Annotated in this window: 103 protein-coding genes and 2 tRNA genes (2 of these 105 running past the window's edge); 49 read left to right on the top strand and 56 right to left on the bottom strand. The window is 68.2% G+C overall.

Annotated features, from left to right (window positions below; all coding sequences use genetic code 11):
* Positions 1–507, bottom strand: partial view of a fasciclin domain-containing protein gene (locus M9980_RS09130; RefSeq protein WP_250749630.1) — the 5' portion only. The gene continues 51 nt to the left of window position 1, outside the view; 507 of the gene's 558 nt are visible here — the first part of the coding sequence; its start codon is at positions 505–507; the stop codon falls past the left edge of the window.
* Between the two features lie 116 nt (positions 508–623).
* Positions 624–1,181 (bottom strand): fasciclin domain-containing protein, encoded by a 558-nt coding sequence (locus M9980_RS09125; RefSeq protein WP_250749627.1) that lies wholly within the window; start codon positions 1,179–1,181, stop codon positions 624–626.
* Positions 1,182–1,348: 167 nt separating this feature from the next.
* Between M9980_RS09125 and rpiB the strand changes: the two genes are divergently transcribed.
* The 9 genes from rpiB to M9980_RS09080 all read left to right on the top strand — a co-directional run bounded on the left by rpiB (position 1,349) and on the right by M9980_RS09080 (position 7,512).
* Positions 1,349–1,801 (top strand): ribose 5-phosphate isomerase B, encoded by a 453-nt coding sequence (gene rpiB, locus M9980_RS09120; RefSeq protein ID WP_250749623.1) that lies wholly within the window; start codon positions 1,349–1,351, stop codon positions 1,799–1,801.
* The gene (glyA, locus tag M9980_RS09115) at positions 1,798–3,111 is read left to right on the top strand and encodes a serine hydroxymethyltransferase (protein WP_250749620.1); all 1,314 of its coding nucleotides are present in this window, start codon (positions 1,798–1,800) and stop codon (positions 3,109–3,111) included. The genes rpiB and glyA overlap by 4 nt, the downstream gene beginning before the upstream one ends.
* A gap of 5 nt (positions 3,112–3,116) precedes the next feature.
* The gene (locus M9980_RS09110) at positions 3,117–3,272 is read left to right on the top strand and encodes a hypothetical protein (protein ID WP_250749618.1); all 156 of its coding nucleotides are present in this window, start codon (positions 3,117–3,119) and stop codon (positions 3,270–3,272) included.
* Positions 3,273–3,734 carry a transcriptional regulator NrdR gene (nrdR, locus tag M9980_RS09105; RefSeq protein WP_250749617.1) on the top strand — a complete coding sequence of 154 codons (462 nt, stop codon included), beginning with the start codon at positions 3,273–3,275 and terminating at the stop codon, positions 3,732–3,734.
* 93 nt (positions 3,735–3,827) lie between these two features.
* Positions 3,828–4,901, top strand: coding sequence for a TrmJ/YjtD family RNA methyltransferase (locus M9980_RS09100; protein ID WP_250749615.1), 1,074 nt, complete (start codon positions 3,828–3,830; stop codon positions 4,899–4,901).
* Positions 4,902–5,051: 150 nt separating this feature from the next.
* The gene (gene rpsD / locus M9980_RS09095; RefSeq protein WP_250749613.1) at positions 5,052–5,666 is read left to right on the top strand and encodes a 30S ribosomal protein S4; all 615 of its coding nucleotides are present in this window, start codon (positions 5,052–5,054) and stop codon (positions 5,664–5,666) included.
* Positions 5,667–5,837: 171 nt separating this feature from the next.
* Entirely contained in the window at positions 5,838–6,806 is a 969-nt protein-coding gene (locus M9980_RS09090; RefSeq protein ID WP_250749605.1) for an agmatine deiminase family protein, read from the top strand.
* A complete protein-coding gene (locus M9980_RS09085) occupies positions 6,806–7,165 on the top strand; it encodes a hypothetical protein (RefSeq protein ID WP_250749602.1) in 360 nt (119 codons plus the stop codon). Before M9980_RS09090 ends, M9980_RS09085 begins: the two co-directional genes overlap by 1 nt.
* The gene (locus M9980_RS09080; RefSeq protein ID WP_250749600.1) at positions 7,162–7,512 is read left to right on the top strand and encodes a DUF3147 family protein; all 351 of its coding nucleotides are present in this window, start codon (positions 7,162–7,164) and stop codon (positions 7,510–7,512) included. Before M9980_RS09085 ends, M9980_RS09080 begins: the two co-directional genes overlap by 4 nt.
* 14 nt (positions 7,513–7,526) lie before the next feature.
* Here M9980_RS09080 and M9980_RS09075 read toward each other — a convergent pair whose 3' ends face one another.
* Complete coding sequence (locus tag M9980_RS09075; RefSeq protein ID WP_250749598.1) at positions 7,527–7,718, bottom strand: hypothetical protein; 192 nt, start codon at positions 7,716–7,718, stop codon at positions 7,527–7,529.
* A 98-nt stretch (positions 7,719–7,816) separates the two neighbouring features.
* Between M9980_RS09075 and aguB the strand changes: the two genes are divergently transcribed.
* Positions 7,817–8,677, top strand: coding sequence for an N-carbamoylputrescine amidase (gene aguB / locus M9980_RS09070; protein WP_250749596.1), 861 nt, complete (start codon positions 7,817–7,819; stop codon positions 8,675–8,677).
* Positions 8,678–8,838: 161 nt separating this feature from the next.
* Here aguB and M9980_RS09065 read toward each other — a convergent pair whose 3' ends face one another.
* Positions 8,839–9,513: a uracil-DNA glycosylase gene (locus tag M9980_RS09065; RefSeq protein ID WP_250749594.1), complete on the bottom strand. Its 675-nt coding sequence runs from the start codon at positions 9,511–9,513 to the stop codon at positions 8,839–8,841.
* Between the two features lie 22 nt (positions 9,514–9,535).
* On the opposite strand from M9980_RS09065, the gene folK reads away from it, so the two are divergent.
* The 3 genes from folK to M9980_RS09050 all read left to right on the top strand — a co-directional run bounded on the left by folK (position 9,536) and on the right by M9980_RS09050 (position 10,828).
* Complete coding sequence (gene folK, locus M9980_RS09060) at positions 9,536–10,018, top strand: 2-amino-4-hydroxy-6-hydroxymethyldihydropteridine diphosphokinase (protein ID WP_250749593.1); 483 nt, start codon at positions 9,536–9,538, stop codon at positions 10,016–10,018.
* 7 nt (positions 10,019–10,025) lie between these two features.
* Positions 10,026–10,101, top strand: a tRNA-Lys gene (locus M9980_RS09055).
* Between the two features lie 22 nt (positions 10,102–10,123).
* On the top strand, positions 10,124–10,828 hold the full coding sequence (locus M9980_RS09050; protein WP_250749591.1) for a phosphatase PAP2 family protein: 705 nt from the start codon (positions 10,124–10,126) through the stop codon (positions 10,826–10,828).
* 217 nt (positions 10,829–11,045) lie between these two features.
* On the opposite strand, the gene glnA is transcribed toward M9980_RS09050, so the two are convergent.
* The 3 genes from glnA to map form a co-directional block, all read right to left on the bottom strand.
* Entirely contained in the window at positions 11,046–12,458 is a 1,413-nt protein-coding gene (glnA, locus tag M9980_RS09045) for a type I glutamate--ammonia ligase (RefSeq protein WP_250749589.1), read from the bottom strand.
* Between the two features lie 92 nt (positions 12,459–12,550).
* Positions 12,551–12,889, bottom strand: a complete 339-nt coding sequence (locus M9980_RS09040) for a P-II family nitrogen regulator (RefSeq protein ID WP_250749586.1) — start codon at positions 12,887–12,889, stop codon at positions 12,551–12,553.
* Between the two features lie 171 nt (positions 12,890–13,060).
* Positions 13,061–13,882, bottom strand: a complete 822-nt coding sequence (gene map, locus M9980_RS09035; RefSeq protein WP_250749583.1) for a type I methionyl aminopeptidase — start codon at positions 13,880–13,882, stop codon at positions 13,061–13,063.
* Here map and M9980_RS09030 point away from each other — a divergent pair.
* Positions 13,881–14,684 carry a competence/damage-inducible protein A gene (locus tag M9980_RS09030; RefSeq protein ID WP_422921349.1) on the top strand — a complete coding sequence of 268 codons (804 nt, stop codon included), beginning with the start codon at positions 13,881–13,883 and terminating at the stop codon, positions 14,682–14,684. The two genes, map and M9980_RS09030, sit on opposite strands and share 2 nt — an antisense overlap.
* A 329-nt stretch (positions 14,685–15,013) precedes the next feature.
* Here the strand turns inward: M9980_RS09030 and M9980_RS09025 are convergent, their stop codons facing one another.
* The 7 genes from M9980_RS09025 to M9980_RS08995 form a co-directional block, all read right to left on the bottom strand.
* Positions 15,014–15,757: a FadR/GntR family transcriptional regulator gene (locus M9980_RS09025; RefSeq protein ID WP_250749580.1), complete on the bottom strand. Its 744-nt coding sequence runs from the start codon at positions 15,755–15,757 to the stop codon at positions 15,014–15,016.
* A 105-nt stretch (positions 15,758–15,862) separates the two neighbouring features.
* The gene (locus M9980_RS09020) at positions 15,863–18,736 is read right to left on the bottom strand and encodes a TonB-dependent receptor (RefSeq protein ID WP_250749577.1); all 2,874 of its coding nucleotides are present in this window, start codon (positions 18,734–18,736) and stop codon (positions 15,863–15,865) included.
* Positions 18,737–18,827: 91 nt separating this feature from the next.
* Complete coding sequence (locus M9980_RS09015) at positions 18,828–19,682, bottom strand: rhamnogalacturonan acetylesterase (protein ID WP_250749565.1); 855 nt, start codon at positions 19,680–19,682, stop codon at positions 18,828–18,830.
* The gene (locus M9980_RS09010; protein ID WP_250749564.1) at positions 19,679–20,419 is read right to left on the bottom strand and encodes an SDR family NAD(P)-dependent oxidoreductase; all 741 of its coding nucleotides are present in this window, start codon (positions 20,417–20,419) and stop codon (positions 19,679–19,681) included. Before M9980_RS09010 ends, M9980_RS09015 begins: the two co-directional genes overlap by 4 nt.
* 7 nt (positions 20,420–20,426) lie before the next feature.
* The gene (locus M9980_RS09005; RefSeq protein WP_250749562.1) at positions 20,427–21,704 is read right to left on the bottom strand and encodes an MFS transporter; all 1,278 of its coding nucleotides are present in this window, start codon (positions 21,702–21,704) and stop codon (positions 20,427–20,429) included.
* On the bottom strand, positions 21,701–23,893 hold the full coding sequence (locus M9980_RS09000) for a heparinase II/III domain-containing protein (protein WP_250749560.1): 2,193 nt from the start codon (positions 23,891–23,893) through the stop codon (positions 21,701–21,703). The genes M9980_RS09005 and M9980_RS09000 overlap by 4 nt, the downstream gene beginning before the upstream one ends.
* Positions 23,875–26,082: a polysaccharide lyase 6 family protein gene (locus M9980_RS08995; RefSeq protein WP_250749557.1), complete on the bottom strand. Its 2,208-nt coding sequence runs from the start codon at positions 26,080–26,082 to the stop codon at positions 23,875–23,877. The genes M9980_RS09000 and M9980_RS08995 overlap by 19 nt, the downstream gene beginning before the upstream one ends.
* Before the next feature lie 168 nt (positions 26,083–26,250).
* Between M9980_RS08995 and M9980_RS08990 the strand changes: the two genes are divergently transcribed.
* Both M9980_RS08990 and M9980_RS08985 read left to right on the top strand, forming a co-directional pair.
* A tRNA-Gly gene (locus M9980_RS08990) sits at positions 26,251–26,324 on the top strand.
* 136 nt (positions 26,325–26,460) lie between these two features.
* The gene (locus M9980_RS08985) at positions 26,461–27,186 is read left to right on the top strand and encodes a metallophosphoesterase family protein (protein ID WP_250749554.1); all 726 of its coding nucleotides are present in this window, start codon (positions 26,461–26,463) and stop codon (positions 27,184–27,186) included.
* A gap of 175 nt (positions 27,187–27,361) precedes the next feature.
* Here M9980_RS08985 and M9980_RS08980 read toward each other — a convergent pair whose 3' ends face one another.
* On the bottom strand, positions 27,362–28,774 hold the full coding sequence (locus M9980_RS08980) for a methyl-accepting chemotaxis protein (RefSeq protein ID WP_250749551.1): 1,413 nt from the start codon (positions 28,772–28,774) through the stop codon (positions 27,362–27,364).
* A 161-nt stretch (positions 28,775–28,935) separates the two neighbouring features.
* Here M9980_RS08980 and M9980_RS08975 point away from each other — a divergent pair, with 161 nt between their 5' ends.
* The 5 genes from M9980_RS08975 to mtnP all read left to right on the top strand — a co-directional run bounded on the left by M9980_RS08975 (position 28,936) and on the right by mtnP (position 34,973).
* On the top strand, positions 28,936–29,403 hold the full coding sequence (locus M9980_RS08975; RefSeq protein WP_250749548.1) for a (2Fe-2S)-binding protein: 468 nt from the start codon (positions 28,936–28,938) through the stop codon (positions 29,401–29,403).
* Positions 29,400–31,541: a xanthine dehydrogenase family protein molybdopterin-binding subunit gene (locus tag M9980_RS08970; protein ID WP_250749546.1), complete on the top strand. Its 2,142-nt coding sequence runs from the start codon at positions 29,400–29,402 to the stop codon at positions 31,539–31,541. Before M9980_RS08975 ends, M9980_RS08970 begins: the two co-directional genes overlap by 4 nt.
* The gene (locus M9980_RS08965; RefSeq protein ID WP_250749543.1) at positions 31,538–32,158 is read left to right on the top strand and encodes an Isoquinoline 1-oxidoreductase subunit; all 621 of its coding nucleotides are present in this window, start codon (positions 31,538–31,540) and stop codon (positions 32,156–32,158) included. The genes M9980_RS08970 and M9980_RS08965 overlap by 4 nt, the downstream gene beginning before the upstream one ends.
* A 566-nt stretch (positions 32,159–32,724) precedes the next feature.
* The gene (locus tag M9980_RS08960) at positions 32,725–34,128 is read left to right on the top strand and encodes an amino acid permease (RefSeq protein WP_250749540.1); all 1,404 of its coding nucleotides are present in this window, start codon (positions 32,725–32,727) and stop codon (positions 34,126–34,128) included.
* On the top strand, positions 34,125–34,973 hold the full coding sequence (mtnP, locus tag M9980_RS08955) for an S-methyl-5'-thioadenosine phosphorylase (RefSeq protein ID WP_250749537.1): 849 nt from the start codon (positions 34,125–34,127) through the stop codon (positions 34,971–34,973). The genes M9980_RS08960 and mtnP overlap by 4 nt, the downstream gene beginning before the upstream one ends.
* A 7-nt stretch (positions 34,974–34,980) precedes the next feature.
* Here mtnP and M9980_RS08950 read toward each other — a convergent pair whose 3' ends face one another.
* The 3 genes from M9980_RS08950 to acnA all read right to left on the bottom strand — a co-directional run bounded on the left by M9980_RS08950 (position 34,981) and on the right by acnA (position 38,751).
* Positions 34,981–35,592, bottom strand: a complete 612-nt coding sequence (locus tag M9980_RS08950) for a hypothetical protein (RefSeq protein ID WP_250749517.1) — start codon at positions 35,590–35,592, stop codon at positions 34,981–34,983.
* Positions 35,593–35,677: 85 nt separating this feature from the next.
* The gene (locus M9980_RS08945; protein WP_250749515.1) at positions 35,678–36,085 is read right to left on the bottom strand and encodes a DUF2147 domain-containing protein; all 408 of its coding nucleotides are present in this window, start codon (positions 36,083–36,085) and stop codon (positions 35,678–35,680) included.
* Positions 36,082–38,751: an aconitate hydratase AcnA gene (gene acnA / locus M9980_RS08940; RefSeq protein WP_250749512.1), complete on the bottom strand. Its 2,670-nt coding sequence runs from the start codon at positions 38,749–38,751 to the stop codon at positions 36,082–36,084. Before acnA ends, M9980_RS08945 begins: the two co-directional genes overlap by 4 nt.
* Before the next feature lie 363 nt (positions 38,752–39,114).
* On the opposite strand from acnA, the gene M9980_RS08935 reads away from it, so the two are divergent.
* Positions 39,115–42,804, top strand: coding sequence for a beta strand repeat-containing protein (locus M9980_RS08935; protein WP_250749510.1), 3,690 nt, complete (start codon positions 39,115–39,117; stop codon positions 42,802–42,804).
* 81 nt (positions 42,805–42,885) lie between these two features.
* On the opposite strand, the gene M9980_RS08930 is transcribed toward M9980_RS08935, so the two are convergent.
* Positions 42,886–44,223: a sensor histidine kinase gene (locus M9980_RS08930; protein WP_250749508.1), complete on the bottom strand. Its 1,338-nt coding sequence runs from the start codon at positions 44,221–44,223 to the stop codon at positions 42,886–42,888.
* The gene (locus M9980_RS08925) at positions 44,220–44,888 is read right to left on the bottom strand and encodes a response regulator (protein WP_250749505.1); all 669 of its coding nucleotides are present in this window, start codon (positions 44,886–44,888) and stop codon (positions 44,220–44,222) included. The genes M9980_RS08930 and M9980_RS08925 overlap by 4 nt, the downstream gene beginning before the upstream one ends.
* Positions 44,889–44,997: 109 nt before the next feature.
* Here M9980_RS08925 and M9980_RS08920 point away from each other — a divergent pair, with 109 nt between their 5' ends.
* Positions 44,998–45,612 (top strand): hypothetical protein, encoded by a 615-nt coding sequence (locus tag M9980_RS08920; protein WP_250749502.1) that lies wholly within the window; start codon positions 44,998–45,000, stop codon positions 45,610–45,612.
* 36 nt (positions 45,613–45,648) lie between these two features.
* Here the strand turns inward: M9980_RS08920 and M9980_RS08915 are convergent, their stop codons facing one another.
* Genes M9980_RS08915 through M9980_RS08885 form a run of 7 tightly spaced genes read right to left on the bottom strand, consistent with a single transcriptional unit; the run spans position 45,649 to position 49,600 of the window.
* Entirely contained in the window at positions 45,649–46,026 is a 378-nt protein-coding gene (locus M9980_RS08915) for a hypothetical protein (RefSeq protein ID WP_250749499.1), read from the bottom strand.
* A 27-nt stretch (positions 46,027–46,053) separates the two neighbouring features.
* Entirely contained in the window at positions 46,054–46,461 is a 408-nt protein-coding gene (locus M9980_RS08910) for a hypothetical protein (protein ID WP_250749496.1), read from the bottom strand.
* Between the two features lie 2 nt (positions 46,462–46,463).
* Positions 46,464–46,877, bottom strand: a complete 414-nt coding sequence (locus tag M9980_RS08905) for a hypothetical protein (protein WP_250749493.1) — start codon at positions 46,875–46,877, stop codon at positions 46,464–46,466.
* 40 nt (positions 46,878–46,917) lie between these two features.
* The gene (gloB, locus tag M9980_RS08900; RefSeq protein ID WP_250749491.1) at positions 46,918–47,652 is read right to left on the bottom strand and encodes a hydroxyacylglutathione hydrolase; all 735 of its coding nucleotides are present in this window, start codon (positions 47,650–47,652) and stop codon (positions 46,918–46,920) included.
* A 19-nt stretch (positions 47,653–47,671) separates the two neighbouring features.
* A complete protein-coding gene (locus M9980_RS08895; protein WP_250749457.1) occupies positions 47,672–48,121 on the bottom strand; it encodes a VOC family protein in 450 nt (149 codons plus the stop codon).
* Between the two features lie 52 nt (positions 48,122–48,173).
* Positions 48,174–48,905: a tetratricopeptide repeat protein gene (locus M9980_RS08890; RefSeq protein WP_250749456.1), complete on the bottom strand. Its 732-nt coding sequence runs from the start codon at positions 48,903–48,905 to the stop codon at positions 48,174–48,176.
* Complete coding sequence (locus M9980_RS08885) at positions 48,902–49,600, bottom strand: alpha/beta hydrolase (protein WP_250749453.1); 699 nt, start codon at positions 49,598–49,600, stop codon at positions 48,902–48,904. Before M9980_RS08885 ends, M9980_RS08890 begins: the two co-directional genes overlap by 4 nt.
* A 113-nt stretch (positions 49,601–49,713) precedes the next feature.
* Here M9980_RS08885 and M9980_RS08880 point away from each other — a divergent pair, with 113 nt between their 5' ends.
* Entirely contained in the window at positions 49,714–50,391 is a 678-nt protein-coding gene (locus M9980_RS08880) for a class I SAM-dependent methyltransferase (protein WP_250749450.1), read from the top strand.
* A 4-nt stretch (positions 50,392–50,395) separates the two neighbouring features.
* On the opposite strand, the gene M9980_RS08875 is transcribed toward M9980_RS08880, so the two are convergent.
* From M9980_RS08875 to M9980_RS08850, 6 genes are all read right to left on the bottom strand, one after another.
* Positions 50,396–51,451: a M48 family metallopeptidase gene (locus tag M9980_RS08875; protein WP_250749448.1), complete on the bottom strand. Its 1,056-nt coding sequence runs from the start codon at positions 51,449–51,451 to the stop codon at positions 50,396–50,398.
* A gap of 3 nt (positions 51,452–51,454) precedes the next feature.
* Positions 51,455–52,528, bottom strand: coding sequence for a YjgN family protein (locus M9980_RS08870; protein ID WP_250749445.1), 1,074 nt, complete (start codon positions 52,526–52,528; stop codon positions 51,455–51,457).
* A gap of 68 nt (positions 52,529–52,596) precedes the next feature.
* The gene (locus M9980_RS08865) at positions 52,597–53,511 is read right to left on the bottom strand and encodes an alpha/beta fold hydrolase (protein ID WP_250749442.1); all 915 of its coding nucleotides are present in this window, start codon (positions 53,509–53,511) and stop codon (positions 52,597–52,599) included.
* Positions 53,508–53,714: a helix-turn-helix transcriptional regulator gene (locus M9980_RS08860; protein WP_250749439.1), complete on the bottom strand. Its 207-nt coding sequence runs from the start codon at positions 53,712–53,714 to the stop codon at positions 53,508–53,510. The genes M9980_RS08865 and M9980_RS08860 overlap by 4 nt, the downstream gene beginning before the upstream one ends.
* Positions 53,711–54,118, bottom strand: a complete 408-nt coding sequence (locus M9980_RS08855) for a hypothetical protein (RefSeq protein WP_250749436.1) — start codon at positions 54,116–54,118, stop codon at positions 53,711–53,713. The genes M9980_RS08860 and M9980_RS08855 overlap by 4 nt, the downstream gene beginning before the upstream one ends.
* A 157-nt stretch (positions 54,119–54,275) precedes the next feature.
* Positions 54,276–55,682 carry a glutamate ligase domain-containing protein gene (locus M9980_RS08850; RefSeq protein ID WP_250749433.1) on the bottom strand — a complete coding sequence of 469 codons (1,407 nt, stop codon included), beginning with the start codon at positions 55,680–55,682 and terminating at the stop codon, positions 54,276–54,278.
* A gap of 72 nt (positions 55,683–55,754) precedes the next feature.
* Here M9980_RS08850 and M9980_RS08845 point away from each other — a divergent pair, with 72 nt between their 5' ends.
* Complete coding sequence (locus tag M9980_RS08845; RefSeq protein WP_250749430.1) at positions 55,755–56,576, top strand: LD-carboxypeptidase; 822 nt, start codon at positions 55,755–55,757, stop codon at positions 56,574–56,576.
* Positions 56,577–56,585: 9 nt separating this feature from the next.
* Complete coding sequence (locus M9980_RS08840) at positions 56,586–56,930, top strand: hypothetical protein (RefSeq protein ID WP_250749428.1); 345 nt, start codon at positions 56,586–56,588, stop codon at positions 56,928–56,930.
* Positions 56,931–56,960: 30 nt separating this feature from the next.
* Here M9980_RS08840 and M9980_RS08835 read toward each other — a convergent pair whose 3' ends face one another.
* A complete protein-coding gene (locus M9980_RS08835) occupies positions 56,961–57,998 on the bottom strand; it encodes an HD-GYP domain-containing protein (protein ID WP_250749425.1) in 1,038 nt (345 codons plus the stop codon).
* Positions 57,999–58,187: 189 nt separating this feature from the next.
* Between M9980_RS08835 and M9980_RS08830 the strand changes: the two genes are divergently transcribed.
* The 4 genes from M9980_RS08830 (at position 58,188) to M9980_RS08815 (ending at position 66,086) form a co-directional block, all read left to right on the top strand.
* A complete protein-coding gene (locus tag M9980_RS08830; protein WP_250754856.1) occupies positions 58,188–60,293 on the top strand; it encodes a DUF3857 domain-containing protein in 2,106 nt (701 codons plus the stop codon).
* Positions 60,294–60,438: 145 nt separating this feature from the next.
* Positions 60,439–62,433, top strand: coding sequence for a threonine--tRNA ligase (gene thrS / locus M9980_RS08825; RefSeq protein ID WP_250749422.1), 1,995 nt, complete (start codon positions 60,439–60,441; stop codon positions 62,431–62,433).
* An 81-nt stretch (positions 62,434–62,514) separates the two neighbouring features.
* The gene (gene infC / locus M9980_RS08820; protein ID WP_250749419.1) at positions 62,515–63,045 is read left to right on the top strand and encodes a translation initiation factor IF-3; all 531 of its coding nucleotides are present in this window, start codon (positions 62,515–62,517) and stop codon (positions 63,043–63,045) included.
* A 272-nt stretch (positions 63,046–63,317) separates the two neighbouring features.
* The gene (locus M9980_RS08815; RefSeq protein WP_250749416.1) at positions 63,318–66,086 is read left to right on the top strand and encodes a TonB-dependent receptor; all 2,769 of its coding nucleotides are present in this window, start codon (positions 63,318–63,320) and stop codon (positions 66,084–66,086) included.
* An 873-nt stretch (positions 66,087–66,959) separates the two neighbouring features.
* On the opposite strand, the gene M9980_RS08810 is transcribed toward M9980_RS08815, so the two are convergent.
* The 5 genes from M9980_RS08810 to hrcA all read right to left on the bottom strand — a co-directional run bounded on the left by M9980_RS08810 (position 66,960) and on the right by hrcA (position 72,074).
* On the bottom strand, positions 66,960–67,151 hold the full coding sequence (locus M9980_RS08810) for a hypothetical protein (protein WP_250749413.1): 192 nt from the start codon (positions 67,149–67,151) through the stop codon (positions 66,960–66,962).
* Complete coding sequence (locus M9980_RS08805) at positions 67,148–67,531, bottom strand: VOC family protein (RefSeq protein ID WP_250749410.1); 384 nt, start codon at positions 67,529–67,531, stop codon at positions 67,148–67,150. The genes M9980_RS08810 and M9980_RS08805 overlap by 4 nt, the downstream gene beginning before the upstream one ends.
* Before the next feature lie 14 nt (positions 67,532–67,545).
* Positions 67,546–70,293 carry a [protein-PII] uridylyltransferase gene (locus M9980_RS08800; RefSeq protein ID WP_250749407.1) on the bottom strand — a complete coding sequence of 916 codons (2,748 nt, stop codon included), beginning with the start codon at positions 70,291–70,293 and terminating at the stop codon, positions 67,546–67,548.
* A gap of 147 nt (positions 70,294–70,440) precedes the next feature.
* On the bottom strand, positions 70,441–71,004 hold the full coding sequence (grpE, locus tag M9980_RS08795) for a nucleotide exchange factor GrpE (RefSeq protein WP_250749404.1): 564 nt from the start codon (positions 71,002–71,004) through the stop codon (positions 70,441–70,443).
* 29 nt (positions 71,005–71,033) lie between these two features.
* Complete coding sequence (gene hrcA, locus M9980_RS08790) at positions 71,034–72,074, bottom strand: heat-inducible transcriptional repressor HrcA (protein ID WP_250749401.1); 1,041 nt, start codon at positions 72,072–72,074, stop codon at positions 71,034–71,036.
* A 114-nt stretch (positions 72,075–72,188) separates the two neighbouring features.
* Here hrcA and rph point away from each other — a divergent pair, with 114 nt between their 5' ends.
* On the top strand, positions 72,189–72,905 hold the full coding sequence (gene rph / locus M9980_RS08785) for a ribonuclease PH (protein ID WP_250749398.1): 717 nt from the start codon (positions 72,189–72,191) through the stop codon (positions 72,903–72,905).
* Positions 72,902–73,531: an RdgB/HAM1 family non-canonical purine NTP pyrophosphatase gene (gene rdgB / locus M9980_RS08780; RefSeq protein ID WP_250749395.1), complete on the top strand. Its 630-nt coding sequence runs from the start codon at positions 72,902–72,904 to the stop codon at positions 73,529–73,531. Before rph ends, rdgB begins: the two co-directional genes overlap by 4 nt.
* A 59-nt stretch (positions 73,532–73,590) precedes the next feature.
* Here rdgB and M9980_RS08775 read toward each other — a convergent pair whose 3' ends face one another.
* Positions 73,591–73,833 carry a hypothetical protein gene (locus M9980_RS08775; RefSeq protein ID WP_250749392.1) on the bottom strand — a complete coding sequence of 81 codons (243 nt, stop codon included), beginning with the start codon at positions 73,831–73,833 and terminating at the stop codon, positions 73,591–73,593.
* 129 nt (positions 73,834–73,962) lie between these two features.
* Between M9980_RS08775 and M9980_RS08770 the strand changes: the two genes are divergently transcribed.
* The 3 genes from M9980_RS08770 (at position 73,963) to M9980_RS08760 (ending at position 76,969) form a co-directional block, all read left to right on the top strand.
* The gene (locus M9980_RS08770; RefSeq protein ID WP_250749390.1) at positions 73,963–74,673 is read left to right on the top strand and encodes a response regulator transcription factor; all 711 of its coding nucleotides are present in this window, start codon (positions 73,963–73,965) and stop codon (positions 74,671–74,673) included.
* Positions 74,670–75,983 (top strand): ATP-binding protein, encoded by a 1,314-nt coding sequence (locus M9980_RS08765; protein ID WP_250749387.1) that lies wholly within the window; start codon positions 74,670–74,672, stop codon positions 75,981–75,983. Before M9980_RS08770 ends, M9980_RS08765 begins: the two co-directional genes overlap by 4 nt.
* 161 nt (positions 75,984–76,144) lie before the next feature.
* Positions 76,145–76,969, top strand: coding sequence for a TorF family putative porin (locus tag M9980_RS08760; RefSeq protein ID WP_250749384.1), 825 nt, complete (start codon positions 76,145–76,147; stop codon positions 76,967–76,969).
* Between the two features lie 41 nt (positions 76,970–77,010).
* Here M9980_RS08760 and M9980_RS08755 read toward each other — a convergent pair whose 3' ends face one another.
* On the bottom strand, positions 77,011–77,718 hold the full coding sequence (locus M9980_RS08755) for a hypothetical protein (protein WP_250749381.1): 708 nt from the start codon (positions 77,716–77,718) through the stop codon (positions 77,011–77,013).
* Positions 77,719–77,723: 5 nt separating this feature from the next.
* Entirely contained in the window at positions 77,724–78,938 is a 1,215-nt protein-coding gene (locus M9980_RS08750; protein ID WP_250749378.1) for a toxic anion resistance protein, read from the bottom strand.
* 171 nt (positions 78,939–79,109) lie between these two features.
* Here M9980_RS08750 and typA point away from each other — a divergent pair, with 171 nt between their 5' ends.
* Positions 79,110–80,933 (top strand): translational GTPase TypA, encoded by a 1,824-nt coding sequence (typA, locus tag M9980_RS08745; RefSeq protein ID WP_250749375.1) that lies wholly within the window; start codon positions 79,110–79,112, stop codon positions 80,931–80,933.
* A 51-nt stretch (positions 80,934–80,984) separates the two neighbouring features.
* Here typA and M9980_RS08740 read toward each other — a convergent pair whose 3' ends face one another.
* The 4 genes from M9980_RS08740 to M9980_RS08725 form a co-directional block, all read right to left on the bottom strand.
* Complete coding sequence (locus M9980_RS08740; protein WP_250749372.1) at positions 80,985–82,292, bottom strand: PQQ-dependent sugar dehydrogenase; 1,308 nt, start codon at positions 82,290–82,292, stop codon at positions 80,985–80,987.
* Complete coding sequence (locus M9980_RS08735; protein ID WP_250749369.1) at positions 82,289–82,717, bottom strand: DUF2231 domain-containing protein; 429 nt, start codon at positions 82,715–82,717, stop codon at positions 82,289–82,291. Before M9980_RS08735 ends, M9980_RS08740 begins: the two co-directional genes overlap by 4 nt.
* A 109-nt stretch (positions 82,718–82,826) precedes the next feature.
* A complete protein-coding gene (locus M9980_RS08730; RefSeq protein WP_250749366.1) occupies positions 82,827–83,210 on the bottom strand; it encodes a VOC family protein in 384 nt (127 codons plus the stop codon).
* Between the two features lie 25 nt (positions 83,211–83,235).
* Entirely contained in the window at positions 83,236–84,348 is a 1,113-nt protein-coding gene (locus M9980_RS08725) for an S-(hydroxymethyl)glutathione dehydrogenase/class III alcohol dehydrogenase (RefSeq protein ID WP_250749363.1), read from the bottom strand.
* 52 nt (positions 84,349–84,400) lie between these two features.
* Between M9980_RS08725 and M9980_RS08720 the strand changes: the two genes are divergently transcribed.
* Positions 84,401–85,192 carry a tryptophan 2,3-dioxygenase gene (locus M9980_RS08720; protein WP_250749360.1) on the top strand — a complete coding sequence of 264 codons (792 nt, stop codon included), beginning with the start codon at positions 84,401–84,403 and terminating at the stop codon, positions 85,190–85,192.
* Positions 85,189–86,412 (top strand): kynureninase, encoded by a 1,224-nt coding sequence (gene kynU, locus M9980_RS08715; protein ID WP_250749358.1) that lies wholly within the window; start codon positions 85,189–85,191, stop codon positions 86,410–86,412. Before M9980_RS08720 ends, kynU begins: the two co-directional genes overlap by 4 nt.
* Positions 86,413–86,660: 248 nt before the next feature.
* Here kynU and M9980_RS08710 read toward each other — a convergent pair whose 3' ends face one another.
* The 4 genes from M9980_RS08710 to M9980_RS08695 form a co-directional block, all read right to left on the bottom strand.
* Complete coding sequence (locus tag M9980_RS08710; protein WP_250754854.1) at positions 86,661–87,608, bottom strand: aldo/keto reductase; 948 nt, start codon at positions 87,606–87,608, stop codon at positions 86,661–86,663.
* A gap of 65 nt (positions 87,609–87,673) precedes the next feature.
* Positions 87,674–88,999, bottom strand: a complete 1,326-nt coding sequence (locus M9980_RS08705) for an Nramp family divalent metal transporter (RefSeq protein WP_250749356.1) — start codon at positions 88,997–88,999, stop codon at positions 87,674–87,676.
* Positions 89,000–89,094: 95 nt separating this feature from the next.
* The gene (locus M9980_RS08700; RefSeq protein WP_250749354.1) at positions 89,095–90,099 is read right to left on the bottom strand and encodes a ferritin-like domain-containing protein; all 1,005 of its coding nucleotides are present in this window, start codon (positions 90,097–90,099) and stop codon (positions 89,095–89,097) included.
* Between the two features lie 35 nt (positions 90,100–90,134).
* Positions 90,135–91,121 carry a ferritin-like domain-containing protein gene (locus tag M9980_RS08695; RefSeq protein WP_250749351.1) on the bottom strand — a complete coding sequence of 329 codons (987 nt, stop codon included), beginning with the start codon at positions 91,119–91,121 and terminating at the stop codon, positions 90,135–90,137.
* A gap of 148 nt (positions 91,122–91,269) precedes the next feature.
* On the opposite strand from M9980_RS08695, the gene M9980_RS08690 reads away from it, so the two are divergent.
* The 3 genes from M9980_RS08690 to M9980_RS08680 all read left to right on the top strand — a co-directional run bounded on the left by M9980_RS08690 (position 91,270) and on the right by M9980_RS08680 (position 99,977).
* Complete coding sequence (locus tag M9980_RS08690) at positions 91,270–92,013, top strand: Crp/Fnr family transcriptional regulator (RefSeq protein ID WP_250749349.1); 744 nt, start codon at positions 91,270–91,272, stop codon at positions 92,011–92,013.
* Positions 92,014–92,176: 163 nt separating this feature from the next.
* A complete protein-coding gene (locus tag M9980_RS08685; protein WP_250749346.1) occupies positions 92,177–93,190 on the top strand; it encodes an AraC-like ligand-binding domain-containing protein in 1,014 nt (337 codons plus the stop codon).
* Positions 93,191–93,545: 355 nt separating this feature from the next.
* A complete protein-coding gene (locus M9980_RS08680) occupies positions 93,546–99,977 on the top strand; it encodes a VCBS domain-containing protein (RefSeq protein WP_250749343.1) in 6,432 nt (2,143 codons plus the stop codon).
* Between the two features lie 163 nt (positions 99,978–100,140).
* Here the strand turns inward: M9980_RS08680 and M9980_RS08675 are convergent, their stop codons facing one another.
* The 5 genes from M9980_RS08675 to M9980_RS08655 all read right to left on the bottom strand — a co-directional run bounded on the left by M9980_RS08675 (position 100,141) and on the right by M9980_RS08655 (position 107,199).
* Positions 100,141–100,848: an anti-sigma factor gene (locus M9980_RS08675; protein WP_250749340.1), complete on the bottom strand. Its 708-nt coding sequence runs from the start codon at positions 100,846–100,848 to the stop codon at positions 100,141–100,143.
* Positions 100,841–101,392: a sigma-70 family RNA polymerase sigma factor gene (locus M9980_RS08670; RefSeq protein WP_250749338.1), complete on the bottom strand. Its 552-nt coding sequence runs from the start codon at positions 101,390–101,392 to the stop codon at positions 100,841–100,843. Before M9980_RS08670 ends, M9980_RS08675 begins: the two co-directional genes overlap by 8 nt.
* On the bottom strand, positions 101,376–104,789 hold the full coding sequence (locus M9980_RS08665; RefSeq protein ID WP_250749335.1) for an amidohydrolase family protein: 3,414 nt from the start codon (positions 104,787–104,789) through the stop codon (positions 101,376–101,378). Before M9980_RS08665 ends, M9980_RS08670 begins: the two co-directional genes overlap by 17 nt.
* Before the next feature lie 89 nt (positions 104,790–104,878).
* Positions 104,879–105,316: a lasso peptide biosynthesis B2 protein gene (locus M9980_RS08660; protein WP_250749331.1), complete on the bottom strand. Its 438-nt coding sequence runs from the start codon at positions 105,314–105,316 to the stop codon at positions 104,879–104,881.
* Entirely contained in the window at positions 105,313–107,199 is a 1,887-nt protein-coding gene (locus tag M9980_RS08655; protein ID WP_250749329.1) for an asparagine synthetase B family protein, read from the bottom strand. Before M9980_RS08655 ends, M9980_RS08660 begins: the two co-directional genes overlap by 4 nt.
* A 188-nt stretch (positions 107,200–107,387) precedes the next feature.
* Here M9980_RS08655 and M9980_RS08650 point away from each other — a divergent pair, with 188 nt between their 5' ends.
* Complete coding sequence (locus tag M9980_RS08650) at positions 107,388–107,825, top strand: MarR family transcriptional regulator (protein ID WP_250749327.1); 438 nt, start codon at positions 107,388–107,390, stop codon at positions 107,823–107,825.
* A 67-nt stretch (positions 107,826–107,892) separates the two neighbouring features.
* Here M9980_RS08650 and M9980_RS08645 read toward each other — a convergent pair whose 3' ends face one another.
* Positions 107,893–108,624, bottom strand: a complete 732-nt coding sequence (locus M9980_RS08645) for a GcrA family cell cycle regulator (RefSeq protein WP_250749324.1) — start codon at positions 108,622–108,624, stop codon at positions 107,893–107,895.
* Between the two features lie 91 nt (positions 108,625–108,715).
* Here M9980_RS08645 and M9980_RS08640 point away from each other — a divergent pair, with 91 nt between their 5' ends.
* From M9980_RS08640 to M9980_RS08610, 7 genes are all read left to right on the top strand, one after another.
* Positions 108,716–109,531 (top strand): ABC transporter permease, encoded by an 816-nt coding sequence (locus M9980_RS08640; protein ID WP_250749321.1) that lies wholly within the window; start codon positions 108,716–108,718, stop codon positions 109,529–109,531.
* A gap of 81 nt (positions 109,532–109,612) precedes the next feature.
* Positions 109,613–110,809 (top strand): aspartate aminotransferase family protein, encoded by a 1,197-nt coding sequence (locus tag M9980_RS08635; protein WP_250749318.1) that lies wholly within the window; start codon positions 109,613–109,615, stop codon positions 110,807–110,809.
* A gap of 141 nt (positions 110,810–110,950) precedes the next feature.
* Positions 110,951–111,889 carry an ornithine carbamoyltransferase gene (argF, locus tag M9980_RS08630; protein ID WP_250749314.1) on the top strand — a complete coding sequence of 313 codons (939 nt, stop codon included), beginning with the start codon at positions 110,951–110,953 and terminating at the stop codon, positions 111,887–111,889.
* Between the two features lie 37 nt (positions 111,890–111,926).
* The gene (gene hslO, locus M9980_RS08625; protein WP_250749311.1) at positions 111,927–112,844 is read left to right on the top strand and encodes an Hsp33 family molecular chaperone HslO; all 918 of its coding nucleotides are present in this window, start codon (positions 111,927–111,929) and stop codon (positions 112,842–112,844) included.
* A 75-nt stretch (positions 112,845–112,919) separates the two neighbouring features.
* Entirely contained in the window at positions 112,920–114,266 is a 1,347-nt protein-coding gene (locus M9980_RS08620) for a metal-dependent hydrolase family protein (protein WP_250749309.1), read from the top strand.
* 91 nt (positions 114,267–114,357) lie between these two features.
* Positions 114,358–114,597 (top strand): DUF2312 domain-containing protein, encoded by a 240-nt coding sequence (locus tag M9980_RS08615; protein ID WP_250749305.1) that lies wholly within the window; start codon positions 114,358–114,360, stop codon positions 114,595–114,597.
* A gap of 77 nt (positions 114,598–114,674) precedes the next feature.
* Positions 114,675–115,343: the 5' portion of a YebC/PmpR family DNA-binding transcriptional regulator gene (locus tag M9980_RS08610; protein ID WP_250749302.1), read on the top strand. 75 nt of this gene lie beyond the right edge of the window; only the first 669 of its 744 coding nucleotides appear in the window; its start codon is at positions 114,675–114,677; the stop codon falls past the right edge of the window.

Below are 115,343 nucleotides of genomic sequence, written 5' to 3'. Positions count from 1 at the left end.
GACGTTGGCGGTGGTGATCATCGCATGGCCGCCCTTGGCATCCTTGATGCCCCAGCCCTTGCCCATCTTCATGAAGCTCAAGGAACCGCCATTGACGGTCGCATAGGTCGCTGTGCCGCCGTTCTTCTTCGCCTTCATCTCGATGTCCTTCGCGGTGATGCGGCCGGGGACGACGTGATAGGTCAGGATCGAGGTCAGCATCGCCTTGTTCTCAGGCTTTACCAGCGTGTCGACGGTGCCGGCGGGCAGCTTCTTGAACGCGGCATCGGTCGGCGCGAAGACGGTGAACGGACCCGGGCCCGACAACGTCTCGACCAGGCCGGCGGCCTTCACGGCGGCGACCAAAGTCTTGTGCACCGGCGAGGCCGATGCATTGGCGACGATATTCTTGTTGGCGTACATCGCGGCACCGCCGACGGTCGGATTCTTCTGCGCGGCGTAGGTCGGTGCGGCAGCAGCAGCAACGGCGGCGCCGATCAGGGCGGCGCGGAACAGACGGGTGGTCATCGGGTATCTCCTGGCGTTGCAAGTTCGAACCCCCCGGCTCGAAGGTCATATCCGCCAGGTCAGCGCAAAAGGATGCAAGGGTGCGCCTGGCGATCGCCCGGGCGATCAGACCACCCTTACACCCCGATCAGCGCATCGACGTCGTGAAGGATATCGTTCGACTGCGCGATGTCAGACCTTATGATTTGCGGGGTGTGCTGTCCGCTCAGAACGACCCAGACGTCGCCGAATTTCTTGAACTGCAACGTAGCGCCGCCCAGGGTGACGTAAGTCGCGACGCCGGCATTTCGCTTCGCCTTGGCTATAATATCCTTCAGCGTGATACGGCCGGCGACCACGTGGTTGGCCATGATCGCCGCCGTCATCGCTTTCGCCTCCGGCCTGAGCATATTGGCGGTCATGTCGATAGCGCCACTGTTCAGCGCTAAAAACGCGGCGTTGGTCGGTGCAAAGATCGTGTATGGGCCCGGACCGGACAGCGTGTCGATCAGGCCAGCGGCCTTCAATATCTTGACCAGTGTCGTGTGATCGGCCGAATTCGTCAGATTCTCGACGATGGACTTGCGGGCATCCATAGCGGCAGCACCCCGCGAGCCGTTTTGCGCGAGAGTCGGACTGGGTGCGGCGGCGATAATGATGCCGCAGAGAGCGGCGCGGGTGAGACTGTGCTTCATCGAAAATCTCCCGTTCTGGTTTTTCAAATGCGCTCACGCAGACGCTCCATGCGTGGAGACCGCGCAGGAATATGCACGGCGCGGCGATTATGTCACGGCTGGCAATTCCGAGATCGTCGGCGTAGAGGCGCTCGGGTCACGACAGCCAAGGGACACCCGCCGCCTCCATGCGCATCGCCATCGCCGCGGATCATGCCGCGTTCGCCCTGAAGCAGACGCTCGGCCAGTGGCTGCGCGAGATGGGGCACGATGTGCTCGACCTCGGCCCCGACAGCGACGCGCGGGTCGACTACCCCGATTTCGGTTACAAGCTGGCGCGCGCGATGAGCGACGGCGCGGCGGAACGCGGCATCGCGCTGTGCGGGTCGGGGATCGGCATCTCGATCGCGGTCAACCGGGAACGCGCCTGCCGCTGCGCGCTGGTGTCGGATCCGCTGTCGGCGACGCTCGCGCGCGAGCACAACGACGCGAACGTGCTGGCACTGGGCGCGCGACTGATCGGTGACGATATGGCCAAGGCCTGCGTCACCGCGTTCCTGACCACCGAATTCCTGGGCGAGCGCCACGCGCCGCGCGTCGCCAAACTCGCCAGCCCCGACCTAGACGGAGATGCCGCATGAGCACCAACCCCGCCCTGTTCGCCAACGATGTCCAGCCGGACGGTTTCTTCACGCGCAGCCTGGCCGATGCCGATCCCGCGGTGTTTGCCGGCGTCACGCATGAGCTGACCCGCGAGCAGACCCAGATCGAGCTGATCGCGAGCGAGAACATCGTGTCGAAGGCGGTGCTGGAGGCCCAAGGGAGCGTCTTCACCAACAAATACGCCGAGGGCTATCCGGGCAAGCGCTATTACCAGGGTTGCCACCCGTCGGACGAGGTCGAGACGCTGGCGATCGACCGGGCCAAGCAACTGTTCAACTGCGGCTACGTCAACGTCCAGCCGCATTCGGGGGCGCAGGCGAACGGCGCAGTGATGCTGGCGCTAACCAAGCCCGGCGACACGATTCTGGGTCTCAGCCTCGATGCCGGCGGGCATCTGACCCACGGCGCGCGTGCAGCGATGAGCGGCAAATGGTTCAACGCGGTGCAGTACGGCGTGCTGCCCGACACCCACCTGATCGATTACGACCAGGTCGAGCGGCTGGCGGTCGAGCACAAGCCGACCCTCATCATTACCGGCGGGTCGGCGTACCCGCGGGTGATCGATTTCGAACGCTTCCGCGCCATCGCCGACAAGGTGGGCGCGAAGCTGATGGTCGACATGGCGCATTTCGCCGGCATCGTTGCCGGCGGCCTGCACCCCTCGCCGCTGCCGTTCGCGGACGTGGTGACGACGACGACGCACAAGACGCTGCGGGGTCCGCGCGGCGGCATGGTGCTGACCAACGACGAGGGCGTTGCCAAGAAGATCAATTCGGCGGTGTTCCCCGGATTGCAGGGCGGGCCGCTGATGCACGTGATCGCGGCGAAGGCGGTGGCGTTCGGCGAGGCGCTGCAGCCGGAATTCAAGGGCTATATCAAGGCGGTGGTCGAGAATGCGAAGGTGCTCGCCGCGACGCTGAAGGAGCGCGGGGCGGAGATCGTTTCGGGCGGGACCGACACGCATCTGGCGCTGGTCGATCTCACCCCGCTGGGCGTCACCGGACGCGACGCCGACGAGGCGCTGGAGCGCGCGGGCATCACCTGCAACAAGAACGGCATCCCCAACGATCCGCTGCCGCCGGTCAAGACCAGCGGCATCCGGGTGGGATCGCCCGCCGGCACCACTCGCGGCTTCGGCACCGCCGAATTCCGCGAGATCGGCCATATGGTCGCCGACGTGCTCGACGGACTGAAGAGCAAGGGCGAGGGCGGCGACGCCGGGGTCGAGGCCGAGGTCAACACGCGGGTGAGGGCACTGTGTGCACGCTTCCCGATCTATCAGGATTGAACATCATGACCGAAGACGACAAGACGCTGGGCAAGAGCATGGCGAAATGGGGTGCGCTGGGCGCCGTGGTGGCTATCCCCGTGCCGTTCATCGGCCCGCCGCTGGGTGCGCTCGTCGGCGCGGGCTATGCGTATTACAAGTCGAAGAAGCGCGTCGGCTGAATGCGCTGCCCATTTTGTGCGCATGAGGACAGCCAGGTAAAGGACAGCCGCCCCACCGAAGACGGGGCGGCGATCCGCCGGCGGCGGCAATGCGAGGCGTGCGGTGCGCGCTTCACGACGTTCGAACGCATCCAGCTGCGCGAGCTGACCGTGCTGAAATCGGAGGACCGCAAGGAGCCGTTCGAGCGCGACAAGCTGATCCGGTCGCTGTCGGTGGCGTGTCGCAAGCGCCCGATCGATTCCGCACGGATCGAGCAATTGGTGTCGGGCATCCAGCGGCAACTGGAAACGAGCGGCGAGGCGGAAGTGCCCTCAGCCCGGATCGGCGCGCTGGTGATGGACGGGCTGAAGGGGCTGGATTCGGTCGCGTACATACGATTCGCGAGCGTTTACAAGGACTTCACCGAGGCGAAGGACTTCGAGGAGTTTGCGGGGAGTGTTAGTGAGGTGGGGAAGGGGTGATTTCTCGACAGGGTGTCCTTGCTCCCGCCACCGTTCGTCTCGAGTAGCCTTCGAGCTTGTCGAGAAGGCCTATCGAGAGATAGTCCCGCGCGCATGACATTCTGGACCTACATTCTGCGCTGCGCCGACGGTAAATATTACACCGGACACACCAAAAACCTCGAAGCGCGCATCGCGCAGCATCAGACTGGCGATGTGCCGGGCTGGACCAGCATGCGCCGACCGGTCGAGTTGATGTGGTCGGAGGCGTTCGAGACTCGCGAGGAGGCGATCGCTGCCGAGGTGCAGGTCGGCAACTGGTCGCGCGCGAAGAAGGAAGCGCTGTTCCGCGGCGACTGGGAGCGGGTGTCGGCGGCGGCGCGCAAGCCAATTTCTCGATACGCCGTCTCGACAAGCTCGACGGCTACTCGAAACGAACGGGATGGGGAGATGAGCGGGGATGACACCCCACCCCCCGTCATCGTCCTCGTCCGCCCGCAGCTCGGCGAAAACATCGGCAAGGCCGCGCGCGCCATGCTCAACTTCGGGCTCACCGAAATGCGGCTCGTGTCGCCGCGCGATGGCTGGCCGAACCCGGCGGCGGGGCCGGCGGCGAGTGGGGCGGACCGCGTTCTCGCCGATGCGCAGGTCTTCGACAGCGTGGCGGACGCGGTCGCGGACTGCGCGCATGTCTATGCGACGACGGTGCGCAAGCGCGGGATCACCAAGCCGGTGGTGACCCCGGAAGAGGCGGCGCGCGAATTCCGGACGGCGGAGGGGCGCTCGGCGATCCTGTTCGGACCGGAGCGGTCGGGTCTGGAAACCGACGACGTCGCGCTGGCGCGGGCGATCCTGACGGTGCCGATCAACCCGGAATTCGGGTCGCTCAATCTGGCGCAGGCGGTGATCCTGGTCGCCTATGAATGGTCAAAGCACCAGGCGCTCGTCAGCCCGCCATCGGTCGATCAGCCCAAGGCGCCCGCGCCGCAGGACGAGCTGGAGGGGCTGATCGGCCAGCTCGACGCGATGCTGGAGACGACGGGCTATTATTTCCCGCCGCACCGCGTCCATGTGACCAAGCGGACGTTGCGCACCCTGCTGACCCGCCCCGGCTGGTCCAGCCAGGAAGTCCGCACGATGCGCGGCGTGCTGTCCGCGCTCGACGGGAAGAAGCGCCCGCGGGAGTAGGGGCGCGCGATTGACAGACGGGGGCGCCCCCTCTAGACGCGCGCCTTCGCAATGGCCCTGCACCCCGGTGAAGCAGTGGCCCGGTCGCGCCCGCAAGGGTTCGGTCGGTGAGTACCGGGACCAACGTCAATCGATTGCAAGGAAATACCCATGTCGAAGCGTGCAAACGCCAAGTACAAGCTCGACCGCCGGATGGGCGAGAACATCTGGGGTCGCCCCAAGAGCCCGGTCAACAAGCGTGAATACGGCCCCGGCCAGCACGGTCAGCGCCGCAAGGGCAAGGTCAGCGACTTCGGCATCCAGCTGCGCGCCAAGCAGAAGCTGAAGGGCTATTACGGCGACGTCACCGAGAAGCAGTTCCGCGCGTGCTATCACGAAGCGGCCCGCATGAAGGGCGATACCGGCCAGAACCTGATCGGCCTGCTGGAGCAGCGCCTGGACATGATCGTGTACCGCGCCAAGTTCGCGCCGACGATCTTCGCCGCACGCCAGCTTGTCAGCCACGGTCACATCCGCGTCAACGGCGTGAAGTGCAACGTCGCGTCGCGTCGCGTCTTCCCGGGCCAGGAAATCACGCTGGGCGCCAAGGCTGCCGAGATGGCGCTGGTGCTGGAAGCGCAGGGCCTGTCCGAGCGTGACATCCCCGAATATGTCGCGCCCGACGGTGCCGCGAAGGTCACCTTCACCCGCGTGCCGACGCTGGACGAAGTGCCCTATCCGGTGAAGATGGAGCCGAATCTGGTCGTCGAGTTTTACTCGCGCTAAGCGAGTAAAGCGAGAAGGACTGATCGGCTCGGCCGGCGCCGCTCAAGCGGCGTCCGACGGCGCAGGCTCTGCCTGCGACGCAAGCCGAGAGAAACAAAAAAGGGCGGTCCCATCCGGGGCCGCCCTTTCTCGTTATTCCCCCAGCGCGGCAAAGCCATTAGATCGTCCCCCATGACGCTACCTCCTCCCCCCGAATGGGCGCCGCATGCTGCGGTCTGGATCGGTTTTCCCAGCCATGCCGAGCTGTGGGTCGACGACCTCGAGCCCGCGCGGACGGAGGTTGCGGCGTTTGCCGCGGCGGTGCATGCGGGCGGCAAGGGCGAGCGGGTCGTGCTGGTCGCCGCGGATGCCGAAGCGGCGGCGGCGGCGCGCACGCTCGCGCCCTTCGCGGAGGTGACGGTGCAGCCGTTCGGCGACATCTGGCTGCGCGATACCGCGGCGATCCTGACCGGTGACGGTACCGCGCGCGATTTTGCGTTCAACGGCTGGGGCGGCAAATACGACCTGCCCGGCGACGAGGACATCGGCGCGCGGCTGGCCGAGGATCGCGGTATCGCGACGCGCGTGTGCCCGTGGGTGCTGGAAGGCGGGGCGATCGACGGCGACGGCACCGGGCTGGTGGTGACGACCGAGCAATGCCTGCTGAACCGCAACCGCAATCCGGCGCTGGGGCAGGCGCAGATCGAGCAACTGCTGCACGACGATCTGGGGCTCGACCGCGTGCTGTGGCTGGGCAACGGGCTGCTCAACGACCACACCGACGGGCATGTCGACAATCTGGCGCGGTTCGTTGGGCCGAACCGGCTGGCGATCCCGCAGGCGACCGAGAATGATCCCAACTGGCGCGTGTATCAGGACGCGGCGATGCGCGCCGAAGCGTTCGGGGTCGAGGTGGTGCGCATTCCGTCGCCGGGCCGTGTGCTGAACGACGAGGAAGAGGTGATCCCGGCGAGCTACATGAATTTCTACATCGGCAACGCCGCGGTGGTGATCCCGCTGTACGGACAGGAGAACGACGACGCCGCGGTCGCCGCGATCGGCGCGCTGTTTCCGGGGCGCAAGGCAGTGGGCTTCCGCGCCGATGCGATCCTGACCGGGGGTGGCAGCTTCCACTGCATCAGCCAGCAGATCCCCGCCTGATGGCAAAGGCCGACCGTCTGGAGCGGCTCGACACGCGCCGGGTCGAGCTGGAGGCGGAGTATCGCGAGACACTGATTGCGGCGCTGCGCATAGTGGCGGTGGGCAAATGGGGGCTGTTCGGTCACAACCAGGATCGCGCGGCGCGCGCATCCTTCGCACCGACGCTCGCCGCGCTCGACGAGACCGCGATCGATATCGACACCATCCGGGCGCGCTTCGGGATGGAGCCGTTCGCGCTGCATCCGCAGTTCCTGGCCGCGCGCGGGCCGGTCGAGCGCAACGCGCCGGGCGAGCCGAAGCAGGCGCTGGCGTGGCTCGACATGCTGGGCGCGGACGCGGCGGGCGAGCCGGCGTCATGACCCAGTTCGTCGTTCGCGCGGCGCTGTCGGGCGTCATCATCGCGCTGATCGCACTGGTCGCGCGGCGCAATGCCGCGGCGGGGGCGCTGGTCGCGTCGCTGCCCTTGCTGTCGATCCTGGGGATGATCTGGCTGTGGCGCGACACCCATGATCCGGTGCGGATGGCGAGCCATGTCGAGGCGACGTTCTGGTACGTGATCCCGTCGCTGCCGATGTTCCTGGTGATGCCGTGGATGCTGCGGCAGGGGCATGGCTTCGCGGTGACGCTGGCGACGGGCTGTTCCCTGACGGTGGCGCTGTACGGGCTGACGATCCTGATGGCGGCGCGGTTCGGGGTGCAGCTTTAGGGCAAGCGGCGGGTTCAGACGGTCGCGTCGTCCTCCGGAATCGCGACCGCGGCGCCGCCAGCGAGAGGTTTGGGACGGGGATCGACCGTTGCCATCGCCGGCATCCCTGCCTCACCGGGGCGGCGGGGCGGGCGGCGCAGGATGGGGGGCAGCGCCCTGCGGCGGGCACGGCGTAGCAGGTCGAGGGCGCGTTCGCGTGGAGACATTGCCATATCCTAGTTACCGCGCCGGATAGCATGAATCGGGCGCTTTCGTCCAACGCCGGCGATTGGCGGGGCGGCCAACATATCCTACATGCGCGTGCATGACCGAGATCACCGTCGCCGCGCTCCAGCTCGCGTTTTCCGCCGATATCGACGCCAATATCGCGCATGTGTCGCGCCTGGTGCGCGAGGCGGCGGGGCGGGGTGCGCAGGTGGTGCTGCCGCCCGAATTGTTCGAGGGCGAGTATTTCTGCCGCGTGGAGGACGAGGGCCTGTTCGCGAACGCCAAGCCGACCGCCGAGCACAAGGCGGTGCGCGCGATGCAGGCGCTGGCGGCGGAGCTGAAGATCCATATCCCGACCAGCTTCTTCGAAGCCGACGGCCCGCATCACTACAACAGCCTGGCGATGGTGAACTCCGACGGCAAGATCGCGGGCGTGTACCGCAAGAGCCATATCCCCGACGGGCCGGGATATGAGGAAAAATTCTATTTCCGCCCCGGCAACACCGGGTTCAAGGTTTGGGAAGGGCCGGACGCCGCGCGCCGCGCGAAGCTGGGCGTCGGCATCTGCTGGGACCAATGGTACCCCGAAACCGCGCGCGCGATGATGCTGATGGGCGCGGAAATCCTGTTCTATCCGACCGCGATCGGCAGCGAGCCGCACGATACCTCGCTCGACACCGCGCGGCTGTGGCGGCGGGCGATGGTCGGCCATGCGGTGTCGAACGTGGTGCCGGTGGTGGCCGCCAACCGCGTCGGCGTCGAGCACGGCCAGACCTTCTACGGCACCAGCTTCATCACCGACGAGCGCGGCGACATTCTGGCCGAGCTGGACCGTGAGGAAGAGGGAGTGATCGTCGCGACGCTGGACCTCGACCGGGTGAAGCGTCACCGCGCGGCGTTCGGCTTCTTCCGGGATCGCCGGCCGGAGCTTTACGGGCGGCTGGTCGCGGACGTCTGAGGCGCGTCAGCCGACCAGATAGGCGTAGGTCTGCAAAGCGATCGTCGTCAGGCCGAGAATCGCGGCGATCGCGATGTCGGAGGATTCGGCAAAGGCCTTGCGCATCACATGTCCCCTGTGTGCGCCCGAAAGCGGGCTGCGGGGGATAACGTCGATCGCGCTCAGCCGTTCCCGTCGAGCGTCGAGCGGAGCGCCGCGGCGCGCGCGAACACGGCGCCAAACATCTCCGCGGTCAGTCGCCCGGTATTCTGGTTGTAGCGCGACGGGTGATAGCTATCGATCAGGATGCGGCCGTCGGGCATATGGTGTTCCGCCAGATGCGCGAAGCGGCACTTGGGGAGCTTGCCGCCAAGCAGCTTCACCGCCGACTGGTGCGCGACCTGGCCCAGCGCCACGAAGATGCGGGCGCGCGGCAGTGCGACGACCTGAGCCTCGAGGAACGGGCGGCAGGTGCGGACTTCCTCGGGCGTCGGGCGGTTGGCAGGGGGCAGGCATTTGACCGCGTTGACGATGATCGCGCCGGTCAGCCGCAGCGTGTCGTCGGCGCGCCCTTCGTACCTGCCCTCGGCCAAGCCGTGCGAGACGAGCGTGTCGAACAGCATCTTGCCAGAGCCATCGCCGGTGAACGGACGCCCGGTGCGGTTCGCGCCGTGCTTGCCGGGCGCAAGGCCGACGATGCCGAGCCAGGCATCCGGATCGCCGAGCGCGGGGACGGGCGCGTTCCACCAGTCGGGATGCTCGGCGCGCATCTCTTCGCGCAACGCCGCCAGCCGCTTGCAGCGCGGGCAATCGTGCGGGGGTTCGGTGTCGGGCAGCGGGGAGGGTGCGAAAGTCACGCCGCTCGGGTAGTCGGAGGCGATGGCGCGGACAAGCTATGTGATCGCGGTGGGATCGAACCGGCGCGGACGGCACGGGGGGCCGCGCGCGGAGGTGGCGGCGGCGCTGGCGTTGCTCGGCGGGCGGGCGTCGGCGATCGTCGAGAGCGCGCCGGTCGGGCCGTCGCTGCGACGCTATGCCAATGCGGTGGTGCTGGTGGAGAGCGACGCGGCGCCCGATGCCCTGCTGGCGCGGCTGAAGGCGATCGAGCGCGAGTTCGGACGGCGGCGCGGGCGGCGCTGGGGGGCGCGGGTGATCGATCTCGATATCATCCTGTGGTCGGGCGGGGCGTGGGCCTCGCCGGGGCTGGTCGTGCCGCACATCGCCTTTCGCGCGCGCGAGTTCGTGTTGGGGCCGATGGCGGCGATCGTGCCCGGCTGGCGCGATCCGGTGAGCGGATTGACCGTGCGCCAGCTTCGCTTCCAGTTGACCGCCCGAGCGCGTGCCCCTAGTCGCGGCGCCTGAATGGTTGGGGCTCGTAGCTCAGTCGGTAGAGCAACGGACTTTTAATCTGTAGGTCCCGGGTTCGAATCCCGGCGAGCCCACCATTCGCCTGAGCGGGGGAACGCCGTGACCGAAGATCCCGCCCACCTGATCGACATCGCCGAACAACCGGTGCGCACGCGCCGTCCGCCGTGGCTGCTGGTCGCCGGGGCCGCGCTGGCGGCGGCGTTGTGGGCGCTGATCCACCTGGCGTCCGAAGTGCGCGAGGGCGAGGTGTTGAGCTTCGACCGCACGCTGATGCTGGCGATGCGCACCCCCGGGAACCCTGCCGTGCCCTTGGGCGGGCCGGGGCTCGCCTCTGCGATGCGCGACATGACCGCGCTGGGCGGCGGGCCGGTGCTGACGATGGTCGTGGTGCTGGTGGCGGTGTTCCTGCTGCTGAAGCGCCAGTATCGCCCGGCGGCGCTGGTGGTGGTCGCAACCGCGAGCGGTGGGGTCGCGATTTCGGTCGCCAAATGGTTCTTCGCACGCGCACGGCCCGACCTGGTCGATCACATGGTGGCGGTGGCGTCCAAGAGTTTCCCGAGCGGGCACGCCGGCAACAGCGCGATCGTGTACCTGACGCTGGCCAGCCTGTTGTTCCCGGTGATCCGCGAGGCGCGGCTGCGGGTGTTCGTGGTCGCGGTGGCGCTGCTGCTGGTCGGGGCGATCGGGGTCAGCCGGGTGTATCTGGGCGTCCACTGGCCGAGCGACGTGCTGGCGGGGTGGCTGTTCGGGGCGCTGTGGGCGCTCGGGTGGTGGGCGGTCGAGGCGCGGGTGCTGGGGCGGTAGGGGTTTTCCCTATCCTCCGTTCGTTTCGAGCGTAGTCGAGAAACTGCGGCCCGCGCTCTTGTGGCGGTTTCTCGACTACGCTCGAAACGAACGGAGGGAGCGAGGTGTGGTCGCGTCGCGGCGAAGCCGCGCCGTCGGTCGGGGCTATGGCCCCGCCGGCCGACAGCGGTTGTGCCGCCACGCTGCGCGGGCGGCACCGCCGTGCGGCACGCACGGCTCAACCGCTGTAGTACATATCATACTCGACAGGGCTCGGCGTCATCTCCCACCGGGCAACCTCGGCCCGCTTGATCTCGACATAGGCCGCGATCTGGTCGGCGGAGAAGACGTCGCCCTTCAGCAGGAAGTCCTGGTCGGCCTGGAGGCAATCGAGTGCCTCGCGGAGCGAACCCGCGACGGTTGGGACTTCGGCGAGCTCTGCCGGGGGCAGGTCGTAAAGGTTCTTGTCCATCGCCTCGCCCGGATGGATCTTGTTCAGGATGCCGTCCATCCCCGCCATCATCAACGCGGCATAGGCGAGGTAGGGGTTGGCGAGCGCGTCGGGGAAGCGGACCTCGACACGCTTGGCCTTCGCACCCGTGCCGTAGGGGATGCGGCACGAGGCCGAGCGGTTGCGCGCCGAATAGGCGAGCAGCACCGGGGCCTCATAGCCCGGCACCAGCCGCTTGTAGCTGTTGGTCGACGGGTTGGTGAAGGCGTTGACGGCCTTGGCATGCTTGATGATGCCGCCGATGAAATACAGGCACATGTCGGAAAGGCCCGCATAGCCGTTGCCGGCGAACAGCGGGGTCTTGCCGTCCCAGATCGAGAAGTGGGTGTGCATGCCCGAGCCGTTATCTTCCTTGATCGGCTTGGGCATGAAGGTCGCGGTCTTGCCGTAGGCGTGGGCGACCTGGTGGACGACATACTTGTAGATCTGCATGCGGTCGGCGGTCTGGGTCAGCGTGCCGAAGGTCAGGCCGAGTTCGTGCTGCGCGGCGGCAACCTCATGGTGGTGCTTGTCGCAGGGCAGGCCCATCTCGATCATGGTCGAGACCATCTCGCCGCGGATGTCGACGGCGCTGTCGACCGGCGCGACCGGGAAGTATCCGCCCTTGGCGCGCGGGCGGTGCGCCATGTTGCCGCCCTCATACTCGCGGCCCGAATTGCCCGGCAGCTCGATATCGTCGATCTTGTAATAGCTGGTCGAGTAGCTGTTCTCGAACCGCACGTCGTCGAACAGGAAGAATTCGGCCTCGGGCCCGACGTACACGGTGTCGCCGACGCCGGTGGTCTTCAGATACGCCTCGGCGCGCTTGGCGGTCGAGCGGGGATCGCGGGCGTAGAGTTCACCGGTCGAGGGCTCGACCACGTCGCACACCACGATCAGCATCGGCGTGGCGGAGAACGGATCGACATAGACCGCGTCGAGATCCGGCTTCAGGATCATGTCGGATTCGTTGATCGCCTTCCACCCCTCGATCGACGATCCGTCGAACATCAGGCCGTCGGTCAGCTCGTCCTCGCCCATCAGCGAGGCGACCATCGTCAGATGCTGCCATTTGCCCTTGGGGTCGGTGAAGCGCAGATCGATCCACTCGATCTCGCCTTCCTTGACCATCTTCAGAACGTCGCTGGCCGAATTCGCCATGATGGATTTCCTTGCTCTCGAATAGCGTCGTCCGGAGACGACAGAATCATGTGGTGGCAGACGCGATCAGATCACGCCTTGCGTCGTTCGCGTCAAACGGCGTCTTCGTTGCGCTCGCCGGTGCGGATGCGGAGCGCGGTTTCGACGGGGATGACGAAAATCTTGCCGTCGCCGATGCGACCGGTGGCGGCGGCCTGGGCGATCGCCTCGACCACGCGCTCGGCGAGGCTGTCCTCGACGACGACCTCCAGCTTCACCTTGGGGAGGAAATCGACGACATATTCGGCGCCGCGGTAGAGCTCGGTGTGGCCCTTCTGCCGGCCGAAGCCCTTGGCCTCGGTGACGGTGATGCCGCTGACGCCGACTTCGTGCAGCGCCTCCTTCACCTCATCGAGCTTGAACGGCTTGATGATCGCTTCGATCTTTTTCACTTGGAACCCGCCCCTATGGCCGACAGACGCCAGCCATTGTTTACGAGTCCGTGCGTTGCAGCAAGCGTGCCAGACGGACGGAGGCGGATTTGTCTCGGGCGATGGCGGAGATCGCCGCGCGGCGTGCTCGGAAAAAAGGCAGCGGCCCTGCTGCTGCCTGTTTCCTGCACATCAATACGGCGGCTGGTGAAAGCCCTTGGGCGACAGCGTAAAGATCTCGCAGCCGTCTTCGGTGATGCCGATCGAGTGTTCGAACTGCGCCGACAGCGAGCGGTCGCGGGTGACCGCAGTCCAGCCGTCGTCGAGCAGCTTCACGTCGGGCTTGCCGATATTTATCATCGGTTCGATCGTGAAGAACATGCCGGGCTTCAGTTCCGGCCCGGTGCCGGGCTTGCCGACGTGGACGACTTCCGGAGCGTCATGGAACAGCTGGCCCAGGCCATGGCCGCAGAAATCGCGGACGACGCCGTAGCGGTGCTTTTCGGCGTGGCGCTGGATGGCGTTGGCGACGTCGCCCATGTGGTTGCCGGGCTTCGCCTGCTCGATGCCGAGCATCAGGCATTCGTAGGTGATGTCGACCAGCCGCTTCGCCTTGATCGGCACGGCGTCGCCGACCAGGTACATGCGGCTGCTGTCGCCGTGCCAGCCGTCGAGGATCGGCGTCACGTCGATGTTGACGATGTCGCCGTCCTTCAGCGTGCGATCGCCGGGAATGCCGTGGCAGACGACATGGTTGATCGAGATGCAGCAGCTGTGGGTATAGCCGCGGTAGCCGAGCGTCGCGGGCACGCCACCGGCGGCGGTGATCGTCTGGTACACGATTGCGTCGATCTCCGCGGTGGTGACGCCCGGGACGACATGCGGCACGACCGCATCGAGCACTTCGGCGGCGAGCGCCCCGGCGCGGCGCATGCCGGCGAACCCTTGCGGCCCGTGCAGGCGGATGGCGCCCGTGCGGGCAAGCGGGGCGTCGGCGGTCACATATTCGGTCATGCGCGCGCATATAGCCGCTCCGCGCGCGTTTCGCTATGCCGCGGGGATGGACGAACGCATCTGGACCGCGGCGCTGGTGGTGATCGGCGACGAGATTCTGTCGGGCCGCACGCAGGACCGCAACGTGGCGCAGCTGGCGACGTGGCTGAACGTGCAGGGCATCCGCCTGGCCGAGGTGCGGGTGGTGGCCGACGTCGAGGATGCGATCGTCGCGGCGGTGACGGAGCTTGGGGGCCGCAACGACTATCTGTTCACGACCGGCGGGATCGGGCCGACGCATGACGACATCACCGTCGATGCGATCGCACGGGCGCTGGGGGTGGGCGTGGTCATCCACCCCAAGGCGCGCGCGATCCTGGAGCGCTATTACGAGACGCGCGGCGGGCTGACCGAGGCGCGGCTGCGGATGGCGCGGGTGCCTGACGGCGCGACCCTGATCGAGAACCGCGTGTCGGGGGCACCGGGCATCCGCTGCGGCAACTGGTTCGTGATGGCGGGCGTGCCGCACATCACCGCGGGCATGCTCGACGCGCTCACCGGCACGCTGGAGGGCGGGCGCCCGGTGGTGTCGGAGACGATCGGCGGCTGGGTCGCCGAAAGCGAGATCGCCGACATTTTGCGCGCGGTCGAGAAGGAGACGGAAGGCGTGTCGATCGGCAGCTACCCGTTCTTCCGCGAAGGGCGGGTCGGCGCGAATTTCGTCGTGCGCGCGACCGACGCGGACGTGGCGCGGGCGTGCGCGGCGGAACTGACGCGGCGGCTGGAAGCCGACGGGCGCGAGGTGTTTGCCGGCGGGGTTTGAGGGGGAACGGGTAGCCCACCCATTGCCGTGCTCCCGCGGAGGCGGGAGTCTAGGGCCATGAACGCCGCCGCCTGTGACCCTGGGCTCCCGCCTGCGCGGGAGCACGTGAGGGGTGCTGTTCCCCGGCGTAGGCCGGGGTCCAGTTGCGGTTCGCGTAGTGATTTGGCGCTGCGCGTCGTTGCCACGGTCGCCCAACTGGGCCCCGGCCTTCGCCGGGGAACGGGTAGCCCACGCATCGCCGTGCTCCCGCGGAGGCGGGAGCTCAGTGCCACGAACGTCGCCGCCAGTAACCCTGGACTCCCGCCTTCGGGAGCACGGCGGGCCGCCACTCACCCCAGATGCGCGCTCATCAGGAAGCGTTCGCGGCTTTCGGCGGTGCGGCGGCGGAGTTCGGTGATCTCGCGCTGTTCGGTGTCGTCGAGCAGGGTTTCGAGCAGGCGGCGGAAGTGCTGGCGCATGGCGACGCGCGCGGCCTTGGGGTCGTGGGCACGCAGCGCATCGACGATGCTCTGATGCTCCTGCTGGCGCGCGCGGACGTCGGATTTGCAGATCGCGGCATGGGCGGCGCGGACTTGGGGCACCTCGGTGCGCAGGCGCCACATCTGTTCGATGACGAAGATGATCGCCTGGTTGCCCGACGCGGCGGCGATGATGCGGTGGAAATCGCGGTCGGCCTCGGTCGAGCGGTCGGTGTCGCCGGCCTCGTCGGCCATCACCTGCAGCAGCGCATCGAGGTCGGCGAGGGTCGCGTCGGTGATGATCGGCGCGGCGAGGGCGGCCGCCTCCGCCTCGAACAGCGAGCGGGCCTCGGTCAGTTCGAACGCGCTGACCGCGGGCAATTGCTGCGCGGCGCCCGGCTGGGTCTCGGACACGAAGACGCCGGCGCCGGTCTTGATGCGGATGCGCCCGACCGCCTGCAGCGCGATCTCCGCCTCGCGGATGGTGACGCGGCTGACCTCGAACCGCTCGGCCAGCTCGCGCTCGCCGGGCAGGCGCGATCCCGGCGGGAATGTGCCGGCATCGATCAGCGCCGCGATCTCGTCGGCGATGCTCTGGAACAACCGGTCAGCCATGATGCCCCTCAGTGCCTGTCATCGTCTACAAACCTATCGTCCCTGCCGAGCATGACAAGCGGGTAGCCGTATCGGCCATCCCGCTCGTCCGCCCCCTTTGACGCGTTACAGCCTTACGCGCAGCCCCAGAAAATAGCGGGCGCCGTAATAATGATACTGACGGACGCTGCCTTCGACCGGCATGTCGGTGACCTTGGGCGAATCGAAGATGTTCACCGCCTCGACCTGGAAGCGCACCGCCTTGTTGACGTCGTAGGAGGCGCGCAGGTCGAACGTCTCGTTGCCGCGGACGTAGCGCAGCTGCGAATTGCCGCCGACGAAGTCCTGATAATATTTGGACCGGTAGTTGTAGACGCTCGACACGGTGAAGCCGGCGAGCTGATAGTAGAGCTGGGCCGAGACGACGTGCTTCGAATAGCCCGACAGGTTGGCGGGCGGGATGATGCCTGGCGTCACCGCGCCGGTCACGGGATCGAGCACATCGCCCAGCCGAATATCCTCGTTCTCGAAATCCGAGATCGCGTAGTTGTAGCTGACCTTGCCACCGAAGCCGTCGAGGGGCCTGGGCAGCCACGAAAAGCGGTTGGCGAGCGTCAGTTCCAGACCGTAGACGCTGCTCTTGTCCGGGCTGTTCTGCGTCTGGACCACGGGCACCGAGACGGTCTGACCGCCGATGACGAAGGGTTCGTTGGTGACGACCGGGATGAAGCCGCCGGTGAACCATTTCTTGTAGAGCGTCGCCGCCAGGATCGAATCGCGGTTGGGATACCATTCGAACGCGGCGTCGACGTTCCACGACATCAGCGGCTCGAGCCGCGGCGAACCGTTGGCGGTGATGAGCGAGATGGCGTCGGCGACGTTGGTGAAGCTTGTGCCGTCGGCCAGCTGGATGGTGCGCCCGGCGCCCAGCGCGGACGGTGCCGGCTTCGACATGCCGCGATAGCCGGCCAGGCGCACGACGGTGTTGCGCGCCGGTTCGAAGACGGCGTTGGCGGACGGCAGGAAGCGCGTCGTCGCGTTCTCGATCGTGACCGTCTGGAAATTGCCGGAGGCGACCAGACGGATCGATCCATCGGGATTGGTGACGACGTTCAGATCGCTGCGCAGGCCGTTCGAGGTGACTTCGGTCCGGACGATGCGGCCACCGAAATTGCCGCGGACGTCGAAGCCGCCGAGCGTGCCCTTGTATTCGCCCATCAGGTAGCCGGCGTAGGTCTTTTCCGCGACATCGCGATTGGCGACCGAGCGGATGTCGGAATTGCGCCCCGGATCGGAGGCACCGACATATTCGCGGAACAGGCAGTCCGCGTCGAAGGTCGCCCAGCGATTGATGGTGTTGCCCTCCGCCGCCGACAGGAAATCTACCTGCGGGAAAGCGGGCTGGCGGCACAGGTTGTTGATGCGGCGATCCTCGGTGATCGCAGGGTTCAGGTTGAATTCCTTGCGGTCGTCATAGTCGGAATAGGTGAGTTCCGAATAGCGCCCGCCCGCCGACAGGCGCGTCAGGAAGCCATCGAGCGTGTAGCCGACGTCGAACCGCCCCGCCTTGATCGTGTTGCGCCGCTGGTTCTCGTCGCGGCGCATGCGCGCGTCGTCCCAGAACAGATTGTGGTTGGTGAGGTCGAAGCGCGGGTCGATCGTGATCGTCGGCGCGAAATTCCCGGGCAGCACTTCGTAGGTGTAGGGGATGCGCATGTTGTTGAAGACGGTGCGCACGCCGTTGACGTCGGTCGGATCGGTGCGCAGCCGGGCATTGCGCTCGACTTCGGTGCGGATCGTGCGCGAATAGGAACCGTCGAGCGTGACGGTCAGGCGATCGGTCGGGCGCCAGGCGATCGACGCGCCATAGCCCAGATATTCCTCCGCGCGCGACAGAATGGCGTTGGTCGATTCGAGCGAGGTGATGCCGTTCAGCTTCCGGACGATGTGGTTCTCGTCATAGACCACGTTGGTCAGGCCGTAGCGCGTTTCCGACAGGTTCAGGTCGTGGCGGTTCTCGACATATTCGCGGTTCGAATATTGGCCGTCGATGTTGATATCGAGCGTCGAGGTCGGCTGCCACTGGATCGCGCCGAAGAACGCATCGCGCGTGTCCGTTTCGCTGATCTGGCGGTAGGTGATCGAATTGGGGACGAGGTAGAAGGGCGTGCCGGCATTGCCCTGCGCGCGCGTCACCTCCGTACAATTGTTGTTGGCGACGACGATGCTGGCGTTGCAGGCGACCCAGGTCGACGAGCCGGCGACGGTTTCCTCGGGGTTGTTGGTCTGGTTGCGCTGGAAGCCGAGCGCGACCCCGACGCGGCCCAGACCACCCATGTCGAACTGGTCGACGTAGCTGAGCGTGGCGCGGTAGCCGGTGGCGTCGGAACCGGTGACGCGGTCCTGATACGGGCTGTAATTGCCCTTGATCTCGGCCTGGACGCGGCGCGTCTTGAAGGCGAGCGGGCGGATCGTGCCGAGCTCGATCGTGCCGGCGACGCCGCCCTCGACCAGATTGGCCTGCTGCGACTTGTAGATCTTGATGCCGTTGATGAGCTCGGAGGGGAACTGGTTGAAATTGACCGCGCGGTCGCCCGAACCGTTCGACGCCTCGCGCCCGTTGAAGGTGGTGTTCGACAGGAACGAGCCAAGCCCGCGCAGCGCGATTTCGGAGGCGCCGCCCTTTTCGCGGTGCGTCGTCGCGCCGGTGATGGTCTGGATCGCCTCACCGACCGACAGCGCGGGCAGGTCGCCGATCTCGTTCGACGACAGCGTGTCGACGATCGCGGTTTCCAGCTTCTTTTCCTGGATCGAGGTGCGCAGCGTCTCGCGGATGCCCTGGACGACGATGTCGTCGTCGCCGGGCGCCGGCTGATCCTGGGTATCGGCGACCGGCGGGGTCGGGGCGGGGGCCGTCTGCGCCATCGCGGCGGGGGCGGCCAGCAGCGTGGCCGAGGCGAGCAGCGCGGCGCGCAGGCGTGCCTGTGATGTGGAATTCATGAAACCCTCTCCCTGATCTTTGCAGGCACGCTCGCCAATCCGTTGGCTATTGTCAACCGGATTCACATGCCATTGCCCTATACCAATTGGCCTAGGGCGCAATCTGGCTGCGCAGCTCGGGAACCACGACGGCCAAGCCGTTGGCGACCAGCTTCGCGAAGGCGCCGGCGCCGACGTCGCCCAGATGCGTGTAGTCGAACTTGCGCGTGAACTGTCCGCGCGGGCCGGTGGCGGTGATCGGGACGTCGGGCAGGCGCGCGTCCTCCGCGGCGCGAGCCTTCAGCGTCGTGCCCGTGCGGGCGGCGGCAAGCTCCTCGGCGTTGGGCGGGACCTGCGCGAGCGCCATCGATCGTTCGGGCCCGAGTTGCTGCACCAGCGCGGCGCTGCGGGCGTTGAGATCGATGAGTGGTACCTTCAGCGCGGTCGCGACCTTGCGGACCTCAGCCGACCAGCTCGCCAGGCTGGTGTCGAGCTTGCCGCCCCTGAACTCGCGGCGGGTGAGCGGGGTGAGCAGCACCGGTTCGGCCCCTGCGGCGCGAACCTCGGCGACCATGCGGGTCAGGTTCGGGCCGAATTCGGTCGCCAGGTCGGTCCAGCGTTCGGGCACGGTCGACTGGTCGTTGTGACCGAACTGGATCAGGACATATGTCTTGCGATAGCCCGGCACCTTGGCCTCGGCGAGCGCGATGTCCCACGACCCCTCCTGACGATAACTGCGGGTCGATCGCCCGCCGCGTCCGAGGTTCAGGCACGCGACCGAGGATTTGACGTGGTGCGCGCAGAACATCGACGCCCAGCCGGACATCGGCGCCATCGTCGAATCGCCGACCAGCACGATCTTGTACGGATCGAGCTTCGTCGCGTCGGTGCGGGGCCGCTGCTGCGCCGCCGCGGGCAGGGCGGCGACGAGCGCGGCGGCTGCGGCGGCGAGCAGCGGCGCCCTCACGAGAAGGCGAGCCCGCCGTTGATGTCGACGCAGGTGCCCGTCAGGAACGCGGCGTCGTCTGAGGCGAGATAGGCGATCAGGTCGGCGACCTCGTTCGGCTGGCCCTCCCGGCGCAAGGGCGTGTTGCCGGCGACCGCGGCGCGCCCCTCGGGCTTGGAGAAGATGTCGTGGAAGCTGGTGCCGATCAGGCCGGGGCACACCGCGTTGACGCGGATGCCCTGCGGCCCCAGTTCCTTCGCCCAGGCGCGGGTGAGCGTCATCAGCGCGCCCTTCGACGTGGCATAGATCGACGCGCCCGGCCCGCCGCCGTCGCGGCCGGCGAGCGAGGACACGTTGACGATCGCCGCGCCCTTGCCGAGCTTCGGCAGCGCGGCCTTGGTCACCAGGAACGCCGACTTCAGGTTCAGGTCCATGACCTGGTCGAAGAACGCTTCGTCCATTTCCGCGAGCGTCTTGCGCGCGACCATGCCGCCGGCGAGGTTGACGAGGATGTCGATGCGGTCGCCGGCGGCGTCGACCAGGGTGGCGACGTCGTCGGCCTTCGTCACATCGGCCCGCGCGAGGATCGCCTCGCCCCCGGCGGCGGTGATGGCTTCGACGGTGGCCTGCGCGGCGGCGGCGTCGCTGCGGTAATTGACGATCACCTTCGCGCCGCCGCGGGCGAGCGTTTCGGACACCGACTTGCCGATGTCGCGACCGCCACCGGTGACGAGCGCGACCTTGCCTGCGAATTTCATGTGGGGATTACCTTTGATGGGGTTGGACAGGTGCGGAGCGGCCGCCGAGCAGCCACACCGAAAGGACGGCGACGGGAACCAGGCCCGCCGCGATGGCGAAGATCGGCGCGAAGCTGACCTTGGTGAGTTCGGGGACCAGCCACGTCGTGACGAGCGTGCCCGCGACCGCGGCGGTGCCGCTGATGCCGGCCAGCGAGCCGACGGTGCCGCCGCCGAAATAATCGGCGGGCAGCGTCTGGATGTTGTTGATCGCGACCTGGAACCCGAACAGCACGACCGCGATCAGCAGCACGGCGTAGAGCGGGTCGGCAGCGCCCATCGTCAGCAGCAGCGCGGGCAGCATGATGACGCCGCCGGCGGTAATCATCACCCGCCGGGCATTGAGCGCCGACCACCCACGCTCGATCAGCTTGCCCGATAGCCACCCGCCCGAGAGACTGCCCAGCATCGCGCCGACGAACGGCACCCAGGCGAAATAGCCGATCTGTTTGACGTCGAAGCCGAACGTCTCGGCGAGGTAGATCGGCAGCCACGACACGAACAGCCACCAGACGGGGTCGAGGAAGAAGCGGCTGACGATCACCGCCCAGCTTTCGCGGTGCGTGAGCATTTCCCGGAAGCCGGGGGCATAGGCGGTGGGGGCGACGGGCGCGTCGGCGGCGGTCTGGTCGGTGCCGAGGATATGCGCACGCTCGGCCTCGCTCAGCCACGGGTGAGTCGCGGGATCGCTGCGGTAGAGCCACAGCCACGGCAGCAGCCACAGGAGCCCAAAGGCGGCGATGACGACGAAAGTGCCGCGCCAGCCGAACCCGGCGAACAGCAGCGCGACGAACGGCGCCGATACGATGCCGCCCAAGGAAGCGCCGGCGTTGAAGATGCCCTGCGCGAACGCCCGCTCTCGCGCCGGGAACCACAAAGCGTTGGCCTTGGCCGCCCCCGGCCAGTTGCCCGCCTCGCCGATGCCGAGCGTCACGCGCAGCACGGCGAACACGCCGAGCGACCGCGCGACCGAATGCAGCCCGATCGACAGCGACCAGATGACGATGGCGATCGCGAACCCCATGCGGGTGCCGACCACGTCGAAGATCCGCCCGAACAGCGCCTGTCCGAAGGCGTAGGCGAGCATGAAGACGGTGACGAGCAGCGCGTAGTCCGCCTTGTCGGCGCCGATGTCCTTCGACACTTCGGGCCACATCACCGCCAGCGCATTGCGATCGATGTAGTTGATGACGGTGGCGAGCGCGATCATCGCGATCACCACCCAGCGCAGGCCGCCGCGGTTCATCGTGCAGCCTCCATGTCGAGGCGTCCGATGTGCCCGGTCCACGCGAAGCGGCGCCCGGCGACGGTCGCGCTGTGCGGCTTCGCGCCGGCGTCGTCGGCGATGCCGATGGCGATGCGGCGGCCATCCTTGAGGGTCGCCACCACGATCTCGGCATCGCTGCCGCGGGTGCGGGTCAGGCCGGTCACCGCGCTGTCGGAGGCGACGGTCATCTCGGACGAGGCGTCGTAGCTGCCATGCGGTTCGAGCAAGGTGACGAACACCGGATCGGTCGCATTCTCCAGCCGCTGGACGATCGCGGGCTCTCGCCGCAGGTTGAACTTGGGATCGTTGGCGCCGCTTTCGACCAGCAGCACCTGCGCTTCGGGCGTCGCGGTGCGCCAGGTATAGAAGCGCCCGTCGGTCATCCAGGTGACTCGCGGATCGGCAGCGCGGGCGGAGGCGGTCGCATCGACCCAGAGGTGCTGGTAGCCGTTTGCCTTGCCGAGCAGCGGGCGGGTGGTGACGTTGGAACGGAGCGTGAAGCCGGTGTCGATCAGCTGACCGGCATAATGGAGCGGCAGATCCCACATCGCCGCACCGCCGCCGGTCGCGCGGATCACGTCGAGGACCAGCGGATCGCTCTTCGCATCGCCGACCCGGAACTGCACCAAAGTGCGGCGCATCGTGACGCCCGGATAGGCACCCGCGACTTCGCCGGTCGAGGCCATCGTGCTCGCGTCGCCGCCGAAATACAGCTGGGTCGGCGCGATCGCCTCGGCGGGTTTCAGCTTGGCGCCGAAATGGCTGGTCTCGTTACGAACCAGCGTGTTGTGGGCGATCGTCTGCTGCCCGTAGCTGTCGTTCTCGGGCAGATATTTGCCGCCGTCCTTCGCCTCGATGTTGAGGAAACGGACCGCGCCGTAATCGGTGACGACGGCGTCGCCGTGGTCGTAGAACAGCCAGTTGAGCTTGTCGAAATGGCCGTGGCCCATGCCTTGCGCGGTATTCTTCGCGACGACGACCTGCGCGTCGTCCTGCGGGCCCGAGCGCAGGATGGCGAGCGCGCCGCGGTCCCCCGCGGGGCCGTCACGCAGCGCCATCGACCGGAACGGAAACGGCTTCGCCTTGCCCGCCGCCAGGTCGCGCGCGACCGCGAAACCCTCGGGCGTCAGGACGGTGCGGCCCTGCCACTGCGCGATCGACAGCAACGTCGGATCGCCCGTCGCGGCATAGGCGATGGCGACGCCCTGGTAGAGCTCCTCGGTCTTCAGGCTCTTTTCGGGCAGGGCGTCGTTGATCGGGAAGAAATGCCCGTCGTAGGTCGCCTGGATCGCCGTCGTCACCGCCTTGGTGACGATGCCGCCGCGGTATTCGAAGATTCGCTGTGCCGGATCGTTGGCGGCGATCGCGGCGGCGAACATCACGAACGGCTGGAGCGCGTAGCGCTGATAGTATGGCCCTTCGGCATAATAGCCGTCGGGCGAGAACAGCAGGTCGAGCTGGCGCAGGAACCCGGACTTGCCGCTCCGGTCGCTGCCCTTCAGCGCCATGTCGACCAGATTGCGATCGCGCAGGACGTAGCCGGTCATGCCGACACCCGCCGCCGCCCAGGTCGCATGGTTGTGGATGCGGTCGAAACTCGCCGCAGTCTCGGTCGACAGATAGCGCGCCATGCGGCGGAACACGTCGTCGTCGATCCGCTGGCGATCGGCAGGCGTCAGCGTGTCGCGGATCAGGTCATAGCCTTGCGCACCATATACCAGCCACACGCTGTCGTTCAGGCTCTGCCAGAACAGGCGGCCGGGCACCTGGTTAGACGCGGCGGGGTGCTTGCCTAGGGTCGGGTAGAGTTTGGCGTAGGCGAGCAGCAGGTCGCGGGCGTATTCGGCGTAGCGGCGCTCACCGGTGATGCGGTAGAGGAGGCCGCCGGAATAGATCGCCTTGTAGTTGCGCTTGTGCTGCTCGTGCGTCGCGCCGCCGCCCGAATCCTTCGGCACCGGCACCGATATGCCGCCGCGCATCATAGCATCCATCTCCGCGCGGGTGCGGGCGAGGTCGGCGGCGATCATCGGATAGCGCGCACCCTCCCGCCCGATCCGCGCCAGCGCAGCGGGGTCGTTGAGGACGGGCTTCGCATCCTGCGCGACCGCAGGCGCGGCGGCGACGAGCGCGGGGACGATCAGGCCGGAAATCAGGAACGCGTGGCGCATGTCGCCTCCGTGGCAGGGGTGTCGAGAGTGACGACGGGCGATCCCTGCGCGTACAGCTTCGCCAGGCGCGGCGCGGGCGTGCCGGTCAGGCGGTTGCAGCGGATGTTGGTGACCGGGAAGCCGACGCTGTGGGCGACATCGATCACGCCGGCGCGCGCGAAGCCGTTGCCGGTGATCGTCGCCGATTGCACCCCCGACAGCCGCACCGCGGGGGTGCCGCCGCCGGTCACGTCGTTGTCGGTGATCTCGACCGCGGGGCCGAACGTGCTCTCGTCGGTGCCCAGCCGCGCGACGTCGACGATGCGCCCGACATCGGCGATCCGCGACTTGGTGATGCGGACCAGTTCGGCGGGGTAGAGTCCGTCCTTGCCGCGCTCCGCCGCCGCCGCGACGATCGCGCCGGTGATGTTCGAGAAGCGCGACAGCCGCACGTCGATGCGATCGGCAAAGGTCGCCGGCGTCGTCGCGATCACGTCGAAGCCGGGACTGGCGAGGTCGGCGACGGTCACATTGTCGAGCATGACCGTGTAGTTGGCGATGGTCGATCGCGGCGCGGCGCGGACGATGGCGTTGCCCGGCGTGCGCGGGGCCGCGCTGCCCGAAATGCTGACGCCGTCCAGTTTCAGGCTGCCGCCCTCGCCCAGCTGGAACAGGGTCGGCGCGGCGAAACTGATGCGGGCGTCGGCGGGGCCGAAGATGGTCAGCGGTCGCGTGATCGCGATCGGCGTGGCGACGCGGTAGGTGCCAGGCGCGAGGCGCAGCGTGTCGCCGGCGCCGGCGGCGCGCACCGCCTGTTCGAGGGCGCCGGGGGCGACCGCGACGTCGCGCCCGCCCTTGAACGGCGCGCTTGCGACGACCTTCGGATACCAGGACGGGCCGGCGTCGGCGCGCTTCAGTGGTACCAGATCCTGCGGCGCGCCGGCGGTGCTGCCGGGCAGGTACAGGAGGCCGCCCTTGGTGGCCGCGAAATCCTTCGTGCTGCGCGTGACCCCGCCGGCGACCTGTGCGGGCGGATTGAAGCTCGACATGTTGCCGGCAAAGGAAATACCGGAAGCGTCGCCGTCGAAGCGGAACGGGTCGAGCGTCGACCGGATCAAATTGCCCGCGAAACGGCTCGCGACCGGCGGGGCGGAGCGTTCGGCGTCGGCCCCGGCGCCCAGCGTGATCCGCGCCGAATCGATGATCGAGTTGTTCTCGATCACCGCGTTCGCGACTTGGTGGTAGCGGTTGATCGGCGAATTCGGGACGCCGTTCATCACCGCGATCGCACTGGTGAAGTCGGTGCCGGCGACACGCTCGATATAATTGCCGCGGACGATCTGGTCGCGGTTGATGATGCGGATGCCGCCGGTGTGCGGCTTGCCGTTCCCGCGAATGACGTTGCGCTCGACGATGTTGCCGTTGCCGTGGCGGAGCACGATCGACCCCTGCGATTCGACGATCAGATTCTCGCGGATGATGTTCGCGCCCGACTTGACCGAGATGATCTCGACCTCGCCGTCGCACCGCTCGAACAAATTCTGTTCGACGACGGTGCGCGAATTGGAGAGCGATTCGTGGCTGGTGCCGATGCGGATCGTCTCGCCGCCGTTGCTGCCGAGCGGGGGGCGGGGGCCGAAGTAATTGTGGTCGATACGGTGGCGATTCTCGCGCGCGTCGCCCTTCGGCCGGATAACGGCGAGGGTGACGCCGGCGTTGCCCTTGCCCGCGAACCAGCTGTGGTCGACGCGGTTGTCGGCACCGTAGAGCGCGACCCAGATGTCCTCGGCGCGGCGATCGGGCTGGTTGAACCGGTCGATCACGATTTCGGTCAGGCGGACGTTGGAAGCGACGGTCTTCGAATCGCGGCGCAGTGCGATGACTTCCTTCGTCGGCGAATATCCGTCGCGAAAGACGAGGCCGGCGACCACCAGATGCTCGCCGCCTATGCGCAGGTTCGACGCGCCCGACAGGATCACCTTGCCGCGGGTCTGGGCGGTGACGGTGATCGGCGCCGCAGCGGTCCCGCGCGCCTCCACCACCAGCTGCGCATCGCGCCACACGCCGTCGGCAAGCACGATCGTATCGCCGGGTTTGGCGCGGGCGGAGGCGGCGGCTAGCTGCGCCGCATCGGCGGCACGCAGCGTCTCGGCATGGGCGGGCGCAACCGCCAGCGCGGCTGCCGCGATCGTGAAAAGGGAAAGCTTCACTCGGCTCGTCCTCCCATCGTCCATGTCGCATCACCGGCGCCGGACTGTATCTATGGGCTACCAAAGATGCATACCAGCTGCAAGACCAATCCGCCGGCACGGATTATCGGCCTGCCGGCGCAAACCGTCTCGACAGCTTCGTCCAAAACCGGCAAAGACGCACGCGCCGCGGGTGTAGCTCAATGGTAGAGCAGAAGCTTCCCAAGCTTACGACGAGGGTTCGATTCCCTTCACCCGCTCCAGCCTGAGCCGAGCGAAGTGCAGGCTCGGCCGGCGGCGCCCTAGCGCCGTCCGACGACATCGGCTTTGCCGATGTCAGCCTGTCCTGAGCGCAGTCTCGATCGCCCCCAAACTCGCCCTTCGTGCGTTGGCCGCGCCATGATCCGATTATTTCACGTCAGCGACGTCCATTTCGGGCGGGAGGACAAGGCTGCGGTCGCGTGGTTCGATGCGACCGTGCACGCCGAGCGGCCCGATGCCATCATCATGACCGGCGACCTGACCATGCGCGCCAAGAGCAGCGAATTCGCGGCGGCGAGTGCGTGGCTGGAGGGGCTGAAGCGGCCCGTGACGGTCGAGGTCGGCAACCACGACCTGCCGCTGTTCAACCTGTTCGCGCGGTTCTTCCGACCGTACCGCCGCTATCTGAAGCTTGAATCGATGATCGAAAAGCCGCTGGAAATCCGCGGCGTGACGGTCGTGCCGATGAAGACGACGACGCGGTTCCAGCTGCGTAACTGGTCGAAAGGCAGTGTCAGCGACCGCTCGCTGGAGCGCGCGGTGGCGGGGGTCGGGGATGCCGACACCAGCGGGCTGACGTTGGTCGCGTGTCACCACCCGCTGATCGAGGCGGGGACGCAGGCGTCGGCGCGCACGCATGGTGGGGCCAATGCGCTGGCGGCGCTGGCAGCGGCGGGCGCGGATGCGGTGCTGTCGGGGCATGTCCACGACCCGTTCGACCTGACCCGCGAGGTCGGCGGGCGGACGGTGCGGCTGATCGGGGCGGGCACGCTGTCGTCGCGGGTGCGCGAGAGCCGGCCTTCGTTCAACGAACTGAGGATCGAGGGGCGGGCGCTGGAGGTGGTGCACCGGGTGATGGATTAGGCATTACGATCCCCCACGCCGTTCGCCTCGAGTAGGGATCGAGCTTGTCGAGAGCCCGTATCGAGAGGTCTTCTCCTGGGGCACCCACCTTTCGATACGTCGTCTCGACAAGCTCGATCCCTACTCGAAGCGAACGGGTGGGGGAGGGGGCGGACGGGTAAGACCCACACCCCGCTCAATCCACGAACGCCACCTCGAAATTTCCCCACCGCCGCCCGGCGATGCGCAGGGGCACGAAAACGCTCTTCACGGCGCGGTAGCGGCCCTGGCCGAGATCCTGGCGGTAGGTGACGAGCATGAAGTCGCCGTCGAACCTGATCGCGCGCCGGGTGGCGTCGTCGAGGAAGTTGCGGCGGTTGCGGCAGTTCTCTGCGTTCCAGGCGGGGTCGCCGGGACGCTGGGGCAGCGATTTCCACGACAGGTGCGTGGGCAGGTAGCCGTTCACGTCGGTGATCGCGAGGCCGAGGATGCGGGCGGTGTCGGCGCGGGCGAGCCGATCGAGGATCGGCTGGACATGGGCGTCGGCGAATGCGTTGAAGCGGGTGGTGTGCTGGACCGGATCGGTGCCGGGCATCGTCACATAGGCGGTGTCGAACACCGCGTCTTCGCTGACTTCGCCGCGGGCGAGTGCGCGATCGATCAGGTCGCGAACCTCGATCATGGCTGCGACCGCGGTGTCGATCATGCTGCTGTCGTCGATCCGCACGCCGGAATGCGCCAGGCTGTCGAGCATCGAGCTGGAGAGGTGTTCGAGCCGGCTCATGCGGTCGTGCGCGCTCGCCAGATTGGCGGCGCCGTCGCGTGCGCGCGCGCCGAACAGGGTGAGCGTGTCGCGGACCCGCCCGACGCTGGCCGAGGTGACTTCGGTCGAGCGTTCGATATCGTCGGTGATGGCATCGACGCGGGCGACGATGCCGGACACTTCGGCGACCGACTGGCTGATCTGCTCGACGCCCTTGCGCGCCGACACGCTGCGCCCGACGCCGTCGTCGATCTCGCGCATCAGCGTGCCGGCCTCGTTGCTGAAGCTCGCCATCGTCCGCGTGATCTCGTCGGTGGCCTGGCGGGTTTCGAGCGCGAGCTTCTTCACTTCCGCCGCGACGACCGCGAAGGTGCGGCCGGCGTCGCCCGCGCGCTGTGCCTCGATCGTGGCGTTGAGCGCGAGGAGGTTGGTCTTGCGCGCGATGTCGTCGATCGCCTGCGACACGCGCTGGACCTGCTCCATCGCCGCGGCGAAATCGGTCATGCGGGTGCCGAGGCGGGTGATGAGGTCGGTCAGCGCGCCGAATTCGCCGACCGACACCGCGACCTGCGCGGATTCGCGGTCGAGGGTCGCGCGCGCCTGTTCGGACAGGCGCCGCGCCTCGCTGGTCGAGATGGCAACGGCGCGCTGGTCGGCCTCCAGCGCGGTAGTGACGCCTTCGAGATCGCCCAAGGCGACGATCTGCTCGGCGATCCCCTCCGACACGCCCGCGACATAGCCGGCGGCGTCGCTGCAATCGACGGCGAGCTGGCCGCAATTGCGCGCGACGCGGCGGATGGCGTCCTCGTCGAAGGCGGGAAGGGTGATGGCCGCAGGCAAGTTCATGGGTGGCGTGACATCCCGATGTGACGGGCGATCCTTAAGTAGTCAGGGTAAAGGAGCAATTAACCAAGCCGCCGAAGCGGGGCCGAGTGAATTTCGTTTCGCAACTAAGCGCGCCTGCGATATATTCCGACCGACGACGCCATCGCAGGAGGGACGCGACAATGGCCACCGAATTCCAGGTCAACGGGCGCGCGACGCGCTTCGATGGCGATCCCGAGACGCCGCTGCTGTGGGTGCTGCGCGATCATTTGCAGATGACGGGCACCAAATATGGCTGCGGCATCGCCCAGTGCGGGGCGTGCACCGTGCACCTCGAGGGCAAGAACCGGCGCGCGTGCGTGACGCCGGTCAGCATGGTCGCGGGCAAGTCTGTGACGACGATCGAGGGTGTCGCCGGCAAGGCGGCGACCGCGGTGAAGGCCGCATGGGTGGCGATCGACGTGCCGCAGTGCGGTTTCTGCCAGTCGGGTCAGGTGATGTCGGCGATCGGGCTGCTCAGCGCCAAGTCGAAGCCGAGCGACGCCGATATCGATGCGGCGATGGCGGGCAACATCTGTCGCTGCGCCACCTATGTCCGCATCCGCCAGGCGATCAAGGACGCCTCGCAGAATATGGGGAAGGTCGCATGAACGCCTTTACCCCCAGCCGCCGTGGGTTCCTGCAGGGCTCCAGCCTGATCCTCGGACTGACGCTGCCGATGAAGGGCGCGATGGCGCAGACTGGCGCCGCGAAGCCCTTCGCGCCCAACGCCTTCGTCCGGGTGTCGCCCGACAACAGCGTCACCGTCATCCAGAAGCATGTCGAATTCGGCCAGGGGCCCTCGACCGGTGTCACCACCGTCGTCGCCGACGAGATGGATGCCGACTGGGGCCAGATGCGAATCGAATTCTCGCCGGCGAACGACCCGCTCTACAAGAACCTCGCGTTCGGGACGATGGGTGTGGGCGGCTCCAGCGCGATCAAGGAAAGCTGGATGCAGATGCGCACCGCGGGGGCCACCGCGCGGGCGATGCTGGTGAGTGCGGCGGCGAAACGTTGGGGCGTGCCGGCGAGCGCGATCACCGTGTCGAAGGGCGTCGTGTCGAGCGGCAAGCGGCGCGCGACCTTCGGCGAGCTGGCGGCGGATGCTGCGCTGCTGCCGGTACCGACCGACGTGCCGCTGAAGACGCCCGACCGGTGGACGCTGATCGGCAAGGAAAACCGCAAGATCGACAGCCTGGCCAAGACCGACGGGTCGGCGGTGTTCACGATGGACGTCGCGCGCCCCGGCATGGTCCACTCCGCGATCCTGCGCCCGCCCGCGTTCGGCGGCGCGGTGCGCAAGGTGAATGCCGACGCGGCGATGGCGGTGCCCGGCGTCATCGACGTGAAGACGGTACCGCGCGGTGTCGTCGTCTACGCGAAGGACACATGGAGCGCCATGCGCGGGCGTGCCGCGCTGGAGGTCGACTGGGACTTCGCGAAGGCAGAGACGCGGACCAGCGAGCAGATGTTCGCCGATTATGCGAAGGCCGCGGCGGCGCCCGGCAAGACTGCCCATGCCGAGGGCGACGCGCCCGCCGCGCTCGCGCGGGCGGCGCGGACGATCGATGGGACCTACCACTTCCCGTTCCTGGCGCACGCGCCGATGGAAACGCTGGACCATGTCATCGAGGTGACGAACGGTCGCGCCGACGTGTGGGTCGGCAGCCAGTTCCAGGTCGGCGAGATGGCGGCGATCGCGGGCACCCTCGGCATCGCGCCCGACAAGCTGACGATGCACCAGCAATTCGCCGGCGGCAGCTTCGGCCGGCGCGCGACCCCGGATATGGGCGACGGGGTCGAGGCGGCGATGGCGTGCAAGGCGTATGGCTTCAAGGCGCCGGTGAAGCATGTCGCGAGCCGTGAGGGCGACATCACCGGCGGGCGCTACCGCCCGCTGACGCTGCACCGCGTGCGCGCCGGACTCGATGCCGCGGGCAATATTTCCGGCTGGGAACAGGTCGTCGCCGCCCAGTCGTTCGGCATCGGGACGCCGATGGAGGCGATGCTGGTGCAGAACGGCATCGATAGCACGATCACCGAAGGGACGGCGGACGATTACGCCATCCCCAACCAGCGGGTCAGCCAGCATATCATGCCGAACGGCGTGCCGACGCTCTGGTGGCGGTCGGTCGGCAACACGCACACCGCCTTCGTCAAGGAAACCATGCTCGACGAATTGCTGGCGATGGGCGGCAGGGATCCGGTCGCCGGGCGGCTGGCGCTGATGAAGGAGCCGCGGCTGAAGGGCGTGCTGGAGAAGGTCGTCGCCATCTCGAACTTCGGCGGCAAGGTGCCGGCGGGACGGACGCGGGGCATCGCGGCGCACAAGAGCTTCGACACCTATGTCGCGCAGGTCGCCGAGGTGTCGCGCGGCGCGGACGGCGTTCCGAAGGTGCACAAGGTCTGGTGTGCGGTCGATTGCGGCGTGCCGGTCAACCCCAACGTCATCCGCGCGCAGATGGAGGGCGGGATCGGCTTCGCGGTCGGCCACGCGCTTTATGCCGAGATTACCTTGGGCGAAGGGGGGCGCGTGATGCAGTCGAATTTCGACTCCTATCGCTCGCTCCGCATCGGCGAGATGCCCGAGATCGAGGTCGCGATCATCCCGTCGACCGAGAAGCCGTCCGGCGTCGGCGAACCCGGCGTGCCGCCGACTGCACCCGCCATCGCTAACGCCTGGCGCAAGCTTACGGGTAAGAGCGTCCGCCGCCTGCCCTTCATCCATCCGGAGAATCTGGCATGAGCCGTTATGGATATGCCGCGCTGGCCATCGCCGCGGTCGCGCTGCCGGCGGCGGTGGTCGTCGGGGCGCAAGGGTCAGCGCCCGCCGGGCTGAAGCCGGTGGCGGCGTTTGCGTCGATCGCGGACAAGGGCCAGCGATCGGTCGCGATCTTCACCGAGATGGGCAAGGTGATCCAGCACCCGCGCTGCGTGAACTGCCACCCGCGCAGCGACCGCCCCAATCAGGGCGACGCCGGCACGCCGCACAACCCGCCGGTGACGCGAGGTGCCGACGGCCACGGCGCGGTCGGCCTGGAATGCGCCACTTGCCATGGCCCCCGCAACGTGGCGTTCGCGAATGGCGAGGGCAGCATCCCCGGCGATCCGCAATGGCATCTGGCGCCGCGGTCGATGGCGTGGGAGGGCAAATCGCTCGGCGACATCTGCCGCCAGATCAAGGACGGCAAACGCAACGGCGGCAAGACGCTGGCGCAGATCCACGAACACAACGCCCACGACGGACTGGTCGGCTGGGGCTGGAAGCCGGGCGTCGGACGCACCCCGGTGCCCGGCACGCAGGCGCAGTTCGGCGACCTGACGAAGGCATGGATCGACAGCGGCGCGGTGTGCCCGGCGTGAGGTAGGGGGGCATCAGAGTCGCCCCCTCTATGCCTCGACCCTGCTACCCAATCCGTTCGCCTCGAGTAGTCGTCGAGCTTGTCGAGACGACGTATCGAGAGGGGGGTGCCTCATGGAGAGCACTTCTCGATACGGGCTCTCGACTGCGCTCGATCCCTACTCGAAGCGAACGGTTTTTGGGGTGGAAAGGTCGGTCTGACGGCTGCGCTCTCATCATTGTGTGCCCCACCATCCGTTCGCACGGAGCGAAGTCGAAGTGCGGGTTGCTACGGGCGACATCCGGGCCGCGTGCGTCGACTTCGCTCAGCACGAACGGTGGTTTGGGGGGACTCACCTGCCGAAACCTCCCCCAATTCCGTTCGCCTCGAGTAGTCGTCGAGCTTGTCGAGACGACGTATCGAGAGGTGGGTGCCTCTGGGAGAGGACTTCTCGATACAGGCTCTCGACAAGCTCGATCCCTACTCGAAGCGAACGGGGTTGGCAGCAATCGGCGCGCCGACCCTTCCCAAAGTCGCCGCAAACCGCTTTGATCGCGGCCACAAGTTTCAGGGGAGGGTTCTTACCGCATGTCCGACGGTATTTTCAGGCGCAAGCCGATCGAGTCCGCTGCCGACGCGGCGGGCGGGCAGCGGCTGGCGCGGACCTTGTCGTGGCCACACCTCGTGGCGCTGGGTGTCGGGGCGATCGTCGGCACCGGCATCCTGACGCTGATCGGGGTGGGTGCGGACAAGGCGGGGCCGGCGGTGATCCTGTCGTTCGGGATCGCCGGGCTGATCTGCGCATGCGCGGCGCTCGCCTATGCCGAGATGGCGACGATGATCCCGACGTCGGGCAGCGCCTACACCTACAGCTACACCGTGATCGGCGAGGTCATCGCCTGGGTCGTGGGGTGGAGCCTGATCCTGGAATACACGCTGGTCGTCTCGGCGGTCGCGGTCGGGTGGTCGGGCTATGCCGCGCCGCTGCTCCAGAGTTACCTCGGCGTGCCGATGACGTTGATGCAGGGGCCGGAACTGGGCGGCATCGTCAACCTGCCCGCCATCGGCATCATCGCGGTGGTGGCGGGGATGCTGATCCTCGGCACCAAGGAAAGCGCAACCGTCAACGCCGTGCTGGTGCTGGTGAAGATCGTCGCGCTGGTGGTGTTCGTTGCCGTCGCACTTCCCTATTTCGACGCGGCCAATTTCACGCCGTTCAGCCCGTTCGGTTTTCCCAAGTCGATGGGCGCCGACGGGGTCGAGCGCGGGGTGATGGCGGCGGCGGCGATCATCTTTTTCGCCTTCTACGGCTTCGACGCGATCGCGACCGCGGCGGAGGAAACCAAGAACCCGGCCCGCGACCTGAAGATCGGGATCGTCGGATCGATGCTGATCTGCATCGTCATTTACATCGCGGTCGCCGCCGCGGCGGTCGGGGCGATCGGCTACACCCGCTTCGCCAATTCGCCCGAGCCGCTGGCACTGATCCTGCGCGAGCTGGGGCAGCCGGGCGCGGCGAAATATCTCGCGGCGTCGGCGGTGATCGCGCTGCCGACCGTCATCCTCGCGTTCTTCTATGGGCAGAGCCGCATCTTCTTCGTTATGGCGCGCGACCGGTTGTTGCCGTCGGGGCTGGCGAAGGTTTCGTCGCGGGGGGCGCCCGTGCGGATCACGCTGTTCACCGCAGTGCTGGTCGCGGTGCTGGCCGGGTTCGTGCCGCTGGGCGAGCTGGCCGCGCTCGCCAATGCGGGAACGCTGGTCGCGTTCATCGCGGTGGCGACCTGCATGCTCATCATGCGCCGCCGTGCGCCCGACATGGCGCGCGCGTACCGCACGCCGCTGGCGTGGGTGGTCGGGCCGATCGCGATCCTGGGATGCGCCTACCTGTTCTTCAGCCTGCCGCAGCGGACGCAATTGTGGTTCTTCGGTTGGAACGTGGTCGGCCTGATCCTCTATTTCCTGTTCGTCGCGCGGCGCACGCGCACCGCATGAGCGGCTGGACGATCGGGATCATCGGCGGGTCGGGGCTGTACGACATTCCCGGCCTGAGCGGCGAGTGGGTGGAGGTCGAGACGCCGTGGGGACGCCCGTCCGATGCGATCTTTCAGGGGTCTCTGGACGGCGTGGCCGTCGCGTTCCTGCCCCGGCACGGGCGCGGGCACCGTATCCCGCCGGGCGAACTCAACGCCCGCGCCAACATCGCCGCGCTGAAGATGCTCGGCTGTACCGACGTGATCGCGATCTCGTCGGTCGGCAGCCTGATCGAGGAACGCGCGCCGGGCAGCTTCAGCATCCCCGACCAGATGATCGACCGGACGCAGGGGCGCAGCGGCAGCTTCTTCGGCGAAGGGCTGGTCGCGCATGTCTCGATGGCCGATCCGGTGTGCCCGCGGCTGACGGGGCTGCTGGCGGCGGCGATGCCCGAGGCGGATGTCGGCGGTAGCTATCTGGCGATGGAGGGGCCGCAATTCTCGACGCGGGCGGAAAGCAACCTCTACCGCAGTTGGGGGTGCCATGTGATCGGCATGACCGCGCTGCCCGAGGCGAAGCTCGCGCGCGAGGCGGAACTGCCCTATGCGCTGGTCGGGATGGTGACCGACTACGACTGCTGGCGCGGAGGCGAGGCGGTGGATGTGGCGGGCGTGCTGGCGCAGGTCGGGGCGAACGCGGCCAAGGCCCGCGGGCTGGTCGCGCGGCTGCTGGCGGCACTGCCGGCGGAGCGGACGCCGTCGCCGATCGATACCAACCTCGACGCCGCGATCATCACCGCGCCGGGCGCGCGGGATGCGGCGATGGTGGAACGGTTGCGGGCGGTCGCCGGGCGGGCGCTCGGCTAACGCGGCGCTACGGCAGAATGCCGGCCCATTCGGCGCTGTGGTCGCCGTCGTGATTGGGCATGCCGGGCTTGGTCAGGTACCCGCGGTCGTTCGGGATGTGCGACATGATCGCGCGCACCGGCTTTTCGTGCCAGCCGAGGTTGAAGGCGAACCGCACCGGAAAGAATTCCATCGTCGCATAGGGCAGATGGTCGTGGACCCACCACGCCAGCCGCTTCCAGTCGCCGGGCTGGTCGAAGCGGTTGGCGAAGCCGGGCACGACGATGCATGCGGTCGCGCCCATCGCCCCGCTCGCGTCGCGGCGGTCCCAGATGTGGTAGGAGTAATTGCGTTCGTTCGAAGCGCAATTGTAATTCTTGGCGTTGCCGAGCGCGTTCACCTCCGCCGAGCGATAGGCCGAGCGGATGGCGATGCGGCCGAAGGCGTCCTGCAACGGCTCGAGCAGACCCTCGCACAGCCGGGTGCCTGCTGCGATCGCGAGGTCGGGGTCGTCGGGGATGTTCGACAGGCCGTGGATGCTGGCGATGTCCGAATAGAGGAAATCGCGCATGAAGAACGTCCGGGACAGCTGCACGCGCCCGAGGTCGGTCAGCGCCGCGACCGTCTGTGGCTTCTTCATCGTTCCGCTCCGACTAGGTTCGCGGGCATCATTACCATCGTAAGGTTAACGAAGGCGAGACGATGTGCCGCCGGCGCGGGGCGGCTCAGCGGGTACGCGTCCACTCCTGCGTGCGGCAGAACGGCCCGAAGCAGCCCTTCACCTTCAGCACGCCGCCGTCGATGCGCAGTTCGGAGCGATAGGTGCGCCCGCTTTCGGGATCGTAGATGCGCCCGCGCCAGCGATCGTCGTCGGCGGTGAAACCGGTCAGGATCGCGATTCCCTGGATCGGGCGGTTGCGCAGCGCCTTGTCCGGATTGTTGGCGTCGACCGCGGGGCCGCCGGGGCGCGGCTTCAGCACCCGCGCGATGCGCCCGCACAGCGACGCGCCGCAGGGTGCGATCTCGACGATCGCCTTGGCATCGACGGTCAGCCAGCGCCCGGTCACGGGGGTAGGCGCCGCCGCCGCCGCGCTCGACACGCCGAACGCAGCGGCGGCGATCAGCGGTCTCACGCGGCCAGCTTGCGCAGCACGTACTGGAGGATGCCGCCGTTAAGGAAATACTCCAGTTCGTTGACGGTATCGATGCGGCAGCGGGTTTGGAAGGTCTCCTTGGTGCCGTCGGCGCGGGTCAGTTCGACCGTCACGTCCTGACGCGGGCGAAGGCCGGCAACGTCGCGGATCGTGAAGGTCTCGCTGCCGTCGAGCTTCAGCGTCTGGCGCGTCACGCCGTCGGCGAACTGGAGTGGGACGATGCCCATGCCGACCAGGTTCGAGCGGTGGATGCGCTCGAAGCTTTCGGTGATGACAGCGCGGACGCCGAGCAGGTTGGTGCCCTTGGCCGCCCAGTCGCGCGACGATCCCGTGCCATATTCCTTGCCCGCGACGATGACGAGCGGGGTGCCGTCCGCCTTGTGCCGCATCGCGGCGTCGTAGATCGGCATGGTCTCGCCCTTGTAGGCGGTCATCCCGCCCTCGACGCCCGGCACCATCTCATTGCGGATGCGGATGTTGGCGAAAGTGCCGCGGACCATGACGTTGTCGTTACCGCGACGCGCGCCGTAGCTGTTGAAGTCGGACTTCGACACCTGGCGCTCCATCAGCCATGCACCGGCGGGGCTGTCGGCCTTGATCGATCCGGCGGGGGAGATGTGGTCGGTGGTGATGCTGTCGCCCAGGATCGCCAGCGGCTTCGCATCGATGATGTCGGCGACGGGCTTCGGCTCCATCGTCATGCCCTCGAAATAGGGCGGGTTGGCGATGTAGGTGGAGGCGGGCGGCCAGCTGTAGGTGTCCGACCCTTCGACGTTCACGCCCTGCCAATGCTCGTCGCCGAGGTACACGTCGCCGTAGCGCGCACGGAACATGCCGGAGTCGATGTTCGCGGCCATCATCGTCGCGACTTCGTCGTTGGTCGGCCACACGTCCTTCAGATACACGTCCTTACCGTCGCTGCCCTGGCCGAGCGGGGTTTCGACCATGTCCTGCGTGACGGTGCCCTTCAGCGCATAGGCGACGACCAGCGGGGGCGAGGCGAGGAAGTTGGCGCGGACGTCCGGGCTGACGCGGCCTTCGAAATTGCGATTGCCCGACAGCACCGAGGCGGCAACGATATCGCCCGAATTGATCGCGTCGGAGATCGGCTGCGCGAGCGGGCCCGAATTGCCGATGCACGTCGTGCAGCCATAGCCGACGAGGTTGAAGCCCATCGCGTTCAGGTCCTCGGTCAGGCCCGACTTGTCGAGATAATCGGTGACCACCTGCGAACCCGGCGCGAGGCTGGTCTTGACCCAGGGCTTCGGCGTCAGGCCCGCGGCCCGCGCCTTGCGCGCGACCAGGCCGGCGGCGATCAGAACCGAGGGGTTCGACGTGTTGGTGCAGCTGGTGATCGCGGCGATGACGACGTCGCCGTCGCCGATGTCGTGGTCACGGCCCTCTACGGCCACGCGCTCGGCATTGTCCTTGTGATAGACCTTGTTGAGGTCGCCGTTGAACACCTCGTCCACCTTCGACAGCGACACGCGGTCCTGCGGGCGCTTCGGGCCGGCGAGCGACGCGGTGACGGTCGACATGTCGAGTTCGAGCGTGTCGGTGAAGATCGGGTCGGCGGCATCGTCCTCGCGCCACATGCCCTGCGCACGGCAATAGGCCTCGACCAGCGCGACGTCGTCGTCGGGCCGGCCCGAGAGGCGCAGATAGTCGAGCGTCCGGTCGTCGATCGGGAAGAAGCCGCAGGTCGCGCCATATTCGGGCGCCATGTTGGCGATGGTCGCGCGGTCGGCGAGCGTCATCTCGGCAAGACCGGGGCCGTAGAATTCGACGAAGCGCCCGACCACGCCCTTGGCGCGCAGCATCTGGGTGACGGTCAGCACCAGGTCGGTCGCGGTGATGCCTTCCTGCATCGCGCCGGTCAGCTTGAAGCCGACGACTTCGGGGATCAGCATGCTGACCGGCTGGCCGAGCATCGCCGCCTCCGCTTCGATCCCGCCGACGCCCCAACCGAGTACGCCGAGGCCGTTGATCATCGTCGTGTGGCTGTCGGTGCCGACGAGGGTGTCGGGATAGGCGATCGCCGCGCCGCCGTTTTCGGACGACCACACGCCGCGGCCGATATATTCCAAGTTCACCTGATGGCAGATGCCGGTGCCGGGGGGGACGACCGAGAAATTGTCGAGCGCCTTCGATCCCCATTTCAGGAACTCATAGCGTTCGATGTTGCGCTGATATTCGAGCGCGACGTTATCCTCGAACGCCTTGGGCGTGCCGAATTCGTCGACCATCACCGAATGGTCGATGACGAGGTGGACGGGCACCTGCGGGTTGATCTTCACCGCGTCGCCGCCGAGCTTCGTAATGGCGTCGCGCATTGCCGCCAGGTCGACGACGCAGGGCACGCCGGTGAAATCCTGCATCAGCACGCGCGCCGGGCGATACTGGATCTCGCGGTCGGAGCGCGCGTCCTTCTGCCAGTCGATGATCGCCTGGACGTCGTCGACCGTCACGGTCTTGCCGTCCTCGAACCGCAGCATGTTCTCGAGCAGCACCTTCATCGAGAAGGGCAGGCGCGAAATGTCGCCCAGCTTCTCCGACGCCTTGGCCAGCGAGAAATAATCGTAGCTCTTGGCACCCGCATTCAGGGTCGTGCGCGTGGCGAGCGTGTCGTGGCCGATGGCGGTCATGTGGTGGACGGTCCTTCGCTGTCGGGCCCGTCGCGCGGGCGCGGGGGAGGCTGCTGGAAGCCGCACGCGCGCGCGAAAAGGCGGGTTTCCCGCAGGCCGATAGCAGCGGCTCGAGGCGAGGGGAAGGGCGGTGGGCGGTTGGACGAGGAGTGCATGGCCCGCCCTGGAGAACGATCCCGCCGCGGTGCTACCGGTGTCTGCCCATAATCGACGCTAAGTCCCGCAAAAATTTGTACGAAACGTACAGTGGCGGGAACCGTTGGGCGATTGACCAGTTTCGCCGAGCGCCGCTATCCTATCGCGGTCAGAATATTCGGCGGCGCTGTCGGGGTTGTGCGCACGTCCGGAACAGGGAGGCCTATCATGATTTCGACGATGCGTACCGCGCTGCTCGGCAGCGTTTCCACTGCGGCTGCCGTTCTGCTGCTGCCGACCGCTGCCCAAGCACAGTCCACGACGTGCTCGCAGGCCGGCACAACCATCACCTGCGTCGACGGCACCGCCACCGTGCTGACCGCAACCACGACGCCGAGCAACGTCACTGTGCCCGGCCCCGGCCTGGTCACGGTCGATGTCGCCGGCCCCGCCACCACCACCTATACCGCGACCGGCCCGATCGCCACGACCGGCGTCACCGCGGTCAACATGACCTCGACCGGCGGGGCGCTCAGCTTCACGCCCGCGTCGGGTTCTGCGGTGAACGTCTCCACCACGGGCGGCACCGGCGCCAATGGCGTGGTCCTCAACACCGCCGGCCAGGCCGCGACCGTGACGGTCGGCAATGTCTCCACCACCGGCGCCGCCTCGTTCGGCGTGCTGTCGACGGCGGGCACCGACCTGACGCTGCGCACCGGCAACATCACGACGACCGGCCTGAACAGCACTGCGATCCTCGCCACGGCGCAGACCGGCAACATCGCCATCACCACCGGTGACATTTCGACCGCCTCAGGCTTCGGCGTGCTGACCAACTCGATCGGCAACGGCACCAACACGATCGTCACGGGTAACGTGTCGACCGGCCAGGGCGTGGTTCTCGCCAACGGCGGCACCGTGTCGGTCACGACCGGCAATGTGACCACCAGCACCAACGGCGGTACCACGGCCGGTGGGTTCGGCGTCGTTGGCCAGGCGTTCACCGGCAACAGCACGGTGCGCACCGGCACCGTCTCGACCGTCAACGGCGCCGGTATCATCGCCAGAGCCATCAATGCGACCGGTTCGGCAAGCGTCGGCGGCTGTCCCAGCGTGTCGACCACCGGCAACAATGCGACGGCAGTGATCGCGCAGACGCAGGGCACCGGTTCGGTCACGATCAACTGCGGTGTGCTGACCACCACCGGTGACAACAGCAACGGCGTGTTCTCGACCTCCAACGGCGGTAACATCGCGGCGACCATCACCTCGGCGACGACGTCGGGCGTGGGCTCCTATGGTCTCACCGCGAACACCAGCGGCACCGGCACGGTCACCACCAATGCGGGCGTCATCACGACGACCGGCGTCGGCTCGACCGGCCTGTTCAGCCGCGCGGGCACCGGCGCGATCGACGCGGGCTATGGCAACATCACGACGTCGGGCGTCGGGGCAGGCGTCAATTCCGCCAGCGCGCTCGACCTCGCGTCGACCGGCACCATCAACCTGCGCGGCAGCGGCGCGACACTGCGCACCAACGGTGCCGGCGTTACCGCTGCCGTCGTGACCGGCGCGGGAGTGACCGGCAACCTCGGCAACGTCACCACCACCGGCGCGGGGTCGCAGGGTGCGCTCATCACCTCGACCGCTCCGGTCAACCTGACGGTCGGCGCCGTCGCCACCACCGGCAACGGCCTGGTCGTCAATGCCGGGACCAGCGCGGTGACGCTGACCACCGGCACCGTGACCGCGACCGAATCCGGGGCGCGGGGCACCGACATCGCGACCACCGGCGCGGTGACCTTCAACGGCGGCAAGCAGACTGCCACCGGCAACAACGCGCTGCGCATCATCGGCGGCACCGGCACGATCAATGCCACCGTCAACGGTGCAGCGACGACCGGCGCCGGTACCGCGGTCCTCGTCCGCGCCGACGGAACCGCCAACGTCACCAACACGGGCACCGTCACCACCACCGGCGCGAACGCGATCGGCATCCGGGTCAGCGCCGACAACGGCGTGAACGTCGCTGCCGGTCAGGTCGCCACCACCGGCGCCAACGCCACCGGCGTCGCCGCCACCGGCGACCGCGCGGTCAACGTCACCGGCACCGGGATCACCGCGACCGGCACCGGCGCGTCGGCGGTCTTCGCCGGCAGCAACCTGGGCGCCGCAACCGTGACCCTGAGCGGCACGAACAGCTCGACCGCCGCCGACGGTGTCCAGATCCAGGCGGCCACCAACGCCGCGCTGGTGCTCACCACGGGCACGCTGGGCGGCGGCAACAACGGTGCGACGATCACGTCGGGCACCGGCACGACCGTCAACAACGGCGGCACGATCTCTGGCACCAATTCGGCGCTGACGATCACCGGCGGGGCCGCGACGGTCACCAACGGCGGGACGATCACGGGCCGGATCGCGCTGACGGGCAACGCCGATACCGTCAACAACGCCGGCATCTTCAACGCCAACAGCAACAGCGATTTCGGCGCGGGCGCCGACGTGTTCAACAACAGCGGTATCCTGCGGGTGCTGGGCACGTCGACGACGGCGGGCACGGTCACCTTCACCGGGCTGGAGACGCTGAACAACAGCGGCCTGATCGACTTCCGCAACGGCCACACCGGCGATGTGCTGGTGGTGCCGGGCGCCTACACCGGCTCTGGCGCGGCGCGCCTGGCGCTCGACGCGTCGCTCGGCGTCGCCTCGGGCACGGCCGACCAGCTGCGCCTGAGCGGTGCCGCGACCGGCAGCACGGCGATCACGCTCAACCAGCTCAACACCACCCCCGCCGTGCTGAGCACCGCGACGGGCACGGTGCTGGTGCAGGCCGGTGCGGCATCGACCGCGACCGCGTTCACGCTCGACAGCACGCAGGTCGATCAGGGCCTGATCCAGTACCGGGTCGTGTACAACCCGACGACCTTCGCGTTCAGCCTGGTGGCGACGCCGGGCGTGGGCGTGTACCGCACCGCGGTGTTCGCCGGCGGTGCGCGCAACCTGTGGCTCCAGTCGGGCGATGCCTGGTCGGGCCACATGCGCGAACTGCGCGACAACGTCGCCGCGAACGGCCCCGGTGGTGCCGGCGGACGCCTGTGGTTCCAGGCGATGGGCCAGGTCGAGGAGCAGACGGGCAGCCGCAGCTTCGCGTTCAACGGCGTGACCACTCCGGTCAACCTTGGCTACAAGCAGGACTATTTCGGCGGCCAGATCGGCCTCGACTTCGGTGGTCCGGCGGGCAGCAGCGCGTTCGCTTTCGGCATCACCGGCGGTTACCTGAATTCGAACCAGAGCTTCGCCAACTCCGCCGACCGCATCAACTATGATGCGATCAACGGCGGCGTGTACGCCAGCTTCAACGCCGACGCGTTCTTCGTGAACGTGCTGGGCAAGTACGACTATTACTGGGCGGACAACCGCAGCATCTCCGGTCGCTATACCCAGAAGTTCAACGGGTCGGTGTACGGCGGCAAGGCGGAGGCGGGCTTCCGCTTCGGCAAGGCGGTGTGGATCGAACCGGCGGCGAGCGTGTCGTACACTCACTCCGATTTCGACGACTTCACGGTCGCCTCGAACTCGGCGGGTGCGTTCACGTTCAACGACGAGGACGGCGTGCGCGGCAAGGCGGGTGCCCGCCTGGGCTTCACGCGTGAGATCGGCGCGTCGACCGCCAGCCTCTACGCCGGCGGCAACTACGTCCACGAATTCCGTGGGCAGGACCGCGTGACGTTCGTCAGCGGCGGCCAGACGGTGAACTTCGGCGGGTTGCGCATCCGCGATTACGGTGAGGGTACGCTGGGCCTGAACGTCGGGTCGAAGCAGGGCGCGGTCAGCGGCTTCTTCGAGGGTCGCTATGCCAATGGCGGCGATTACGAGGGCTTCGGCGGTCGCGCCGGCATGCGCTTCCGCTTCTAAGGCACCATCGCACCGGGAAGACGGGTCGCTTCGAGAGAAGCGGCCCGTTTTTTCATGGGCGCTGCGTCAGATTGCGCGGCGTCAGACCGCGCGGCGCAGGGTGACGGTCGCGGCCAGACCGCCGCCGTCCGCGGTATCGAGCGACAGCGCGCCGCCGTGGAGCTCGGCCAGATCGCGAGCGATCGAAAGCCCGAATCCGTCGCCGTCGCCGCGCATGTCCAGCCGGACGCCCGGCGCCGTCGCGCGGGCGCGGTCGGCGGCGGGAATGCCGGGGCCGTCGTCGGAGACCGTCAGCCGCACCAGGCCGGCCTCGACCCGAGCGGTGATCGCGACGCTGGAGGCGGCGTGGCGCGCGGCATTGTCGATCAGATTGCCGGCGAGTTCATCGAGGTCCGATGCCGCGATCGCGACCGCGACGTCGCCGGATACGTCTTGTGTAAAGCTGAGGCCGCGCGGCGCATGCAGCCGGGCAATGGCGGCGACCAGATCCGTGATCGCCGGGGCGAGCGGCGTGGCCGACCGCGTATCGGCGATCCCGCCGCGCGCGCGGGCGAGGTGGTGGCGGATCGTCGCGTAGATGCGCTCGACCTGCGCGGCGCGGGGGGCATGGTCGCGTAGTTCCAGCGCGAGCGTCGCGACCGGGGTCTTGAGCGCGTGCGCGAGATTGGCCGCCGACGCGCGCGCGGTGTCGAGCGCCGCGGCAGTGTCGCGCGCGAGCGCGTTGAGTTCGGTCGCGAGCGGGCGGAGCTCGTCGGGCTGATCCTCCGACACGGTCGCGCGGTGCCCTTGCCGGATCGCGGCGACCTCGACCGCCAGCCGACGCAGCGGACGCAGGCCGAGGCGCAGCTGGACGAGCGCGGCGAGCGCCAGCGCGAGGCCGAGGATTCCGAGCGTGGCGAGCAGCGGCACCAGCGCGCCGCGCACCGGACGGACCACCACCTGCCACGGCGCCGCGGCGGTCAGCGTGACCGGGCCGGCGGTGCTGGACAGCATGAGGCTGCGGGCGTGAAGGCGGCGTCCGGCGCGGTCGTGTCCCTCCGCAGGATGCATGCGCCCGGGACCAACCGGGGGTGGCCCGTGTGCGCCGGGCGGACGGCCAGGGGCGGGCGGCGCGTCGAGTACGGGAAAATCGGCGGACACGACGCTGCCGCCCGGCGCCACGATCCGCCACTGCCAGCCGCGCCCGCCGTCGAGCGCGCCCTGCACCTGCGCCAGCCGGGCGCGGTCGACACTGCCGTCGCGATCGACCGCGGTGGCGAGCAGCGACAGCTCGGCATCGAGCCGCTGGTCGAGCCCCTGCGTCACGAAGCGTTCGAGCACGCCAAAGATGGCGGCACCCGCGACCGCGAGCGCGACGAGGGTTGCCAGCAGCGAGAGCGCGAGCATCCGCCCGTGGATCGAGCGCGGAATCAGCTTCATGCCGGCGCCCCCGCCGTGAGCCGATAGCCGCGCCCGCGCACCGTTTCGATCAGGTCGGCGCCGATCTTGCGGCGCAGACGCCCGACGATCACTTCCAGGCTGTTCGAATCGACGTCGGCATCGCCCTCATACACGCGCTCCAGCAGGTCGAGGCGCGGGATCACCGCTTCCTTCGACAGCATCAGCGCAGAGAGCACGCGCCATTCGAACGCGGTCAGCTTGAGCGGCAGGCCATCGAGCTCGAACTGGCCGGCCTGCGTCTCGAACGCCAGCGGGCCGCATTCGATACGGGTCGCGGCATGGCCGGCGGCGCGGCGGACCAGCGCGCGCAGGCGCATGACCAACTCCTCGACGCGGAACGGCTTGGTCAGGAAATCGTCGGCGCCGGCCTTGAACCCTGCGACCTTGTCCGACCAGCCGTCACGCGCGGTCAGGATCAGCACGGGCAGCTGGCGCCCCGCCTCGCGCCAGCTGCGCAGGATGGCGATGCCGTCGCGCCCCGGCAGGCCGAGGTCAAGGACGGCGGCGTCGTACAGCTCGGTATCGCCCAGATGTTCGGCATCGACGCCATCGGCGACCAGATCGACCGCGCAGGATTCGCCGCGCAGCGCCCGCGCGATGGCGGGGCCGAGATCGGGGTCGTCCTCTACGAGCAGGATACGCATCGGGACCGGCTACTCCGCAGGGCTAAACCGAAACTGAACGGCGGCGTTCAGCGTGGGCGAGGTGGGGGAGCGTAGAAGCGACGACATCAACCATGAAGGAGAATGTGTGATGGCCCGTTTCAACATGTCCCGCCGTGCGCAGCTCGGCCTCGGCGGCGCGGTGCTGCTCGGCCTGGGTGCCGCCGGTGGCGCCGGCGCGGTGTCGCTGACCCGCCCCTCGGTCGAGATGGCGCCGAACGTCGCCACGCCGATCGCGCGGCTGGTGAACACCAGCGGCGTCGTGACCGTGAAAGGCCGCGTGGCCGAGGTGTTCGGCGACCGCGTCGTCCTGCAGGACGCGAGCGGACGAACGATGATCGACGCCGGGCGCGACGCGCGCGGCACGATCGCCAAGGGCGCGGCGCTGACCGTGCAGGGTCGCTACGACGACGGCCAGCTGCGCGCGTCGTATCTGGTCGATCCGGCGGGCAAGGTCAGTGCGGTCGGGCCCGGCGGGCGTGGCTCCGACGGGCGCGGGCCGCATGGCCGGCGCGGTCCGGGCGGTCCGGGTGGCCCTGGCCATGACGGTCCGCCGCCGCCGCCCCCCGGCGGTCCGGAACTGGCGGGTCGCGATGCCCCGCCGCCGCCGGTCGGCTGCGCACCGGGCGCGGCTCAGCCGGCTCCGGTGGCCGGTGCCGTGCCGCCCGCCCCGCCGGTGGACGCCGGCACGCCGGCTCGCCGCTGATCCGCGGGACCGGGTCGCGCAATCGCGCGGCCCGGTTCACCCGCCCCGGCGGCGCGTGGCGTGGAAGGCGATACGCACGGTCCATTCGGCGCCGACGCCCCTGGCGCCCAGCCGCGCGATCGCCGCGTCGGCGGTTGCGGGCCGGACATCAACGTCCGGGCAGTATCGTCGTACCGCGCTCCGCAGCAGGAGCGTCGCCGCCAGCAGCAGGACGAGCGACGTGCCTGCCGACCAGAGCAGATATTCGACCACCGCGGGATGCGCTTCGAAGCCGATCACGGGCAGCGGCAGCAGCGGCTTCAGATAGATCGACCACGCAAGCGCCAACATTCCGAAGCACGACCATGTGAAATAGGCGATGATCGTCACGCTGGCGTCGTGGATCGCGGCAACGGCGCGTTCGAACCGGCTCATATCGCATTCTCCTCGCGGAGAAGGATATCAGTTCCTGGTATGTTCCGGCAAGCCCCGACCCGTTGCCCACGGAACGAACGGGCCGAACCGGCAGTCCGGGCCGGGGATGCTGCTGCCGCGCTCAAGGGTGTGGAAACGGTCGCCCGCGCATAGCTGGCCGCCGAACACTTCCGTCACGACGATCGGATCGCCGCCGAGCGCGGGACAGCCGGCGGGCGGGGTGCTGACCAGCAGGCGGCGGCCATCGCGGTACACCAGGCTGCCCCCGACCACGGTCGGGCCATCGACGCCGGATAGCGAGATGCAGCGTCCAGCGGGTGCCGGGGTGCGTCCCGCAAGCATCGCAGCCAGCGCGCTCGCATCGCCGGCAGTATCGGGCGCCCGCCCCCCGGCGCAGCCCGCCAGCATCAGCGCCGCGAGGACCGCGACGCGCATCGTCAGCCCCGACCGTCCTTCGTATAGGGCACGAAGTCGCCGAACGAGCAGGTGCCGCTTGGGAAGGAATTCGTCCTGTCGACGGTGCGGACGATGTCGCCGCGGCAGAATTGGCCGCTGAAGCTGCGCGTCACGACAATGTCGTCGCGGCGCAGCCCGAAGCAGCCGCCGGTGGTCTTGTTGACGTACAGCCGGCGCCCGTCGCGATAGACGAGCGTGTCGCCGAAGATTTCCTGCTGCTGCGCGCGGTAGGGCTGGATGCAGCTTTGCGGCTGGCCGGGCGTATAGCCGGCGAGGCGCTTGTCGAGCTTCGCCTGGTCGCGTGCGTCGGATGCAGCCTGGCGCGACGCCTCCTCGGCGGACATGGCGCAGCCGGCGAGCAACAGGCCGGCGAGGATCGGATAAGCGATACGCATGGTCATCTCCATCGGCCCCCGGGGGTGATCCTATACCCGATCAGCCGCGAAAACCATCCTTGGCGGCGCGGGCGTCGGCCAGTTCCGCGGCGGATTTGGCGCGGAGGAAGGGATTGGTCGCGCGCTCCTGGCCGATGGTGGTGGGGAGCGTCGGTTCGCCCCGCGCGCGCAGGGCGTCGACCTCCACCATGCGCTTGGAAATCGCGGCGTTGTCGGGCTCGGCGACGCGGGCATAGCGACCGTTGGACTGGGTATATTCGTGTGCGCCGTACACGATCGTTTCGTCGGGGAGGGCTGCGAACCGCGCCATGTTGGCGAACATCTGTTCCGCCGTCCCCTCGAACAACCGGCCGCAGCCCATCGCGAACAGCGTGTCGCCGGGGAACAGCAGCGCGTCGTCGGCGAAGTGGAAGGTGACGTGCCCCGCGGTGTGGCCGGGGGTTTCGAGCACCCTCGCGACGTGGTCGCCGAGCGTGATCGTGTCGCCTTCCGCCACGGTGGCGTCGAGGCCGGCGATCTTCGCAGCCTCGGCGACGGGGCCGGTGACCTTCGCCCCCGTCGCGGCGACGATCGCGGCGATGCCGACGGTGTGGTCGGGGTGCCAGTGGGTGATCCAGATGCGGTCGATCTGCCACCCACGTTCCTCGGCGGCGGCGAGCGCGGGGGCGGCCTCGCCCGGATCGACGACCGCGGTGCCGCCGGTTGCGGGGTCGTGGACCAGCCAGATGTAATTGTCGCTGAGCGCGGGAACGCAGGCGATCTGGAGGGCGGTCATGCGTGCGCTCCGATCACCCTCACCACTCCCCGACGTTGGGCATCGACGTCCACGGCTCGGCGGGGTCGAGGACGCCGTTCTGGAGCAGCTCGATCGAGATGTTGTCGGGGGTGCGGACGAAGGCCATGTGGCCGTCGCGCGGGGGGCGGTTGACGGTGTAGCCGGCATCGATCAGCCGCTGGCACGTCGCGTAGATGTCGTCGACGCGGTAGGCGAGGTGGCCGAAATTGCGCCCGCCGGTGTACGCTTCGCCGGCCTCGCCCTCGGCGGGCCAATTGTAGGTCAGCTCGACCTCGGCCTTCGCGCGTTCGCCGGGTGCGTTCATGTCCTCGTCCGCAGCGAGGAAGATCAGCGTGAAGCGGCCCTTGTCATTCTCCATCCGCCGCACTTCCCTCAGGCCCAAGACCTCGAAGAAGCGAATCGTCGCCTCGGGATCGGTCACGCGGATCATGGTGTGGAGATAGTGCATCGCAGGCCTCGCGCAGGGGGAATGTCTGCCGCGAGAGATAGGGGCGGCGCGGCTATTTTCCAGCGTCGAACTGCGCGAGTGCGGCCTTGGCGGCGCGACCGACCGGTGTGGCGGGGGCGATCTGCACCGCCTTCAGCCAGCCGCCGCGCGCGCCCGCCTCATCCCCCGCGAGCGCGGCGATGTTGCCCGACTCGAGTTGGACCGAGGCGTCGTCGGCGGCGCGCGACAGCGCCTCGGCAATATCCTTCTGTGCGCGGGGCAGGTCGCCGCTGCGGCGGGCGAGGGTTGCCGAGAGCAGCCACGCGAGCGGGTCGGCGGGCGCGCTCGCGAGCGCGAGGTCGATGTCGGCGCGCGCTTTCACCGGCTCGTTCGCGGCGACCAGCGCGCGGGCTCGGTCGAGGTGCGCCTCACCCAGCGCCGTGCCGGTGAGCGCACCACCCGCGAGCGCGGCGTCGAGTGCCGCGCGGCCCTTAACCGCGTCACCGGCGGCAAGCCAGGCGTTACCCGCCTGCGCCCAGTAATTGGCGGCGCGGCGATCCTTGGCGACTTCCGCCCCGCGGGCCGCGCGCTCGAATGCGGTGGCGGCGCTTTCGAAGCGGCGCGCCGAGGCATGGGCGATGCCGAGGCACTGGTCGGCGAGGAACCCGCCGCCCGACAGCTTCCACGCCGACGCATCGGCGACGCCGCCGTCGCTGTTGCTGGTGGCGAGATCGACGCAGGTGTCGAAGCGCGCTTCCTGTGCGGCGGGGGCGGCGAACTGGAGCAGGAGGGCGAGGAGGATCATGGCAGGCTCTCGATGATGCCGAGCAGCAGCGCGATATCGGCGTCGCGCGACAGGCGGTGATCGCCGTCCTTGACGAGCAGCGTCTGCACGTCGGCTGAACGCAAGCGCGCGGCGAGGTCGACGGTGCGCTGCCACGGGACGTCCGCGTCGCGCTGGCCCTGGAGGAAGCGGACCGGGCAATCGATCGCGATTTGGTCGGGCGTCAGTCGGAGTGCCTGGCCGGATTCGTGGAAGGCGCGGGTGAAGACCGTGGGTTCGGGGCCGTATTCGGATGCGCGCTCGACGCGACCGTCGCGGGCGAGCGCGGCCTTCTCCGCGTCCGAAAAGCCCCATTCGGTGAAGTCGGGCGCGGGCGCTATACCGACGATGTGGGCGACGCGCTGCGGCCGGGCGAGGGCCGCGAGCAGCGCGATCCAGCCGCCCATCGACGATCCGATCAGCGTGACAGGCCCGTCGAGACGATCGATCATCGCGAGCGCATCGTCGCGCCAGTCGGCGAGCGTGTAATCCTCGAACGCGCCGGGACTGTCCCCGCAGCCGGCATAATCGAAGCGCAACGCAGCGCGGCCCCGCGCGCGCGCCCAACCCTCCACCGCCAGCGCCTTCGACCCGGTCATGTCGCTGGCATAGCCGGGGAGGAAGACGAGCGTCGGGCCGGTGCCGGGGGTGTTGTGGTGGGCGAGGGGGCGGGTCATGCCGCCGTCGTAGCGCAATCGGGCGGGCGATGTCGCGATGCGTATTGAACCGCACCACGTTCGCATGGCACCTGCGTCGGCGGGGTGCCGACACCCCGGGGGGCGGGTGCGCGATGGACAGTTTCTACGACGATCCCGAAGTGGTGAAGGATCACATCCGCCGCGGCCGGCACCGCCAGTTGATCGGCGGCGCGTGGGACGAGATAGGGCAGCTGCAGTTCGATTTTCTGGTCGGGCAGGGGTTGCAGCCGTCGCACGTGCTGCTCGATGTCGGCGCCGGCGCGTTTCGGGCGGGGGTGCGGCTGATCCCGTACCTCGACCCCGGCAACTACTGGGCGATCGACAAGAGCGCGCTGCTGCTCCAGGCCGGCTGGGATCTGGAGCTGAAGCGCGCGCGCCTGACCGACCGGCAGCCGCGCGACCAGATCGTGGCGCTGGAGGATTTCGAGTTCGACCGGCTGGGCGCGACATTCGACTTTGCGATCGCGCAGTCGCTGTTCACGCATCTGTCGCTGAACCGCATCCGCCGCTGCCTCGCGCGCCTTGCGCCCTCGATGCGGCCGGGCGGCAGGTTGTTCGCGACCTTCTTCGAAATCGACGCATCGGCGGACCCGGAGCAGGATCACGTCCATGCCCCCTCGGGCGTGGTCAGCCACAGCGACCGGACCTTCTACCATTATACGCGCGCCGATTTCGACCATCTGGTCGCGCGGCTGCCGTGGCGGATCGACTATATCGGCGAGTGGGGCCACCCGCGCGGGCAGCGGATGCTCGGCTTCGTGCGGGTGTAACCCCTCAGAACGGCAGCCTGCCGCGCACCACGGCCTTGTCGGTCGTGCAGATGCGGCGGAGCGTCTGCCAGTCGGCGTCGGTGAGGGCGGGGGTGTCGCCGCGGTGGGTGCGCGCGCTCGCCTCGAAGCGCGCGCGGCGCTCCTTCGACAGCGGGTGGCTGGAGAGGTAGCCGAGCGCGGTCTGCGGCAACTTCTCCTCCATCGCGGCGAGCTTGCGGAAGAAGCGCGCCGTCGGGAGCGGGGAGATGCCGTTGGTGGCGAGCGCGGCGATCGCGTAGCCGTCCGCCGCGCTTTCGGCCCCGCGCGAATAGCGTGCGGCGATCAGCGTGCCGAGCGCATTGCCGACGTCGCCGGTGAAGCTCGCCAGCAGCAGGCCGATGCCCGCCTGCCGCGCCATTGCCGACAGCACGTCGCGGTGGCGGACATGGCCGATCTCATGCGCCAGCACGCCCGCGACTTCGTCTGGGCCGGAGGCTTCGGTGAGCAGCTTTTCGAAGATCACGATGCGCCCGCCGGGGAGTGCCGCGGCGTTGACCATCGGCACGGCGGCGACGCGGACGTCGAGCGGCTCGCCCGCCGGCTCGATACGGCGGACGAGGCGGTCGAGCGCGGCCTGGCCGCCGGGGCCGTCGCACAGCCGCCCGCCGAAATCGCCGATCATCGCGGTACCGATGCGGCGTTCCCAGCTCATCGGCACCGCCTTCGCGACCCATCCGGGCGCGGCCATGCCGACCGCGACCACGATCGCGGCGACCCCGGCGCAGGCGATGGCGGCGGGCATCAGGCCGATGCGGTCGATGAAGCCGCCGTAGCGCACCGGCTGCGGCAGGCGGGCGGCGAGGTCGGCGGGGACGTCGCCCTCCAGCCCCAGCCGCCACCCGTCACGATCGCGCCGCCCGAGCAGCCACCCCTGCGCGTTGCGATCGCGGGTGACGAGCGCGTCCCACGGGATCGGGCCCTCCGCCCAGTCACCCTCGCTCAGGTACAGCCCGTCGGCATCGGCGCGCACCCGCGGGTGGCGGCGGCGCGCGACCAGTCCGTCGTAATGCCACGCCTCCACGGGTCAGATCGCGCCGATGTCGAACGCGTCGAGCATCCCCTCGCCCTGGCCGGGGCGGCGGGTAGTCGAACCGGTCAGGCTGTCGAGATCGACTTCGCCATACGCTTCCAGGTGGCGGATGAAGAAGCTCCAGTGGCGATAGCCGAGGAAGATCGCGCCGATGCCGAGCGTGCCGATGACGAGGGCGACATCGACCAGGTACAGCTTCACCCAGTCGATCGTGCGCGCGTCGAACTGGAACTCCAGGTGCCCGAGCGTCATGTTGCTGACGCACTCGCGAAAGAACACTGCGTAGAAGGTGATCGGGAAGACGATGAACACCAGCAGGTAGAACACCGGCAGGAGCGCGAAAAGGATGGCGAGCGGCGTCTCGGGCGCGATCTGCGCCACGCCCGCCGCTGTCAGCCCGATCAGCCCGCCGGTGACGAGCAGGACGGGAATCGCCAGCGCCACGCAGATCAGCATGCGTTTCAGCACCGGCCCGCTGTCGGCGGTGCTGGTGAACTCGTGCGGGCCGAAGCTCATCCGCGACCATTTCTCGTTCCACAGCGACACCATCGACCACGGGATCAGCAGGCCGAAGGCGAAGCCGCCGACGATCGGGCGCCACGTCGCCTGCACGCCATATTCGAAGCCCTGATCGTCGCTGCCGCCCGAGATGCCGTGCCACAAGGTGCGGCTGAGGCGGTAGCGCAGCGCGCGGAAGCGGGCGACGCCGAAGAGGAACAGGAACGACAGGTACAGGGCGATTCCGAGCAGCGCGGCGACCCCCTCCTGCCCGCGCATCGCGAGCGCCTGGATGCCGAACTGCAGGGCGAGCAGCGGCAGTCCGAAGACGATCAGGACGAGGACGAAACCGATGAACAGCTCGAGGCCGGTGCCGGTCCATTCCATCGTATCGTCGATGAAGCGCGTGCGGCTCGAGAGATACTGCCGCTCGCGGGTCTTGGCCCAGAACCGGTAGATGCCGAGCGTGACGATGGTCAGCAACAAATTCGTGAACGCGATCGGCGCGAATTCCCGCCACGTGCCGCGAAACGCGAAGGCGCTGTGGGCAGCGCCCGCATCCTCGATCATGCAATCCCCCCGATTGTTCCCCGCCCGCAGATGAGCGCGGGCGGGGTGCGGCGGTCAAGCGGTTTCAGTCACTTCGCGAGGAAATCGTCCAAGGCGCGCGCGAAGGCGGCGGGCTGGTCGAGCATGACCATGTGCGCGGCATCGCCGATATCGACATAGGTGATCGCGGGCGCCGCGGCATATTGTTTGCGATAGAAAGGCCCGGCCATTTCCTTCGTCGGGCCGGCGGCGTTCCACGGATAGACCAGGGTGATCGGCGTGCGGATGGCGGAAAGGTCGCCGCGCAGGTCGGTGGTCAGATCCTCGTACATCGCCTGACCCGTCACGCGAGCATCGGCGGCGGCGGCCCAGCTTTTCATCAGCGCGATGCTGGCGGGTTTCAGCGCGAGGCCGCGGGTCTGCGCCTCTATCGCTTCGGGGCTGAGCGACTTGCCGTAGTTGGCGGCAACGCGGTCGCGCATGACCGCCGCCTGCGGCGCGACCATCGCCGGGGTCGGATCGACGCCCGGAGGCGCCATCAGCACCGCGAAATAGGGAAGCGAATCGACGATCATCAGCTTCGACACGTCGTCGGCATGGGCCTTGGCGAGCATCATCGCGACCAGCCCACCCATCGAATGGCCGACCACCGGCACGTCGCGCAGCTTTTCGCGAGCCAGATAGGCGTGGAGATCGGCGACGATGCCGTCGAGCACACCCGGCTTCAGATTGGCACCCGGCGCGTCGCCGCCGAAGCCGTTGACCTGCACAAGCAGCACGCGGTGCGATTTCGCGAGCTGCGGCACGAACGCATCCCAGACCGCACGCGGGCAGGCGAGGCCGGGGATCAGCACCAGCGGCGGCCCCTTGCCAACCGACTGGATCGAGATGTGGTCGAGCTGGACGAGGGGTACGGCGCTGGTCGCGGCGGTTGCGCGCGGTGTCTGTGCGGTCGCGGCGGCGGGGATCAGCGCGGTAGCAAGCAGAAGGGCGATACGGATCATTGTTCGGTTTCCTTCGGATTGAGGAAGATCGCCTCGATCGGCTGGCCGAACAGGTCGGCGATGCGGAAGGCGAGGGGGAGGGAGGGGTCGTAGCGCCCCGTCTCGATGGCGTTGACGCTCTGGCGCGACACCTCGAGCGCGTCGGCCAGGTGCTGCTGGCTCCAGCCGCGCTCGGCGCGCAGGTCCTTCAGGCGGTTCTTCACGCCGCCCGCCGATCGCGGAAGGACTGGACGCACTGCGCGACGCCCCAGCCGAAACACCACAGGATGAACGCGAAATACGCCGGCATGTGCGGCAGCACGCCGCCTTCCTCCATGAACCCCCACGCGCTGGTGAAGGCGAGCATGAAGCCGAGGCCCACGAGCATCGCCTGGACGATGCGGGTGCGCAGATATTCGTCGGTTTCCTCGACCAGATAGAGGCCGATCACTGCGATGACGCCGATGATGGGCAGCGCCGGCAACACCGACAACGCGACCAGCAGCGCGCCGGTCGGATGCCAGGTCTTCATCGCCCAGGTCGCGAACAGGATGGCGACGACATAAGCGGCCATGGTGGGCATGAACCGGCGCGTATAGCGGCGACCGGCGGCGGTATGGGCTTTCATGGATACTGGCTCCTGACGACTCGTTGACAAGCGAGCTTTACGTCAAGGGAGCTTTCCATGTCAAGGGTGGTTTACATCAACAGCCCATCCGTTCGTCCTGAGCCTGTCGAAGGACGTGTAACGAGGTGCAGCGCCTGGACCATGTGCTTCGACAGGCTCAGCACGAACGGAGAAGTGCGAGCCGGCCGACCATGTCCGCCGCGAGCAGGCTCAGCGTGTCGTCGCGGGCGCCCATGATGACGATGCGGTCGCCGGGCTGTGCGGTGGCCACCAGATGCGCGGCGGCGGCGTCGCGGTCGGGGATGTGCTGCGCGGTGCGCCCGGAGATGGCGATGTCGGCGACGATATCGGCGCTGGTGACGTCGCGGGCGACGGTGCCCCCCTGATAGACCGGGTCGGGCAGGATGAGCAGATCTTGCGGGGCAAGATGTTCGGCGAACATCGCGACCAGTTCGCGGCGCATGACCTTCAGCGGGCCGTAGCCGTGGGGCTGGAAGAGGACGAGCAGCCGGCCCGGAAACGCGTGGAGGGTGGCGAGAGTCGCGGCGATCTTGTCGGGGTTGTGGCCGAAATCGTCGATGACCGCGACGCCGTTCGCTTCGCCGACGAGGTCGAAGCGGCGCCGGAGCCCGGTGAAGCCGGCGATGGTGCGGACGGCATCGGCGAGCGGCACACCTGCCGCGCGCACCGCGGCGATGGCGGCAAGCGCGTTGGCGACGTTGTGTGCGCCCGGCACCGCTAGGGTCACGCGGTGGCACTCCTCGCCGGCGATCAGATCGAAGGCGATGGCGAAGCGGTCGGGAGCGAGCGCGGTCGCGGTCAGGTCCGCGGGGCGGTCGATCGCGACGGTGACGGTGCGTGTCGGGTCGAGCGCGGTGGCGAGCGCGGCGGCCTCCGCATCGCCGATATTGACTATGGTCGTGCGCGCCTTGGCCGCGAAATCGCCGAACAGGTCGCGGAGTTCGTCCAGCGACTTGTGGTCGAGGCTGACGTTGTTCAGCACGGCGATGTGCGGCGCGTAGAGCGCGATCGAGCCGTCGCTTTCATCGACTTCGCTCACGTACGCATCGCCGTGGCCGACGAGGGCGCTGGCGAAGGGCGCGTCGGGCCCGGCAAAATCCTTCATCACCGCGCCGTTCATCACGGTCGGGTCGCGCCCGAGCGCATGAAGGATCCAGCCGATCATGCCGGTGACGGTCGACTTGCCGCTCGTCCCGGCGACCCCGATCGAGAGCGCGGCGGCGTTGAATAGTTCCGCGTTCAGTTCCGCGCGGGTCATGCGCGGCGCGCCGATGCGCGTCGCGGCGACGATGTCTGCGACGCTGTCCTCGACCGCGGCAGAGGCGACGACGGTCTGCTCGGGCGAGACGACGCCGCTGCCGTCCTGCGGGTGAAGACGCACGCCCAGCGCCTCCAGCGCCGCGAACTTGGCGGGAACGCGCCCGGCGTCGAGGCCGCGATCGGAGCCTTCGACGCTTGCCCCGCGGCCGGCGAGGATCATCGCCAGCGGCATCATTCCCGAGCCGCCGACCCCGACGAAGAAGAAGCGTTTGCCGTGCTGCATGGCCGCGCGCTATCGCTTGCCGCGAAGCGCCGCCACCCCTTTTCCGTTCGGGGCGTCGGTAATGGGGGTAGGATGAAGATTGCAGTCGTCGCGCCGGCCCGGTCGATCAGCGTGGAGGGCGCCGCCCGCGTCGCGGCCTTCACCGCGCTCTATTACCCTGAGGTCGAGCTGGTGATCGATCCGCAGGTGTACATGGAGGCCGGGCATTTCGCCGGCCCCGACGCGATCCGCGCCGAGACGTTCCTGCGCTATGCCAACGATCCCAGCGTCGATGCGATCTGGTTCGGGCGCGGCGGCTATGGATCGAACCGCATCCTGGCCGAGGTGATGCCGAAGCTGGGACCGGCGGCGCGGACCAAGAGCTACATGGGCTTTTCCGACATGGGGTTCCTGCTCGGCGCGCTCTACGCAAGGCGGATCGGCCACCCGGTCCACGGACCGATGGCGTCGAACGTCAGCGAATCGTCGAAGGGGGTCGGCGTCGGTCGCGCGCTCGGCTGGCTCGTGAACAAGGACCGCAACGCGCTGGAGCCGACGCTAAACGGCCGCCCGGCGGCGGCGTTCAACCTGGTGATCCTGTGCGCGCTGATCGGCACGCCGTGGATGCCCGACCTGACCGACCACGTTCTTTACATCGAGGAAGTGGGCGAGGCCTATTACCGCATCGACCGCCTGCTGTTCCAGATGGCGAACGCGACGCAACTGAAGGGGATCGCCGGCGTCCGGCTGGGCGCAGTCACCGACGTGCCCGACGGCGATAACGAGAAGGAATTCGGCGAGTCGCTGGAGACGATGATGACTCGCTGGTGCGGCGACATGGGCGTGCCGTACCTCGGCCGCGCGCGGATCGGGCACGATACCGACAATCTGGTGGTGCCGTTCGGGTTGGTGTGAAGGGGCGTCGTGACGGCAGCATCGGATTTCCGCTTTCGCCCACTTGCAGACTTCGACATCGCAGGACACCTTGACCGCATGAAACCGCGATATCGTCACGGCGAACTGCTCTCCGCAGACGCTAAACTTCGGCTTGCAATCTACGATCGAGCTGACGCCCGCTACGTTATCATAGAGGAGCGCGTGCGTAGCTATGAAGCGAATGACGAGTTGCATCCCGATGATGTGCCATTTCCCTGCGATGCTCGCTGGGAGCCTTTCTGGCAGATACAGGCTGAGCCGCGGTTCAGCGTATTCGAGACAATCGAAGATGCATTGAAAGAGGCTAAGCTATTGCTCGCGAACGGCAGCTAACCACTCATTTCCCGCCATTCTATTCTGACCTCACCCCGCCACGGCCCCCGGCCAGGCCGACGCTTCCTCAATCGCGACGATCGGGTCCGCCGCCGTATTGCGCACCTGTGGCGACACCGCGCGGCGGGCGAGGGTGCAGTAGCTGACAAGCACCAGCGGCTGGGTGGCCGCGGATTCGGGGTCGTCGATCACGACGCCCAATTTCCCGCTCTGCAACCGCACCAGTGACCCCGCCGGGAATGCGCCGATCAGCGTGCGTAGCGCGCGCAGGATGCGGCGGTCGAAGTGGCCCTCGCTTGTATGCATCCAGCCGAGCGCCTGCGCCGGCGTCCACGCCGCCTTGTACGACCGGGACGAGGTGAGCGCGTCGTACACGTCGCAGACCGCGGCGATACGCGCTTCCTCCGAGATGTCGGTGCCCGCCAGCTTGTCGGGATAGCCGGTGCCGTTCACCCGCTCGTGATGGTGGCGGGCGACGTCGATCACGACTGGATCGAGCCCGTCGATGCACGCGAGCAGCTGGCCGCCGCGTTCCGAATGCGACTGGATGCGCGACCATTCGTGCGCGGTCAGGCGATCGACCTTGTTCAGTACCTCGAGCGGTACGTGCAGCTTGCCGATGTCGTGGAGCAGCCCGGCGAGCCCCATCGTGCGGACCCGCGCGGCATCGTAGCCGAGCAGCCGCGCAATCGCCATCATCAGCGCGCTGACCCCGATCGAATGGACATAGGTATATTCGTGGCGCGAGCGCAGCCGCGTGAGGCTGAGCATCATCCGCGCATCGAGGCTCATCGCGCTCGCCAGCGTGTCGGCAGCGGCGGATAGCGCGGCGACGTCGAGCGAGGGTTCGAAGCGGATCTCCTCGAACGCATAGGCCAATGTCCGGCGCGCCTCGGCGATCTTGCCTTCCAGCAGAATCCGCTTCGTCTGTTTCGGTTTTCGCCCCAGCCGCGGAAGCAACGCGGCAATAGTGCGCGTGCGCGGCCGCGTGCCGGCCCAATCTGCTGCCGTGAAGATCGCGGTATCCGCGTCGATCGCCCCCGGTTCCGCATCAGAAGATATGTGCATCCCGCCCGCCGCCAAATCCTGTCCCTCCCCGTCGCACTTTCTGGTCGACGTTGTTTAACGATCATTTGCCCGCGCCGATTTGTTTCTTACAAATCCTGCACCGCTTCAAAGGCTTGCATCGGTCCGCCCAAGTCGCGAGACTTGTGGGCACAAACGGGGGCAAGCGATTTGAATTACCGACTATTGGTGATGCTGGGCGCCGGCGTCGTGGGGCTGTGCGGAACCGGCGCTCATGCGGTCGCCGGCACGGATGCCGCGGCGGACATCCGTTACGGCCCGGTCCCGGCATGGGCATCGCCGGTGCCCACGCCGACCGCAGGGCCTACCCCGCCCGACGCGCCGCTGCGCATCGCCTATCTCGACAATCAGGTGCGGGTGGTGCCGGCGGGCGAGGAAGTGTTCAGCGCCTATCGCCTGACCGTCCTGAAGCCCGATGCGCTGAGCGCCGGGAACGTCACCGTCACCTGGATGCCCTCCGCCGGGTCGGCGACGGTCCACTACCTGCGCCTGATCCGCGACGGGCAGGCAAGCGACGTGCTAGCCGGGACCAAATTCACGATTCTGCAGCGCGAGGCGGGGCTGGAGCAGTCTATGCTCGATGGCGAGCGCACCGCGACGCTGCAGGTGCCGGGCCTGCGCGTCGGCGATACGCTGGAATTCGCGGTCACCACGACCCGGCGCGAGCCGGCATTCGGTACCCATGTCGCGGGCATCGGCGCGCTGCCCGGTACGGGGATACCCGGCGCCTATCGCTACCGGCTGGTGTGGCCCGCGGCCAAGGCGCTGACGTGGCGGGCCAGCAGCGACTTGGCGCCGGGGAAGCCTACCCTGGCGAACGGCGAGAAGGCGGTGGCGTTCGAGCTGCGCGATCCGGCGGGCGCGCTGCCGACCGAGGGCGCGCCGGCACGCTACAATGTCCGCCGGCTGATCGAATATTCCGACTTCGCGCGCTGGAGCGACGTGTCGCGGCAGATGTGGCCGCTGTACGACCGCGCGGTGCAGGCGGCGGCGGGTGTGCCGCTGCGTGCCGAGGCGGCGAAGATCGCGGCGCTGTCGAGCGATCCCGCGGTGCGCGCGGCGGCGGCGCTGCGGCTGGTCCAGGACGATATCCGCTACGTCTATGTCGGGCTGGACGGCGGCAATTATCGCTCGGCGACCGTGGCAGAGACATGGCAGCGCCGGTTCGGCGACTGCAAGGCGAAAACGGTGCTGCTGCTGGCGCTGCTGCGCGAACTCGGCATCGCCGCGGAGCCGGTGCTGGTCAGCGCGACCGGCGGCGACGGCACCGATGCGCGGCTGCCGAGCCCGCGCATGTTCGACCATGTCCTGGTCCGCGCCCAGATCGCGGGCAAGACGCACTGGCTGGACGGCACGCGCGCCGGGGACCGGTATCTCGACACGCTGCCGCCGCCAGCGTTCCGCTGGGCGCTGCCGCTGTCGGCGGCGGGCGCGGAACTGGCCCCGGTCGCGGCGCGCGCGCCGGACGCGCCGTCGTTCGTCGGCGTGATCGACATCGATGCCCGCGCGGGGCTCGACAAGGATGCAAAGGTCACCGCCCGCAACATCCTGCGCGGGGACGAGGCCTATCAGATGCGCGCGCGGGTCGCGGCGATGGCGGCGGAGGACGCCGACCGGGCGATCAAGGCCTATTGGCGGCAGCAGATCGACTGGATGGAGCCGGACAAGGTCGGCTGGACCTATGACGAACGCCGCGCCGCCTTCGCCTTTACCGCGACCGGGACGGGCAAGCCCGGCTGGACCGGGACGGCTGCGGAGGGACGCAGCCTGACGCTGGTCGGCGCGGGCTTCTATGCGCCCGACCAGCTGCGCCGCCCGAAGGAGCAGGACCAGTCGGCGCCGTGGGCGATCGAATATCCGCGCTACCGCTGCTGGGCGACGACGGTGCGCCTGCCCGCGGACGATGCCAAATGGCGCTGGGCCTATTCGGCGAAGCCCGTCGACCGGCACCTGGGCGGCGTCGCCTATTGGCGGCAGGCGGGGCTGAACGGCGGGGTGATGCGATCGGTGATGAGCCGGCGCAGCTATGTGCCCGAGATTTCGCCCGCCGACGCCGCGACCCTCAATGGCCAGATCGCGAATTTCGACAACAACATGTCGAGCGTCTATCAGATCGCCGCGACCGCGGGAGCGAAGCCGTCCGCCGAGGCGCTGCCGTTCCGCGACGACGCCGACTTCGTGGTCAACCCGGCGCCGTGCCTGGAGGTTGGGCTGCGGGACGCGGGCGGTGGGCGGACAGTGGCCGACGTGCTCGTTCCCGTCGGGCGGGTGCGGTAACCGACGTGCGCGCTGCGGGCGGGCGGGCGAAGTAGCCGACGTGCGCACCGCGGGCGGGCGGGCGAAGTAGCCGACGTGCGCCTTGCGCTCGGCCCGCCTCCCACGGCATAGGCGACACACTCTCAATTATGTGGTGGTTGCCAGGATGTCCGCGCCTTTCCGTATCACGCTGCCCGACGGTTCGGTCCGGGAGGTAGCGCCGGGGACCACCCCGGCGGATATCGCCGCGGCGATCGGGCCTGGTCTTGCCAAGGCGGCGATCGCGGCGCGGGTCGATGGTGAGCTGCGCGACATCGGGCGCCCGTTCGAGGGCGACGCGCAGCTGGCGCTGGTGACGAGCCGCGACGAGGCCGACGCGCTGGAGCTTGCCCGCCACGACTTCGCGCATGTGCTGGCCGAGGCGGTGCAGCAGCTGTTTCCGGGCACGCAGATCACCTTCGGCCCGGCAACCGACGATGGCTTCTATTACGACTTCGCGCCGAAGGACCGCCCGTTCACCGAGGAGGATCTGCCCGCGATCGAAGCGGCGATGCGCGCGATCATCGCCCGCAACGAACCGTTCGTGCGCGAAGTGTGGACGCGCGAGCAGCTGATCGAGACGTGGCAGCGCCAGGGCGAGACGTTCAAGGCCGAATGGGCCGCCGAACTTCCCGATACCGAAGAACTGACGATCTATCGCCAGGGCCAGTGGCTCGACATGTGCCGTGGCCCCCACATGGCCTCGACCGGCAAACTCGACTCCGCCGCCTTCAAGCTGACCCGCGTGTCGGGCGCATACTGGCGCGGCGACCAGAACAACGCGATGCTCAGCCGCATCTATGGCACCGGCTGGCTGAACAAGAAGCAGCTCGACGCACACCTGACCATGCTGGAGGAAGCCGCCAAGCGCGACCACCGCAAGATCGGGCAGGAGATGGACCTGTTCCACCTCCAGGCCGAGGCGCATGGCAGCGTGTTCTGGCACCCCAACGGCTTCATCCTGTGGCGCCAGCTGGAGGCCTACATGCGCCGCCGCCTGGACGCCGCCGACTATGCCGAGGTGAAGACGCCGCAGCTAATGGACGCGCGCCAGTGGGAGCAATCGGGCCATTGGGGCAAGTACCGCGAGAACATGTTCGTGGTGCCCGACGAAGTGCCCAACATCGAGGATGAGGGCGCGGTGCTCTCCGGCACCGGCGACCTGATGGCGCTGAAACCCATGAACTGCCCGGCGCACGTTCTGATCTTCAAGCAGGGCATCAAGTCGTACCGCGACCTGCCGATCCGCATGGCCGAATTCGGCTGTTGCCACAGGAACGAGCCGCACGGCGCGCTGCATGGCATCATGCGCGTCCGCCAGTTCACGCAGGACGACGCGCATATCTTCGTGCGCGAGGATCAGGTGATCGAGGAGGTCCGCAAGTTCTGCGAGCTGCTCGACAGCGTCTATCGCGACCTGGGCTTCGTCGATTACGCGGTGAAGCTGGCGCTGCGCCCCGACAAGCGGTTCGGCGACGATGCGATGTGGGACAAGGCCGAGGCCGAGCTGCGCGAGGCGGTGCTGGCATCGTCGCTGGACGAGGGCATCAAGGCGAAGTTCGAGGAGCTGCCGGGCGAGGGCGCCTTCTACGCCCCGAAGCTCGAATTCCACCTGACCGACGCGATCGGGCGGACGTGGCAGGTTGGCACGATCCAGTCCGACCGCGTGCTGCCCGACCGGCTGGACGCGAGCTATGTGGGGGAGGACGGCAATCGCCACCGCCCGGTGATGCTCCACCGCGCGATCCTCGGCACCTTCGAACGCTTCATCGGCATCCTGATCGAGCATCACGCCGGGCGCTTCCCGATGTGGCTGGCGCCGGTGCAGGCAGTGGTCGCGACGATCGTCAGCGATGCGGACGACTATGCGCGCGAGGTCGCGGCACGCTTGCGCGCCGCCGGCATCCGCGTCGATACAGACCTGCGCAACGAGAAGATCAACTACAAGGTCCGCGAACACAGCCTTGCCAAGGTTCCGGCGCTGCTGGTCGTCGGCAAGCGCGAGGCGGAGGAGGGCAAGGTCGCCGTCCGTCGCCTCGGCAGCGACCGGCAGGAATTCGTCGCTCTTGACGAGATCGTGGCGCGGCTGGCCGGCGAGGCGACCCCGCCCGACCTTCGCTGAGCCGCACCTTTCGCATCCGCCCGCTTTTCCCTATATAGACCCCGTCATACCACCACAGGAGCACCAACTATCCGTCCGCCCATGATGCGCCGACCGATGCAGCCGGCAATGAACGGCCCCCGGTTCAACGAATTCATCCAGTCGCCCAAGGTCCGCGTGATCGATCACGAGGGCGAGAATCTGGGCGTGATGTACACGCGCGAGGCGATCGAGGCGGCGGCGGAGCTGGGCCTCGACCTGGTCGAGGTGTCGCCGAACGCCGACCCGCCCGTCGCGAAGTTCCTGGACGTCGGCAAGTTCAAGTACGAGGCGCAGAAGAAGGCGAACCTCGCTCGCAAGTCGCAGAAGACGCAGGAGATCAAGGAGATCAAGATGCGTCCGAACATCGACGACCATGATTACGACACCAAGATGAAGAAGGTCGTCGAATTCATCGGTGAGGGCGACAAGGTGAAGGTCACCATGCGCTTCCGCGGGCGCGAGCTTTCGCACGGCCAGCTCGGCATGGCGGTGCTCCAGCGCGTCGCCGAACAGGTCGCCGAAGTCGCCAAGGTCGAGGCCTATCCGCGCATGGAAGGCCGGCAGATGCTGATGGTGCTCGCCCCCAAATAACCTTTTCGAAGGTTCGGTACGCAAACGACCGTCCGTGGCGCCAGCCACGGGCGGTCGTTTGGCGTTGGGGGCGAGGGGCGGCAAGTGACTGATCTGCAATGCTATTGCCGCCCTGCGCGTGGCAGGGGTGCGCCACCCCTGTGACATTCCTGCATCGTCTGTGCGAAAAGAATGGTCTGCCCCAGTGCGCGGGCTGGAAAACGCCGCGCGATTTCGGCATTTCCGTACCCGATAATAAAAAACGATTTTCGAACAGAGAGGATTGCCGAACGATGCGTAAGCTCGCGCTGCTCATGACCGTCGCCACCGCCGCGATCGCGGCCCCGGCCTGGGCGCAGTCCACCGCTCCCGCGCCGCAGGATGCGACGACCGCCCCCGCCGAGGATCAGGCTCAGGATCAGGCCCCGGTCAGCGCCGGCGACATCGTCGTCACCGCCACCCGCCGCGCCGAGCGCCTGGCAGACGTGCCGGTCGCGGTGTCGGCGGTGTCGTCCGAGCAGCTGCAGCTGTCGGGCGCGACCGACATCCGCTCGCTCAACCAGCTCGCCCCGTCGCTGCTGGTGTCCTCGACCGGAACCGAAGCGAACGGCTCGGCGCGTATCCGCGGCATCGGCACGGTGGGTGACAACCCCGGCCTCGAAAGCTCGGTCGCGACGTTCATCGACGGCGTCTATCGCTCGCGCACCGGCGCCGGCCTCAACGAGCTCGGCGAAGTCGAGCGGGTCGAGGTGCTGCGCGGGCCGCAGGGCACGCTGTCGGGCCGCAACTCGTCGGCGGGCGCCATCAACATCATCACCAAGCAGCCGTCGTTCCGCGGGATCGAGGGCATGGCCGAGGGCAGCTACGGCAATTACAACGCCTATCGCTTCCAGGGCGCGATCAACGTGCCGCTGGGTGAGACGGTCGCGGCGCGCATCGACGGCATCTATTCGAAGCGCGACGGCTTCTACTATGATCCGCAGAACAACACCGACATCAACGATCGCGACCGGTATTTCGTGCGCGGCCAGCTGCGTTTCGAACCGACCAGCGACCTCAACATCCGCCTGATCGGTGACTATACCAAGCGCACCGAAAAGTGCTGCGCGGCAATCTACGTCGACCGCAGCGCCAACGAATATATCGGCAACCTCAACAACCCGGCGACGTCGCTGTCGCCGCTGTCGACCGACGGTAACAACATCGTCAACGTGCTGCGCGACCTGGGCCAGAACGTCACGCGCATCACCAATGCGGGCTACAACCGCACCGTGTCGGTGTCGCCGGGCCGCAGCTTTGCCGGTCGCACCGAGGATTGGGGCGTCTCGGGCCAGGTCGACTATAATTTCGGCGGCGCGTCGATCACGTCGATCACCGCCTACCGCGACTACAAGAGCGACCAGGGCTCCGACACCGACTATTCGAGCGTCGACATCCTGTACCGCGCCGCCAACGGCAACGCGTCGCGCCAGTTCAAGACGTTCAGCCAGGAACTGCGCCTGCAGGGCGAGGCGTTCAACGGCAAGCTCGACTGGCTGGTCGGCGGCTATTACGCGAACGAGGATCTGACGGTCGTCGACAATCTGCGCTTCGGCAACCAGTACGGCCGCTTCGCGACGTGCCGCCTGGTATCGGGCAGCACGCTGGCGGTGGGCTATTCGCCGACCGGCACCGGCTGTCTCGCCGCGCCGGTGCGCACCGCGATCGCCGCGGGCGTCTCCGCGCTCGGCGCCGCTGGCCCGACCGTGCTTGCCGCGATCGATCGCCTAGACGGCATCAACGACAAGGGCTCGACTGCGGATCGTTACCTGCAGAACAGCCGCAACTATGCGTTCTTCACGCACAACATCATCCATCTGGCCGACAGGCTCGATCTGACGCTGGGCCTGCGCTACACCAACGAGCGCAAGCGGCTGAACGCGACCTTCACCAACGACAACACCGCCTGCGTCGCCAACCAGGCCGCGTTGTCGGGCTTCCTGACCAACGCCGCGCTCGCCGCGACCGCGGGCGGCATCATCGGCCTGTCGTGCCAGGGCAACTCGACCTCCGAGCTGAACGGCGTCAGCATCGCCGACCAGCGCAACGAGGACGAATTCACCGGCACCGCGGTGCTTTCGTACAAGCCGACCGACGCGCTGCTGATCTACGGCTCCTACTCGCGCGGCTACAAGGCGGGCGGCTTCAACCTCGACCGCTCGGCGCTGAAGTCGCCGATCGCGTCGTTCGCCTCGGTCGGCGGAGCCCAGGCGCTCACCCGCAACCTTCAGTTCGATCCGGAGAAGGTGAACGCGTACGAAATCGGCGCGAAATACTCGCGTGGCCGGGCGACGATCACCGCCGCTGCGTTCCGCCAGGAGTTCCAGAACTTCCAGCTGAACACGTTCAACGGCACCGTCTTCCTCGTCGCCACGGTCAATTCGTGCAAGTCGCCCTTGGGCGGCGCGGATCGGGACACGAGCGCGGCGACCGGCGCCTGCTCCGGCGACACCAGCTACGGCGTCTTGTCGCAGGGCGTCGAGCTGGAAGCCTCGCTGCAGCCCACGCGCGACATCGCGTTCAACATGGGCATCACCTATGCGGACACGAAATATCGCAACGACCTGGTCGGCTCGGCGGCGGGCCTCGCGCTCGATCCCGCTCTCCGCGTCCTGCCGGGCAATCGCCTGTCGAACGCGCCGGAATGGGTCGCGACCTCGTCCTTCTCGTGGACGCCGCGCATCGGCAGCACCGGCCTGTCGGGCCTGCTCTACATCGACGGCCGCCTGAGCGACGACTACAACACCGGCTCCGACCTGTTCCCGCAGAAGGCGCAGGACAGCTTCTTCGTCGCCAACGCCCGCGTCGGCATCCGCGGACCGAACGAGAAGTGGGCGCTGGAATTCTGGGGCCAGAACATCTTCGACAAGGATTACGCCCAGGTCGCGTTTAACTCTCCGTTCCAGGCGGGCACGACCAGCGCGCCCTTCGTCGACCCGCAGTATCCGGGCGGTCGCCAGATCTTCTCGCAGTATCTGGCCGAGCCGCGCACCTACGGGGTGACCGGCCGCGTGCGGTTCTGATGCGCGCAGCCTCGCTCAGCAAAAGCTGAGCGAGGCCCCGCTACGTCGGGGGTTCCCGCTCGGGCAGTGGTGCGGCGCAACCGCTCCGTCTGACGCCGTGGCGGATGCACGAACAGTTCGAGCGGCCCGTCCTTGCGAGGACGGGCCGTTTGCCTTTGCTGGCTGATTGTCTGCTTTCGCCTCAGGTGCGGAATGTCGGCGGCGGAACAACGATCGCGTAATGGGCCATTGAATTCGGGAGCGGCACTGACATGGTAAGCGGCTAATCGGGAGGCTCTGATGGTTATACTCGCTGCTCTTTCTCTCGCAGCTATAACAACCTGCCGGACTGAAGATGCCCGATACGCCTTACGCCAGAAACCGGTCGTCACAGCGGCATTTCGTCCTGTTAAGAGCGGCCCTGATTGGCCCGCTGATATCGCACTAGGCATTCATTTCGGTGATACCGGCCGCACTTATTGGTGGCTTCCTTGGGGCGGCGGAACCAACGATAAGCAAAACCTCGCGTCGACGACTGACGTTACGCATCCGGACTGGCGGCCGCCATCACCAGACGGTGGACCGCGCCCCTTAGGAGATATGGAGTATATCGGTACCAACGCGAGCTATGATGTAATTAACGATATTCCTAGGCGTGGCGGCATAGCCCCAGCGCACATACTGTTAAGTTCTTTGGGCGACGCAGCATGGCATTGGAGCACAACTCAACGTGACAGCGCGCCTAAGCAATTTTTTGACCTCGTTGGTTGTATGTCCGCTCGCAAATCCGGTCCTCCGATGGCCGGTGTCGGTGCAGTTCGACGCTAACCTGCCTGTTCGCCCTCCACCCAACGGCAGACTACCTACTTACGCCTGGCAATATCGACGGTGGGCTCAATCGCAGCCGCTGCCATCGCTGCCACAATCGCCGCTATCCACGCTGCCGCTGTCCGACCAACCTGCAATGTCGGCCCCGCCGTCGCCGCCACCACTTTTCCGCGGCGACGACCTCCGGCTCGACGACGACAGCAGCAGCGCGAGCGACAGAGCTACGGCTATCAGCACGACGGGCAGAATCGCGCTCATTCCGCCGGCGGCTGCCACAGTTCGATCGCATTGCCCTCGGGATCGTCGATGCGCGCGAACTGGCCGGTGGTGGGGTCGTTCCACTCGGGCTTGGTGACGACGTCGATTCCGCCCGCGCGCAATCGGGCGATCAGCGCGTCGAGGTCGGTGACGCGCAGGTTGATCATGAAGGCCTTGTCGGCGGCGAAATAGTCGGTGTCGGCTTTGAACGGCGCGAACACCATCGGGCCGCCTGAAACCTGCCAATACCATTCGCTCGAGTCGCCGTCGCTGCTGGTGCCGCATCCGGCGCCGACGCCCAAATGATCGCGGTACCAGGCGTTCAGCGCGTCGGGATCCTGCGCGCGGAAGAACAATCCGCCCATTCCAACTACCGGCATGTCACCTCTCCCCTTCAGCCATCCCCGACGCGCTCACCGTCGCCGATCGCCGCCTCGGCAAGGCGTTTCTCGAGTCCCTTCAACCGTGCCGCGCCCTCGATCTTACCACCGATCAGGTCGGTGACGTAAAAGGTATCGACCGCGCGCTCGCCATAGGTGGCGACATGGGCGGAGCGGATCGTCACCTTCGACTGGAACAGCGCGTTGGCGAGGTGGTGGAGCAGCGCGGGGCGGTCGCGGGCGTTCACTTCGACCACCGTGAAGCGGTTCGATGCGGCATTGTCGATCAGCACGTTGGGCTGGACCTGGAACGCGTCGGCGCGGGGGCGGGAGGGGGCCTTGGCCTTCAGCCGGTCGCGCAGGCGCACGCGGTTGGCGAGCGCATCCTCGATCCCCTGACGGATGCGGGCAAGCTGGCCGGGGTCGCCGAACGGGCGCCCGAGCGGGTCCTGGACCAGGAAATTGTCGAGCGCCATGCCGTCCCGCGTCGTGTGGATGCGCGCGTCGATGATGTTGCCGCCCGCGGCATGGATCGCGCCGGCGATGCGGTAGAACAGGCCCGGATGATCGCTGGCATAGACGGTGACGAGCGTCGCGCCCTGCGCAGGATCGGGCACCGCCGCGATCGAGAGCGGCGCGGTGCCGGCGCCGTCGATCAGCCGCACGTTCGCCTCCAGCACGTCGGCGGGTTCGGCCACCCAATAGCTTTCGGGCAGGCGGCGGCGTAGCGTCGCCATCCGTGCGGCGTCCCAGCCGAGCGCCGTGGCGAGATCCTCCTGCTTGGCGGCGACGCGCTCCTGCCGCCCGCGCTGCTTGTGGCCGAGGCGCAGCACTTCCTCCGCCCCCTCGAACAGATTGCCGAGCAGCTGGCGCTTCCACCCGTTCCAGACGCCGGGGCCGACCGCGCGGATATCGACGACGGTCAGCACCAGCAACATCATCAGCCGCTGCGGCGACTGCACCGCCTGTGCGAAATCGAGGATCGTCTTGAAGTCGGAGAGGTCGCGCTTGAACGCGGTCGCCGACATCAACAGGTGCCATCGGACCAGCCACGCCACCGTCTCTGTTTCCGCCGGGGTCAGGCCGAAGCGCGGGCAGAGCCGCTCGGCGACTTCGGCTCCCAGCACCGAATGGTCGCCGCCACGCCCCTTGGCGATGTCGTGCAGCAGCACCGCGACGTACAGCGCGCGCCTGGCCACAATCTGGTCGAAGATGCCGGTCGAGAGCGGGTGGTCGTCCTTCAGCTCGCCACGCTCGATCTTCGACACCAGCCCGATCGCGCGGATGGTGTGCTCGTCCACCGTATAGTGATGGTACATGTCGAACTGCATCTGCGCGACGACGCGGCCGAAGTCGGGGACGAAGCGGCCGAACACCCCGGCCTCGTTCATCCAGCGCAGCACCATCTCGGGATCGTTGCGGCCGCTGAGCAGGTCGAGGAACAGGGCGTTGGCGCGCGGGTCGTTTCGAACGCCGTCGACCAGCCGTGCGTCGCGCGACGCGGCGCGCATGGCGAGCGGGTGGACCTCCAGCCCATGTCCTTCGGCGAGCGCGAACATCTCGACCAGGCGGACGGGATCGCTGCGAAAGAAATCGTCGTCGGGAAGCGCCAGGCGCCCGCGATCAAGCACGAAGCCGTGCAGTTTCGTCGGGCGGCGGCGGATCGTCGGCAGGCCGAAGCGCCGTCCGCGTGCGGCGAATTTCTCGTCGAGATGGGCGAGGAAGACGCCGGTCAGGTCGCCCACCGCCTTTGCCTGCAGGAAGTAGAGCTGCATGAACCGCTCGACCTTAGACTTGCCCGGGCGGTCGGTGAAGCGCATCCGCTCGGCGATCTCGCGCTGGACGTCGAAGGTGAGGCGATCCTCGGGCCGCCCGACGATCAGGTGGAGGTGGCAGCGCACCGCCCACAGGAAATTGTCGGCGCGGTGGAAGCGGCGATATTCCTCGCGGGTGAACAGCCCGGCATCGACCAGCTCGGCGGCGCGCTGGACGTCATAAGCGTATTTGCCGATCCAGAAGAGCGTGTGGAGGTCGCGCAGGCCGCCCTTGCCCTCCTTCACATTGGGTTCGACGACGTAGCGGCTGTCGCCCATCTTGCGGTGCCGGACGTCGCGTTCGGCGAGCTTCTCGGCGATGAAAACGCGGGCGGTGTCGTGCTGGACCTCGGCCTTCCAGCGGCGCGCGGCCTCCTCGTAAAGGTCGGTGTCGCCCCAGACGTAGCGCGCCTCGAGCAGGGCGGTGCGGATCGTCACGTCGCTTTTCGCTTGGCGTACCATCTCGTCCAGCGAGCGCGAGGAATGGCCGATCTTCAGCCCCATGTCCCAGAGGGCATAGAGCATCGATTCGATGACCTGCTCGCTCCACCCGGTCTGTTTGGAGGGCGTCAGGAAGCCGATGTCGATGTCCGAATGCGGCGCCATCTCGCCGCGGCCATAGCCGCCGACCGCGATCAGCGTCATGCGCTCGGCGGCGGTGGGGTTGGGGTTGCGGTACAGCCGCTCGGTCGTGAAGTCCCACAGCAGGCGCAGGATCTGGTCGACCAGATAGGCACCGGCATTTGCCGCCTCCAGCCCGTGGGAGGGATGGGCGGCAAGCCGCGCGGCGATCTCGGCGCGACCGGCGTCTAGCGCGGATTTGAGGATGGCGGTGCCCGCGCGCCGCAGCGCCGCGGGGTCGCTGCCCGTGAGCGCTCCCAGAGCCTCGGCGACCGAACGCCGGTCGATCAGCGCGCGGCGGTTGGGGACGTGGTCGAAACGGGACATGGAGAAGCCCTACCCGATCCTCCCCGGTACGGGGAGGGGGACCGCCGCGAAGCGGTGGTGGAGGGGGCGTGCCGCACACGGCTCGTCCGGTGGAGAGCCCCCTCCGTCAGCGCTCGCGCGCTGCCACCTCCCGGTGCCGGGGAGGAATTATGGGGCCTTGGCCACGCCGACCAGCGCCGGGCGAAGCAGGCGGTCCTTCAGCATGTAGCCGCCCTGAATCTCCTGGACGACGGTGCCGGCCTCGGCGTCGGCGGAGGGCACTTCGAACATCGCCTGATGGCGATTGGGGTCGAGGCGCTCGCCGATCGCGGTGATCTTCGTGATGCCGTTGCGCGCGAACACCGCTTCCAGCTCGCGACCGGTCGCTTCCAGGCCGGTGACCAGCCCTTTGAGCTTCTCGTCGCCGCGCATCTCCTCCGGAATGGCGGCGAGCCCGCGCGAGAGGTTGTCGGCGACCGACAGCAGGTCGCGGGCGAAGCCGGTGACGGCATAGGCGCGCGAATCCGCGGCTTCCTTCTCGGCGCGGCGCAGCATGTTCTGCGCGTCGGCGCGGGCGTAGAGGGTTGCTGCCTTCGCCTCGGCCAGCTCGGCCTCCAGCGCGGCGACGCGGTCGTTCGAGGCGACTTCGGGAGCAGCCTCGGCGGTTTCCTCGCGCAGGTCGGTGGCGTCCACGGTCAGGCCGTCGTCGGGGGTCTGATTGGTATCGGTCATGGGATCCGTATCTAGAAAGATTGGCGCCGCTACGCCAGCAGTCGCGCGAGCGTGGCGGCCGTGAAATCCACCATGGGCACGACCCGCGCATAGTTCAACCGCGTCGGGCCGATCACGCCGACGACGCCGACCACTCGCCCGTCGAGCGCGCGCACCGGCTGGGCGATCACCGACGAGCCGGAGAGCGCGAACAGCTTGTTTTCCGAGCCGATGAAGATGCGCGCGGCGTCGCCCTGGCGCGCCGAATCGAGCAGGCGGGCGATTTCCTCCTTGCCCTCCAGTTCGTCGAGCAGGCCGCGGATGCGGTCGAGGTCGGCGGTCGCCTGCGGTTCAATCAGATTGGCCTGGCCTCGCACGATCAGCACGGGGCGGTGGCCGCCGTCCTCGCTCCAGACCGCAAGCCCGCGCTCGACGAGGGTGCGGCTGGCGCGGTCCAGGGCGGCGCGTTCGTCGGCGATCTCGCGGGTGATGCGCGTCCGCGCTTCGCTGAGCGTGGCGCCGGCGAGCATCGCGGTCAGGTAATTGGCGGCGGTGGTGAGCGCCGCGGGGTCCATGCCGGGTGGCAGATCGACGACGCGGTTCTCGACCGATCCGTCCTCCCCCACCAGCACCGCGAGCGCGCGATTGTTGCCGAGCGGCACGAAGCCGAACTGCCGCAACCGCGGCTCGCGCTTGGGCACCAGCACCAGCCCGGCGCACGACGACAGGCCGGAGAGGGCAGCGGTGGTCGCGGCGATCGCTTCCTCGACGGGCCCGCGCTGCGCCGCCCCCGCGCCGATCGCGGCGCGCTCCTGCTCGGAGGGGGCAACCGCGTGCATCATCCCGTCGACGAACAGGCGCAGGCCGGTCTCGGTCGGCATCCGCCCCGCTGAAGTATGCGGTGCGGCCAGCAGCCCGGCTTCCTCCAGATCCTGCATGACGGTGCGGATCGAGGCGGGGGAGAGGTTGAGCCCCGAAACCTGCGCGATCGTGCGCGATCCGACGGGGACGCCCGAATCGAGAAAACTCTCGACCACGATGCGGAACACGTCTCGCGCGCGGTCGGTCAGCTCGGGGATCGTCGGGGTCATGCCGCTGATCTAGGATGCCGGGCGCGTGGGCGAAAGGCGTGGCCGGATCATGCCGGGACACTGGCGCGTCGGGCGCCACGCGTCTAGGGCGCGGGGCTTGATCAGGAGACACCCATGCGACCATCCGGCCGTGCGCCCGACGAAATGCGCGTCATCACCATCGAACCCAATTTCACGCGCCATGCCGAGGGGTCGGTGCTGATCGGCTTCGGCGACACCAAGGTGCTGGTGACGGCGTCGATCGAGGAGAAGGTGCCGCCCTTCCTGCGCGGCAAGGGCGAGGGCTGGGTGACCGCCGAATACGGCATGCTGCCCCGCGCGACCCATACCCGCGGCAGCCGCGAGGCGGCGAAGGGCAAGCAATCGGGGCGGACGCAGGAAATCCAGCGGCTGATCGGACGCTCTTTGCGCGCGATCACCGACCTGAAGGCGCTGGGCGAGCGCCAGATCGTCATCGACTGCGACGTGATCCAGGCCGATGGCGGCACCCGCACCGCGTCGATTTCCGGCGCGTGGGTCGCGCTGCGCATGGCGGTCGACAAGCTGATGGCCGACGGCAAGCTGACCGCCGACCCGATCCGGCAGAAGGTCGCCGCGATCAGCTGTGGCATCTACAACGGCACGCCGGTCCTCGACCTCGACTATCCCGAGGATTCGAACGCCGAGGCCGATGCGAATTTCGTGCTGACCGGCGACGGCAAGCTCGCCGAAGTGCAGGCGACCGCCGAGGGCGCGACGTTCGACGAGGAGGAATTGCTGCGGCTGCTGCGCCTGGCACGGATCGGCTGTTCGCAGATTTTCGCGGCACAAGACAAGGCGACCGGGCGGTGAGCGGGGAGGGCCGCGATCCGCAGTCGATCCGCAAGCTCGCTCCCGGCAAGCTCGTGATCGCCAGCCACAACCCCGGCAAGGTCCGCGAAATTCGCGCGCTGCTCGAACCGCACGGGATGCAGGTGGTGTCGGCCGCCGAACTCGACCTGCCCGAGCCCGAGGAAACCGGCACGACCTTCGTCGCCAATGCCGAACTGAAGGCGTTGCAGGCCGCCGACCTGTCGGGCCTGCCCGCGCTCGCCGACGACAGCGGGCTGTGCGTCGATGCGCTGGGCGGCGATCCGGGCATCTTCTCGGCGCGCTGGGCGGGCGAAGCCAAGGATTTCGACCTGGCGATGCGGCTGGTCAACGAACAGCTGGAGGCGAAGGGGCCGGACACGCCACGCGACGCGCATTTCGTCTGCGCGCTGGCACTCGCCTGGCCCGACGGGCATGTCGAATGGTTCGAGGGGCGGGTCGAGGGCACGCTCGTCTGGCCTCCGCGGGGCGCCTACGGTTTCGGCTATGACGCGATGTTCGTACGCGACGGCGACGAGCAGAGCTTCGGCGAGATCGACCCGGACGCCAAGCACGCGATCAGCCACCGCGCCGACGCCTTCGCGCAGCTGGTGACCGCAGTCTTCTGAACGTCCAGAAAAAATGCCGTCCGCGCGCTGGGTGGAGCACGGACGGCAGGGGAGGGAACTCAGTCGGCGGCGCGCGATGCCTCGGTACGCGCGGCCTTTGCGGTCGCGATCTGGGCGGGCGTGCAGCGCACGATCGGCGCGCTCTGCGCGATCTTGCCGGCAGGCGTGTGGACCTGCTGGACATGGCAACCGGCGTCGATCGCGGCGCGGAGGTTCGGGAAGTGCTGCGCATGGTCGCGGGCAGCCGCGGGGACTGCGAGCACGGCGACGGCGGACGCAGCGAGGATCAGGGGCAGGCGCATGGTGGAGCTTTCATGGGGATGCCCACGATCTAGCGATGCCGTCTTGCTCGCGATCGCCGCGGCGGTGACGAAACATTGCTGCGGCGTTGACGCGCGCCGGTGCGCCCCATACCTCCCGGACACGCCATCATGACCGCACCGACCATCCTCCTCGTCGAAGACGATCCGCCGCTCCGCACGCTGACCGCGCGCGCGCTCCAGGAAAACGGCTATGTCGTCCGCCCGGCAGGGTCGGCGCCCGAAATGTGGCTGGCGTTCGAACAGGGGCCGGTCGACCTGGTGCTGCTCGACATCATGCTGCCCGGCACCAGCGGCATCGACCTGTGCCGCGCGATCCGCCGCGACAGCGACGTGCCGATCATCTTCATCTCCGCCAAGGGCAGCGAGACCGACCGCGTGATCGGGCTGGAGCTGGGCGCCGACGATTACCTGCCCAAGCCGTTCGGCACGCGCGAGCTGGTCGCGCGCGTCCGCGCGGTGCTGCGCCGCCACGGCAGCGAGGGCGATACCGCCAAGCGCGAGAAGGGTGAACTGAGCTTCGACGGCTGGACCGTCCACCTGCCGCGCCGCGAGCTGCATTCGCCGACCGGTGCGATCGTCGACCTGACCGGGGCCGAATTCGACCTGCTGGTGGCGCTGTGCGAAAACGGCCAGCGCGTGATCGCACGCGAGCGGCTGATCGAATTGTCGCGCACGCGCCTGGGCGACAGCTCCGACCGCAGCGTCGACGTGCTCATCAGCCGGCTGCGCAAGAAATTGTCGAGCGCCGGCAAGCCCGCGCCGATCATCACCGTGCGCGGCGTCGGCTATATGCTGAACGTGCCGGTCGAGCGCCGTTGAGGCTGCTGCGGCGCCTGACCGTCGGGATCATCGGCCGCATCTTCGCGATCCTGCTGCTGGCACTGCTGGTCGAATTCGGCGCAACGACGTTCCTGTACGAGCGCGCCAGCCATTTCTCGGTCCGCGACGACGAGGCCAATCGCCTGGCCGAACACCTCGTCATCTCGCGCCGGCTGGTCGCCGAACAGCCGGTGCAGCGCCGCGGCGCGATGGCCGAGGAACTGACGACCACCCGCTATCTGGTCCGCTGGCAGCCGAGCCGCCCCGAACCGCCGCGGGTCGCGCCGCGGCTTGACGAGATGCAGGTGCAGATCCTCGACTGGGAGCCGTCGCTCGCCGCGCACGGGCTGTGGCTGCGGCTGACGTCGCCCGGCCGGAACGGCTTCATCGCCGGCGGTGTCGCGCTCGACGACGGCAGCTGGCTCTATTTCCGCACATTGGAGCCATTGCGCGCGCTCGATCTGGCGATCGGGCGGTTGCTGCTGTCGCTGACCCCGGCGATCGCGCTGATCGTGATCGGCGGCGTGATGGTCAGTCACGTCCTGCGCCCGATGCGGCGGCTGGCGCGGGTCGCCGACCGGGTCGGGCACGGCGCGGTCGAGACCGTGCCCGAAACCGGCCCGGGCGAGGTCCGCCGCGTGATCGCCGCGTTCAACGCGATGCAGGACCGTATCCACCGCCTGATCGCCGATCGCACAGAGGCGCTGGCCGCGGTCGGCCATGACTTCCGCACGCCGCTCGCGCGCCTGCGGCTGCGTGCCGATTCGGTCGACGACGACGAGGTGCGCGACGCCATCCAGCGCGACGTCGCCGAGATGGACGACATGGTCGCCTCGCTGCTCGCCTACCTCGGTGGCGATGGCGACAGCGAGACCCCGGCGCGCACCGACCTAGCGGTGATGTGCGAGACGATCGCCAGCGACGCCGCCGACAACGGGCGCGATGCGATCTATAGCGGGCCGGATCACTGCGAGATGGTCGTCCGCGTCTCCGGCCTGAAACGCGCGATCGTCAACCTGGTCGAAAACGCGCTGCATTACGGCGGCAACGCCCGGCTGATCCTCGAACCGCGCGACGCCGCCGTCGCGATCCGGGTCGAGGACGACGGCCCCGGCATCCCCGACGACGACGCGCAGGCGGTGCTGCAGCCGTTCGTCCGGCTCGACAACGCCCGCACCCGCGACACCTCGGGCTTCGGCCTGGGCCTGCCGATCGTGGCGCGCGCGGTGGATGCAGAGGGCGGCACGCTGACGCTCGCCAACCGCGCGGACGGCGGCCTCTCCGCCGAGATCGTGCTGCCGCGCCCCTGACCTGGGCAATATTTCGCTACACGACTGACATTTCGCCGCACGATCCACCGTATAGTCAGACCGCTCGGGCCCGGACGGCTTCCCACTCCCCCTCCCCGCGGGGGTCGCCGGGCCCGAAGCCGGTGGAACTTCGGGCCGTAACCCGCGATAGGGCTGGGCTTATGAAGATTTCCATCGCCGCCGCCGCCGCCGTCATGGCGACCACCCTCATCGCCATGCCGGCGGCGGCGCAGGATACCGACCCGCCCAAGGCGATCACCGTCACCGGCGATGCCGCGATCGCATCCGACTATCGCTTCCGCGGCGTGTCGCGAAGCGACGAGGATGTCGCGGTGCAGGGCGGCGTCACCGTTGCCCACGAAAGCGGTTTCTATGCCGGCGCCTGGGCATCGACGCTGCGCGGCTGGGGCGCGTCGGGCGGCGCCGACCTGGAGCTCGACCTGATCGGCGGCTATCGGTTCAATGTGACCGAGGGCGGGACGCTCGACGTCGGCGCGACCTGGTACCTCTATCCCGGCGGCGCGGGGAACAGCGACGTGATCGAGCCCTATGCGAAGCTGTCGGGCACGATCGGGCCGCTGACGGCGTTGGCCGGGGTCGCCTACGCCCCCAAGCAGCAGGCGCTCGCCAATGTGTCCGGGACCGGCGGTAGCCGCAGCCGGTCCGAGGACAATCTGTACCTGTGGGGCGATTTCTCCGCCGGTATCCCGCGCACCCCGGTCACTGCCCGCGCGCACATCGGCTATTCGGACGGCAATCCCGGGCTGGGCCCGAACGGGGCGAGCATGGCACCGACCGGGCGCTATTGGGACTGGTCGCTGGGCGCGGACTATGCGCTGGGCGCGGTGACGCTGGGCGCGGCCTATGTCGATACCGACATCACGCGGGCCGAGAGCGCGTATCTGCTGCCCAACTTCGCCTCGCGGAAGGATGGCGGGTCGATCGCGGGGCCACAGGTCGTGTTTTCGGTGCGGGCGGCGTTCTAGGGATATTGTCCCGTGCTCCCGCCTGCGCGGGAGCACAGGGGTCAGCCACTCACCTCATCATCGCGGTACTTGATCTGCAGGAACCGCTCGCGCGTCGCGAACTGGTCGAGATCGCCTTGCGCCAGGCTCGTCGTCATCTCGCCGATCTCGGTCTCGATCAATTTCAGCCCGTCGACCAGCTGCTCGTCTGGAGTGCGGCCGTTGCGGGGGACGCGACGGAGCGGCTCGGGGACGCGCGCGTAGCCCTTCACCAGTTCGGGCAGCTGCTCGCCGATCAGCTTGCGCACCTCGACCGCAACCGGCGCGCCGTCGTCGAGCGCGGTCAGCTGTGGGGCGAGCGTATCCAGCCGCACGCCGATCGCATCGACCAGCGTCTGCGCCGGCGCGGGTAGGGCGGGGCGCTGGCGGTCGAGCCACGCCTCGGTCTGTAAGGGCAGCGCGCGCAGCGGCACGCTCGGCAGCGTCTCGGCGCGAACCTCGGGCGTCACCGGCGCCATCGCCAGCACGACCGTCGCGGCGATCAGCAGCGCCATCACCGCCAGCGCGCCGAACATGCCGAGCGGGATAAACCAGCCGATCACCACAGCCGCCACGATGATCGTCGCATCGACGATCGCGATGCGCGCGATGCGGCGCGTGACCTCAGCCTCGCGACGCTTGCGCGAGCGGGTCGAGGCACCGCGGGAGTTCGACCGGGTACGGTCGATCAGTTCGGACGCACGCGCGATCTGGTCGTCGACTTCGGACACGCCTCTTACAGCGATTCGAGCTTGAAGGTGTCGGCGGACGGCCCGGAAACCCGGGCCTGCGCCTGGCCCTCGGCCCGCGCGATATAGCCCTTCGACTTCTCGACCTCGGTCGACAGCGTCGTCACCGTCGTCTTCATGCTGTCGAGCGCCTTCAGCTTGAATACGTCGATCGCGTCCATCGTGTCGTAGATGTTCTGGAACGCGCGCTGCAGCGTCTCGATCGGAATGGTGGAGGCCGCGGCCTGCTCGTGGATCGTCGCGGTCTGCGACTTCAGCAACTTGCCGGTCGAATCGATGATGTTGGCGGTCGTCGTGTTGAGCGCGGTGATCTGCTCCAGCACCAGCCGCTGGTTGGTCAGCGCCTGCGCAACGGTGACCGCGGTACGCAGCGCGCCGACGGTCGTGGTGCTGGCGCGGTCGACGCCCTTTACCAGCTCGACATTGTTCTTCTTGACCAGATCGAGCGCGAGATAGCCCTGCACCGTCACCGCCATCTGGGTCAGCAGATCCTGCGTGCGCTGGCGGGTATAGAACAGCGCGGTCTCGCGGATCGCCTTCGCCTTGGCGGGGTCGGTGTGGTCGAGGTCGTTGGCCTTGTCCTCCAGCGCGGTGTCCATCGCCTTCGACAGATGGATCATCTGTTCCAGCCGACCCATCGAGTTCCACAGATTCTGCCGCTCGACGTCGATCGCGGCATTGTCCATCAACAGCTCGTCCTTGCCGCTGGCGAGGCTCTTCAGGATCGTAGAGATGTGCGTCTGCGACGATTTATAGCCGTCGAAATAATTGCGCATCTTGTTGCCGAACGGGATGATCCCGAACAGCTTCTTCGACGTGGTCAGGCTCCCCTGCTTGCCGGGGTCGAGATCCTCGATCACGCGGCGCAGTTGCGCCAGGTCGGCGCCGACGCCCGATTCCTGGTCCATCGCGCGGATCGGGCGGTCGAGGAAGCGGTTCGACTGGCCGGCCGCCTCGCGGATTTCCTTGGCACCCATGCCGGTGATGGCATCGACTCGCTTGCCGAATTCGGGCGAGTTCACGTCCTGCGCGACCAGGTCGGTGACGAAGCTCTCGACGCGCTCCTCCAGCTTCGACTTGGTGCCCGGATCGATCGATACCAGCCCGGCGGCCTTCTCGGCCTGCACCGTCGGCACCGGATCGGGCGGGGTCAGCGTCAGTTCCTTTTCGGCCGTCAGCGTCTCGGTCGGGGTCGTCGCCATTCCTGTCCTCCGTCGCGTCGTGCCAGCGCCGATCCATGACGCCGTTGGTCCGCGCGTTCAAGTGTATCATATAGGCAATACACGGGGTGCGGCAAGCGGGCCTCTTCCCGCAACGCAACATTTGCGCTAGGGGCCGCGCAACTCCATCGCTCCTACATCGAGAATATTCCCATGAGCCTCCGCAACGTGGCGATCATCGCCCACGTCGATCACGGCAAGACCACGCTTGTCGACCAGCTGTTCCGCCAGTCGGGCACCTTCCGCGACAACCAGCGCGTCGAGGAGCGCGCGATGGATTCGAACGACTTGGAAAAGGAGCGCGGGATCACCATCCTCGCCAAGCCCACGTCGATCGAGTGGGAGGGCACGCGGATCAACATCGTCGACACGCCGGGCCACGCCGATTTCGGCGGCGAGGTGGAGCGCATCCTGTCGATGGTCGACGGCGTCGTCCTGCTGGTCGATTCGTCCGAAGGCGCGATGCCGCAGACGAAGTTCGTGACCGGCAAGGCGCTGGCGCTGGGCCTGCGCCCGATCGTCGTCGTGAACAAGGTCGATCGCCCGGACGAGCGCATCCAGGAAGTGCTGGATGAGGTGTTCGACCTGTTCGTGTCGCTGGATGCGACCGACGAGCAGCTTGATTTCCCGGTCCTCTACGCGTCGGGCCGCAACGGCTACGCCAGCGAGGATCCGTCGCGCCGCGAGGGCACGCTGACGCCGCTGTTCCAGAAGATCGTCGATCACGTGCCGCCGCCCGCGCTCGATCAGGATGCGCCGTTCAGCTTCCTCGTGACGCTGCTCGACCGCGACAACTTCCTCGGCCGCGTGCTGACGGGCCGCGTCCAGTCGGGCGTGGTCAAGGTCAACCAGCCGATCCACGCGCTCGACATGGACGGCAAGGTGATCGAGACCGGTCGCGCGTCGAAGCTGATGAGCTTCCGCGGGCTGGAGCGCGTTCCCGTCGAGGAAGCGCGCGCGGGCGACATCATCTCGCTCGCGGGTCTCAGCGTCGCGACCGTGTCGAACACGATCTGCGATATCGCCGTAACCGAGGCGATTCAGGCGCAGCCGATCGATCCGCCGACGCTGTCGATGCGCTTTGCGGTCAATGATTCGCCGATGGCGGGGCGTGAGGGATCGAAGGTCACGTCGCGGATGATCCGCGACCGGCTGGAGCGCGAGGCGGAATCGAACGTCGCGATCAAGGTGACCGAGAGCGCCGACAAGGACAGCTTCGAAGTCGCCGGCCGCGGCGAGCTTCAGCTCGGCGTGCTGATTGAGACGATGCGCCGCGAGGGCTTCGAACTCGGCATCAGCCGCCCGCGCGTGCTGTTCCGTGAGGACGAGAGCGGCAAGAAGACCGAGCCCTACGAAACCGTCGTCATCGACGTGGACGACGAGCATTCGGGCACGGTCGTCGACAAGATGAACCAGCGCAAGGGCGAGATGACCGACATGCGTCCGTCGGGTGGCGGCAAGACGCGCATCACCTTCTCGGCCCCGTCGCGCGGCCTGATCGGTTATCACGGCGAATTCCTGTCCGACACGCGCGGCACCGGCATCATGAACCGGCTGTTCGAGAAATACGGCCCCCACAAGGGCCAGATCGAGGGGCGCAAGAACGGCGTGCTGATCTCGAACGGTTCGGGCGAGGCGCAGTCCTATGCGCTGGGGCCGCTCGAGGACCGCGGCATCCTGTTCGTCGGCCACGGCGAGGCGCTGTACGAGGGCATGATCATCGGTGAGAACGCCAAGACGGAAGACCTTGAGGTCAACCCGATGAAGGCGAAGCAGCTGACGAACTTCCGTGCCAGCGGCGGCAAGGACGACGCCGTCCGCCTGACCCCGCCCAAGAAGATGACGCTGGAGCAGGCCATCGCCTATGTCGACGACGACGAGATGGTCGAGGTGACCCCGACCAAAATCCGCCTGCGCAAGCGCCACCTCGACCCGCATGAGCGGAAGAAGGCGAGCCGCGCGAAGCAGGCGGCCTGACCGTACACAACAAGGGCCGGCAATCGCCGGCCCTTTTCTTTTCCGGCGATGTTACCGCACGGCGACCGCGGGAGCCTGGGTCACGCGCCAGACGACGTTGGCCAGATCGTCCGCCACCAGCAGCGAGCGGGTGCGCGGGTCGAAGACGACGCCGACCGGGCGACCCCGCGTCTTGCCGTCCGATCCCATGAAGCCGGTGACGAAATCGCGTGGCGGGCCCGCGGGGCGACCGCCCGCGAACGGCACGAACGTGACCTTGTAGCCGGCGGGATCCTGGCGGTTCCAGCTGCCATGTTCGCCGACGAAGGCGCCGTTGCTCAGCGCGCCGCCGAAGCCGCCGGCCTGTGCGAACGACAGGCCGAGGGCCGCGACATGGCTGCCCAGCGCATAATCGGGCGCGATCGCTTTCCTGACCATGTCCGGACGCTGCGGATGGACGCGCGGATCGACGTTCGCGCCGTAATAGCTGTACGGCCAGCCGTAGAAGGCGCCGGGCCGGATCTGCGTCAGGTAATCGGGCACCAGCCGCGGGCCCAGCTCGTCGCGTTCGTTGACCACGGCGAACAGCGCGTTGGTCTGCGGATTGATGGCCAGCGCGGTCGGGTTGCGGATGCCCGACACCAGGGTGCGATGCGCGCCCGTCGCGCGATCGATCTCCCAGATGACGGCGCGGTCCTGCTCGACCTCCAGGCCGCGTTCGCCGATGTTGCTGTTCGATCCGATGCCGACATACAGCTTCGTGCCGTCCGCGCTGGCTGCCAGCGATTTCGTCCAGTGATGGTTGATCCGCGACGGCAGTTCGGTGACACGCTCACCCGGCACGGTGATGCTTGTCACCCCGTCGGTGTAGGGAAAGCGCAGCAGCGCGTCCTGGTTGGCGACGTACAGGCTACCGGCCACCAGCGCCAGGCCGTAGGGCGCGTTGAGGCCGGAGACGAAAACGCTGCGCGTTTCGTACTGCCCGTCGCCGTTGGCGTCGCGCAGCAGAGTGATGCGGTCGCCGCCCTTCACGCTGGTCGTGCCCTTCGCCTTGATGAAGCCGGCGATTACGTCCTTAGGCCGGACCTTGGGCGCACTGCCGCCCTTGCCCTCGGCGACCAGGATGTCGCCGTTCGGCAGCACCAGCATCTGGCGCGGCACCTTCAGGTCGCTGGCGATCGCGGTGATCGCAAAGCCCGCCGGCACGGTCGGCTTGGCGCCGTCCCAGCTGGTCGGATCGGCGATCTTCATCGGCGGGATCAGCGTCTGGTCCTGCGCGGGCAGCTGCGGGTTGGCGCCGGTCTGAACGACGTCCTTCGGCTGGCCACCGCAGGCGGCGAGGGTGAGCGCAAGGGCGGCGCCGGCGATCAGGCGGGTCATCGTGCGGCCTCCACGGCGGTAACGGGGGAATAGGCGATCCAGCCGGCAACCAGCGCCAGCGCGGCGCACAGGATCGACAGGATCAGCCCCGGCGCCCCGACCGAGCTCCAGGCGTCCTGGCTGTGCTTGAAGGCGTTGACGAGGCCGAGCACCCACATCACCGCGACGAGCACGAGGTACAGCCGCGCCGGCCCGCGGTTGCCCGCGCGGATGAGGTCGATCAGCGCCCACAGCACCACCGGCCCGCCAAACACCAGCGCAAAGGTGATGAGCCAGGCCGAGAAGTTCGACCACTGCATCTCCGCGCTGTTGAGATAGGTGACGTCGGACAGCACGGCGCCGGTGAACAGCGCGATCGGAAAGGCGAGCAGGATCGCGTGCAACGGATGCAGCGCGGGCCGGGACGGTGTGCGGGTAAGGGACATCGGAATCTCCACGACCCGCCGAGACGGTGCGAGCCTGTGGAGCGTTAAAGTGCGGCGCGCCGCTTTGGTTGCATCGCGGCGCGCCGGAAATGGTTAGGATGCTACGGAATCAGGCGGGCATCCGGCAGGTCGCGCATACCTTGTTCCCCGCCGGATCGCGCAGATAGGCGAGATAGAGCGAGCCGAACGCGTTCGAACGGATGCCGGGCGGATCCTCGATCGCGGTGCCCCCGGCGGCTAGGCCCGCGGCATGCCAGGCGTCCGCCGCCTCGGGCGTCGCTGCCGCGAAGCCGACCGTGCCGCCGTTGGCGTGACACGCCGGCTGGCCGTCGATCGGCTGCGACAGCATGAACACGCCGCCGTTCAGCATGTACGACACGCGGCCCTTGTCGTCGCTGCGACCGGGCTTGCCGCCGAGAGCGGTGATGGTGGCATCGTAGAATGCCTTGGACGCCGCCATATCGTTGGCGCCGAGCATGACGTGGCTGAACATCGGCCTCTCCTCCTCTTTCTTGGGGTCAGTAAACGACGACGCTGCGGATGCTTTCGCCGGCATGCATCAGGTCGAAACCCTTGTTGATCTCGTCGAGCGACAGGATGTGCGTAATCATCGGGTCGATCGCGATCTTGCCGTCCATATACCAGTCGACGATCTTCGGCACGTCGGTGCGCCCCTTCGCGCCCCCAAACGCGGTCCCGCGCCAGTTGCGGCCGGTCACCAGCTGGAACGGGCGGGTGGCGATTTCCTTGCCCGCTTCCGCCACGCCGATGACGATCGACGTGCCCCAGCCGCGGTGGCAGCATTCCAGCGCGGTGCGCATCACGTCGGTATTGCCGGTCGCATCGAAGCTATAGTCGGCGCCGCCGTCGGTCAGCGCGGCGACCGCGGCGATCATCTCCTCGCGTGACTTGCCCCGGGCATCGATGAAGTCGGTCATGCCGAACTGGCGGCCCCAGGCCTCGCGCTCGGGGTTCAGGTCGACGCCGACGATCCGCGACGCCCCCACCAGCCGCGCGCCCTGGATGACGTTCAGGCCGATGCCGCCCAGCCCGAAGACGACGACCGTCTCGCCCGCCTGCACCTTCGCCGTGTTGGTCACCGCGCCGACGCCGGTGGTTACGCCGCAACCGATGTAGCAGCTGGTCTGGAACGGCGCATCGGTGCGGATCTTCGCAACCGCGATCTCGGGCAGGACCGTGAAGTTCGAGAAGGTCGAGCAGCCCATATAGTGGAAGATCGGCTGCCCCTTGTAGCTGAAGCGCGTCGTGCCGTCGGGCATCAGCCCTTTCCCCTGCGTCGCGCGGATCGCGGTGCACAGGTTGGTCTTGCCCGAAAGGCACGACTTACACTGGCGGCATTCGGGGGTGTAGAGCGGGATGACGTGGTCGCCGGGCACGACGCTCGTCACGCCCGCACCGACCTCGCGCACGATGCCCGCACCCTCATGGCCCAGCACGCTCGGGAACAGGCCCTCGCTGTCCAGGCCGTCCAGCGTGTAGGCGTCGGTGTGGCAGATGCCGGTCGCCATGATCTCGACCAGCACCTCGCCGGCCCTCGGCCCCTCCAGGTCGAGCTCGACGATCTCGAGCGGGCGTTTGGCTTCGAAGGCGACGGCGGCGCGGGTCTTCACGGGGGCGGCTCCTGAACTGGCGGACGGGACGTGTGGCGGGCTATAGGGGGCAATGGCCATCAACGTCACCTACCGAAGCTACCTGCGGCTGCCCGAATTGCTGGCGCTGCAAACCCCGCTGACCGACGCGCATGACGAGCTTCTGTTCATCAGCATCCACCAGGCGTCGGAAATCTGGCTGAAACTGAGCCTGCACGAACTGCGCGCGGCGCGGGCGGCGGTGATCGCCGACACGCTGCCCCCGGCGTTCAAGATGATGAGCCGGGTGGCGCGCATCCAGACCCAGCTGATCCAGTCGTGGGAAGTGCTCGCGACGATGACGCCCGCCGATTACACCGCGATGCGCGGGCGGCTCGGCACGTCGAGCGGGTTCCAGTCGGACCAGTATCGCCTCGTCGAATTCCTGTTGGGCGCGAAGCGGGTGGACATGGTCGACATCCACGCCGGCGAGCCCGCGGTCGCCGATACGCTGCGCGACGAACTCCACCGCCCGAGCCTGTATGACGAGGCGCTGCGCCTGCTCGCGCGGCGCGGGTTCGCGATTCCCGGGGCAGTGACGGAGCGCGACTGGACGCAAGCCTATGACGCGTCGCCAGCGGTTGAGGCGGCTTGGGGCGCGGTCTATGCCGAACCGGATCGATACTGGGATTTGTACGAACTGGCCGAAAAGCTGGTCGACATCGAATATCACGTGCAGCTCTGGCGATTCGGGCATCTCAAGACGGTCGAACGGGTGATCGGCTTCAAGACCGGGACCGGGGGGACGGCGGGCGTCGCTTATCTGGCGAAAGTGCTCGACCAGGGGTTCTTCCCCGAGTTGCTGAGCGTGAGGACGGCGCTTTGACGCGGGATGAGGCGCGGGCGCTGGATGCCGCCGATCCGTTTGCGGCGCTGAAGGCGCGGTTCGCGGTGCCCGAGGGTGTGCTCTACCTCGACGGCAATTCGCTGGGCGTGCTGCCGCGCGATACGTCGGCGCGGGTCGCGGACACGGTGGCCCGCGAGTGGGGCGAGGGGCTGATCCGCAGCTGGAACGACGCCGGCTGGATCGACGCGCCGATGCGGGTCGGAGCGAAAATCGCGCCGCTGATCGGGGCGCAGCCGCACGAAGTCGTCGTCGCCGATTCAACCTCGGTCAACCTGCACAAGCTGCTGGTCGCGGCGCTGGGCGCGCAGGGCGGGCGGCGGGTGATCCTGACCGAGCCGGGCAATTTCCCGACCGACCTGTATATCGCGCAGGGGATCGCCGCGACGCTGCCGGGCGTGGAAGTGCGGACGGTGGCGCGCGAGCGCATTGCCGAGGCGATCGACGAGCGCGTCGCGGTGGTGATGCTGACCCACGTCCACTACCGCACCGCCGCGATGTTCGACATGGCCGCGGTAACCCAGGCGGCGCACGCGGCGGGTGCGCTGATGCTGTGGGACCTGTCGCACAGCGCCGGCGCAGTGCCGGTCGACCTGAACGGCGCGGGCGCCGACCTGGCGGTCGGGTGCGGGTATAAATATCTGAACGGCGGCCCCGGTGCGCCGGCGTATCTGTTCGTCGCGGAGCGGCATCAGGCGCGGTTGGCCTCCCCGCTGACGGGGTGGATGGGGCATGCGACGCCGTTCGATTTCGGCGATGATTATGCAGCCGGCGCCGGCATGAAGCGTTGGCTGGCGGGCACCCCGCCGATCCTGGCGCTCGCGGCGCTTGAGGCCGGGCTGGCGGCGTTCGATGGGGTCGATCTGGCGGCGCTCTATGCGAAGGGGCGGGCGCTCGCCGAGCTGTTCGTGGCGGAGGTCGGCTCGCGGTGCCCGGACCTCGCACTGGCCTCGCCGACCGATCCGGCGGCGCGCGGCAGTCACGTCAGCTTCGCGCATGCCGATGGATACCCGGTGATGGCGTCGCTGATCGCGCGCGGCGTGATCGGCGACTTCCGCGGACCCGACCTGCTGCGCTTCGGCTTCACCCCGCTGTACCTCGGGTTCGAGGACGTGTGGCGGGCGGCGGAGATTTTGGGCGAGGTGCTGGCGAGCGGGGCGTGGGACGTCGCACGGTACCGCGCGCGGGGGGCGGTGACCTAAGCGCCCTGCGCAGTGTGTGGTCCACCACCCCGTTCGTCCTGAGCGCAGTCGAAGGACGTGTCGCACGCGCTGCGTTCTTGGCATGTGCTTCGACTGTGCTCAGCACGAACGGGTGGAGGGAATAGCGCGCCAGATTACCCCGTTCGTTTCGAGCGAAGTCGAGAAACCGCTCCGGGAGCGCCCGTAGCCGTTTCTCGACTTCGCTCGAAACGAACGGAGGAGGGAACCACGTTTTCCCGTTCCAGCGCCTACGCCAGTTCCTCGTCTGCGAACGTCTCGGTGTCGATCTGCGCCTGCATCGCTGCCGGATAGCGGGCGCCGCGGATCGCGTCTTTCGCGCAGATCGCGTCGATGCGCGCCGCCACCTCGGGCGTGATCGCGACCGACGCCGCGCCCAGATCCTCGTCCAGATGCGCGATGCTGCGGGTGCCGGGGATCGGCACGACATGGTCGCCGCGCGACAGCAGCCACGCCATCGACAATTGCGCGGGCGTGCAGCCGACCTCCCGCGCCAGTGCGTCGAACGCCGTCACTGCGATCAGGTTGTGGCGCAGATTCTCCCCCGTGAAACGCGGCATCGACGCGCGCAGGTCGGTCGCGCCGTAATCGTCGCTCCGCACCGCGCCCGCCAGCAACCCGCGCGCGACGGGTGAGAAGGCGACGAAACCGATGCCGAGCTCGCGGCACGTGTCGAGCACCGCGATCTCGGGATTGCGCACCACGCACGAATACTCGCTCTGCACCGCGGCGATGGGGTGGACGGCATGTGCGCGGCGGATTGTGGCGGCGGACATTTCGGAAAGGCCGATCGCGCCGATCTTTCCCGCCTCGACCGCGCGGGCAAGCGCGCCAACTGACTCCTCGATCGGCACGTCGCGATCGAGACGATGGAGATAATAGAGGTCGATATGCTCGGTGCCGAGGCGCTTGAGCGACCCCTCCAGCGTTGTCGCGATCGCGGCGGGCGACCCGTCCAGGCTGCGCTTGCCGTCGCGGATGTCGAGCACGCATTTGCTCGCCAGCGTGAACTCGCCGCGCCGGTGGCCGAGAGTCGCGCCGACCAACCGCTCGCTTTCCCCCATCCCGTAGAGCGCGGCAGTGTCGAAGAAGGTCACCCCGGTGTCGAGCGCATGCGTCAACAGCGCCGCGCCATCCTCGCGGCTCGGCGGTTTCCCGTAGGCATGGTTGAGGTTCATGCAGCCGAGCCCGATCGCCGACACCGCGAACGGTCCGATCTTGCGGGTGGGGAGGGCGGCGGCGCTCACAGGAAATTGTAGAGCAGGGTGACGTTCAACGCGATCACGACCGCGCAGATCGCCCATGCCGCGTACTTCAGCCAGCCGCGGTTGGCGTGGTCGCCCATCTTCGCCGGATCGCTGGTGAAGCGCACCAGCGGGACCATCGCGAAGGGGAGTTGCAGGCTGAGCACGACCTGGCTGAGCACCAGCAGCTTCGCGGTGCCGCTCTCGCCGTACAGCCCGGCGACGATCGCGGCGGGGACGATCGCGATCAGCCGCGTCACCATCCGCCGCAGCCACATCGGCAACCGCAGGTTCAGGAACCCCTCCATCACGATTTGCCCGGCAAGCGTGCCGGTGATCGTCGAATTCTGACCCGACGCCAGCAGCGCGATAGCGAATACCGTGCTGGCGATACCGGCGCCCAGCATCGGCGTCAGCAGGTGATAGGCGTCCTGGATCTCGGCGACGTCGGTACGCCCGGCGGTGTGGAAGGTGGCGGCGGCGAGGATCAGGATCGATCCGTTGATGAACAGCGCCAGCATCAGCGCGACCGAGGAATCGATCGTCGCCATCTTCAGCGCGTCGCGCTTGCCCGCGGGTGACGGATCGAACGCGCGGGTCTGCACTATCGAGGAATGGAGGTAGAGGTTGTGCGGCATCACGGTCGCGCCGAGGATACCGATCGCGATGTAGAGCATCCCCGGGTTGGTCACGATCTCGGTGCGCGGGATCAGCCCGTCGGCGATCGCGGCGAGGCTTGGTTGAGCGTACGCCAGCTCGATCGCGAAGCAGCCGGCGATGACGATCAGCAGCGCGACGATGAACGCCTCCAGCTTGCGGAAACCATAGCGTTGCAGCCCGAGGATCAGCAGCACGTCGATCGCGGTGATGACGATGCCGAGCACTAGCGGGATGCCGAACAGCAGTTGCAGGGCGATGGCGGTGCCGATCACTTCGGCCAGGTCGCACGCGACGATGGCGAGTTCGCAGAGCACCCACAGCGCGAGGTTTACCGGCCGCGAATAGGTCGCGCGGCACGCCTGCGCCAGGTCAAGGCCGCCGATGATGCCTAGCTTCGCCGACAGTGCCTGCAACACCATCGCCATCAGGTTCGACAGCAGGATGACCGACAGCAATGTGTAGCCGAATGCAGATCCGCCGGCGATGTCGGTCGCCCAGTTGCCGGGGTCCATATAGCCGACCGCAACCAGATAGCCCGGCCCCATGAACGCGCCCAGCCGCCGCCAGAACGGGCCGCCCATCGCCGGCACCGCGACGCTGCGATGCACTTCGGCCAGGCTCGCGCGCGGATCGGCGGTGGTTTCGGCGGCCAGCGGCGGCGGCATGTCGGCGTCTCTCCTGTTGCGGTGGCGCATAGACTAAGGGCGGTTCGCTCGGGGAGCAAACCGCCCTTGGGCTTAAGTATCGATGACGGCGCGGATCAGCCGCTGGCGGCGCTGGTCCGGATCGTGCCGTTTACGCCCGACGGGAAGAACCCACCGCCGGTCGCCGCGGCCTTGTTGAGGTACACGATGTTCAGCACCTGCCCGGCCGACCGGCTGTAGGCGACGCTGCTACCGTCGGTCGGCACGATGTTCGACTTGAGCGATGCGCCCGAACCGCTGGGGGCGACGCCCTGGTCGAGGTCGGAGCCGCCGTCGAGGCTGTCGCGCGCGTTCGAGATGCTCTCGGTCGCGGAGATGAGCGACGGCGTGGTCAGCCCCTTGCGGTACAGCACGGTGCGCACCAGCCCAGCGTGATACGCCTCCGCCGCCAGGATACCCGCGGCAGCCTCGAGGAAGGTCTTGTTGGTGATGAGCACCGACGCGCCCTTGTAGGCGGTGACGCCCACGTCCTCGAAGATGAACGCGCCGAGCAGGAAATTCTCGTCGCTGGCATAGGGGTTGAAGCTGTCGGTGCTCGCGGTGATGAGCCCCGCCGCACGCGCCGCGTTCGAGAAGGCCGAGGTCGGCGACACGCTGATGTCGATCGCCGGCTGGGCGACCGCAGAGCTGCCCAGCGCCGAGCGAAGGAACGCGACGTGCGCGATTTCGTCCCGGGCGATCTCACGAGCGTAATTGGCGACCAGCGGATCGCTGAAGGGCACGCGCGACCCGCCGGCGACCGGCCCCTGCGCACCGGTGCCCGTCAGCAGATTGCTGTTCAGGCCGACGCCGAACGCCGCGTAGCTGTAGAATTGCGCCTCGAGATATTCGAGGTTCAGCGCAAAGTTCAGCACATCGGCATCGGTGGTCGCCGAGGACGTCGGGCTAGGCGTGGGGGTCGGGAAAGGCGCCGGCGTCGGATAGGTTTTGTCGCAGGCGGCAAGCAGGCCAGCGCCAGCCACGGCGGCGGTGGCGCCACCTGCTGCGCGCAGGAAACTGCGGCGTTCGTCGCGGCGCTTGTCGCACGCCGCCAGGATTTCATTGATCTGATGCTGTTCCATTATGGTCAGCTCCCTGATTGAGTTGGCGGTACGCGTCAGTTTGCGGCGCTGGTCTTGATCGTGCCGTTGACACCGGCGGGGAAGAACCCGCCCATCGTCACCTGAGCGCGGTTCAGGTACACAATGTTGAGTACCTGGCCGGTCGTGCGGCTGTACGCGATGCCATTGGTATCGAGCGGGACGATGTTGCTCGCCGGGCTGCCGCTGGGATCGGAGACGTTGGCGACGCCCTGATCGAGGTCGGTCGTACCGTCGAGGCTGTCGCGCGCGCCCGAGATCGCCTCGGTCGCCTCGACCAGCATCAGCGCCGGCGTCGTCAGCCCCTTGGCATACAGCGTCGTGCGGACGATCGCGGCGTGATAGGCCTCGACCGCCAGGATGCCAGCGGCGGCCTCCAGGAAGGTCTTGTTGGTGATGAGCGGCGATGCGCCCTTGTACGCGGTTACGCCCACATCCTCGAAGATGAAGGCACCGAGAAGAAAATTCTCGTCCGTAGTGTAGGGGTTGAAGGTCGCCCCGGCGCCGATCAGGCCGGCGGCACGCGCGGCGTTCGAAAACGCGCTGGTCGGCGTGGCCGAGATGTCGATCGAAGGCTGCGCGACGAAAGCGGTGCCGAGTGCCGACCGCAGGAAATCGACGTGCGCCTTTTCGTCGTCGGCGATCTCGCGGGCATAGGCCCGAACCGCCGGGTCGGTGAAGGGCACGGCCCCTGCGCCGGTGGTGATCAGCGGACCCGCGGCCCCACTGCCGCCCGACGTGCTCGAGCTCGGCAATGCCGTGCCGTAAGACGCATAATAATAGAACTGCGCCTCGAGATATTCGAGGTTCAGCGCGAAGTTGAGGACGTCGGCATCGGTAGGCGCAGTCTGCGCCTGCAACGCGGTCATCCCACCGCCGAGCGCGACGGCGGTACCGCCCGCAAACATCGCAGCACCCCCGAGAGCCCGGAAGAATTCACGTCGCTCCTCGCGACGCTGTACGCGCGCATCCAGCGCCTCGATCAGTTCGACATCTTCGGCCATCAGGGTTCCTCCCTTTGTGATATCCGCCATTGAACGGCTGTTTATGGTCGCCGTTCCAGCGACTTATTTTTGTGTCCGTTGGCGCACACAGTGCATCCAAACAGCCGATTTCGTCGGAGGTACTGCAAAACATTAGAGGGGGGCCGGTGTGCAGAGCTTGGTCACGACACTTGCGTTCGATCGCGTTGCGTTACAGCGCAACATCCTGACCGCCAGCCTTGGTGCGGCAGATGCGGCGATGCTCGCCCCGTACCTGTGCCGCGTGTCGGTGTCGGGCGGGATGCGGCTGCCGGGCGGCGGCGTCGATGCGCAGGTCTGGTTCCCCGAAACGCTTGTGGCCTCGATCTGCGAGACGCTGGCCGACGGCACGCAGGTCGACGTCGGCGTGGTCGGATCGGAGGGCATGATCGGCTGGCCCGTCCTGTTGTCGGACGAGCGGGTGGTGCACGGATCGGTCGCGCGGCTGGACGGCGGCACCGCGCTGACGATGGCCGCCGACGCGCTGGTCGATCTGTGCGACCGGCGCCCCAGCCTCCGCGCCTCGCTGCTGCGGTTCGTGCAGAGCTACACCGTGCAGCTGGCGCAGACCGTCGCCTCCAGCCTGCGCGACGGCATCGACGCGCGGCTCGCGCGGCTGCTGCTGATGCTGCACGACCGCATCGCCGGCGACGATCTGGCGGTCACGCATATCGAGCTGTCGGCGGCGCTGAACGTCCGACGCGCTAGCGTCACCGACTGGCTGCACATTCTGGAGGGCGACCGCATCGTCCGCTGCACGCGCGGCCGCATCGTCGTCCGCGACCGCGTGGGCCTGCGCGCGATCGCCGGCGCGAGCTATGGCGGCGCGGAAGCGAGCTACAGCCGCCTGATCGGTCCGTTCGGGAAGGGCTAAAGCCGTCGTCGAAGCGTCCCGGGGCGGGATGATCGTAACGGCTGAGTAACTATGCCCCTTGCGGCTCGTCGTGAGTTTGTGTCACTTCGCCGCCGGGGGGACTCGGTTCGTCGGCGTCCTGGCATTTCGAAAAAGGTGGCATGGTGCGGCGGAAGTCGGGGCGGTGCGTCGGGACGCGGTTCCGATGCTGACGGGGGATCTTTCGACTCTGCGCTTCGACACCGCGGGGCTGGACGAGGGCGACCGTCGCGGCGCGTATCTCGACCGGCTCGACGGTATTCTCGAGACGACGTTCCTCAGCGACCGGTTTTCGGCGCGGATGGACGCGTTCCAGCTCGGCGCGCTGAGCGTGCTGACGCTCGACGCATCGCCACGCCGCTCGCGTCGGACAGCGACCCGCATCGCGCACGATCGCTACGATTCCATCGGCGTTCAGTACATCGTTGCGGGTGTCGCGCAGGGTGACGCCGGCGGACGCGTGGTCGACAGCACGCCCGGCACCATCCTGCTGCTGGATTACGGCCAGCCCTTCGACATCGCCGACCGGACCGCGCGAAACGTCGTCAACGTCGCCGTGCCGCGGGCAATGGTGCCGGCGGTCGCGGGTGGTGTCGGCGAATTGCACGGGCGCGTCTTGGAGTCGACGACCGCGCACGCGCTCGTCGCGCTGATGGCGACCTTCCCGGCAGCCCTGGAAACCCTGCCGGGAGCGGCGGGGCCGATGCTGGCGCGGGTGTTCCTCGAACTGCTGGCAATCGCGCTCGAATGCTATCCGGACGACCGCGGCGACACCGTCAGCGCGCGCGACCGGGTGACGATCACCCAGGCGGAACGGCTGGTCGATGGGCGGCTGGGCTCCGCGGAGCTCGGTCCCGCGTGGCTGACCGCGAAGCTCGGGATGTCGCGGTCCGAACTCTATTCGATCATGGAGCGGTTCGGCGGGGTGTCGCGCTTCATCGCCAGCCGGCGGCTGCGCGGCGCGCGTGTCGCGCTCGAAGCCGAAGGGGAAACGCGGCGCATCGGCGAGATCGCCTTTGCCTTCGGTTTTGCCAGCGAGGCGCATTTCGCCCGGTCGTTCCGCGCCGCTTACGGCATGACCGCCAGCGAAGCACGCCAAAGCGCGAAAGCGACGCGCGCGACCTATTCGGTGACGCCGCGCAGGCGCCGCACCGATTGATTATTGCCGCGACGCGAGCGGGTGCATTAGCTTTATTGTAAGAATTTGTCCGACTCCGGTCAAAGATTCCGGACGGTGGGACAAGCGTTAGCGCGCGACAAGCCGCTAAGAACCCCGGCAAGTGGGGTGAGGTGCCGGAATGTTCCGCGCCCGTCCTCCGCGAAATCAGCACAGGCGTTGCACGGATCGCGATCCGTCGGGCGGCGCGAGGGGGCATCGGTAATGTTGCACACGCGCCTGCGGTTCCGAGGGATCCGCCGATAGCATCGCCGGTCGTCGATCGACGCCGACCAGCCACTTTCCAGACTTTCAACAGACACGATTCCGGTGCGCCGGGACGAGCGGGGGACATGATATGACACTGGCAACCAGCTATACTTTCAGCGGCAAGGGCAATTGGTCGCTGGACGGTGCGCCCGGTACGGGCGGGACTTTCCAGGTCGAGGTTCCGACCGGATCCGCCGTTCAGAAGACGTTCCTGTACGTCACGTCCTACGGCAACGTCGCGCCGACATCGATCACGCTCGGCACGACGGTGCTGACGACCTTTGAATTTCTCGGCCAGATCCAGAGCAACGGGCTGCGCACCTACCGCGTCGACGTCACCGCGGTGGTCGCCTCGATCGTCGGCAGCGGCAGCGCCACGACGTTCGATATCCCGGTGCGCAATTCCGGTTCCGGCGGGGCCAACATCGACGGCTTCGCACTGACGACGGTTTATTCGAATCCCGCGGAGACCAGCCGCACGATCGTCTTCGCCGACGGCGCGGGCAATCCCGCCGGCGACCAGTTCGCGATCGGCTTCGCAAACGGCGTCGACAAGACGCTGCCCGGCTTCCAGGCGATCATGTCGGTCGGCATCGATTTCAGCTATCAGGGCGGGGGCTCGCAGCAGCAGTCGACGATCGACGTCAACGGTCGGCGCCTTACCTCGTCGGCCGGCGGATCGGATGACGGCGCCGATGCGAACGGTGCGCTCATCACCATCGGCGGTGTCGGCGATTCGATCGCCAATCCGGCCGATCCGAATGCGGGGACCACCGGAACGCGCTACGACGACGAGCTCTACGACCTGAGCGGCTTCCTGGCGCAGGGCGCGACGTCCGCGAACATCGTGACGCGCAATGCCAGCGGCGACGACAACATCTTCTTCGTCGGCCTTAATATCACCGCGGAAGCGACCGTGTCTGCGGGTTCGAACGTGGCCCCGACCGTCGACCTGAACGGCACCGCGACCGGCATCGACTTTGCCGCCGCCTATACCGAGGACGGCGCGGCTGCGGCGATCGCATCGGGCGCCGTGATCGCGGATGCCAACGAAGCCGGCGGCGACCGCGTCGTGTCGGTGACGGTGCGCATCGTCGGGACGCAGGCGGGCGACACGCTGTCGATCGCGGGTACCTTGCCGAGCGGGATCACCGCCTCGCAGCCGGTCGTACAGGGCGGCGACCTGGTGCTCGTTCTGTCGGGCGCGGCCACGGGTGCGGCCTATTCGACCGCGATCAACCAGGTCCGCTACGGCACCACCAGCGACACACCGACGGCGACCACAGCCACCCGCACGATTACCGTGGTCGCCAACGACGGTGAGGCGAACAGCGCGGTCGCGACCACGACCCTGACGATCACGCCGCACGACGACACGCCCGCCATCGCCGACACCGCGACCACGGACGAGACCTCGGCGGTCACCGGCAACGTGCTCGCCAACGATACCGATCCGGACGGCGGCCCTGCCGCGACCGTGACCGCGGTCAACGGGTCGACCGCTGGCGTCGGCACCCAGGTGACGCTCGCGTCCGGCGCGCTGCTGACGCTGAATGCCGACGGCAGCTACAGCTACGATCCCAACGGCAAGTTCGAGTATCTGGCGCTGGTCGGCTCGTCGCCCGATGCGGTGACGAAGGCGACCGACAGCTTCACCTACACCAACAGCGGCGGCGTCACCGCCACCGTGACGATCACGGTGAACGGGGTCGACAACAAGGACGTGATCACGATCACCAGCGCCACGCCCCAGACGATCGCGACCGGCATCGACGACGACGTCGTCAATGCATCGGGCAGCGGCGCGTACACGGTCGACGCCGGCAGCGGCAACGACCGCGTCACCACCGGCAGCGGCAACGACCATGTCGACGGCGGGGAGGGCGACGACGAGATCGAGACCGGTGCCGGCAACGACGTCGTGCTGGCCGGTGGCGGCAACGACATCGTCCACGGCGGCGCCGGCGCGGGCGACGACTTCTACGACGGCCAGTCCGGCACCGACACGCTGGTATACCCGTCGACGTCGCAGGGCGTGTACGTCGACATGAATCTCGACAATCGCGCTTCGAATGCGGCAATCGCTGCGATTCTTACGAATGCCGGATTGCCCACCGACACGCTGGTGGGCTTCGCTACCGGTGTTGAGATCGGCACCGATGCCTTCCGGAATTTCGAGAATGTCACCGGCGGTTCTGGTGATGATCGTATCTTCGGCAACGCCGACGTGAACGTCATCAACGGCGGCAACGGCGCGGACTTCATCTCGGGTGGTGGTGGAAACGACGTGCTCGATGGGGGTGCTGGCTTCGACACCCTCTACTATGGCAACGTGACCAATGCGGTTCAGGTCAACCTTGTTTCGGGTCAGGTGAATGCCGGCGTTCAGGGCGGCGTCGACACGATTGCGAACTTCGAGAATTTTGCGCTCGGTTCGGGCGACGATCAGTTCATCGGCGACGACAACGACAATGTCGTCGAAGGTGGAGGTGGCAACGATCAGATCGACGGCGGTGGCGGCTTCGATACCGTTATCTACGGCACGTCAATGGTGTCGGACGGCATGGCGCAGCAGGCGTTCGGAACGCTTCAGGTCAATGCGTCGGCGGCAGGTCTCGGGATCGACACACTCACGAATATCGAGCGGATCCAGTTCATCAGTCCTGCGGAAACCGTCAGCATCCAGGTCGTCGGCGGCAATGCGGTGGTTTACAGTCGCGCCGACACCGGTGGTGTGCAGCAACTCGGCACGCTGACGGTAGCGGCGGCGTCGGGCGTCCTCGCCAACGACATCAACCTCGACCAGGGTGCCGGCGACCAGAAAATGGTGAGCGCGATCGCGTTCAACGGCGTGGCCGGCAGCGTCGGTCAGCCGCTGGCCGGCAACAACGGCACGCTCACGATCCACGCCGACGGCAGCTACAACTATGTCGCGAACGCTGGCACGCGCGCGCTGCCGGCGGGCGTCACCGCGATCGACCAGTTCGTCTATACCGCCGACGACGGCGACCTGGGCGATTCGACCCCGACGACGCTGACCATCACCATTACCGGCACCAACGACGGCGCGTCGATCAGTGGCGTCTCGCGCGGGGACGTGACGGAGGATGTCGCGGTGACGGGGGGCAACCTGACCGCGACCGGCCAGCTGATCGCGACCGATCCCGACACAGGCGAATCGCAGTTCCAGGCGCGCACGGTGGCGGGGGGCAACGGCTATGGCAGCTTCACGCTCCAGGCGAACGGCACCTGGGTCTATACCGTCAACAACGCGCTGCCGGCGATCCAGGCGCTCGGCGCGGGCGATCAGTTGGCCGACGGGTTCATGGCGACCACGCTCGACGGGTCGGCCAGCATCCGCGTGAAGGTGACGATCACCGGCACCAACGATGCCGTGACGCTGACCGGGGGCACGCTCGCCACCATCGACGATACCGGCGCGACCGACAGCTTCGCCGCGGTCACCGGCCAGATCGACACCACCTCCGCCGCGACGGTCGGGGCGGGCATGGTCGGAAACCTCAGCGACGCCGATGTCGGCGACGTCTATACCTACAGCCTGACCGGCACGCCCGACACGACCTACGGCACGCTGACGCTCAACCCCGACGGAAGCTACAGCTTCGCGCCGAACGCCGCGGCCATCAACGCGCTCACCGCGCCGACTAGCGTCAGCTATACGGTCGCGGTCACCGACAATGCCGGATCGACCTCCACCGCCACGTTCACGGTCCAGATCAACGGCGTCAACGACACCGCGACGCTGACCGGATCGTTCGGCGCGACCGTGGTCGAGGATAATCCGAACAGCTTCGGCTTCCTGAAGGCGCTCGGCACGATCGTGACGAGCGACGTCGATGCCGGCCAGGCGCATACCGCGGTGCAGACGGGGGTGCAGGGCACCTACGGCACCTTCTCGATCAACGCCGACGGGGCGTGGCGCTATCTGGCGCCCAACGACCAGCCGTCGATCCAGGCGCTGGGCGCGGGTGAGGTCGCCTATGACAGCTTCACGGTGACGTCGCAGGACGGCAGCGCCAGCCAGGTCGTGACGATTCGGATAGAGGGCACCAATGATCGCCCGATGCTCCAGGGCGGATCGCTGGCGACGTATGACGACACCGCGGCCTATGACGATTTCCAGGACGTGTCGGGGCGGATCGATTCGATTGCGCATTCCGTCATGGTGCTGCGCGTCGCGCAGCCGCCGGTCGGCGACCTGACCGACGCGGATGCCAACGGCACATACACCTTCTCGCGCGCGGGATCGGCGAGCGAGAACGCGACCAACGACGCCTATGGAACGCTGACGGTCAACCCGGACGGCAGCTATACCTTCGCCCCGAACGACGCCGCGATCAACGCGCTGACGCAGGCGGTCACGCTCAGCTACACGATCATGGTCGATGACGGGTCGGGGGCGACCAACGCCACCAACACCGGCACGTTCACGATCACCCTGAACGGCGCCCAGGATACCGCGATCGTTGGCGGCGCCCTGACGGCTTCGGTGACCGAGGACGTCAACGTGGTGACGCGTCCGAACGACATGCACGTCATCCGCGTGTCGGGCACGCTGACGGTGACCGATGCCGACACGGGCGAATCCTCGTTCCAGGCGCAGGACATCACCGGAACCTACGGCTCGCTCGTGGTGCGCACGGACGGCCTGTACACCTATGTTGTCGACAACGACGCCCGCGCGGTGCAGGAAATCGCGGTCGGCGACAGCCGCAGCGAAAGCTTCACCGTCCGCACCGCCGACGGCACTGCACAGGTCGTGACCTTCACGATCAACGGCACCAACGACGCCCCCATCGTCAACGGATCGCAGCTGTTCGACAGCGCGACCGGCAACGGCAGCATCGCCACCGCGATCAGCCTCGACGGACTGTTCGCCAAGGGGCTGGACGCGCAGGTGATCGGCGCGGCGACGGTACCGTTCGTCACGATCCGCGGCACCGCGACCGCCGACGTCATCGACCACTACAGCTTCACCGTCGGTGCCGGCGGCAGCGCGGTCACGATCGATGTCGACAATCCGCGCAATGGCGAATTCGGCGTCGATACCACGATCGTGATCTATGACGCGCAGGGCAATGTCGTCGCGCGCAACGACGACAACGGCTCGGATCCGCTCGAGACCTACAGCCTGGCCAGCATGATCCAGGTCGTGCTGCCCGCGGGCACCTACACCGTCGCGATCGACCGGTTCCCCGGCCTCGGCAACGACAGCCCCGCCAATCCGCTGACAGCCGGGACGACCTTCGACATGCATGTCTCGGTCGCCAATCCCGCCTTCCCGGCAGGCGGCGCGCGTATCGTCCAGGCCGTGACCGAAAGCGATGCGCCGATCGCGGTCATCGGGTCGCTGAAGGTCACCGACGACGTCGGCGACACCTTCGGCTTCAGCCATACGGCAGGCGAGGGCACCGTCGTCGGCAACGGGGTGGTGCTCACCTCGACGCAGATCGACGCGCTCGTCGCGGGCTTCTCGATCGATCCGGTGACGGGCGTGTACAGCTTCACGGCGGAGGCGCTCGACTTCCTCGATCCGGGGCAGAGCGTCGATGCGACCTTCAACGTGCGCATCACCGACACCCATGATGCCGTGACGGTCGAGGCGGTGACGATCCACATCGACGGCACGCTGGAGGCCGGGCCGGCGGGCACGCCTAACGACGACAACCTCCAGGGCGGGCTGTTCGGCGACCTCATCTTCGGCGGGACCGGCGACGACTTCATCTTCGGACGCAACGGCAACGACGTGATCCACGGCGGCGACGGCGACGACAACCTTGCCGGCGGCACCGGCAACGATACGCTCTATGGCGAGGGTGACGACGACACGCTGTCGGGCGGCACCGGCAACGACGTGCTGCACGGTGGCATGGGCAGCAACATCGTCGACGGCGGATCGGGCACCGATACCGGCGTGCTGGAGGGCAATTACAACGACTATACGATCACGCGCGGCGCCGGCAGCAACGTCACCTTCGCCAACGCGAACGGGATGGAGACCACCAGCTTCGTCAACGTCGAGCAGTTCCGCTTCGCCAACGGCGTCGTCCTGACGCTGGGTGCGAACGGGTCGGACATGTTCGACCTGTCGGGGGCGACCCAGCCGGTCACCCTATCGACGGGCGCCGGCCAGGATCTGCTGACCTACACCGGGGCGGCCCAGTCGAGCGGCACCGGATATGATAGCTTCCCCGACTTCGACTATGCCAGCGACGTGATCCGCATCGGCGGCACGCACGACAGCTATGCCAGCGTGTCGGGAGGCGCGCTCAACACCGCATCGTTCAACGACGACCTTGCGGCGTCGATCGGCGCGCAGCTGACAGGCGGAGCGGCGGTGTTCTTCACGCCCAACGCCGGCGACCTGTCGGGCAGCACGTTCCTGGTGGTCAATGCCAACGGCGTCGACGGGTACCAGCCGGGCCAGGACTATGTGTTCCACATGCCGGCCCCCCCGGCGGTGGTGCCGGACTTCCTGGTCGCACCGGTCCTTCCCTGATGGCGGTCTGCCGGCCCCCTAAGCGTCGGGGGCCGGCAGCCGGACAGTTCCATCCCGTTGCCCCGGCAGGGGCGGCGGGATGTCTGCGTTCAGGGGGACGGCGCCCGCCCGCACTCCGCAGGCCGGACGGGTCCGATCGCTGGGCGTCAGGCTGGCCGGTGCGTCAGACCAGAGTGAGGCGCGCGGTGCCGAGCGGGGCGCTGCTGGGGGCGGCGTGGGGCGTTGCGGAGCGCGGCTCCAGCGTCACGGCGATCGTCACGCCATCGATCAGCCGCCGGCGCAAGCCCGCGTCGATCGCATAGTCTGCCGGGCCTTCGAGCGGCACGAAGCCGAGCGACCGCGGCGTCGCGTCGGCGCCGATCACCCACAGCTCGGGCGCCTTCTCGCCCGCCGGCATGTTGGCGGTCCGCACGCGCAGCCGCCCGCTGGTCGCGTCATATTGCGCGGTCACCAACGGCTTGGCGGGATCGGCGCCCAGCTGCGCCAGCAGCATCTCGGGCGGGGCGGGCGGCGGTGGCAGCGGTGCCGCCGGGCGCCACACCAGCGCGACCGCCAGGCATGCGGCGACCGCGCTGGTCGCGAGCGCCAGCGCACGCCAGCGCGCGACCGCGACGCTCGCCACGCCGTCGATCCGCGCGGCGATCGCCGACCATGCACCCGCGGGCGCCTCTACCGCCGGGATGGCGTCGAGCATCGGCGCGAGCCGCGTCTGCCAGTCTTCCACATCGCGTGCGAAATCGGGTTCGGCGAGCAACCGGCGCAAAGCCACCGCGCGCTCCTCACCCTCGAGCACGCCGAGCGCGAGTTCGCCTGCCATCGCGTCGCGCGCGATGTTCGGGTCGTCCATGTCCTGTCCCTGCCCGTCAGGCATCGTCGAGACATCTCCTGAGCGCGAGCAGCCCACGACGAATCCGGCTCTTCATCGTCGCGAGCGGCATCGCTGCCTGTTGCGCCAGTTCGGCGTAGCTATATCCGTCGAAATAGGCCGAACGGATGAATTGTTGCTGTCCGTCGTCGAGCAGCGACAGGCAATTCTCAAGCGCGAGCGCATCGATTTCTGGGGCCTGCCCCTCGACAAGCGCGTGTTCGGCGACCGCGCCCATGCCCGCTGCCGTACGCATCGTCACGCGCCGCGCGTCGATCGCGGTGCCGCGCGCCAGCAGGCACAGCCACGTGATCGCGCTCGCCCGTGCCGCGTCGAACCGGTTCGCGCGGCGCCACACCTTTAGGAAGGTGTCCTGCAGCGCGTCCTCCGCCGCCTCGCGGTCGCCAGAGATGCGCAGGCAGATGCCGAACAGCTTGGCCGACGTCGCGTCGTACACGCGCTGCAATGCCGCCCGGTCGCCCGCGGCGACGCGGACGACATCGGCATTCAGTCGCGCGCGCGCGGCGCTGGCTTCAGTGTCCGTGCCCATCCCCACTTGCCGCAGCCGCCGTTCCGGTCGTCGATCCGGCGCGATTGCCGGTTTCCCACCAATAGGCCATCCGCTTCGCAGTTCCAGTCCCGACTTCGTTCATCGTCATCGCGTCGTACAAATGCCCGCCGAGCATGACGCGGCTGATCTTGTTCGAATTGCGGATGTTCTGGGTGGGATCGGCGTCGAGCACGACCAGGTCGGCGAGCTTGCCGACCTCAAGGCTGCCGATGTCCTTCGCCATGCCGAGCGACTGGGCCGGCGCGATCGTGCCCGCGCGCAACGCCTCGATCGGGGTCATGCCGCCGCGAACGAAGCTCCACAGTTCGAAGTGCGATCCGATGCCGGCCTGCTGCCCGTGCGCGCCGATCGACACCTTCACCCCCCGCTTGGCGAGCTTGTTCGCCTCGCGCGCATTGTCGTCGTCGACGAAATCCTCCTCGGGTGCCTTGGTCACGCGGACCAGTTTCGACGTCAGCCGGTCGGGCGGCGAGTGGCGCAACAGCGGCTCCTTCCACACGTCGATCGCCTGGTCCCAATAGGGTTCGCCGGCCAAGCCGCCATAGCTGACGACCAGGGTCGGGGTGTAGTTGGTCTTCGTCTGGCTGAAGAAGCTCAGCACGTCTTCGTAGAAGATATCGAGCGGGATATTGTGCTCCAGCGTCGAATTGCCGTCGGCGATGATCGTCATGTCCATGCCGAACAGCGACCCGCCTTCGGCCACCACCAGCATGTTCTCGCGGCGCGATGCCTCGACCACTTGCTGGCGCTGTTCGCGGCGCGGCTGGTTGTAGTTCTTGACCGAATGGCCGCCCTGCGACTTCAGCCGGCGGACGTGGGCGAGCGCATCGTCGAGGCTGTCGATCTGCGCGTAGATGCCGTTGGCCTTCGCGCCGTACACGACTTCGCCGGTCGAGAAGATGCGCGGGGCGAGCAGCGTCCCGGCCTGCTGGCGCTCGGACGCGACGAAGATCTCGCTCGCCTGGCTCGACGGGTCGTGGATCGTGGTGGTGCCCATCGCGAGGTTCTGGATCGCCGACCAGTTCTGCTGCGGCACGATCTCGTCGTCGCCCTGCGGCCCGTGGGCGTGAGCGTCGACCAGGCCCGGAATGATCGTCTTGCCGGCGACGTCGATCACGGTCGCACCGGCGGGCACCGACACAGACGCGCGCGGCCCGACCGCCGCGATGCGGTCGCCGTCGATGACGATCGTCGCATCGTCGATGATGCCGCCCGCGTCATTGGCCATCGTGACGACGCGCGCGCCGGTCAGCGCGACCACGCCGCGGTGCTTCGCGGCGGTCATCGGCATGGAGAGCGAGACGCCCGTCGTCGGCGGAACGAACTTCGCCGCGCCCTCATCGGCGGGGGCGGGGCGGAACAGTGCCGCGCTGTCGGCGGTGTAGAGCGTCGGCCCCAGGCTCCAGTGCAGCCGCTTGCCGCCGTTCGACCAGTGGATGTACTCCGCACCCCCCGCGCTGGCGCGCGTCACCGGCAGAGCCTTCGCATCCATGTCGGCGGGCGCGTCCTGCACGCCGGGCATCAGCGGCATGACATAGGCGGCGTAGTTCTGGCGGAAGGCGACATATTCGCCGTCGGGCGAGACGATATAGTCGCTGGTCAGTTCGCCGCTCGCATGCGTGCGCTTGGCATCGCCCGACAGGTCGGTGGAGACGAGCTGACGCTTGCCGCCGCCGCTGGCGATCATGAAAACGCGGTCGTTGTCGGCGCCGAACTGGGGGGAGGACATGCCCTTGGCCACGCGCACCGGCGCGCCGCCGCTTGTAGCGACACGGTACACGCCGGGGTTCTCCGACCAGTCGGGCGCGGTGACGCTGCCGCCCTCGCCCTTTTCGAACACGATGGTCCTGCCGTCGGGCGAGAATTTGGGACGGGCATAGTGGCCGGGCTGCGTCGTCACGTCGCGCGGGGACCCACCTGCTGCCGCGACCGTGCGGATGCGGCCGAGGCCGGCGTCGGTCCAGCCCACGAAGGCGATCGTCCGCCCGTCGCGCGACCATGTCGGGAACAGCTCCAGATCGTCGCCGCTGCCGTTCGTCAGCCGCCGCGCCGCGCCGCCGGCGGCGGGCTTCACCCACAGCTTGCCGAGCGTCTCGAACACCACGCGCGCGCCGTCCGGCGACACCGCGGCGAAGCGCGGCATCTTGGTCTCGAAGCTCGCCGCGCCGACCGGGATCTGCGGATGCGGCGCGTCGATGACGCCGCGGGTGTCGGCGACGCGGAACGGGATCACGGCGGCGCCCGCACCGTCCGCGCCGATGCGACGGATCTTGCCGCCGGCCCAGAACACCACCGACTTGCTGTCGGGCGTCCACGCCATGTTCGGATAGACGCCGGTCACCGCCCAGGTTTCCTGTACGTCCTGGTCGAGCGCGTCGTAAATCTTGCGCTCGATGCCCGAGGTCAGATCCTTGACGTACAGCTTCGATTTCGCGCGCTCGCGCCGGACGAAGGCGATCGACTTGCCATCGGGCGAGGGGGTGGGGCGCACCGATCCGCCGGCGCCCGACACGATCGTCGAAACCTCGCCTGTCGCGATGTCGTAGCGTTCGATGTTGAACAGGTCGGTGTTCGAATTCTGCGCATATTCGAACACCGGGCCGGGCGTGATGTTGCGGGTGTAATAGATGCCCTTGCCGTCCGGCGCGTAGATCGGCTCGCCCAGTTCCTTCTGCAGCTGTTCGCTGGCGCGCTTCACCAGCTGGATGCCGGCGCCGCCCGACACGTGGTACAGCCACACCTCGCCGGTGCCGAGCGAGCGCCCGGTCGTGAAATGCTTTTTCGCGGCGATGAAGCGGCCGTCCGGGCTCCATGTCGGCTGGTTGGTCAGGCGGAAGCTTTCCTTCGTGACCTGGCGCTTGTCGCTGCCGTCGGTGTTCATCACCCAGATATTGTCGCCGCCGCCGCGGTCGGAAGTGAAGGCGATGCGGCGCCCGTCGGGCGAGAAGCGCGGGTGGACTTCCCATGCCAGCCCCTCGGCGATGCGGCGCGGCGTGCCGCCGGCGATCGGCATGGTGTAGATGTCGCCGAGCAGGGTGAAAGCGATGGTGCGCCCGTCGGGGCTGACGTCGACGTCCATCCAGCTGCCCTCATCGACGTTGATCGGCACCTGCCGGATGACCGCGCCGGGGGGTGCGTTGACGTCCCATTTCGCGGGCTTGGCGGGGGCGGCAGGTGCCGCCGCGGGCTGCGCGGGCGCGGCAGTCGGCGTCGGGCTGGCGATCGGCAGCGGGTTCGGCACGGGTTCGGGTTTGGCGGCCTTGTCCTCGGGCGCCTGGGTCTTTTCGACGGGCTTGTCCTGCGGGGGAGCGACCTGTGCGGCGGCGGCACCGGCGACGAACAGGACGGCGAGGACGGATGCGACGCTGTGCTTCATGGAAATGACGGCCCCTCTGATTTGTCGTCGACAACCTAGCAGCCCCGGCGCGCGCGTCACGCCCCGCGGCTGCGAAGTGCCCCGCCGGCTCAGTCGGCGGGGTCGAAGCTCGCGAGCAGGCGGAATTTCGGCGCTTCCTCGCATCCCACGACATCGACGCTGCCGACGCGGACCCAGACGTGCGCGGTCAGCACGCCGCCGTCCTGCGCGACGCCGTAGTGCAGCGTCGCCGCCACCCCGCGCCGCCGCAGCATCGCCTGCGCCGCCAGCCCCTGTTCGATGCATACCGCGCGAAACCGGGCGCGGCGCGCGGCAGTGCGCACCGCCCAGGCGACCAGCGCGATCGTCGCGGCGGGATCGGCAGCGGTGGGCGCCCGCACGGGCCGGGTCGCGGTGCGCGCGATATGGCGGAACGGCAGCAGCTTCACCATTGCGGATGCCACGATCAGCGCCGCGAACGCCTCCGCCACCGCGCGCCGCCGCTCCCCGTCCAGCGCGCGCCATCGCCCGAGCGTGGCAAGGCTCACGCGTTGCCCCCCTCGATCCGCCGGACGAACCGGCCCGCCGCCAGCGCGCGGGTGATCGCGACCGCTTCGGTGACGCTCGCCGATCCCGGCCCGCGCCAGCCGTCGAGCGACCGCTGCACACGCTCGAGGTCGATCCAGCGCCCGAGCGACCGGCTGGCGCGCTGGCGCGTCGCTTCCTCCCGCAACCCCGGCACCGCCGCGTCGAAGCCGTAGGCCCAGTCCGCCGCCTGCAACCCGGTCCGCTGTTCCTGCACCACCATCGGCGGCAGGATATCGGCCAGCACCGTCCGCGCAATCGATCGCGGCATGCCGCCGTGGCGAAACTGCTCTTCCGGGATCGACAAGCACAGCTCGGTCAGGCGGCGGTCGTGGGTCGGGTCGCGCGTGTCGATGCCGTACAGCCGCCGCGTGCCGGTCGCGAATTCGCCCTGCACGTCGTTGCGCCGCATGACTGCGAGGCGCAGCGCCCGGCTGTCGTGCGGGTGGAGCCGCCGCATCGCACCGCCATCGGTCAGCGGATGCGCCGCGAGGCCACTGTCGTCCAGCAGCGCGCGGTGCATCGCCGAATAATCGCCGAATTCGGCCGGTTTCATGCCCGCGATGCGGCGCAGCACCCGCTCCCAGGCGGGCGGCAGCGCCGCCGACGCAAGGTGGGCGGCGACCGCATGCACCGGCCAGCCGCGGTGCCGCCGCATCGCCCATGCGCTAGCGAGCGCCGCGCCGATCCGCCCGGCGCGCAGCAATTGCGCGGTCAGCAGCGCGCCGTCGTAGCTGAACGTCATGTTCCCCATCGATCCGGTCAGCATCACGCCGACCCCGGCGTCGCGGGCGCGGCGATCGATCGCGTCGGCCCACACCATGTTCGACAGGTTGAACAGGGGCACGTCCTGGGCCTGTTCGCGCGCGGCGATGACTTCCATCACGGGCCGGTCGTCGTTCGAAACCGCGACATGGTCGATCGCCGGATGGCGCGCGGCGACCGCGGCGGCGTGCGCCCATTCGTCGGCGAAGCGCCCGGCGGGGTCGGCGACGGCACGCGCGGGCACCGCCGTGAAAGCGGTCAGCCGCCGGCCCTGTTCGCCAAGCACAGCCGCCGCCAGCGCGGTCACGCCGCCGCTGTCGAGTCCGCCCGACAGATGCGACCCGATCCGCTCGTCGCCCGTACCGATGCGGCAGGCAACCGCGCTGCGCAGCGCAGCGCGTACCGCGTCGGCGTAATCGCGGTGGTCGCGCAAGTTCAGCATCGGCAGGCGTTCGGGGTGCCACCACATCCCGGTCCTCACCGTGCCGCCCGCCTGCCACGTCGCGCGCCCGCCCGGCGGCACGCGGCGGATCCCGGCGAAGAAGCTGCGCTCGGGCGGCGGCGGGATCAGCGCCAGCCAGTGGGCGACGCGCGTCGCGTCGATCGTGCGGTCGACGTCGGGATCGGTCAGCAGCGCGCGGGGTTCGTTCGCGAAGGCGAGGCCATCGGCGCGAACCGCGTAGAACAGCGGGCGCATGCCGCCCGGCTCCACCACCATCAGCAGTCGTCGCCGCGCGCCGTCCCATAAAACGAAGGCATAATCGCCGACGACATGATCGGCGCACTCGTCGCTCCAGCGGCGATAGGCCGCCAGCAGCAGCGCCGCGTCGCTCGCCGCTTCGCCGGGGGCGAGCGCAAGTGCAGCCTCCAGATCGGCGCGATTGTGGATGTACCCGTCGAGCAGCGCCGCGCAGCCGCCCGGCGCGGTCGCGAGCGTGGCGCCGTCCGCCGCCGCCATCCGCACGCCGTCCCCCGCCCACTGCCGCTGCGCGCGCGCATGCCCCAGCGTCACTACGCGCAGGCCGCGGTCGATCGCGACCGGGGCGTGCGGATCGTCAGCGACACAACCGTAGAAGCTCATGCTGGAACGGTTCCGGAAAGGGACAGGACGCGAAGCCAAGCCGGTTCGGCCCGGACGCACAAGCCGAAATCGATCCGCTGCGGAACGATTCGCGGCGCAATAGTCCGCTTGCGCATCCGACTGGCTAGCCTACTATCGAACGTCCGAGCGGCGTTGCATTTGTCGCGGTCGCGGACAATGGAGAGGACGTGAAGATCGAAGACGACCGCCCCCAACTCGATTTCGTCCGCGAATGCGTCCTGCTCGGGCGCAAATGGCGGTCGCATATGGACGAACGGCTGCGGCCCGGCGGGCTGACGCTCGCGCGCGCCACCGTGCTCTACTGGATCGATGCTCTGCCGGGGCTGGTCACCCAGCGCGAGCTGGCCGATATGGTCGGGATCGAGGGGCCGACGCTGGTGCGCCAGCTCCATGCGCTCGAAGCGCAGGGGCTGGTCGAGCGCGTGCCGTTCGAGGGCGATCGCCGCGCCAAGGGACTGCGCCTGACCGATGCGGCCAAGCCCTATCTCGGCCAGTTGCAGGCGGTCGCCGATGGCCTGTGCGCCGAAAAGCTCGACCGGCTCGAGACGCGGCGCCTGTCGAGTGCCACCCGACTGATTCGCGAAGCGCGGCTCGCGCTCGAATAGGCGACCGGGGCCGGCGCGCGGCCAACCCGATCGGCCTGCCGCGCCTCTATCTATTGTTACGCGGGCATTAGCGGACGCGCGGGCCGCCGTAGGGCAGCGGCGGCGGCGGACGCCGGTCGCGGCGCGGCAGCTGTGCCTGATACGCATGGCCGCAATGCGCGACGCAGTACGGGAAGCCCGGGTTCACCTTGTCGCCGCAGAAGTGGAAGTCGGGCTCGCCCGGATGCCCCAGCGGCCATTTGCAGATGCGGTCGTTCAGGTCGAGCAGGCTCGTCTTGCCCGCGATCGCCTCGCTCGGCTTGGCCGGCACCAGGCGGCGCGGCGGGGCAGGCGTAATCGGTGCCGCCTGCTCGCCCGGATTCTGGCGCAGGAAGCCGCCGGGACCGACCGATCGCATGACCGGGACGTCGGCGGCCGGGCGCGCCTCTGCCGGCGAAGCAGCCGGGGCCTCGTCGTCCGCATCGTCCACGTCGTCGTCGGCCATCGCGACGGGCGTCGCAGGCTTGGGCGCGGCAGGCGGGGCGGGGGGCGCCGGCGGAGCGGTGTCGAACGGCACCTCCTCGGCGGGCGGAGCGGGCGGCGGCGCGGCTTTGGCGGCGGGCGCCGGCTTCGCCGCGGCCTTGGCCTCGGGTTCGTTGGGCTTCACCGGCGACGGGCGCGACTGCAGCCCCAGGCGGTGCGCCTTGCCGATCACGGCATTGCGGCTGACCCCGCCCAGCGCCTCTGCGATCTGGCTCGCGGTCTGGCCGCCCTCCCACAGGGTGCGCAGCGTATCGATGCGTTCGTCGGTCCAGCTCATGCAACGTCCTACTTGCTCGCTTGCGGGCCGGGGCCGGGTCGATTACGCGGCAGCGATGCTCGACCAGCCCTCTCCGATAGCGGAAAACCTGATGTCTGCCCCCGGTGTCCCGACGATCCGGAACGTCAACTGGGGCGGATTGAAGACCCTCTATGTGAAGGAGGTGCGGCGTTTCTTCAAGGTCCAGCTCCAGACGATCTGGGCGCCGGCGATCCAGACGCTGCTTTTCCTGGTGGTGTTCACGGTCGCGCTGGGCAGCCGTAGCGCGGTGCAGGTCGGCGGCGCGACCGTCGCCTTCGCCGATTTCATCGCGCCGGGGCTGATCGTGATGGGAATGCTCCAGAACGCCTTCGCCAACGCCAGCTTCTCGCTGCTGGTCGGCAAGATCCAGGGCACGATCGTCGATTACCTGATGCCGCCGCTGTCGACCGCGGAACTGCTCGCCGCATTGACCGGCGGGGCGGTGACGCGGGCGTTCTGCGTCGGCGGGGCGGTGTGGCTGGCGATGGCGCTCTGGCCGGGCGTGCACGTCACTCCGGTCGCGCCGCTCGCCATCCTGTGGTTCGCGCTGTTCGGATCGGCCTTCCTCGCGCTGCTCGGCGTGATGACCTCGATCTGGGCGGAAAAGTTCGATCATGCCGCCGCGGTGACCAATTTCGTCGTCGGCCCGCTCGCGCTGCTGTCGGGCACCTTCTATTCGGTCGACCGGCTGAGCCCGGCGTTCCAGGCGATCAGCCACGCCAACCCGTTCTTCTACATCATTTCCGGCTTCCGCTACGGGTTCCTGGGCGTCACCGACGGCTATGTCTCGATCTGGGCGTCGGGCGCGATCATCGCCGGCATCGACCTGGTGATGGCGATCGGCGTGTATGCGCTGCTCAGGAGCGGGTGGAAGCTCAAGAATTGACGCAGGGCCAAGCCGCCTCGTAAAGCTGCGCTCCGGCGGCCTGTGACGGGTCGCCGTTTGCGTTTCGGTGGAGACTTACCCGTGGCGATCACTCCCCTCATGCCCGTCTATCCCCGCTGCGGGGTGCGGCCGGTGCGAGGCGAGGGCTGCTACCTGATCGGCGAGCAGGGCGAACGCTATCTAGATTTCGCCGCCGGCATCGCGGTCAACGCGCTCGGCCACGGTCATCCGCACCTGACGCAGGCGATCGCGGAGCAGGCGGCGACGCTGATGCACGTCAGCAACCTCTACGGTAGCCCACAGGGCGAGGCACTGGCGCAGCGCATCGTCGATAACAGTTTCGCCGATACAGTGTTCTTCACCAATTCGGGCGTCGAGGCGATCGAATGCGCGATCAAGACCGCGCGCCGCTATCATTTCGCCAACGGCAACCCTGAGCGGCACAAGCTCATCACCTTCCGCAACGCGTTTCACGGGCGGTCGCTCGGCGCGATCTCCGCGACCGACCAGGCGAAGATGCGCGACGGGTTCGAACCGCTGCTGCCGGGCTTCGACTACGCGCCGTTCAACGACCTCGACGCGGCACTGGCGCTGATCGACGACGAGACCGCGGGCTTCCTGGTCGAAACGGTGCAGGGAGAGGGCGGGATGACCGCGGGCACGCCCGAATTCATCCGCGGCCTGCGCAAGGCGTGCGACGACCACGGCCTGTTGCTGATCCTCGACGAGATCCAGTGCGGCTACGGACGCACCGGCAAGATGTGGGCGTATGAGCATTACGGCATCACCCCCGACATCCTGACCTCGGCCAAGGGCATCGGCGGCGGCTTCCCGCTCGGCGCCTGCCTCGCGACCGAAGAGGCGGCCAAGGGCATGGTGGTAGGCACCCACGGATCGACCTACGGCGGCAATCCGCTCGGCATGGCCGCGGGGCAAGCGATCCTCGACGTGATGCTGGCCGACGGCTTCCTCGATCACGTGACGCGGATGGGCGAGCGCCTGCGCGCCGCGTTCGAGCAGCTGATCCCCAACCACGATCATCTGTTCGAGGAAATCCGCGGCAAGGGCCTGATGCTCGGCATCAAGATGAAGGAGCCGGCGGTCGCGCGCGAGTTTGTAGCGCATCTGCGCGACAACCACGGGCTGCTGACGGTCGCGGCCGGCGAGAACGTGTTCCGCGTGCTGCCCCCGCTCATCATCGAGGACGCGCATGTCGCCGACTGTATCGAACGGCTGAGCGCGGGGGCACGGACGTTCGTGCCGGCCAGCGATGATTGATTGATTCCCTCTCCCGATGGGAGAGGGAGGCAGCCGCGGAGCGGCGGAAGGGTGAGGGCAGGGGCATCGACTGCCCTCACCCTTCCCACTCGGCTCCGCCGAGCGGGCCCCTTCCCTCTCCCGGCGGGAGAGGGAGTGAGAATGCGCCATTTTCTGAACCTGAGCGACGCCGGAGCCGACGGCATCGCCGCAATCCTCGCCGACGCGCTCGACCGCAAGCGCGCGCGCGCCGACTGGCCGAAGGGCCGGGCCGACGCCGACGCGCCGCTCGCCGGGCACACGCTGGCGATGGTGTTCGAAAAATCCTCGACCCGCACCCGCGTGTCGTTCGACATGGCGATGCGCCAGCTCGGCGGGTCGGCGCTGGTGCTCGACAGCGGCACGACACAGCTCGGCCGCGGCGAGAGCGTCGCGGACACCGCGCGCGTGTTGTCGGGCTTCTGCGACGCGATCATGGTGCGTACCGACGATCACGCCAAGCTCGAGGAAATGGCCGAGTTCGCGACCGTGCCCGTCATCAACGGCCTGACCGACGCATCGCACCCCTGCCAGATCGTCGCCGACCTGCTGGCGGTTGTCGAGGAAGGGAAATCGCTGCCCGGCAGCAAATGGGCGTGGCTGGGTGACGGCAACAACGTCCTGCATTCGATCGTCGAGGCGGCTGGGCTGTTCAAATTCTCGGTGAGCGCGGGGTGCCCTGAAGGCTACGACCCCGAGCAACGCTGGATCGACACCGCCAACGCCGCGCTCGCGGGCACCAACGCCCGCGTCGCCGTCGAGCGCGATCCGCTCCGCGCGGTCGCGGGCGCCGAGGTGGTCGTCACCGACACCTGGATCTCGATGGGCCAGGCGCATGCCGAGGCGAAGCTCGCCGCGATGATGCCGTATCAGGTGACCGAGCCGCTGATGGCGCGCGCGGACCCGGACGCCATCTTCCTCCACTGCCTGCCCGCGCACCGCGAGGAGGAAGTGGTGAGCGCGGTCATCGACGGGCCGCAATCGCGCATCTGGCGCGAGGCGGAGAATCGCCTGCACGCGCAGAAATCGATCCTGCGCTGGTGCTTCGGCCAGATCGGATGACGTTGCCGCGCGGCGACCGCGACCCCATCTGGCCGCGATGACCGACACATCTGCCTCCTCCCCCGATCTCGACCGCGCGATCGGTTTCACGATTCCCGCCCGCCACGCCCGCGGCCGCATCGCGCGGCTGGGGCCGGTGCTCGACGAGATTCTCGCCGCCCACGCCTATCCGCAGCCGATCGAGACGCTGCTGGCGGAGGCGCTGACGCTGACCGCGCTGCTGGGCACGCTGCTGAAGGATGCGCAGGGCCAGCTGACGCTGCAGGCGCAGACGAGCGGCGGGATCGTGTCGCTGCTGGTATGCGACTATCAGGACGGGGCCCTGCGCGGATACGTCCAATATGACGCCGATCGGCTTGGCGAAGTCGCCGACGCGCCGTCGCTCTACGCGCTGTTCGGCAAGGGGCACCTCGCCATCACCTTCGACCAGGCGACGTCGAACGAGCGGTATCAGGGCATCGTGCCGCTGGACGGCGACTCGCTGGCAGCGGCGGCGGAGAGCTATTTCTTCCAGTCCGAACAGATCCCGAGCCTCATCCGTCTGGGCGTGCGGCGCACCGTGGGAGGCGGACATGTCGCAGGCGGCCTGTTCCTCCAGCATCTGCCCGAGGGCGAAGTCGGTCGCGACCGCCTTCACACCCGGCTCGATCACCCGGAGTGGGAACATGTCGCGACGCTGGGGCAGACGGCGGGTACCGACGAACTCGCCGACCCGGCGCTTCCGCTCGAATCGCTCGTCTGGCGGCTGTTCAACGAGGAGGAGGAAGTCCGCCTGCTCGCCGAGACGCGGCTGGCAAAGGGGTGCCGCTGCGACCCCGACTATATCGCGCAGGTGCTGGCCAAATTCGCGCCCGAGCAACGCGCCGAGATGGCCGACGAGCAGGGCAATATCGTCGTCGACTGTGCCTTCTGCGCGCGCAATTTCCCGGTGCCGGTCGACACGATCGCCGCCTGATCGGGCAGCGATCGGACGTTGTCGGCGGGGCGAATGAACCCTAGCATCCCCCCGAACACACTCCGGGGGGGATGCATGCGCTTTTCGACGATCATGGCCGTGGCGTTCGCCATCGCCGCACCGGTGGCCGCCCAGACGAGCGCGCCTGTCGCACCCGCCGGCCCCCGCGTGACCTATATCCAGGCCGGGCAGCTGCTGGCGACGCCGGGACAGGCGCCGCGCGGTCCCTCCACGATCGTCGTGCGCGACGGCAAGGTCGCCGAGGTCCGCGACGGCTTCGTCGCGCCGACTGCGGGCGCCGAACTGATCGACCTGCGCGACCGCTACGTCCTGCCCGGCCTGATCGACATGCACGTCCATTTCTACTCCTCGGGCTATCCGCTCAAATCGCGGCTGGAGGGGCCGACGAAGGACAAGGAGGACGCCTTCGTCGCGGCTGCCGGCAATGCCCGCGCGACCCTGCTCGGCGGGTTCACCACCGTCCGCGATCTCGGCAGTCCGGAGCCGCGCGGCATCCGCGCGCTGCGTGACGCGATCGCGCGCGGCGAGATGGAGGGGCCGACGATCGTCAACGCCGGCCGCATGATCTCCGTCACCGCCGGCCACGGCGACGCCAACGGCCTGAAGGAAGACTATGCCCATGCCGAGCGCATGGATGCCGACCACCTCTGCAACGGCGCCGACGACTGCCGCCGCGCGACGCGCGAACAGATTTTCACCGGCGCCGAGGTCATCAAGTTTGCAGCCTCGGGCGGGGTCGGCAGCAACATCGCCGGCGGGCTGGAAGCGCAGATGACCTATGACGAGATGAAGGCGATCGTCGACACCGCCCACGCCTTCGGTCGCAAGGTCACCGCCCACGCCCACGGCAAGTCGGGCATCGACACCGCCCTGCGCGCCGGGGTCGATTCGATCGAACACGGCAGCTACATCGACGACGAGACGGTGCGGCTGTTCAAGTCGACCGGCGCGTACCTGGTCCCTACCATGCACGCCTTCGAAAGCGTCATCCGCCAGAGCCGCGCCGGCGAGCGTCCCGCGGCGTCCGCCGCCAAGGCCGAAGAGGTCGCGCTGGTGGTGAAGGCGAGCCACCGCCGCGCGCTGGCCGGCGGCGTGAAGTTTGCGTTCGGCACCGATTCGGGCGTCGGCCCCCATGCGACCAACGCACTCGAATTCGGGTACATGACCGCGATCGGCATGGCGCCCGCGGTCGCGATCCGCACCGCGACGATCGATGCCGCCACCCTGCTCGGCCGCGCCGACCGCATCGGCCGCATCGCACCGGGCATGGATGCCGACATCATCGCGGTCGCGGGCGATCCCGTCGCCGACGTCGCGCGGCTCAACACCGTCGATTTCGTCATGCAGAAGGGCCGCGTGCGCAAGGCGGCTGGCAAGCCGGCGCTGTTCCCGGTCGAGTGAGGCGAACGCGACCAATGGCGCCGGTTCATGCTTGTACGCGCCGCCCGCAATCGCCTACACGCGCCGCCTGTTTCACACCCGGAGTTCACGAATGACCGACAATGTATCGGCCGAACAGCTGCGCCTTCTGATCGAGCGCATCGAGCGGCTGGAAGAGGAAAAGCGCGGCATTGGCGACGACATCAAGGACGTCTATGCCGAAGCCAAGGGCACCGGCTTCGATCCCAAGATCATGCGCGCCATCATCCGCCTGCGGAAGATGGAGAAGCACCAGCTCGACGAGCAGGACGCGCTGCTCGAAACGTATCGCCAGGCGCTCGGGATGGCGTGATGCGCGTGGCCGCCGGGGCGACGTTTGCCGCCGGCGGCGCTTGTGGGTATCACCCGCCCATCCAATCTGAGGCGATCATGGCAGGCCATTCCAAGTTCAAGAACATCATGCATCGGAAAGGTGCGCAGGATAAGAAGCGTTCGGGCATGTTCTCGAAGCTCAGCCGCGAAATCACCGTCGCGGCGAAGATGGGCCTGCCCGATCCCGACATGAACCCGCGCCTGCGCATGGCCGTCAACGCCGCCAAGGCGCAGTCGATGCCCAAGGACAACATCCAGCGGTCGATCGACAAGGCGTCGAAGGGCGATGCCGAGACCTATGAGGAAATCCGCTACGAGGGCTTCGGCCCCGGCGGCGTGTCGCTCATCATCGAGGCGCTGACCGACAACCGCAACCGCACCGCCACCAACGTCCGCGTCGCGGTCAGCAAGAACGGCGGGAACCTGGGCGCGCCGGGCGCGGTCAGCCATGCGTTCGATCGCCTGGGCCTCATCACCTATCCGGCTACGGTCGGCGATGCCGAGAAGGTGTTCGAGGCGGCGCTGGAAGCCGGCGCCGAGGACGTGACGTCGAGCGAGGACGGCCACGAGATCTGGACCGCGCAGGGCGACCTGCACGAAGTCGTGAAGGCGCTTGAGCCGGTGCTGGGCGAGGCCGAGGGCGCAAAGCTCGCCTGGCGCCCGCAGACGATGGTCGAAGTGGGCGAAGGCGACGCCGCGACGCTGTTCAAGCTGATCGACGCGCTC

The organism is Sphingomonas donggukensis (genome assembly GCF_023674425.1).
In the GTDB taxonomy this organism is placed as follows: Bacteria; Pseudomonadota; Alphaproteobacteria; order Sphingomonadales; family Sphingomonadaceae; genus Sphingomonas; species Sphingomonas donggukensis.
This window is presented reverse-complemented; position numbering and strand designations above follow the sequence as displayed.

Coding starts and splice junctions, on each gene's coding strand:
- M9980_RS09125 (WP_250749627.1), bottom strand. CDS start 1,181: ATGAAGCACAGTCTCACCCGCGCCGCTCTCTGCGGCATCATTATCGCC.
- rpiB (WP_250749623.1), top strand. CDS start 1,349: ATGCGCATCGCCATCGCCGCGGATCATGCCGCGTTCGCCCTGAAGCAG.
- glyA (WP_250749620.1), top strand. CDS start 1,798: ATGAGCACCAACCCCGCCCTGTTCGCCAACGATGTCCAGCCGGACGGT.
- M9980_RS09110 (WP_250749618.1), top strand. CDS start 3,117: ATGACCGAAGACGACAAGACGCTGGGCAAGAGCATGGCGAAATGGGGT.
- nrdR (WP_250749617.1), top strand. CDS start 3,273: ATGCGCTGCCCATTTTGTGCGCATGAGGACAGCCAGGTAAAGGACAGC.
- M9980_RS09100 (WP_250749615.1), top strand. CDS start 3,828: ATGACATTCTGGACCTACATTCTGCGCTGCGCCGACGGTAAATATTAC.
- rpsD (WP_250749613.1), top strand. CDS start 5,052: ATGTCGAAGCGTGCAAACGCCAAGTACAAGCTCGACCGCCGGATGGGC.
- M9980_RS09090 (WP_250749605.1), top strand. CDS start 5,838: ATGACGCTACCTCCTCCCCCCGAATGGGCGCCGCATGCTGCGGTCTGG.
- M9980_RS09085 (WP_250749602.1), top strand. CDS start 6,806: ATGGCAAAGGCCGACCGTCTGGAGCGGCTCGACACGCGCCGGGTCGAG.
- M9980_RS09080 (WP_250749600.1), top strand. CDS start 7,162: ATGACCCAGTTCGTCGTTCGCGCGGCGCTGTCGGGCGTCATCATCGCG.
- M9980_RS09075 (WP_250749598.1), bottom strand. CDS start 7,718: ATGTCTCCACGCGAACGCGCCCTCGACCTGCTACGCCGTGCCCGCCGC.
- aguB (WP_250749596.1), top strand. CDS start 7,817: ATGACCGAGATCACCGTCGCCGCGCTCCAGCTCGCGTTTTCCGCCGAT.
- folK (WP_250749593.1), top strand. CDS start 9,536: ATGGCGCGGACAAGCTATGTGATCGCGGTGGGATCGAACCGGCGCGGA.
- glnA (WP_250749589.1), bottom strand. CDS start 12,458: ATGGCGAATTCGGCCAGCGACGTTCTGAAGATGGTCAAGGAAGGCGAG.
- M9980_RS09030 (WP_422921349.1), top strand. CDS start 13,881: ATGCGCGCGCATATAGCCGCTCCGCGCGCGTTTCGCTATGCCGCGGGG.
- map (WP_250749583.1), bottom strand. CDS start 13,882: ATGACCGAATATGTGACCGCCGACGCCCCGCTTGCCCGCACGGGCGCC.
- M9980_RS09025 (WP_250749580.1), bottom strand. CDS start 15,757: ATGGCTGACCGGTTGTTCCAGAGCATCGCCGACGAGATCGCGGCGCTG.
- M9980_RS09020 (WP_250749577.1), bottom strand. CDS start 18,736: ATGAATTCCACATCACAGGCACGCCTGCGCGCCGCGCTGCTCGCCTCG.
- M9980_RS09010 (WP_250749564.1), bottom strand. CDS start 20,419: ATGAAATTCGCAGGCAAGGTCGCGCTCGTCACCGGTGGCGGTCGCGAC.
- M9980_RS09005 (WP_250749562.1), bottom strand. CDS start 21,704: ATGAACCGCGGCGGCCTGCGCTGGGTGGTGATCGCGATGATCGCGCTC.
- M9980_RS09000 (WP_250749560.1), bottom strand. CDS start 23,893: ATGCGCCACGCGTTCCTGATTTCCGGCCTGATCGTCCCCGCGCTCGTC.
- M9980_RS08985 (WP_250749554.1), top strand. CDS start 26,461: ATGATCCGATTATTTCACGTCAGCGACGTCCATTTCGGGCGGGAGGAC.
- M9980_RS08980 (WP_250749551.1), bottom strand. CDS start 28,774: ATGAACTTGCCTGCGGCCATCACCCTTCCCGCCTTCGACGAGGACGCC.
- M9980_RS08975 (WP_250749548.1), top strand. CDS start 28,936: ATGGCCACCGAATTCCAGGTCAACGGGCGCGCGACGCGCTTCGATGGC.
- M9980_RS08970 (WP_250749546.1), top strand. CDS start 29,400: ATGAACGCCTTTACCCCCAGCCGCCGTGGGTTCCTGCAGGGCTCCAGC.
- M9980_RS08965 (WP_250749543.1), top strand. CDS start 31,538: ATGAGCCGTTATGGATATGCCGCGCTGGCCATCGCCGCGGTCGCGCTG.
- M9980_RS08960 (WP_250749540.1), top strand. CDS start 32,725: ATGTCCGACGGTATTTTCAGGCGCAAGCCGATCGAGTCCGCTGCCGAC.
- mtnP (WP_250749537.1), top strand. CDS start 34,125: ATGAGCGGCTGGACGATCGGGATCATCGGCGGGTCGGGGCTGTACGAC.
- M9980_RS08950 (WP_250749517.1), bottom strand. CDS start 35,592: ATGAAGAAGCCACAGACGGTCGCGGCGCTGACCGACCTCGGGCGCGTG.
- acnA (WP_250749512.1), bottom strand. CDS start 38,751: ATGACCGCCATCGGCCACGACACGCTCGCCACGCGCACGACCCTGAAT.
- M9980_RS08935 (WP_250749510.1), top strand. CDS start 39,115: ATGATTTCGACGATGCGTACCGCGCTGCTCGGCAGCGTTTCCACTGCG.
- M9980_RS08930 (WP_250749508.1), bottom strand. CDS start 44,223: ATGAAGCTGATTCCGCGCTCGATCCACGGGCGGATGCTCGCGCTCTCG.
- M9980_RS08925 (WP_250749505.1), bottom strand. CDS start 44,888: ATGCGTATCCTGCTCGTAGAGGACGACCCCGATCTCGGCCCCGCCATC.
- M9980_RS08920 (WP_250749502.1), top strand. CDS start 44,998: ATGGCCCGTTTCAACATGTCCCGCCGTGCGCAGCTCGGCCTCGGCGGC.
- M9980_RS08915 (WP_250749499.1), bottom strand. CDS start 46,026: ATGAGCCGGTTCGAACGCGCCGTTGCCGCGATCCACGACGCCAGCGTG.
- M9980_RS08910 (WP_250749496.1), bottom strand. CDS start 46,461: ATGCGCGTCGCGGTCCTCGCGGCGCTGATGCTGGCGGGCTGCGCCGGG.
- M9980_RS08905 (WP_250749493.1), bottom strand. CDS start 46,877: ATGCGTATCGCTTATCCGATCCTCGCCGGCCTGTTGCTCGCCGGCTGC.
- gloB (WP_250749491.1), bottom strand. CDS start 47,652: ATGACCGCCCTCCAGATCGCCTGCGTTCCCGCGCTCAGCGACAATTAC.
- M9980_RS08895 (WP_250749457.1), bottom strand. CDS start 48,121: ATGCACTATCTCCACACCATGATCCGCGTGACCGATCCCGAGGCGACG.
- M9980_RS08890 (WP_250749456.1), bottom strand. CDS start 48,905: ATGATCCTCCTCGCCCTCCTGCTCCAGTTCGCCGCCCCCGCCGCACAG.
- M9980_RS08885 (WP_250749453.1), bottom strand. CDS start 49,600: ATGACCCGCCCCCTCGCCCACCACAACACCCCCGGCACCGGCCCGACG.
- M9980_RS08880 (WP_250749450.1), top strand. CDS start 49,714: ATGGACAGTTTCTACGACGATCCCGAAGTGGTGAAGGATCACATCCGC.
- M9980_RS08870 (WP_250749445.1), bottom strand. CDS start 52,528: ATGATCGAGGATGCGGGCGCTGCCCACAGCGCCTTCGCGTTTCGCGGC.
- M9980_RS08865 (WP_250749442.1), bottom strand. CDS start 53,511: ATGATCCGTATCGCCCTTCTGCTTGCTACCGCGCTGATCCCCGCCGCC.
- M9980_RS08855 (WP_250749436.1), bottom strand. CDS start 54,118: ATGAAAGCCCATACCGCCGCCGGTCGCCGCTATACGCGCCGGTTCATG.
- M9980_RS08850 (WP_250749433.1), bottom strand. CDS start 55,682: ATGCAGCACGGCAAACGCTTCTTCTTCGTCGGGGTCGGCGGCTCGGGA.
- M9980_RS08845 (WP_250749430.1), top strand. CDS start 55,755: ATGAAGATTGCAGTCGTCGCGCCGGCCCGGTCGATCAGCGTGGAGGGC.
- M9980_RS08835 (WP_250749425.1), bottom strand. CDS start 57,998: ATGCACATATCTTCTGATGCGGAACCGGGGGCGATCGACGCGGATACC.
- M9980_RS08830 (WP_250754856.1), top strand. CDS start 58,188: ATGCTGGGCGCCGGCGTCGTGGGGCTGTGCGGAACCGGCGCTCATGCG.
- thrS (WP_250749422.1), top strand. CDS start 60,439: ATGTCCGCGCCTTTCCGTATCACGCTGCCCGACGGTTCGGTCCGGGAG.
- infC (WP_250749419.1), top strand. CDS start 62,515: ATGATGCGCCGACCGATGCAGCCGGCAATGAACGGCCCCCGGTTCAAC.
- M9980_RS08815 (WP_250749416.1), top strand. CDS start 63,318: ATGCGTAAGCTCGCGCTGCTCATGACCGTCGCCACCGCCGCGATCGCG.
- M9980_RS08810 (WP_250749413.1), bottom strand. CDS start 67,151: ATGAGCGCGATTCTGCCCGTCGTGCTGATAGCCGTAGCTCTGTCGCTC.
- M9980_RS08805 (WP_250749410.1), bottom strand. CDS start 67,531: ATGCCGGTAGTTGGAATGGGCGGATTGTTCTTCCGCGCGCAGGATCCC.
- M9980_RS08800 (WP_250749407.1), bottom strand. CDS start 70,293: ATGTCCCGTTTCGACCACGTCCCCAACCGCCGCGCGCTGATCGACCGG.
- grpE (WP_250749404.1), bottom strand. CDS start 71,004: ATGACCGATACCAATCAGACCCCCGACGACGGCCTGACCGTGGACGCC.
- hrcA (WP_250749401.1), bottom strand. CDS start 72,074: ATGACCCCGACGATCCCCGAGCTGACCGACCGCGCGCGAGACGTGTTC.
- rph (WP_250749398.1), top strand. CDS start 72,189: ATGCGACCATCCGGCCGTGCGCCCGACGAAATGCGCGTCATCACCATC.
- M9980_RS08775 (WP_250749392.1), bottom strand. CDS start 73,833: ATGCGCCTGCCCCTGATCCTCGCTGCGTCCGCCGTCGCCGTGCTCGCA.
- M9980_RS08770 (WP_250749390.1), top strand. CDS start 73,963: ATGACCGCACCGACCATCCTCCTCGTCGAAGACGATCCGCCGCTCCGC.
- M9980_RS08760 (WP_250749384.1), top strand. CDS start 76,145: ATGAAGATTTCCATCGCCGCCGCCGCCGCCGTCATGGCGACCACCCTC.
- M9980_RS08750 (WP_250749378.1), bottom strand. CDS start 78,938: ATGGCGACGACCCCGACCGAGACGCTGACGGCCGAAAAGGAACTGACG.
- typA (WP_250749375.1), top strand. CDS start 79,110: ATGAGCCTCCGCAACGTGGCGATCATCGCCCACGTCGATCACGGCAAG.
- M9980_RS08740 (WP_250749372.1), bottom strand. CDS start 82,292: ATGACCCGCCTGATCGCCGGCGCCGCCCTTGCGCTCACCCTCGCCGCC.
- M9980_RS08735 (WP_250749369.1), bottom strand. CDS start 82,717: ATGTCCCTTACCCGCACACCGTCCCGGCCCGCGCTGCATCCGTTGCAC.
- M9980_RS08730 (WP_250749366.1), bottom strand. CDS start 83,210: ATGTTCAGCCACGTCATGCTCGGCGCCAACGATATGGCGGCGTCCAAG.
- M9980_RS08720 (WP_250749360.1), top strand. CDS start 84,401: ATGGCCATCAACGTCACCTACCGAAGCTACCTGCGGCTGCCCGAATTG.
- M9980_RS08710 (WP_250754854.1), bottom strand. CDS start 87,608: ATGAACCTCAACCATGCCTACGGGAAACCGCCGAGCCGCGAGGATGGC.
- M9980_RS08705 (WP_250749356.1), bottom strand. CDS start 88,999: ATGCCGCCGCCGCTGGCCGCCGAAACCACCGCCGATCCGCGCGCGAGC.
- M9980_RS08700 (WP_250749354.1), bottom strand. CDS start 90,099: ATGGAACAGCATCAGATCAATGAAATCCTGGCGGCGTGCGACAAGCGC.
- M9980_RS08695 (WP_250749351.1), bottom strand. CDS start 91,121: ATGGCCGAAGATGTCGAACTGATCGAGGCGCTGGATGCGCGCGTACAG.
- M9980_RS08680 (WP_250749343.1), top strand. CDS start 93,546: ATGACACTGGCAACCAGCTATACTTTCAGCGGCAAGGGCAATTGGTCG.
- M9980_RS08675 (WP_250749340.1), bottom strand. CDS start 100,848: ATGCCTGACGGGCAGGGACAGGACATGGACGACCCGAACATCGCGCGC.
- M9980_RS08670 (WP_250749338.1), bottom strand. CDS start 101,392: ATGGGCACGGACACTGAAGCCAGCGCCGCGCGCGCGCGACTGAATGCC.
- M9980_RS08665 (WP_250749335.1), bottom strand. CDS start 104,789: ATGAAGCACAGCGTCGCATCCGTCCTCGCCGTCCTGTTCGTCGCCGGT.
- M9980_RS08655 (WP_250749329.1), bottom strand. CDS start 107,199: ATGAGCTTCTACGGTTGTGTCGCTGACGATCCGCACGCCCCGGTCGCG.
- M9980_RS08645 (WP_250749324.1), bottom strand. CDS start 108,624: ATGAGCTGGACCGACGAACGCATCGATACGCTGCGCACCCTGTGGGAG.
- M9980_RS08640 (WP_250749321.1), top strand. CDS start 108,716: ATGTCTGCCCCCGGTGTCCCGACGATCCGGAACGTCAACTGGGGCGGA.
- argF (WP_250749314.1), top strand. CDS start 110,951: ATGCGCCATTTTCTGAACCTGAGCGACGCCGGAGCCGACGGCATCGCC.
- hslO (WP_250749311.1), top strand. CDS start 111,927: ATGACCGACACATCTGCCTCCTCCCCCGATCTCGACCGCGCGATCGGT.
- M9980_RS08620 (WP_250749309.1), top strand. CDS start 112,920: ATGCGCTTTTCGACGATCATGGCCGTGGCGTTCGCCATCGCCGCACCG.
- M9980_RS08615 (WP_250749305.1), top strand. CDS start 114,358: ATGACCGACAATGTATCGGCCGAACAGCTGCGCCTTCTGATCGAGCGC.